Source organism: Micromonospora sp. SD19 (genome assembly GCF_054462275.1).
The window spans coordinates 1,025,212-1,139,145 of record NZ_JBTLMN010000001.1 but is presented as its reverse complement, the minus strand read 5'-3'; the positions used below and the strand labels follow the sequence as shown (position 1 = coordinate 1,139,145).

Genomic DNA, 113,934 nt, shown 5'->3' with positions numbered 1-113,934 from the left:
GACGGCACGCTCGCGCCCGTCGACGACGATCCGACCGCGGTACGCCCGGCTCCCAACGCGTTGGCCGCGATCGAGGCGCTCGCCCCGGTCGTACAGCGGGTCGCGATCGTCTCCGCCCGACCCGTCGAGTTCCTTCGGGACCAGCTCGGCGGGCTCGCCGGCGTGGACCTCTACGGTCTCTACGGGCTGGAGCACAGCCACTCCGGCGGGGAGACCGTCACCGAACCGGCGGCGCTGCCCTGGGTTCCGACAATGTCCGAGCTGGCCGACCTGGCCCGGGCGGAGCTGCCTCCCGGCACGCTGGTGGAGTACAAGCGGCTCTCGGTCGCGCTGCACTGGCGTACCGCCCCGCAACTCGGCCCGACGGTGCAGCAGTGGGGGCAGGCGCAGGCCGACCGCCTGGGGTTGCGTTCGCAGGCCGGGCGGATGGTGCTGGAGCTCAAGCCGCCGGTCGACCGGGACAAGGGCATGGTCATCGGCGAGGCGATCAAGGGCGCCACCGGCGCCTGGTACTTCGGCGACGACGTCTCCGACATCAAGGCCTTCGCCGCGCTGCGCGCTCGCGCCGCCGCCGATCCGGACTTCCTCGGCGTGTGCGTGGCGGTGGCCAATTCGGAGACCGGACATGAGGTGGCCAACGCCGCCGACCTGACGATCGAGTCGCCGGCCGCCCTGGGCGACTTCCTCACCCGGGCGCTGACCCACCTGCCCTGACCGGCCTTGCTCTGTACCGGCCTGCTCTGACCGGCCTGCTCTGACCGGCCTGCTCTGATCGAGCGGCGACCGACGGCGTCGCCGCCCGGTCAGGTGCCGTAGCGGCGTTGCCTGTTGGCGTACGAGCGCAGGGCCCGCAGGAAGTCGATGTGCCGGAAATCCGGCCAGTTGAGCTCGCAGAAGTAGAACTCCGAGTGCGCGGACTGCCACAGCATGAAGTCGGAGAGCCGCTGCTCGCCGCTGGTGCGGATGACCAGGTCAGGGTCGGGCTGGCCGCGCGTGTAGAGGTGCTCGCTGATGTGCTCGACGTCCAGCACCTCGGCCAGTTCCTCAAGGGTCCCGCCGGCGGCTGCGTGTTCCAGCAGCAGGGAGCGGACCGCGTCGGTGATCTCCCGCCGACCGCCGTAGCCCACCGCGATGTTCACCTCCGCCCCTCCGCTGCGGTCGAGGGTGCGTTCCTCGGCGCCCTTGAGCGCCGCCGCGGTCTGCGCCGGCAGCAGGTCGAGCGCACCGACCATGCGCAGCCGCCAGGGGTTGCCCTCCTCGGCCAGCTCCACCACCAGATCCTCGATGATCTTCACCAGTGGATCCAGCTCGCTCGCCGGGCGACGCAGGTTGTCGGTGGCCAGCAGGTAGAGGGTCACGTGCCCGACGCCAGCCTGGTCACACCAGGCGAGGACATGCTTGATCTTCGCGGCGCCGACCCGGTGCCCGTCGTTCGGGTCGACGAAGCCCATCTCCCGCGCCCAGCGGCGGTTGCCGTCGCACATCACCCCGACATGGCGGGGCACGGGCTTACCGGCGAGCTTTGCCGTGAGCCGGCGCTCGTACACGGAGTAGATAAGGTTCCGCAGCGTCATCACCTAGCAGCGTAGCGACCCTTGCGCCAGTTCACCGCCTCGGAGCCCCATCCCCACCGCCCAGACCGATGCCGATCATCGCGAGCGTACGAGCGGTGAGGCGTCCGTCACCCAGACCCAGCTCGACCACGTCGTAGAAGACCCGGTCGTCCCGACGGGCCGCCCGGACCGCCGCGTCCACCACCCGGCGTCGCCGGGCCAACCAGGCCGCGACCGAACTGTGCCGCAGGTGGGTGCCGAGACGGCGACGCAACCCGTGGGCGTAGCGGCCGGCGGCGTCCTCGGGCGACCGGGCCGCCGCCGACCCGGCCAGCGCGCCGGAGAGCAACGCGTAGAAGATCCCCTCCCCGGTGAACGGGTTGATCAGCGACAGGGCGTCCCCGGCCAGCAGGGTGCGCCCCCGCCCCGGCGACGGCCGGTGCGTGGAGAGCGGCAGGTGATGGGCCCGCAACGCGGTCACTGTCGCCAGGTCGGTGCCGGGTAGCAGCGCGGCCAGCCGGTCCAGCAGGTACGCCCGGCTCAGCGGCTCACCGCGCAGGACCTCCCCGTACCCGACGTTCGCCCGTCCGTCACCGATCGGAAAGGACCATGCGTACGCCGGCCAACGCGCCTTCGAGGTGACGATGAGCTGCTCGGACGGGCCGGGCAGCGCCGGGGCGTACCCCCGGATGGCCAGCGCGAGGTGCCGGTCGGGGTTCTGCGGATGGCCGAGCGCCCGACGCACCACCGAGCCGGCGCCGTCCGCACCGATCACCACCCGCCCGGACACCTGCCCGTCGAGCACCACCCGGTCGGCTCGTGGCTCGACCTGGCGCACGGTGTGCCGGCGCAGCTGCGCGCCGGCGGCCACCGCGGCCGCCACCAAGCGCGCGTCGAAGACCTCCCGGGGCACGGTGTACGCGGGTCGGGGCAGCGCCCGGGCCACCGCACCGCCTCCCGGCGAGATCATGCGGAGCGCCGGCAACGGCGCGTAACCCGCCACCGCCTCGGTCACCCCCAGCTCGGCGAGCACGTCCACCGAGTGCGCGGCGATCCCGTCACCACACGCCTTGTCCCGGGGGAAGTCGGCCCGGTCCAGCAGCAGCACGCTGGCACCGGCCCGGCACGCCGTCAGCGCCGCTGCCGCGCCGGCCGGCCCCGCCCCCACCACCACCACGTCGAACTCGTCGTCCACCGCGCGCCTCCCTCCAGTCCGACGCGGCGCGGCCGCTCCCGCCGGGCGACCTGGTCGGCCCTCCGGCCGGCCACACCGACGATCTCCGCAGCTGCCCCGACGCCGATCGCTGTGACCGACGCCACCCGCCATCCTGCCCCCTGCCCGCCGAGAAGACCGTTCCCGCACTGGACCGACAGGTCTCACCGCCCTCCTTTGCTCTGCACCCGCGGACGCGACGGTTACCGTCCGCCACTGTCGCCTATAGAGGTGCAGAGCAAAGGGGGAATGGGCCGTGGTCGGGCCTGCGCCGTGGCCGGGCCCTGCGCCATGGCCGGGCCAGCGCCATGGCCGGGCCAGCGCCATGGCCGGCCGCCGGCCGCCAGCCGGCCAGCGGGAGGGGTGCGGGGCTGGCCGCGGTCAGGGTTGGGGTTCAGGTTGGGCGGCGTCGGGGGCGCGGGCGGCGCGGCGCAGGCCGTACAGGGTCAACCCCGCCGCCGCGACCAGGGGGCCGCCGTCGCGGACCAGGCCGTCGACCCCCAGCAGCCACCAGCACAGCGGCAGATCCACAGCGAGTACGGCCACCGTGACGACGATCAGCAGGCCACGGGCCCAGTCCTTGCCCCGCATCAGGAACGCGGTGCAGAACAGCACGGCGTAGCTGGCCGTGATGCCAGCGCCGAACCAGAACAGCACGGCCGGCACCGCGGTCAGCCGACCATCCAGGATGGAGCCCCCGGCCACCAGCGCCGGCACCAGCATCAACGGGCTGTAGGTGAAGGCCGCCACCCGACTGGTCAACAACCAGGCGCTGGCCTGTGGTCGGCGGGGCGGGGTCTCCCGCCAGGAGATGCCGTCCCGGTCGATGACGAGACGCGGACGGTGCCGGACCAGGTGCCCGGCCAACGCCGACGAGCGGTAGAGCAGCCAGACCACAGCGACACAGAGCGCCGTGAGGATCGCGAAACCGAGCAGGCCGGGCAACGGCGGCACCCCCTGCCGGGGCACGATGAGCCGGCCGACCGCGAAGATCGTGGTGACCGCGAGGATCAGCCCGAACGGGCGGGCCACCGTACGACCCCGTTGCACATGCCCGATCAGCAGCAGGAAACCGAACGAGCGCAGCAGTGCCCAGCCGGTCCGGACGGCCAACCCGAAACCCTGCTCCGGGGCGTACCACCAATTGAGCAGCTCGACCACGACGGTGGCCGCCGCCGTCGTGGCCAGCAGGATGACGAGCACCCGGACGGCGGACGGCCGCCGGACCTGGGTCTCGGCGGCCGTCCTCATGAAATCGATGTTGCCCGCGAAGGGCCTCGTTCACACCTACCGCTGCGGCTGTGCGGCGTCCAGGCGCGCGCGCAGTGCGTCCAGCTCGGCCCAGAGCACGCCGGGCAGCTTGTCACCGAACTTCTCGAACCAATCGGTGATCATCGGAAGCTCGTTGCGCCACTCGTCCGGGTCGACCTTCAGCGCGATCCGGACATCCTCTGGGGTCATGTCCAGGCCCTCGACATCCAGGGCGTCCGGCGCGGGGACCATGCCGACCGGCGTCTCGACCGCGTCGGCGGTGCCCTCGATCCGCTCCACGATCCACTTGAGCACCCGGGAGTTCTCGCCGAAGCCGGGCCAGAGGAACGAACCGTCCGGGTCCTTGCGGAACCAGTTGACGTAGTAGATCTTCGGCAGCTTCCCCTCGTCGCCGTCGGTGCCCTTGCCCATCTCGATCCAGTGCCGGAAGTAGTCACCGGCGTGGTAGCCGATGAACGGCAGCATCGCCATCGGGTCCCGGCGGACCACGCCGACCGCGCCGGACGCGGCGGCGGTCGTCTCCGAGGAGAGCGTGGCACCCATGTAGACGCCGTGCACCCAGTCGCGGGCCTCGGTCACCAGCGGGACGGTGTCCTTACGGCGTCCGCCGAAGAGGATCGCGTCGATCGGAACGCCGTTCGGGTCGAAGTACTCGTCGGCGAGGATCGGGCACTGCGTGATCGGGGTGCAGAACCGGCTGTTCGCGTGGGACGAGAGGCTGTCGCTCTCCGGCGTCCAGTCGTTGCCCTTCCAGTCGATCAGGTGCGCCGGCGGCTCACCCATGCCCTCCCACCAGATGTCACCGTCGTCGGTGAGGCCGACGTTGGTGAAGATCGAGTTGCCCCGGTCCAGGGTGCGCATGGCGTTGGCGTTGGTCTTCCAGTCGGTGCCGGGCGCGACGCCGAAGAGACCGTACTCGGGGTTGACCGCGTAGAGGCGGCCGTCCGGGCCGAACCGCATCCAGGCGATGTCGTCGCCGATGGTCTCGACCTTCCAGCCGGGGATCGTCGGCTCCACCATGGCGAGGTTGGTCTTGCCGCAGGCCGACGGGAACGCGCCGGCGATGTGGTAGACCCGACCCTCCGGCGAGGTGATCTTCAGGATCAGCATGTGCTCGGCGAGCCAGCCCTCGTCCCGGCCCATCACGCTGGCGATCCGCAACGAGTAGCACTTCTTGCCCAGCAGCGAGTTGCCGCCGTAACCCGAGCCGAACGACCAGATCTCCCGGGTCTCCGGGAAGTGCGAGATGTACTTGGTGTCGTTGCACGGCCAGGCGACATCCTCCTGGCCGGGGGCGAGCGGGGCGCCGATGGAGTGCAGCGCGTGCACGAAGTCCGCGTCGTCGCCCATGGCCTCAAGGACCCGGGCGCCCATCCGCGTCATGATCCGCATGGAGGCGACCACGTACGGGCTGTCGGTGATCTCCACACCGAACATCGGGGACTCGGCCTCCACCGGGCCCATGACGAACGGGATGACGTACATGGTGCGACCGCGCATGGAGCCCCGGTACAACTCCGTCATCGTCCGCTTCATCTCGGCCGGCGCCATCCAGTTGTTGGTGGGGCCGGCATCCGCCTCGTCGACGGAACAGATGTAGGTGCGCTCCTCGACCCGGGCGACGTCCGTCGGGTCGGTGCGCGCGTAGAACGAGTTGGGCTTCTTCTCGGGGTTGAGCCGGATCAGAGTGCCGGCCTCGACCAGTTCATCGGTGAGGCGGCGCCACTCCTCGTCGGACCCGTCCACCCAGACGACACGGTCGGGGGTGGTCAGTTCTGCGACCTCACGGACCCAGGCGAGCAGTTTCGGGTGGGACGTCGGGGCCTGATCGATTCCCCGCACAACAGCCGGAGCAACCATGACACATCTCCTTGTGGTCGACGCTGACCGATCTATGGGATGCACGAGACTCGGCGGCGCGAAGCGTCGCCTTCGTGGAAACCTGGGATTGGCCTCAGCGTAAACCGGGCAGCCTTCCGAGTCAGTGGGACAGGTTGTGAAGAACTGCACAAGCTACGGCCTCGCTGCGGCATCACGAGCTGATACCCGCTTTCCCGCGCAGTTTCACGCAAATCTTGTTGTGCACCCCGGCGGCGGCTTGTTGCGGTCGGGCCGTGGACCTGCCCCGCCGACCGGTGCGAGGATTCCCGTTCCGCAGCGGCTCAGTCCTCCCAATTGGCTACGCTCTGTGCAGTGGTCACGTACGCAGACGCTGGGCCCCTCCGGGACACCGCGCCCGCTCGCCGTTGCTACCCCTCTGACTGGCCGGCAGCCGGTAGGCTCCCTGCGTGGCCGCCACGATGACCGGGGAACAACCGGGTTCCCCGCAGACCCGACGGGGTCTCGTCGGCACACTGCTCGACCGCTTCGGTCATCTCCTCCGCGAGCTGAGCAAGTTCGCCACCGTGGGTGGTTTCGCCTTCCTCATCGACTTCGCGCTCTTCAACTACCTGACGAGCAGGCACGGCGTCGAGGAGCTGACCGCGAAGACGATCTCCACAGTGATCGCGGCCACCGTCGCCTTCGTGGGCAACCGGTTCTGGACGTGGCGGCACCGTCAGCGCAACAACGCGGCCCGCGAGTACGCGCTCTTCTTCTTCTTCAACGCGGTCGGCCTCGGCATCACCGTCGCCTGCCTGGCGCTGAGCCGCTACGGGCTCGGGGCCATCTGGCCGGCAGTGTTCCAGACCCGCCTCGCCGACAACCTCGCCAGCTACATCGTCGGCACGGGGCTCGCCACGCTGTTCCGATTCTGGTCCTACCGGCGGTTCGTCTTCGTCGAAGCGGGAACCCCGACCGTTCCGCAGGTGAATCCCGACCGTGACCACGGGGCGTGACCTGCCGCCCACCTCGTTCGGCCGGTGATCGCCGGCCGCACCGACTGCCCTAAGGTGTTTCGCATGCGTCTTGTCCGTCTGCTGCCTGAGCGCTGGCAGAAGTTCATCCACGAGGCGCTCAAGTTCGGCATCGTCGGCGGCATCAACACCGTCATCAATTACGCGGTGTTCAATGCCCTCGCACTGACCGTTTTCGTCAATGGTCAGTTGAAGGCGACCGTGATCGCGACCATCGTCGCGACCATCACGTCGTACCTCATGAATCGGCACTGGACGTACCGCGATCGCCCGAAATCGGCGCTTCGTCGGGAATATCTGCTCTTCTTCCTTTTCAACGGCGCCGGCCTGCTCATTGAGCTGGGTGCCGTGGCGGCCGCCAAGTACGGTCTCGGCGTACACGGCCTGCTGGCGCTGAACGTGGCCAAGACCGTCGGCGTCATGCTGGCCACGCTGTTCCGGTTCTGGTCCTACCGGACCTTCGTCTTCCAACCTGTCGCGCCAGCAGCGGACGAGGCTGCGAAGCCCCAGTCCACCTGGCACAGCATTCCGCGCGACGAGTGGGACACCATGGCGGAGATGGACCCGGTCGCCGAGCTCGCGGAATCCGTGTCCGAGCTGGAGGAGTCGGAGCCCGCACAGCGCGCCGCCTACCCGCCCGGCACACCCGCCCAGGGCCGGCCCCCGCACCTGAGCGTCAGCCCCGCCGCCGACCTGGACGCGGAACTCGCCGCGGAACTGCACGTCGGCACCCGTCGCGCGCCCCGCCGGTGACCACACCCGACGCCCGCTCTGGCACGGGCCGACCAGCCGAGCTGTTCTTCGAGGACCTCGTCCCGGGGCTGACCGTCGATCTCGGCGTGGTCACCGTGGACGCCGACGAGATGGTCGCCTTCGCCCGCCGCTTCGACCCGCAGTGGTACCACGTCGACAGCGACCTGGCCGCGGCGAGCCGGCACGGCGGTGTGATCGCCAGTGGCTTCTACACGGTCAGCCTGTTCATGCGCGCGTACGTCGACCACCTGCTGTCCCGGGCCGCCGCGGACGCGTCCCCCGGCCTGGAGGAGCTGCGGTGGCTCGCCCCCGTGCGGGCCGGCGACCGGCTCGCCGTCCGGGTCGACGTGATGGGCGCCCGACCGTCGACCGCCCGTCCCGGGCTCGGCACCGTCAGCCTCACCGGCACCATGCTGCGCCTCGGCCCGGACGACCGGCCGGAGCAGGAGGTGCTGCGGACCCGCTTCCGTGGCTGGTTCGCCGTCCGGCCGGTCGAGGCCGACCCCGCCGAAGCCGAAGCTGTCGGAGCCGCCCCTGTCGGAGCCGCCGCGGCCGACGCTGACCGGCCCGGAGCTGACCGGCCCGGAGCTGACCGGCCCGGAGCTGACCGGCCCGAAGCTGATCGGCCCGCCGACGGCCCGATCGCGGCGGACCCGTCCGCCGCCGTGCCGTCCGCCGTCGCGCCGTCCGCCGCCGCGCCGTCCGCCGCCGCGCCGTCCGACGGTGACCCGACGGAGATCAGCGGCTCCGCCGAGGCACAACGACACGACTGACCCGCCCCGACACCGTGGCAGGGGGCGGGTGTCAACCGCACCGGTCAGGTGGTGGTGTCGCGCAGCGACTTGCCGTCCTGCATGTCGGCGAGCATGTCGCGCATCTCGCCATCGCCCAGTGAGTGCTTGTCGTGCTGTGCCTCGACCAACTCGTACAGGGTGGTCTGCACCTTTCCGACGTCCGGCACGTCGGAGAGCACCGACTGGCCGCGCTCACCGGCCGACTCGATGGTGAGCGTGCCGCAGCCGAGCAGACGCTCGACGAAACGCTGGTTCATCGAGTGGTCGTTGACGCGGGCGAGCGGGAGGTCCCGCCGGTCCCGGGAGAAGACACCCTGCTGGAGCAGGACCCGCTCGTTCGTGAACAGGTAGTGGGTGGTGCGCCAGACCAGGAACGGCCACAGCGCGAGCCAGAGCACCGCGACCAGGGCGATCGCCCCGATCACGGCCAGCACGATCGAACCCCCGCTGCCCTCAGGCAACAGGACCACGCCGACCACCACCGCGGCGATGGCCAGCACCAGCACCGCGATCGGCCGGATCAACGCCTTCCAGTGCGGGTGCAGGTGCAGCACGACATGCTCGTCCTCGGTGAGCACGTCCTCAGGAAACGCCACGGGAACCTCCAACGCGATTTTCTAGACGCGCAGACGGTAAACCCCCCAAGCCCCACCACAACATCCGCCACGCGGCCCCCACCCGTGCTTCCGCGATCTTGCACTTCCGGTCGCCGTTACGCGGCTTTCACCCCTTGTGCCGCGACAGGAAGTGCAAGATCGCGCGGTTGGGGGGTGGGGCGGGGTGGGTTAGCGGAGGTGTAGGACGTCGCCGGCTGCCAGGGTTCGGGTTTCGGTGGGGGTGGTGACGATGAGTTGGCCGTCTGGGTCCACTCCGGTGGCGGTGCCGGTCAGGGAGTCGCCGTTGGGGAGCAGGACGCGTACCTCCCGACCGACCGTCGCGCAGGCCGCCAGGTAGGCGTCGCGCAGGCCGCTGGCCACCGCGTCGCCGCCCGCCGAACGCCAACGGTCGTACCAGTCGGCGACCGCCCGCAGCAGCGCCCGCAGCAGCGGATCCCGATCGGTGGCCGCCGCGCCGGCCAGCTGGAGCGAGGTGGCCGGCAGCCCGGTCGGGTTCACCGGCAACTCGTCGGCGCGCAGCGTCACGTTGAGCCCGATGCCCAGCACGATCGCCGGCGGTTGGTCCGGCGTACGTCCGGGCACCGCCTCGGCCAGCACGCCCGCGCACTTCGCGTCGTCGATCAACAGGTCGTTCGGCCACTTCAGGGTGGCCTCCAGCTCGGCCAGCCGGGCCACCGCCTCGACGAGCGCCACGCCGGCCAGCAACGGCAGCCACCCGTACCCCGTGGGTGCCGCCGGCAACCAACCGCGGTCCGGCACGGCCTCGCCGGGCCGCAGCAGCACGCTCGTCGCGATGCCGGCCCGGGCCGGCGACTGCCAGACCCGACCACGGCGACCACGACCAGCGGTCTGCCGTTCGGCGACCACCACCAGGCCCTCGGGCTCGTCGGTCCGGGCCGCCTCGGCCACGTCGGCGTTGGTGGAGCCGGTCTCGGCCCGCAACTCCAGCCGGGCCCACGGCCCGTTCGGCGCGACCAACGCGCGGCGCAGCCGGGCCGCCGACAGCGGCGGCCGGTCCAGATCGGTGTACGGGGAACCCGGCATTCCGCCAGCCTACGGCGGTGCCCTGATCGACACTGAGGCGTACTGCACAGGGGCACCCACCTGAACCATCGTTATATTCCCAGGGTGACTACCGAGACCGGGACCAACATGCACAGCACCGCGGGCAAGCTGGCGGACCTGGAGCGCCGGGTCGACGAGGCGGTGCACGCCGGGTCGGCCCGCGCCGTGGAGAAGCAGCACGCGCGCGGCAAGAAGACCGCCCGCGAGCGGATCGAGATGCTGCTCGACGAGGGATCCTTCGTCGAACTCGACGAACTGGCCCGGCACCGGTCCACGGCCTTCGGGCTGGAGAAGAACCGGCCCTACGGCGACGGTGTGGTCACCGGCTACGGCACGGTGGACGGCCGGCAGGTGTGCGTCTTCGCCCAGGACTTCACGGTCTTCGGTGGTTCGCTCGGCGAGGTCTTCGGCGAGAAGATCGTCAAGGTGATGGACCTGGCCATGAAGATCGGCTGCCCGGTGGTCGGCATCAACGACTCCGGTGGCGCGCGCATCCAGGAGGGCGTCGTCTCGCTCGGCCTCTACGGTGAGATCTTCTTCCGCAACGTCCGGGCCTCCGGTGTCATCCCACAGATCTCGCTGGTGATGGGCCCCTGCGCCGGCGGCGCGGTCTACTCCCCCGCGGTCACCGACTTCACAGTGATGGTCGACCAGACCTCGCACATGTTCATCACCGGCCCCGACGTGATCAAGACGGTGACCGGCGAGGACGTCGGCATGGAGGAGCTGGGCGGCGCGCGTACGCACAACTCCCGCAGCGGCAACGCGCACTACCTCGCCACCGACGAGGAGGACGCTGTCGACTACGTCAAGGCGCTGCTGTCGTACCTGCCGTCGAACAACCTCGACGAGCCGGTCGTCGTCGAGGCCCCCGCCGACCTGACGATCACTGACGAGGACCGCGAGCTGGACACCCTCGTCCCGGACTCCGCCAACCAGCCGTACGACATCCACACCGTCATCGAGCACGTCCTCGACGACGGGGAGTTCCTTGAGGTCCAGCCCCTCTACGCGCAGAACATCGTGGTCGGCTACGGCCGGGTCGAGGGGCGGCCGGTCGGTGTGGTCGCCAACCAGCCCATGCACTTCGCCGGCACCCTGGATATCGCCGCCTCGGAGAAGGCCGCCCGGTTCGTGCGCACCTGCGACGCGTTCAACATCCCGGTGCTGACCTTCGTGGACGTACCCGGCTTCCTGCCCGGCACCGGCCAGGAATGGGACGGCATCATCCGCCGGGGCGCCAAGCTCATCTACGCGTACGCCGAGGCCACCGTCCCCAAGGTCACGGTGATCACCCGCAAGGCGTACGGCGGGGCGTACGACGTGATGGGCTCCAAGCACCTCGGCGCGGACCTGAACTTCGCCTGGCCGACCGCGCAGATCGCGGTGATGGGTGCGCAGGGCGCGGTGAACATCCTCTACCGCTCCGAGCTGGCAGGTGCCGAGGACCCGGCGGCGGTCCGGGCCGAGAAGATCGCCGAGTACGAGGACACCCTGGCCAACCCGTACGTGGCCGCCGAGCGCGGGTACGTCGACGCGGTGATCCCGCCGCACGAGACGCGCACCCAGATCGTGCGGGCGCTGCGCATCCTGCGCACCAAGCGGGAGACCCTGCCGCCGAAGAAGCACGGCAACATCCCGCTGTAACGCGGGGTCCAGTTCCCTCGATCCGCGCCCTCAGCAGTTCGGGGGTGGGGCGTTGGCGTTCGGGCACAGGCGCGCCACGGCCGCGACGGCGAACTGTTGGAGTTCCGCCTCGGTGCCGTCGCGACCGAGGCTGAGCACCGAGACGAGATCGCCGACCTGCACCACCGCAGTGTTGGTCGGGCGCGTCTCGTCGTCGAGCGTCGCGCCGGTGTTCACGTCCCGGGCCTGGGAAATCGTGTGGGTCAGCAGGACGCCGCCTTGCCCCCCAGAGTCCAGCGGCCGGACCTGCCACCGGTGCACCGCCTCCGCCGTACCGGTCTGCCCCTTCCGCTCGTACGGCCCGCGGCTGCGCCACTCGTCGCACGGGTCCACCAGACCCTGGAGGGTCACGAGGGCCAACGTCGCCTCGTCCTGTGTGGCCATCCGGTAGACGTCCTGCATCACGAGGACGTCGGCGTTGCCGGGCTCGGTTCCGGCGGGACGCGCCCGAAGCAGGGTCTGTGAGCGGGACAGGCGGGAGAACCGCCACCCCTCCGGCAGCCCCAGGTTCGCCCGGCACTGATCGAGCATCGCGTCGACCCGGACCGGCTCCCCCATGCCCGCCTGGCTGAGCTGCACCTCGATCGGGCGCGTCAGGTCGGCCGGCTGGAGCAGGGCGTCGGTGGTGATCTCGTGCTGGGTCGGCGTGGCGTCGGGCGAGGCGGAGGCGGCCGGAAGGGCCGACGGCGGAGATGTCCTCGGCGCGGCGACCGCGGCGGCGGACACCCCGGCGAGGGCCAGCACGACGGTGGCCGCCACGATCCTGCGCTGGCTGCGGCGACGGGCCCGGGCACGGATCTCCTCCGGGCCGAGCCAGCGCACGTCCCGCAGGTCGCGCTGAATCTGTTCGACCAGGGTCGGGTCGTCACGCATCGGTGGCCTCCTCCAGGTCAGAGACGGCGAGCAGACCGGCGAGCGCAGCGCGCCCCCGGGAGAGTCGGGCCTTCACCGTGCCCACCGGGGCCGCGGTCTCCCGGGCGACCTCGGCGACAGGCATGCCCACCAGGTAGTAGAGGGCGATGGCGACGCGTTGCTCCTCGGGCAGCCGGCGCAGGGCGGCGACCACCGCGACGGTGTCGGTGCCCGGCCCGGGAACGCTCTCGGTGGCCCCGTGTCGCAGGTAGGCACGGGCCCTGCTCCGCAGACTGCGCCAGCGGCTGACCGCGATCCGACTGGCCACCACCCGAACCCACGCCTCCGGGTCGTCGTACGCGCTGACCGTCGACCAGCGCTGCCACGCCCGGACGTACGCCTCCTGCACGGCGTCCTGCGCCTCGCCCCGATCGCCGGTGAGGGCGTAGACGAACCCGAGGAGTCGTTGTCGACTCCCCCGGTAGAACTCGTCGAACCCGTCGACGTCCGGCACCAGCTACCTCCCCGTGTCGGTCGCTGGGAACACGCACCGCGCGGGGTGGTCGGTTGCCCCGGTCAGGCGATCATCTTCTCCAACTCGGCGAGCGGGAACGCGCCGGCCGCGATCCGCTCCCGGGCCGCCCGGCGTACGGCCCGCTGCACCGCCACGTTGGCCGGTGTCGGTACGCCGTGCAGCCGGCCGAGCAGGGCGATCTCCCCGTTGAGGTGGTCGACCTCGGTCGAGCCGGTGCCCCGGGCCAGGCTCTGCCAGGTGGAGCCGCCGGAACGGGCCTCTCCGGCGACCGGGCGTTGCCCGACCAGGTCGCCCCGTTCGGCCTTCTCCTCCGCCGGCGAGGTGTGCGCGATGCCGGCGGCGGCGAGCGCGGCGACGCCCTCGGCGCGTACCCGCTCGGCCAGCGCGTCCGGGATGTCCCGGCCGAGCAGCGCCTGCAGGCCGTTACCGAGGTTGCTGAGCAGCTTGCCGTACTTCCAGCGCAGCACGTCGGCGCGGACCGGGGCGACGAAGCCGGCGGCGGTCAGGTCGGCGGCGATCGCCGCGTCGGTGTCGTCGGCACCTGCGGGGTACCGGCCGATGTGGAGCATCCCGGGGTGCGGGTACCCGTTGGCGACCACCACGCCCGGGTCCAGGTGGGTGGCCGGCAGCCAGACACAGACCGGGTGCACGTCGGCGAAGAGCCGCAGCGCGGCCCGCTCGTTGGCCACCCCGTTCTGCGCGGTCACCAGCGGCAGACGTTCGCCGGCCGTGCCGCCGCCGACCACCGGCGCGTCCACCCAGGTGGCCAACGCGCCGGCGGTGTCCTGCGACTTCACGGTGAGGATCAGCACGGTGTCCGCTGGCAGCGGCTGGTCACCGGGCCGGTCCACCGCCGCGAGCCGGGCGGTGACCTCACCGTCGGGCTGCCGCAGGGTCAGACCCCGCCTCCGGATCGCGTCCAGGTGGGCGCCGCGGGCCACCACTGTCACGTCCCGGTCGGCCTGGGCCAGCCGTACGCCGATGGTGCCGCCGACCGCACCGGCCCCGATGATCACGTATCGCATGGCCTCATTCTGCCCGCCCGTGCGCCAGCCGCCCGGTGCGCCGCCCGCCGGTTGCCTTCCGTCAGCTGGTCAGGCCGGCATCGGTGAGGAACGGGCCGGCGAGCAGGAGCGCGCCGGCGATCAGCGCCGCGAGGTTGATCACTGCGAAGAGGCTCACCCAGAAGAACGCCGGGAACGGGGTCAGCCCGGCGAGTTGGTCGGCGTCGGAGGCGGGCATCCGGCCCCGGGAGCGCAGCCGCTGCAGCTCGACCACCGGCCGCACCCCACCGAGCAGCAGGAACCACACCCCGGTGTACGCGAAGGCGGCCTGGACCTGCGGCGTCGCGTACCACGAGACGGCGAACACCAGCGCGCCGGTGACCAGCAACGACACCACGCCGAAGGCGTTACGGATCATGACGAGCATGGCCAGCAGCAGCGCCACCGCCACCCAGAGCAGCAGGGTGATCCGGTTGCCGCCGAGCAGCCAGGCGCCGGCCAGCCCGACCAACGGCGGTGCGACATATCCGGCGAGCAGGGTGAGGATCATGCCCGGCCCGGTGGGACGGCCGGCGGAGAGCGTCAAACCCGACGTGTCCGAGTGCAGCCGGATGCCGCGCAGCTTGCGGCCGGTGAGCAGGGCGACGAGGGCGTGCCCGCCCTCGTGCGCGATGGTGATGGCGTTACGGGCGATCCGCCACGGCAGCCGGGTGGAGACCACCACCAGCGCCACCGCCCCGGTGATCAGCACCAGCAGCGCGGGCGGGTCCGGCTGCGCGCCGAACAACGTGTCCCACTTCTCGCCCAGCCCGTCGATCGACATCATGGGGCGCGAGCCTACCGGCGGCGTTCCATGTCGCTCCCGAGGCACCGGCTCGCATCCTGTGAGACTGATCGGGTGGCGAGTGAAACGGGAGGTGAGCGCTGATGAGCGCGGAACCCCTGGGACACCACGTCGGGCTCTGGACCGAGGCCGACTACTTCGCCCTGGGTGAAACCCCGGACCGGATCGAGATGCTCGACGGGAGCCGCCGATCGCCTGGTCAAAATGCAGCTCTACGCCATCGCGCGAATCCTCTGGTACCTGCTGGTCGAGCAGGACGGGGACAGTCACTCGTTGCGGCTGTTCCGGCTCGACGGCGAGCACTACGTCGAGGACCAGGTTGCCAAGCCCGGCGAGACGCTGACAGTCGTCGAGCCGTTCCGCTGGCAGCTCGACCCGGCCACACTGCGCTGACCCGTTCCTCTCGTCACCAGGGCGACAGACGGCCGCCGATGAAGCTTTTTTCAGCCGCCCTTGCGATCTAGGGCACTTACCTCCAAAGATGGACGTCGATAGAGCGACGTCCTTGGAGGCACTCATGGCCCGTACCTCATCAACGCTGCGCCGCGCACTCGCGGCCGGCCTCACCGTCCTCGCCACCGCGGCGGCGGCCCTGGTAGCGACCGCCGGACCGGCGGCCGCAGCCACCACACCCGGCATCGACGTGTCCCGCTACCAGGGCAGCATCAACTGGACCAGCGTCCGCAACGCGGGCATCCAGTTCGCCTTCATCAAGGCGACCGAGGGCACCAGCTACAAGGACCCGAACTTCAACGCCAACTACGTCAACGCGTACAACGCCGGGGTGATCCGCGGGGCGTACCACTTCGCCCGCCCGAACATCTCCGCCGGCTCCACCCAGGCCAACTACCTGGCGTCCAACGGCGGCGCCTGGTCCGCGGACAGCCGCACCCTGCCCGCCGCGCTGGACATCGAGGGCAACCCGTACAGCGGCGGCTACTGCTACGGCCTCAGCACGACCGGGATGCGCAACTGGATCCAGGACTTCCTGAACACCTACCGCTCCCGCACCGGCCGGTACGCGGTCATCTACACCACCACGAGCTGGTGGAACCAGTGCACCGGCAGCTGGACCGGCCCGTGGGCGAACCACCCGCTCTGGCTGGCCCGCTGGGCGAGCGCGCCGGGCACGCTGCCGGCCGGCGCGTCGGTGTGGAGCTTCTGGCAGTACACCAGCACCGGCGCGGTCTTCGGGATCAGCGGCAACGTGGACCGCAACTACTGGAACGGCGACCGGAGCCGCCTGATCGCGTTGGCCAACAACACCTGACCGGGCCGTTGGCGGCAGCGGGATCGACGGTCACCAGCACGGTCGACAATCGGTCCGGCTGCCGCCACACCACCGGGTACGGGTCAGGCCCGCCGCCGGCTCAGGGCCGGCACCACAGCATCCTCACGAGCCAGCGCGCCCCGGCGGGTCATCCGCCAGGCAGCAACGCCAAGGCCGGCAACGATCACGACGCCGAGCAGTGCGACGAGCACCGAAACCCCCGCGCTGACCAGCAGCAGAATCGCGTCGCCGAGCGCCACGAGCATCCACAGTGCCAGCCGGGGCCGAGTGTCCCTCCGTCGGTAACCCATGTCGTGCCTCCTTCCGTCGTCAAAGGTCAATTACCCCGGACGACGGAAGGTCATGCGAATGAGTTTCAGTCCTGCCGGTCGGGCACGAAACCCTTGGCGATCCGGTCGAAGTTCGGCAGGTTGGCCTGCCAGTCCTTCTCCGCGATCTCCCACCGCAGGGCGTAGCCCCGGTTGCTGGCCGTCACGAACCCCCGGTTGCGGACGTGGATCCGCTGCCCGTCCCGAGTCTCCAGCCACTCCCAGTCCGCACAGGTCTTCCAGAAGTTACAGCGCTTGATGCCGAGGTTCTGGTAATTCTTGACGATCTCTCTGCGGTCCGGCTCGATGCGCTGCCAGTCCTTGTAGGCGTCGTCCTTTGGGGTCGGCGTCCACTGCACGAGCAGCTCCCCCGGCCCGTTGGACTCGTCGAAGACGACAGTGTTCTGACCAGCGTCGCGGCGCACCCAACCGTCGGGGATCGGCAGGGCGAAGCCTTCCGGGTCCCGGTGCAGCTTCCAGCCGGCCGGCAGCGCGTTCGGGTCGACCGAGGGAGTGGCCGAGGCCGACGGGGTCGGCGCACCGGTGGTGGGCGGCGGTGGCGCGGCAGCGGAGGTCGGCGCGGGCGCCGAGGTGGCGGCAGCACCGGTCGGGTCGGCCTGCGGGGTCTTGTCGCCGTCGCCGCTGGTCAGCATCGGCACGACCACCGCGAGGCCGATCAGCAGCAGCGCGACCAGCGCCCCGATCAGCACGTTACGTCGGGTGTTGTTCGGCTTCGTGCCGTCCGAGGGCGGCACCGACGCGCGGCCGGCCGGACCCACCGGCGGCATCAGCGACGTCGGCGTGGTCGGCTTGCGCTGCTCCGGAGCCACCGGCGGCCCGTCGACCACCGTCGGCTCGTCGTCGACGTTCGTCGTACCGTCGCCGCTCGTGTCGGGCGCGGCCGCGACCGTCGCGGTCGGCTCGGCCCCGGACGCGGCAGCATCGGACGCGGCGGCCCCGGACGCGGCGGCCCCGGACGCGGCGGCCCCGGACGCGGCGGCCCCGGACGCGGCGGCCCCGGACGGGCGGTCGATAGGGGCGGTCGGCTCGGCCGGTGCCGCTGCCGTCGGGTCGGCCGGCACCACAGCGGTCGGGTCGGCGGCCGCACCTGAGGAAACCACTGCCGTCGGCGTGGCATCAGCGGCAGCAGCAGCGGGGGCCGCAGCGGCAGCCGGCGGCGGCGACACCGGCTGGTCGACGCTCTCGGCAGGTCGCGGCGCCGGCACGTGCGGCGGGCGCGGCTCGCGCGGACCGTTCGGCCCCGGCCGACGTACGCCATCAAGCAGGGATATCCCGCGCGACCGCTTGCCCCCGGCGCGGCGCAGCAACCGCTCCGCCACCTCGGCGGTGATCCGCTCGTTCGGGTCCTTGCGCAGCAGCCCGTTGAGGACGGCCTTCAGCGGACCCGCGTTCTTCGGCGGCGGAATCGGCTCGGTGGCCAACGCGGCCAGGGTGCCGATCGCCGACGGGCGGGCGTACGGCGACTTGCCCTCGACCGCCGCGTAGAGCGTCGCGCCAAGCGACCACAGGTCGGCCTCCGGACCGGCGGTGCCGTCCCGGGCCCGCTCCGGCGAGATGTACGCGGGTGAGCCGAGCACCATGCCGGTGCGGGTCACGTTGGGGTCGCCGGGGATGGTGGCCAGACCGAAATCGGTCAGCACCACCCGGCCGTCCTCGCCGAGCAGCACGTTGCCGGGCTTCACGTCGCGGTGCATGACGCCCGCCTTGTGCGCGGCGCTGAGCGCGCCCAGCACACCCAGGCCGATCTCCACCGTGCGGGCCACCGAAACCGGGCCGTCCTCGGCGAGCGTGTCCTGCAACGACTTCGACGCCACGTACTCCATGACGATCCACGGATCGCCGTCGGTGCGCAGCACGTCGAAGATGCGGACGACATTGGCGTGGTTGAGCCGGGCGATGGCCCGCGCCTCCCGCAGCGAGCGCTCGCGCATCTCGCGGCGCTCCTCATCGGTGAGACCGGGTGGCGGCACCAACTCCTTGATGGCGACGTCCCGGTGCAGCACCTCGTCGCGCGCCTTCCACACCCGGCCCATGCCGCCCTGGCCGAGCGGCGACAGGAGCCGGTATCGGTCAGCGACGAGTTGGGGAAGCGCGTTCGACATCGGTGAGACGGTACCCGGACCCGCTGACGCTCACACCGCCGGCACGCCACTGTGCGCTTCGGGTAACTTCGCGCCGCGTACCCTGACGGCATGTCTGCCGAAGAGCCGCTGTTCCGGGTCGTCCGCGGCGTGCCCACCGCCGAGGAGTTGGCCGCTCTGGTGGGGGCGATCATCATCCGGTCCCGCCCGGCCGCCGCTCCCACGCCGACGGCCCCGTCCGCCTGGGCGCGCAGCGGCCGACCGGGCAGCTCCCGCGGCTGGCGCGCCGCCGGCCTGCCTCGCTGACCCGCCAGACCGCCGTACGGGGGCTGCCAGGGTGGCGTTGAGCCGTTAACCTCACTCAGGGAAACGGTGCCGCTACGGGTAGGGAGGATCCATGATCCCCGAAGAGGACCGGCCAGCACCCTGGCTACGCGGTTACGGCGGCATCGAAGCCGACATCAGCCAGCTCAGAGAGTTCGCCGACCGGCTCGCCGCCGACGTCGAGAGCAACTACGCGCCGCACCTGTCGTACATCGCCGAGGACATGTCCGCGAAGCTGCCCAACCCCTGCGACGCCTTCATCGAGCTGGTCACCTTCCTGCACGCGCACCACGAGACGCAGCAGGCCACCGCCGACATGGTGTACGCCGTCCGAGGCGCCACCGGCCACCTCGCCGCCGCCGCCGACCAGGTCGCCACCCACTACGCCGACAGCGACGCCTTCACCGCCGCCAGAGTCGTGGACGTGCAACGAGCCCTCGCCAACCCTTTGAACATGCTGCCCGGCGGCCCCACGTCGGTGCTGACTGACCCGACCAGCCCCGACGCCCAGCCGCCGGTGGTGCTGCCGTGATCGAACGGGGCAGCGGCCGGACCACCGGCCTCACCGACTGGCAACTCATGGACGTCAACAGCATGTGGGCCTGCCTGCAGGACCACGACACCGCCAACCATTGGAAGCAGGTCGCCGGCTGGCGCAAGGTCTGCGACCTCGCGCAAACCCACCTCGGCCGCCTCCAGCAGTACCGACGCGGCCTCGCCGCAGCCTGGCCCCCCGAAACCAGCGCCGCCTCCCGCACCTACCTCGCCGAACTCGACGAACTCATCGACAAGGTGCAACGCACCCACGATGCCGCCGCCGCGAACTACACCGCCCTCTCCGCCGCAACCCAGGCCATCGGCACCACCCGCGCCGCGCTCCGCAAGATCTATGAGGAGTACGCGACCAAGTACCAGCAGAAACAGGCGTACGAGGCGATGGTCGCCGACCCGAAGGCGGTGATGGGCAACCGGGCCACCCAACCGCCTGTCGCCGATGGGGAACTGGAACAGCTGAACGCGCAGGCCCGGTCGATGATGTTCAGCTTGAGCGGCGAACTCCAACAAGCCCAAGCAACCCTCCAAAAACCACCCCCGCCACCACCTCGCCCCGGCCATCAGCCAAATGATCCCGACGTTTATGAGACGAGCGGGCAGAGTCCGGTCATCCCTCCGGTCGTCGCAGTGCCGATGGCGCCGCCAGCCCCGCCGTCACAAACTCCGACGGTGACTCCGGGCCCTACGCCTACCCTGACTCCCCCGACCATAGGGCCCGTACTGGGTGGAATGAGTACGGCCTTAACGCCGAGCACGCCAAACCCAAATCCAGCCGGATTGGCAAGCCCTCCGCCGATGCCCCCAGGCGCTCCCATAGGCCCGCCGCCCGGCATCTCCATTCGACCCGTTGGCGAGATGGCCCCCCAAGGGCCACCAGGGTCAATTGGCAGGCCGCAGGCCGGGGCCGAAGGTTCTGCCCATCGGTCAACGCCACCGGTCTCCAGTAGAGCAATGCCGCCGGGAGGCATCATCGGAAGTCCACCGACAATCGGTTTGGGCCAGCCCGGGTCAGGGGCGAACTCACCTCGCCGCGTAAACCCGATTGGTGGCGTGATTGGGGGTGGGGGTGCGGGCACTGCGCCAAGTGGAGGGGCTGGTTCTCGGCCTGGCGTGGGTCGCAGTTTCTCGGCGACGCAGAGCTTCCCACCGATCGGCGGTGGCCCCGGCCTAGCCAGCCCAGCTTATTTGCAACCGAATTCTGCCCAGCCGATCGCCCGCAGACAGCCTGATAACGGCCCGCCCCACTGGGACCCGGACAACCCGTGGGAGACTGAAAAGGGGGTGACTCCGGTAGTCCGGCCACCCGACGACGAAGGACCCATCGATCCAGGTCCGGCCATCGGTTTCAAGCGGTAATGCTAATCATTACCCGAGCCATGCTGGTCATGATGGTCCTGCCGATCGCGGTCTTCAGCCCAGCCGCAGCGGCTCGGCCGTTTTTGCACGGCGCATCAACGCTCGATCAAGCCGAGAAAATTCGAGCCGACCAATGGCATCTTCGCTTCCTAAACGTCTCCCGAGTACAGGCGATTAGCCAGGGCGAGGGAGTTGTCGTCGCAGTTCCAGACACTGGCGTCGATCCGCACCCCGACCTGCGAGAGAATTTACTCAAGGGCACAGACATTGTGGCGGGTGGCTTGGGAGATGGTCAGCAGGACTTGAACAGCCACGGCACGAGCATGGCGGGGTTGATCGCGGCGCACGGCAGGGGCGCAAGTTCTGGCGCACTCGGCATTGCACCGAGGTCCAAAATCCTTCCAATAAGGGCAGCCGGTACGGACAACTTCGGCGAAGCCGATGATCTCGCAGCAGCCGTCGAATACGCGATAGCCAACAGCGCTCAAGTTATTAGTATCTCAAGCGGGGGCGCATCGACACCGCGCCTCGTCCGGGCAATCAAATCGGCCCTCGCAGCTAACATCACAGTTGTGGCATCGGTAGGTAATGCACCCCATAGTCCGACTGCATACCCAGCCAGCGAAGAGGGCGTTATCGCGGTTGGGGGTGTCGATCGCGCTGGCCGACACGCTGCCATCTCGGTCACCGGGCCGAAGATCGATGTGGTCGCCCCTGCGGTCGATATCTACAGCACCAGCTACGGCGGAAAGTACTCGAAGGGGACGGGCACTTCCAGCGCGACGGCGATCGTGGCGGGCGCGGCAGCACTGATCAGGTCGAAGTACCCCTACCTGCCGGCGCGAGAGGTGGCGCACCGGCTCACGGCTACCGCCGTCGACAAGGGCCCTCCTGGGCGCGACGACGAGTACGGCTATGGAGTGATCGATCTTGTGGCGGCGCTGACGGCAGACGTACCGCCGCTGGGTTTTGAATCGGTGAGCGCTCCGGCCGGTGCTGGCCCGACCACGACGGCTGCCGCTCAGCCGGGTGGTCAGGATGATGGCTCGACCGTGCGCGGCCTGGCCACTCTTGGGGTGATCGTGGCCGCCGGGGTGGGATGGGTCGTGATAGCGCGACGTCGGCGTCGTGGTGATGATCCGCCGCCCAGAATCAGCCGGTGATCGCGGTGATCCACTCGACTTTCAGGAAACCGCCGTGTCCGGGGCGATGGGATAGCGCGTTTTCCTGAAAGGCGAGTGGATCAAGGGTGCCGGCGGTCGAACCGCCGGGCTACGACGGCTGCCAAGGCCCCGGACCACCCAGGCCGCCGGGACGGCATCGGTGGGGGCGCTGGGCGGGGTGTCGGGCCTGGTGGGGGTTGGGCGGTAACGTCGGGCTCGTGTCTGAGACTTTGCCGCTCCGCCTCGTGCTCGCTTCGGCGAGCCCTGCCCGTCGTAAGTTGCTCCAGGCTGCCGGTGTGGAGCCGGAAGTGCTGGTCAGCGGGGTGGACGAGTCCCTGGTGGTGACCGAGCGGGCCGAGGATCTGTGTCTGGAGTTGGCGAGGCTGAAGGCGCAGGCGGTGGTGAGCCGACTGAACCCGACCGGTGATCAGCGGACGTTGGTGATCGGCTGCGACTCGGTGCTGGCCTTCGACGGGGAGATCCTCGGCAAGCCTGACGATGCGGCCGACGCGACCCGGCGGTGGCGGCGGATGCGCGGGCGCAGCGGTGTGCTGCACAGCGGGCACTGCTTGATTGACCTTGATGCGGGGCGGCGGGCGGAGGCGGTCGCCTCGACCACGGTCCACTTCGCTGAGATCAGCGACGACGAGATCGCCGCGTACGTGGCCACGGGTGAGCCGTTGGCGGTGGCCGGCGCGTTCACTATCGACGGGCTGGGCGGGCCGTTCGTGGAGCGGATCGAGGGTGACCCGGGGACTGTGGTCGGGTTGTCGATGCCGCTGCTGCGCCGGCTCCTCGCCGAGTTGGATCTGCGGATCACCGACCTGTGGACGAAGGTCGCACCGGGCGGCCAATCCGTCGAGCCCGGCGGCCAACCTGCCGAGCCCGGCGGCCAACCTGCCGAGCCGGGCGGCCAACCTGCCGAGCCGGGCGGCCAACCTGCCGTGGCGGGCGGTCAATCCGTCGAGCCGCTCGGTAACGTCCGGTCATGACCACCAAGTCGATCCCGCTCACCGAAGAGCTGCACGCCTATCTGGTCGCACACGGCTCCCCGCCGGACGAGATCATCCGGGACCTGGCCGAGGAGACCCGGTCGGTGCTGCCGGAGCACGCCTCGATGCAGGTGGCGCCGGAGCAGGCCGCGTTCCTGACGTTCCTCACCCGGTTGCTCGACGTACGGCAGGCCGTCGAGGTCGGCACGTTCACCGGGCTGTCGTCGCTGGCGATCGCCCGCGGGTTGCCCGAGGGCGGGCGACTGACCTGTTTCGACATTTCCGAGGAGTTCACCGGCATCGCCCGGCGCTACTGGGCGCGCGCCGGCGTGCAGGATCTGATCGACCTGCAGATCGGCCCGGCCGCGGACGGGCTGCGGGCGTTGCCGCACGAGCGGCACCTGGACTTCGCGTTCATCGACGCGGACAAGACCGGTTACCCGATCTACTGGGCGGAGCTGGTGCCCCGGATGCGCCCGGGTGGGGTGATCGCCGTCGACAACGTGCTGCGTGGTGGGCGGGTCATCGCCCCGCAGGACGAAGGTGACCGGGCCATCGCCGCGTTCAACGACGAGGTCCTCGCCGACGTACGGGTGGACCCGGTGATGCTGCCGATCGCGGACGGCCTGACCCTCGCCCGGGTCCGCTGACCGCCGACCCCCGCCGAACGCCGGCCACCCGCCGACAACCACCAAACGCCGGCCGCCGGCAACGCCGGGCGCCGGGTGCCGGCCGCCGAACACGGAAAACGGGGTGTCCCCCAGCAGGGGACACCCCGTTTTTCAGGAACTCGCGCGCAGGGGACGGTCAGCGGACGCTGCGGGCGAACTGGCGGGCGGCCCAGTAGACGCCCAGTGCGGCGAGCACCGCGGTGATGCTGAGGCCCTGCCAGACCTTGTCGCTGCCCAGGTCACCGGCGAACAGCGAACGGGTGCCGTCGACCGCCCAGGAGAACGGGTTCCAGTTGGCGATGCCCTGCAACCAGCCGGGTGCGAAGGTCAGCGGCAGCAGGATGCCGGAGAGCAGGAGCACCGGCTGCGCCACGGTGTTCATCAGTGGGGCCAGCGCGTCCTCGCTCTTGACCTTGAGGGCGACACCGTAGGAGACGGCCGAGGTCATGAGGGCGATCAGAGCGAGCATCAGGTACGCCAGCAGCAGGTCACCGATGAACACCCGCAGGTCGAACAGGAGCGCCAGCAGGGTGATGATGACCGCCTGCACGATGAGCGAGACGACGTCGCGCAGCGAGCGGCCGAGCAGCAGGGCGAGCCGGCTGATCGGGGTGACGCGGGAGCGTTCGATGACGCCGGCTCGCAGCTCGGCGATCAGGCCGAAGCCCTGGAACAGGCCACCGAAGATGGCCAGCAGCACCAGCAGGCCCGGTACGAAGATCTTGTAGGCCTCGGCCTGGGTGGGGGCGTTCAGTGCGGGTTTGAGCAGCGGGGCGAAGAGCAGCAGGTACATGACCGGCTGGAAGACGCCGACGAAGACCCAGACCGGGTTGCGCAGCAGGAGTTGGGTCTGGCGCTGGAAGATCAGCCAGGTGTCACGGGCGAATTTCATGAGAGTCGTCTCCGGGGTCAGGACTCGCGCAGCGAGCGGCCGGTCTTGGTGAGGAAGACGTCGTCCAGGCTGGGTCGGTGCAGCTCGATCGAGCGCAGCTCCAGCCCGGCGTGGTCGAGTCGGCGCAGCACCTGCGGAATGGCGGTGGCGCCCTCGTCGACATAGAGGCGCAGGCCGCCCTCGTCGGCGGTTTCCAGCTTGTTGACGTACGGTTCGCCGTCGAGTGCCTGGGCGGCCTGCGGGGTGGCGGCCAGGTCGAGACCGACCAGCACCACGTCTCCGGAGATCTCCCGCTTGAGCTCGGCCGGGGTGCCCTCGGCCACCACCTCGCCGTTGTCCATGATCGCGATCCGGTCGCAGAGCGCGTCGGCCTCGTCCAGGTAGTGCGTGGTGATGAAGACGGTCATGCCGTCGCTGCGGAGCCGCCGGATCTCGTCCCACATGTGGGCGCGGCTCTGCGGGTCGAGGCCGGTGGTCGGCTCGTCCAGGAAGACGATCTTCGGCTCGTGGATGATGCCGAGGGCGATCTCGACCCGGCGTCGCTGGCCGCCGGAGTAGGTCTTGCACTTGCGGTCGGCGTACTCGGTGAGCTGGAAGGCGTCCAGGGCGCGGGCGGCGCGGCGTTGCGCGTCGGCCTTGCTGATGCCGTACATCCGGGCGTGCAGCACCAGTTCCTCACGGGCGGTGGACTCGTCCCAGGTGCTGCCGCCCTGCGGGACGTACCCGATGCGGCGGCGCACCTCGGCCGGGTCCTTGCGCAGGTCGGCGCCCGCGATGGTGGCCTCGCCGCCATCCGGCTCGATCAGCGTGGCGAGCATCCGCAGCGTGGTGGTCTTGCCGGCGCCGTTCGGGCCGAGGAAGCCAAAGATCTCGCCCTTGGCGACGTCAAGGTCGACGCCCCGCACGGCGTCCACCGTCTTCGTCTCTCGACCCGCGCGGGAGCGGAACGACTTCCGCAGCCCCCTGGTCTCGATCATTTCTGCTCCTGGTCGTTCAGGCCGGTAGCGCCGGCCGTCGAGTGGGACGACGCCGGACGGCGCACTCCCCCGCTGTGCCGCCAGCAGGCTAACGCGATATAACTTTTCTAGTCAACGTTGATTATTCCGTGTCGGTGCCGGACGGCACCTCGCCGTCCTTCCACCCCGACCAACCCTGCGCTTCATCCAGCTCAGCAGGCAGGTACGACACTCCGGAATCGATCCGCTCCGCGATCCGCTCGCACCAGCTCATCTCCGCCTCGGCCCGCGCCGACCACAGCTCGAACATCCAGCCCACGTGCGCCGGCTTGCGGTTGCGCACCCAGTCCGACTCGAGCGAGGCACGCATCGACTCGATGCCGGCGCGCAGCAGGTTGGCCCGGTTACGCAGGGCCGCGGCCGCCTCGGCGCGCGGCATGGCCGGCAGGAAGGAGAAGGCCGCCACGAACGGGTCGGCGGGCTCGCTGATGTTCCACCACAGATTGCGCAGCAACGTCTCGAACTCGTCCTCCCCCTTGGGGGTCACCTCGTACGTGGTGCGCGCCGGGCGGGCGCCGACCTGCTCGGTCGCGACGGCGCGGAGCAGCCCCTCCTCGGTGAGCTTGCGCAGAGCGTGATAGATCGATCCGGGTTGCACGTTCGCCCACTTGTCGGCGCTCCAGCTCAACAGCTCGCGGCGCACGTCGTAGCCGTGCACGGGCTGCATCCACCGCACCAGACCGAGAATCATCATCCGAGTCGAAGACACCCGATAAGCGTAATAGCCAAGTTTGACTAAACCGTGGCGGGCGCAGTGCGGCATCCCACACTGAGCGATCGTTAGGGCCGCCGTGGGCGGCCGATACACTCCCCGTCAGTAACCTGCCCGGGAGGAGCCACGAAGGTGCGCAAGGTACTCATCGCCAACCGCGGCGAGATCGCCGTCCGGGTGATCCGCGCGTGCCGCGACGCCGGCCTGGGCAGCGTCGCCGTCTACGCGGACTCCGACCGCGACGCCCTGCACGCCACCCTCGCGGACGAGGCGTACGCGCTCGGCGGGGACAGTGCGACCGAGACCTATCTGCGCATCGACAAGCTGCTCGACGTCGCCGCTCGGGCCGGTGCCGACGCCGTACACCCGGGTTATGGCTTCCTCAGTGAGAACGCCGACTTCGCCCAGGCCGTCATCGACGCCGGGCTGACCTGGATCGGCCCCACCCCGCAGGCCATCCGCGACCTCGGTGACAAGGTCACCGCCCGGCACATCGCCCAGCGGGCCGGCGCGCCGCTGGTCCCGGGCACCCCGGACCCGGTGGGCAGCCCGGACGAGGTGATGGCGTTCGCCGTTGACCACGGCCTGCCGGTCGCCATCAAGGCCGCCTTCGGTGGCGGTGGGCGCGGCCTCAAGGTGGCCCGCACCATGGAGGAGATCCCGCAGCTCTTCGAGTCGGCCACCCGGGAGGCGGTCGCCGCGTTCGGTCGGGGCGAGTGCTTCGTCGAGCGGTACCTCGACCAGCCCCGGCACGTCGAGGCGCAGGTCCTCGCCGACCAGCACGGCAACGTGATCGTGGTGGGCACCCGGGACTGCTCGTTGCAACGACGCCACCAGAAGCTCGTGGAGGAGGCGCCCGCGCCGTTCCTCACCGACGCCCAGCGCGCCCAGATCCACGACAGCGCCAAGGCGATCTGCCGCGAAGCCGGCTACCACGGCGCCGGCACCGTGGAATACCTGGTCGGCGTCGACGGCACCATCTCCTTCCTGGAGGTCAACACCCGCCTTCAGGTCGAGCACCCGGTCACCGAGGAGACCGCCGGCATCGACCTGGTCCGGGAGCAGTTCCGGATCGCCGACGGCGAGAAGCTGCGGATCACCGAGGACCCGACCCCGCGCGGGCACGCGATCGAGTTCCGGATCAACGGCGAGGACCCGGGCCGCAACTTCCTGCCCGCCCCGGGCACTGTCACCGCGCTGCGCCTGCCCAGCGGGCCGGGGGTTCGGGTCGACACCGGCATCTCGGCCGGCGACGTGATCGGCGGCAACTTCGACTCACTGCTCGCCAAGGTGATCATCACGGGTGAGACGCGGACCGAGGCGTTGGAGCGCGCCCGCCGCGCGCTGGACGAGATGGTCCTCGACGGCATGGCCACCGCGCTGCCGTTCCACCGGCTCGTGGTGCGGGACGAGGCGTTCACCGCCGAGCCGTTCACAGTGCACACCCGGTGGATCGAGACGGAGTTCCACAACACCGTGCCGCCGTTCATCGCCGCCGCCGGCACCGCCGACGCGCCGGCCGAACGCGACACCGTCGTGGTCGAGGTGGGCGGCAAGCGCCTCGAGGTCAGCCTCCCCGCCGGCTTCGGCGGGAGTACGACCACAGCGGCACCCGCCTCCCGCAAGCCGACCCGGCGCGGCGGCGGTGCCAAGGCCGGCGCTCCGGTCGGCGGCGACACGCTCACCTCGCCGATGCAGGGCACCATCGTCAAGATCGCGGTGGCGGACGGCGACACCGTGGCCGAGGGTGATCTGGTCGTGGTGTTGGAGGCGATGAAGATGGAGCAGCCGCTGCACGCGCACAAGGCGGGCACGGTCAGCGGTCTCAGCGCCGAGGTCGGTGCCGTGATCACCGCTGGCGCCCCCATCTGCACCATCGCCTGAGCCGCCGCTCGGCGCCAGTCAGCGCAGGGTTTCGGTGGCGACCGCGCGGACGGCGGCGGTCAGCGCGGTCAGCACGTCCGACTCCAGCCGCCAGTGCTGCCAGTACAGCGGGACGTCGAGGTGTCGGCCCGGCGCGAGGTCGACCCAGCGGCCGGCGTCCAGGTCGGCCTGGGCGATCTGTTCGGGCACCAGGCTCCAGCCCAACCCGAGCCGGATCGTCTCGCTGAACGCCGGCACCGACGGCACGTAGTGCACCGGCGGGTCGAGCGGCCGACCGGCCACCGCCCGGATGAAGCGGTGCTGCACCCGGTCCTTCCGATCGAAGACGACAAGTGGCGCGCTCGCCAGCGTGACGGCGGTGAATCCGCCGGCGAAGTGGGACGCCGCGAACTCCGGGGTGGCCAGCGCGCGGTAGCGCATGGCGCCGAGTCGCAGCACCCGGCAGCCCTGCACGGCATCCCGCTGGGCGGTGACCGCCGCCGTCACCGAGCCGTCGCGGAGCAGTTCGGCGGTGTGGTCCTGGTCGTCCTGCCGCAGGTCGAACGAGAGCCCGGCCCGCTGCGGCAACCGGGCCAGCGCGGCGGGGAACCAGGTGGCCAGGGAGTCCGCGTTGACCACCACGGCGACCCGGATCCGGCCACCGCCGGCCAGCGGGCCGCGGGCGTCGGCCAGCGCCTCCCGTTCGAGCAGCAGCAGCTGGCCGGCGAGGCGCAGCAGCGGGCGGCCGGCGTCGGTCGCCACGCACGGTCGGGCGCGGCGGACCAGCACCTGGCCGACGGTCTCCTCCAACGCCTTGATCCGTTGACTCACCGCCGACGGCGTGACGTGCAGCAGCCGGGCCGCCGCGTCGAAGCTGCCCTCCGCCACCACCGCCGCGAGCGTCCGCAGCTGCGCCGAGTCGAGACCATCCATCAGCTCAGCTTAAGTTGCGTCAGAATCTTTAGTTGGACTGGTGATCGTCGGCAGCCCTAGCGTCGAGTCCGTGCTCACCTCCGCCGTCGCCGGCTTCTCGATCTCCATCGCGCTCATCGTCGCCATCGGCGCCCAGAACGCCTTCGTCCTGCGCCAGGGTCTGCGCCGCGAGCACGTGGTACCCGTGGTGCTGACCTGCGCCGTGTCGGACGCGCTGCTGATCACCGCGGGCGTCGCCGGGGTCGGCACGCTGGTGGCCGACCGACCGGGCCTGCTGGCCGCGATCCGGTGGGGCGGCGCGGCGTTCCTGCTCTGCTACGCGGGGCTCGCCGCCCGCCGTGCCCTGCGTCCGGGCGCCCTGCTGCCCACCGAACGGCCGCCGGCCTCCCTGGGGGCCACCCTGCTCGCGTGCGCCGCCTTCACCTACCTGAACCCCCACGTCTACCTGGACACCGTGCTGCTCCTCGGCGGGGTGGCCCAACAACACCCGCACCGGTGGGTCTTCGGCGCCGGCGCCGCAGTGGCCAGCGGGGTCTGGTTCACCGCGCTCGGCGTCGGCGCACAGCGCCTCGCGCCACTGCTCGCCCGTGCCGCCGCCTGGCGGGTGCTGGACGCGGTCATCGCCGTGGTGATGACCGGCCTGGCCGTGGCACTCCTGCTGGGCTGACCGGCCTCGCCGGCGGAGAACGACCAGGCCACCCGGGCCAGGCGGGCCCCCGGCCGGACCGTGCGGGCGGGCGCCAACCGGGCCAGGCCAGCAACGACGCGAGTGTTTTCCACGACCACCGGCGGTGGAACCGACCGCGAGCGGGAATGATTGCCGGGTGCGGTTCCTTCACGGCGCGGTCCCCGCGCACGACCTGACCTATACCGACGTCTTCATGGCGCCGGCCCGCTCCGACCTGGGTTCCCGGCTCGACGTCGACCTGTCCACCGGCGACGGCACCGGCACCACCATCCCGTTGGTGGTGTCGAACATGACGGCGGTCGCCGGACGGCGGATGGCGGAGACGGTCGCCCGCCGGGGTGCCATCACGGTGATCCCGCAGGACATTCCGATCGAGGTGGTGGCGAATGTCGTCGCCTGGGTGAAACAGCGCCATCTCGTCTACGACACGCCGATCACGCTCGGCCCGACCGACACCGTGGGCGACGCCATCCACCTGCTGCCCAAGCGCTCGCACGGTGCGGTCATCGTGGTCGACGACGCCGGCCGACCGATGGGTGTGGTCACCGAGGCGGACACCACGGGCGTGGACCGGTTCGCCCAGCTGCGGCACGTGATGTCCACCGAGCTGCACACCGTCCCGGCGGACTCGGATCCGCGTACCGGCTTCGATCTGCTCTCGGCGGGCCGTCGCCGACTCGCCCCGGTGGTGGACACCGAGGGCCGGCTGGTCGGGGTGCTGACCCGACAGGGCGCGTTGCGGGCCACCCTCTACACGCCGGCCGTGGACGACCGGGGTCGGCTGCGGATCGCCGCCGCCGTCGGAATCAACGGTGACGTGACCGGCAAGGCCTCGGCGCTGCTGGAGGCGGGGGTGGACACGTTGGTGGTGGACACCGCGCACGGCCACCAGGCACGGATGATCTCCGCACTCCAGGCGGTCCGCAAGCTGGACCCGGGGGTGCCGGTGGCGGCCGGCAACGTGGTCACCGCCGAGGGCGTACGCGACCTGGTGGAGGCGGGTGCGGACATCATCAAGGTCGGCGTCGGCCCCGGTGCGATGTGCACCACCCGGATGATGACCGGCGTGGGTCGGCCGCAGTTCTCGGCCGTCCTCGACTGCGCGGCGGCCGCCCGCCAACTGGGCCGGCACGTGTGGGCCGACGGTGGGGTGCGGCACCCCCGGGACGTGGCGCTCGCGCTCGCCGCCGGGGCGTCGAACGTGATGATCGGTTCCTGGTTCGCCGGCACCTACGAGTCCCCCGGTGACCTGTACACCGACGTGGACGGCCGGCGGTACAAGGAGAGCTTCGGGATGGCCTCGGCCCGGGCGGTCAGCGCCCGAACCGCCGACGACAGCCCGTACGACCGGGCCCGCAAGGCGGTCTTCGAGGAGGGCATCTCCTCGGCCCGGATGCACCTGGACCCGGCCCGTCCCGGCGTCGAGGACCTGATCGACGAGATCATCGCGGGGGTACGCAGCGCCTTCACCTACGCCGGCGCCCGGAACCTCACCCAGTTCCACGAGCGGGCGATCGTCGGCGTCCAGAGCGCCGCCGGCTTCACCGAAGGAATGCCCCTCCCCACCAGCTGGTAACCCCCACCCCACTCCGGTTGACCATGAAGTTGTTGCCTCCCGCGTCGGCGTGTCATGGCAACAACTTCATGATCAACCGGAGTGGGGTGGGGGTTAGGTTGTCAGTCGGCGCAGGACTGTGCGGGCTGCCTCGCGGGGGTTGTCGCCCACTCGGTCGGGTAGCGCGCCGGCCAGCCAGAGGGTGGCGAAGCCGTGGGCGATCGACCAGGCGGCGAGCGCGTCCCGACCGGGGTCGGCGGGCGCGTCGCCGGTGGGTAGTGTCGCCACCCCGGCGCGGAGCGCGGCGCCGGCCCGACCCTGGGCGGCGATCAGCTCGGCGTCGTCGGCCCGGTGCAGCTCCGGCCGGAACATCACCTCGAAGTACGCGCGGCGCGTGACGGCGAAGTCGACGTAGGCGACGCCGGCCTCCAGCAGGTCGCCATCCGCCTCGGTCAACGTCTGGGTCAGCAGGTCGAAGCCCTGCGTGGCGAGCGCGGTGAGCAGGCCCGCCTTGTCGCCGAAGTGGTGGGCGGGCGCGGCGTGCGAGACGCCGGCCCGTCGGGCCAGGTCGCGCAGGCTCAGCGCGACGGGCCCGACCTCCTCGATGGCCTCCAGCGCCGCGGCGAGCAGCGCGCGGCGCAGGTCGCCGTGATGGTACGAGCGGCTGTCGGTCACCAGCGAATCCTAATCTTGTCATTGACAAGATGTCACGCGTCGGCGAATCTTGTCACTGACAAGTTTCGTTGAGGAGGATTCCGATGGCACCCCTGATCGCCCTGATCGCCGGCACCGCTCTGGCCCGACTCGCCGGCCTGGCCGGCATCGCCGCACTGGACGGCTGGATCCCCGCGCTGCGCGTCGGACTGGCCGTGATGTTCACGCTGACCGCCGTCGCGCACTTCGCCGGCCCCCGCCGGGCCGGACTGATCGCCATGGTCCCGCCCCGCCTGCCCCGGCCGGACCTGCTGGTCACCGTCACCGGCGTACTGGAGCTGGTCGGCGCGATCGGCCTGCTGCTGCCGGCGACCGCCCGGGTGGCGGCGGCCGGACTCGGCCTGCTCATGCTGGCCATGTTTCCGGCGAACGTCTCGGCCGCCCGTCGCCAGCTGACCCTCGCCGGCCGCCCGGTCACCCCGCTGGCCCAGCGCACCGCCCTGCAGATCCTGTTCGTGGCCGCCGCCACGGTAATTTCGTTTGGTGCCTGACTATCAGGGGGCTAATCTACCTCTCGTGGAACTCATCACCCTCCAGGACGTGCCGCTCGGCCGTCTCCTGGTGGTGGCCGGGCACCTCGTCGGGCAGCGGTGGAACCGCTACCTCGCCGAGGAGCACGGCCTCACCCAGGCCGGCATGATCACCCTGATGACGCTCGCCCGACACGGCGAGCTACCCCACCGCAAGGTTGCCGAGAAGGGGTTCGTCCGCCCGGCGACCCTGACCGGCATCGTGGACACGCTGGAGCGTGACGGTCTGGTCGAGCGGCAGCGCGACGACAGCGACCGACGCAGCATCCGACTCGCCATCACCCCCGCCGGCCGGGAACGAGTGGCTGCGCTCGGCGCGCTCATGCACTCCGGACGGCCACTCACCTCGGTCGACGCCGACCCGGCGAAAGCCCAGGTGATCCGGGAGTTTCTGCTTGAGGTCATCGGCAGCGGAGACGACCCGCGGATGACCGGACGCCCCACCGAAGCGGAGGACCCGGCGTGCTGATCCGACTCCTGCGCGGCCAACTGCGCACCTATCAGAAACCGTTGCTGGCGGTGGTGCTGCTCCAGTTCGTGGGCACCATGGCCTCGCTCTACCTGCCCAGCCTCAACGCGGACATCATCGACCAGGGCGTGGCCCGGGGCGACACGGACTACATCGTGCGCACCGGCGGCTGGATGCTGCTGGTCAGCCTGATCCAGATCATCTGTTCGATCGCCGCCGTCTACCTGGGCGCCCGGGTCGCGATGGGCTTCGGCCGGGACGTACGCGCCGAACTGTTCGGGCACGTCAACCGCTTCTCCGCCCGCGAGGTGGCCCGGTTCGGGGCGCCGTCGCTGATCACCCGCAACACCAACGACGTGCAGCAGGTGCAGATGCTCGTGCTGATGAGCTGCACGATGCTGGTCGCCGCACCGATCATGAGCGTCGGTGGGGTGTTCATGGCGCTGCGTGAGGACGTCGGGCTCTCCTGGCTGATGCTGGTCAGCGTGCCGGTGCTGGCCATCGCCCTCGGCGCGATCATCCGCCGGATGGTGCCGGGCTTCCGGCTGATGCAGACCCGCATCGACACTGTCAACCGCGTGCTGCGGGAGCAGATCACCGGCATCCGGGTGGTCCGCGCGTTCGTCCGCGAGCCGTACGAAACGGACCGTTTCGCCGTCGCCAACGCCGACCTGACCGCCACCGCGCTGCGTACCGGTCGACTGTTGGCGTTGATCTTCCCGGTGGTCATGCTGGTGCTGAACGTCTCCAGCGTGGCGGTGCTCTGGTTCGGCGCGCAGCGGGTGGACGCCGGCGCGATCCAGGTCGGCGCGCTCACCGCGTTCCTGCAGTACCTGATGCAGATCCTGATGGCGGTCATGATGGCCACCTTCATGCTGATGATGGTGCCGCGCGCGGCGGTGTGCGCCGAGCGGATCGTCGAGGTGCTGGACACCGACTCCTCGGTGGTTCCGGCCACCGCGCCGGTCACCGAGTTGCCCACCCGGGCCGAGCTGGAGCTGCGCGGGGTGCGCTTCCAGTACCCGGGAGCGGTGGAGCCGGTGCTGCGCGACATCTCCTTCCGGGCGACCCCGGGCACCACCACGGCCATCATCGGCAGCACCGGAGCGGGCAAGACGACACTGCTGTCGCTGATCCCCCGCCTGGTCGACGTGACCGCCGGCGCGGTGCTGGTCGACGGGGTGGACGTGCGGGAGTTGTCACCGGACGAGCTGTGGCGACGCATCGGCCTGGTGCCGCAGCGGCCGTACCTGTTCACCGGGACGGTCGCCAGCAACCTGCGCTACGGCAACCCGGACGCCACCGACGAGGAGCTGTGGACGGCGCTGGAGATCGCCCAGGCCCGGGACTTCGTGGCCCAGATGCCCGGCGGGCTGGACGCCCCGATCGCGCAGGGCGGCACCACCGTCTCCGGTGGGCAGCGGCAGCGTCTCGCCATCGCCCGAGCGCTGGTCCGGCAACCGGAGATCTACCTCTTCGACGACTCGTTCTCCGCGCTCGACCTGGGCACCGACGCACGGCTGCGAGCGGCACTACGGCCGGTCACCGCACAGTCCGCGGTGGTGATCGTGGCCCAGCGGGTCTCCACGATCATCGACGCCGACCAGATCATCGTTCTCGAGAACGGAGGGGTCGTCGGAGTGGGACGACATGCCGAGCTGTTGGAGACCTGCCCGACGTACGCCGAGATCGTGGCCTCGCAGCAGACGACGGAGGTGGCGGCATGAGCGAGCGTGAGGAGCCCCGCACCGCGGCCGTACCCAGTCAGAAGCCGGCCGGCGAGCCGCGGACGCCGGGAGGCGACGCGCCACAACAGCCCGGCGGCGACGCCGCGCAGCAGCCCGGCGGGGACGCGCGGACGCCGAAGCGGCTGCCGCCCGGCCGTCAGGGCGGCGGCCCGGGGTGGATGGGCGCCGGGATGCCCGCCGAGAAGTCGATGAACTTCGGCCCGTCGGCCCGACGATTGCTCGGCCGGCTGCGCTCACACCGGTTGCACCTGGCCGCGATCATCACGTTGGCAGTGGTGAGCGTCGGGTTCAGCGTGGCCGGGCCGAAGATCCTCGGCCACGCCACCGACCTGATCTTCACTGGGGTGATCGGCCGGCAACTGCCCGCCGGCACCACCGCCGACCAGGCCGTCGCGGCGGCCCGGGCCAGCGGCAACGACAGCTTCGCCGACATGCTGGCCCGGATGGACGTGGTGCCCGGGGTGGGCATCGACTTCAGCGCGCTGAGTCGGGTGCTGCTGCTGGCGCTCGGGCTCTACCTGGCGGCGAGCCTGCTGTCCTGGTGGCAGGGCTGGCTGCTCAACGGCGTGGTCCAGCGCACGGTGCTGCGACTGCGCGCCGAGGTGGAGGAGAAGCTCAACCGGCTGCCGCTGCCCTACTTCGACAGGCAGCCGCGCGGTGAGTTGCTCAGCCGGGTCACCAACGACATCGACAACATCTCCACCAGCCTCCAGCAGACCCTCAGCCAGCTCCTCACCTCGCTGCTGACCGTCATCGGGGTGCTGGCCGTGATGTTCTGGATCTCGCCGGTGCTGGCTCTGGTGGCCCTGGTCGCGGTGCCGTTGTCGGTGCTGGTCACCCAGCGCATCGCCAAGCGCTCGCAGAAGCAGTTCATCGCCCAGTGGGCGCACACCGGCGAGTTGAACGGCCAGATCGAGGAGGCGTACACCGGTCACGAGCTGGTGAAGGTCTTCGGCCGGCAGCGTGAGGTCGAGGCCGCCTTCCACGCGAAGAACGAGGAGCTGTTCCGGGCCAGCTTCGGGGCGCAGTTCATCTCCGGGATCATCATGCCGTCGATGATGTTCATCGGAAACCTGAGCTACGTGGCGATCGCCGTGGTCGGTGGGCTGCGGGTGGCCTCCGGCACGATGAGCCTCGGCGACGTGCAGGCGTTCATCCAGTACTCCCGCCAGTTCACCCAGCCGCTCACCCAGCTCGCCTCGATGGCCAACCTGCTCCAGTCCGGGGTGGCCTCGGCCGAGCGGGTCTTCGCGGTGCTCGACGCGGACGAGCAGACCCCCGACCCGGTCGAACCGGCCCGGGTCACCGACCCGCACGGTCGGGTGGAGTTCGAGCACGTCTCGTTCCGCTATGAGGCGGACAAGCCGCTGATCGACGACCTGTCACTGGTCGCCGAGCCCGGTCACACGGTGGCCATCGTCGGCCCGACCGGTGCCGGCAAGACCACACTGGTCAACCTGGTGATGCGCTTCTACGAGCTGGACGCCGGCCGGATCACACTCGACGGGGTGGACATCACCACGATGCGCCGCGACGACCTGCGCGGCCGGATCGGCATGGTGCTCCAGGACACCTGGCTCTTCGGCGGAACCATCCGGGACAACATCGCCTACGGGCGGCCGGACGCCACCGAGGAGGAGATCCTCGCCGCGGCCCGGGCCACCTTCGTGGACCGGTTCGTGCGCAGCCTGCCCGACGGCTACGACACGGTCATCGACGAGGAGGGCAGCAACGTCAGCGCCGGCGAGAAGCAGCTCATCACCATCGCGCGGGCGTTCCTCGCCGAGCCGTCCCTGCTGATCCTGGACGAGGCCACCAGCTCGGTGGACACCCGCACCGAGGTGCTGCTGCAACGGGCGATGGCCGCGCTGCGCTCGGACAGGACCAGCTTCGTCATCGCGCACCGGCTCTCCACCATCCGCGACGCCGACCTGATCCTGATGATGGAGGACGGTCGGATCGTCGAGCAGGGCACCCACGAGCAGTTGCTCGCCGCCCAGGGGGCGTACCACCGGCTCTACCGCTCGCAGTTCACCGGTGCGGTGGTCGACGAGGAACCCGCCGCGCAACCGGCGTCGGTGTAGGGCGGACCGCCATGCGTACAGCGGTCCGCCCCGGATCCGGCAGTCGGTCAGCCCTGCGGCAGCAGGTCGGCGGCGCGGGCCGCGACCTGCCCACCGATCAGGGCGAGCGCGGCGTCGGCGGGCATCGGAGCCAGGGCGTGGCCGCCGCGCAGCCGCAGCGCGAGATGGCCGTCGGCAACCTCCCGGGCACCCAACACCCCGAGGTACGGGACGCGGCGGCGGGCCGCGTCCCGTACCCGGGCGCCCAGCGAGCCGGCGACGTCGACAGCGACCCGCAGCCCGACCTCGGTCGCCCGGCGGGCCAGGTCGGCCGCCGCGTCGGCCTGGCCGTCGTCGACCGGCAGCAGCACCAGTTGCACCGGCGCGTACCAGGCCGGGAACGCCCCCTCGTGCACCTCGATGAGGTACGCGAACAGCCGCTCCATGCTGCCGACCAGACTGCGGTGCAGCATCACCGGTCGACGCCGGCCGCCATCCGAATCGGTGTACGACAGGTCGAACCGTTCCGGTTTGTCGAAGTCCACCTGGATGGTGGAGATGGTCGACTCCCGGCCGGCCGCGTCGACGATCTGGATGTCGATCTTCGGTCCGTAGAAGGCGGCCTCCCCCGGCGCCTCCACGTACTCCACCCCGGCCAGCGCCTCCCGGAGCAGCGCCTCGGCGCGGGCCCACTGCGCGTCGTCGCCGACGTACTTCTCGCCCGGCCCGCGCAGCGACAACCGGAACCCGGCCGGACGGACGCCGAGCGCGGCGTGCGCGGCGCGGATCAGCCCGAGGATCTCGACGACCTCCGCGCCGACCTGCTCGGGGGCACAGAAGGTGTGCGCGTCGTTGAGCGAGATGGCGCGGACCCGGGACAGCCCGCCGAGCACGCCGGAACGCTCCGAGCGGTACATCCCGCCCAGCTCGGCGATCCGCAACGGCAACTCCCGGTAGGAGCGGCCCCGCGCCCGGAAGACCAGCGCGTGGTGCGGGCAGAGCGCCGGCCGGAGCACGAACTCGTCGTCGGCGCTCAGCCGCATCGGCGGGAACATGTCGTCGGCGAAGTAGCCGAGATGACCGGAGAGTTCGAAGAGTTCCCGCTTACCCAGCGGCGGCGAGTAGACGTGCTGGTGTCCGGAGCGGCGCTCCAACTCCCGGACGTACTCCTCGACGGCGTGCCGGGCGGCGGCGCCCGCCGGCAGCCAGATCGGCAGGCCGGCGCCGGCCAGCGGATCGGAGACGAAGAGGTCCAGCTCGCGGCCGAGCCTACGGTGGTCGATCATGTCGGGCTCCTGGATCGGGTACGACCCGGAGGCGACCTGAGCTCCGTTCGGCGCACTGCCCTCGGGGGCGGATCGCCCCGGGGCCTGGTCGACGGTGGTTACGTCAGAGCGGCGCGCCGGGGATTCCCGGCGTCGTGGTCTGCACTACCGCGCTGCGCATGGGGCGACCGTACCCGCGCGACGATCGGGGACGCACCTGGATTTACGGGGTGGGCCGCCGGCGCGGGACCCGCCGGCGGCCCTGGCGGCCGAATCGTCAGGAACGGGGGACCCGACGGGCGTGGCCGCGCCGACAACGGTACGCCGACGAACGCCGATCCGCCGCCCGCCTCGAAGGGTGGACCGCCCTCCGAACCCGTCACCCGGCAGCGATCAGTCTCGTTGCAGCTGGGTGGCCCAGTGGTGTCGACGGTCACGACGAGCCGGGGCCCTCCACGGTGACGCCGGACACGACGTCAGGCTCAAGACACCCAATCGGCCGCATCCGGCGAGGTGGCAGGCGTGCCCGAACTTCTGACTGACGTCGCGTCGCCGACGTGGGCGTACCTGGTGCTGCTCGCTCTGCTGATCGCGGACGCCTTCGTACCGGTGATACCCACCCAGATCGTCATGATCACCAGTGGTGCGCTCACCGTCTACGGCGGGCTCAGCCTGCCGGTCACCATCGCCGTCGGCGCACTCGGCGTGTTCGCCGGTGACCTGGCCTGCTACCTGCTCGGACGCAGCGCGCCGGACCGGCGCCCGCCCCGGCACGCCGAACTGAGCCGCGCCCGCCGGGTGGCCAGCCGGGTCACCCAGGGGCTGCGACAACCCGGGCCGATGGTCATCCTGCTCTGCCGGTTCGTGCCCGGCGGCCGGATGGCGGCCTGCTTCTCGGCCGGGCGCAGCCGCTACCCCTACCGCCTGTTCGTGCTCTACGAGGCCGTCGCCGCACTGGGTTGGGCCACCTACGGCGCCCTGGTCGGGCACCTCGGAGGCACCGCGCTGACCGAGTCGGCGTGGCGGCTGGCCATCATCGCCACCGCCGCGGCGGCCGGCTTCGCCGCGGCCGGCTGGGCCATGACCCTGGTCAGCGCCCGCCACGCCCGCGCCGCAGCCACAGTCGACGTCCCCATCGACTGAGTGTCGCAACCTTCGCGATCTTGCACTTTCTGTCCCAACAATTGGGGCATGCCCGCAGATAAGAACGACCGAAAGTGCAAGATCGCGGCGGGTTGGCGGCGGGCCTCTAGGGGTGGTCCCGGGGAGAGATTTCGGTGGCTGTCCCGGATCCGGCTGGGGTGCCCACGGCGACAGGCTGAGGCATGCCTGGAACCCGGAGTACCGGTCTGCTGGCCCTGGGCGGGATCGCCCTGGCGGCGCTGCTCACCGTCATCGGTCACCTCGAAGTCAACGACGACCTCAACCCCTGGGCGTTGACCATCAGCGACTTCGCCGTCTCCGACCGCGGCGGCGTGATCGACGTCGCCATGGTGGTGCTGGCGCTCGCCACCGTGGCGCTGCTGTACGGACTGCGTCGCGCCGCGCCGGCACGGCCCGCCCCGGCAACCGACCTGCTGCTCGGCGCGTGGGTGACCGGGCTGCTCCTGGCCGCGGTGGTGCCCACGAACGAGCCAGGCACCGCCATGACCACGGCGGCCTACGTGCACCGGTACGCCTCGGTGGTCGCCTTTCTGGCACTGCCGGCGGCCGGTTGGCTGCTCGCCCGTCGATCCGAGCTGGCGCCGGTCGCCCGAACGCTACGCACCCTCGTCCTGCTGAGCCTGACCCTGGCGGCGGCGATGATCTGGTCCGCCTACCCCGGCGACCGTCTGCTGATCGGCCTGGCCGAGCGACTGCTCATCGTCACCGAGGTGGCAGTGCTGGCGACCATCGCGCTGGCCCAGACCCGCGCGGCCGTCGATCATGGAGTTGTGGCACCTCACCAAGGGGGCATCGCGGCGTGAACCACCCACCACAACTCCACGATCGTCGAGAAGGTGCGGCTACTCCAGCTCGTGCAGCATGAGCTGGCGGGCCGCCTCGGTGATCGAGCCGGACAACGAGGGGTAGATGGTGATGGTCTGGGCCAGCTCGTTGACGGTGAGGTTGTTCTCCACCGCCATGGTGATGGGCAGGATCAGCTCGCTGGCCTTCGGAGCGACCACCACACCACCGATCACCTGACCACTGGCCGGACGGCAGAACAACTTCACGAAGCCGTCGGAGAGGTCGTCCATCTTGGCCCGGGCGTTGCCGGACAACGGCAGCATCACCTGTCGGGCCGGCACCTTGCCCGCGTCCACCTCGTCCTGCGAGACACCCACCGTGGCCAGCTCGGGATCGGTGAAGACGTTCGCCGCGACGGTCCGCAGCCGCAGCGGGCGGACCGCCTCGCCGAGCGCGTGCCACATGGCGATCCGGCCCTGCATGGCGGCGACGCTGGCCAGCAGCAGCACGCCGGTGCAGTCACCGGCGGCGTAGATGCCGGGCACGTTGGTCCGGGAGGCCCTGTCGACTGTCACGTAGCCGCCCCGGCCCAGCTGCACCCCGTACTCGGTCAGGCCCAGGTTGGCGGTGTTCGGGATCGACCCGACGGTGATCAGCGCGTGCGAGCCGGTCACCTTACGGCCGTCGGAGAGTTCCACCTCGACGCCGTCGGCGGTACGCCGGACCGCGTCGGCCCGGGAGTTGTTGAGGATCTCCATGCCCCGGTTGCGGAACACCCGCTCGATCGCGGAGGCGGCGTCGGCGTCCTCGTGGGGCATCACCCGGTCGCGGCTGGAGACCAGGGTCACCTCGACCCCCATGGCCAGGTACGCGCTGGCGAACTCCGCACCGGTCACGCCGGACCCGACGACGATCAGGTGCTCGGGCAGCTCCGGCAGGTCGTACACCTGTCGCCAGGTCAGGATGCGCTCACCGTCCGGTACGGCGGTGGGCAGCTGGCGGGGTGTCGAACCGGTGGCCACCAGCACGGTGGACGCGTCGATCGAGTACTCCTCGCCGCCGTCGGCGGGGCTGACGACGACCCGGTGGGTGTGCCCGAGGGAGTCCTCGCCGAGCCGGGCGGTGCCGGCGACGAAGGTGACGCCCGCCTTCAGCAGCTTGGCGTGAATGTCAGCGGACTGCGCCAGGGCCAGCCGCTTGACCCGCTCGTGCACCGCCCGCGCGTCGACGGTGACCGCCTCCAGGCCGTCCGAGTGCACCCCGAACTCCTCGGTGTCCCGGTATCCGGTGACCACCCCCGAGCTGGCGATGAAGGTCTTCGACGGTACGCAGTCGGAGAGCACGCAGGCGCCGCCGGCCCCGTCGGCCTCCACCACGGTGACATCGGCATCCAGCTGGGCGGCGACCAGTGCCGCCTCGTACCCGGCCGGCCCCCCACCGATGATCACGATCTGGCTCACAGCGTTCGCCCTTCGTCCATGCTCACAGTGACTTTCTTCTCCCGAACGCGTTCGACACGCACTGTCGTATTCTCCCCCACCCGTCGGCCGGGCTATCGTCATCGCCGTGCGTCATCACGCCGCCTACGGCTCAAATCTCGACCCCGCCCGGATGCGTGCCTACTGTCCGCATTCGCCGATGGTGGGCACCGGCTGGCTGGAGGGCTGGCGGCTGACCTTCGCCGGGGCGGACGTGATCGGCTGGGAGGGTGCGGTGAGCACCCTCGTCGAGTCTCCCGGTGACCGGGTCTTCGTGGCGCTCTACGACATCCACCCGTACGACGCCGAGCAGCTCGACGAGCTGGAGGGCGTCGCCGCCGGGACGTACCGCAAGCTGCACGTCCGGGTTTCCACCCTCGACGGCGACGTGACCGCGTGGATCTACGTCTTCAACGGGTACGAGGGTGGCCTGCCGACCTCGTGGTACCTGTCGGAGATCGCGAACGCCGCCGAGAAGGCGGGCGCCCCGGACGACTACGTCACCGAGTTGCGGGCCCGCCCCACCGGCACCGCGTCGGCGTAGCAGCGCGTATCGCACGCCTCCAGTCTGCTACCGCTGTCGACCGCGGGCCCGGTCGGGCCCGCCCGGGGTCGTCAATCACACACGGGCCGCCGGGACGGACCGTTCGTACATGTCGGTCCAGTGGGTTTCCCGCAGGCCCACCGCCCGGTAGAGCGACAGCGGGGCGGTCGGGTTGGTGAGGTCGACCCCCAGACCGGCCGACTTCCGCCCCTTCTCGGCGTAGCGGGCGAAGGCGCGGCGCAGCAGCGCCGCACCCACACCCCGGCGACGGTACGCGGACAGCACCGACAGGGTCTTCACCCAGCCCGACTGTTGGTCGAGTGCCTGATCCGAGGACTGCAACGCGCCGACCGGCACCCCGTCCACCTCGGCGACGAACCACTCGTCCCAGGCGGTCAGGTCGCCGATGCGGGCCCGCCACCGCTCGTACGACAACGGTTCGTGGTCCGGGGTGTCACCGAAGGCGGCCTCGTAGATCCGGTGGAACTCCACCAGGTCGGTCTCGTGGTCCGGGCGGACCTGCCGCACGGTCACGCCCGCGGGTGCGGCCGGCTCGTCGGGCAGGTCGTCCAACGGTCGGCTCATTCGGACGTACCGCTTGACGCGGGCGAAACCGAGCGCGCGAAGGGTCTGTTCCCAGTCATGTTCGGGGGCGAAGACCGCGCAGCGGACGGTGAGCGACGGCAACCCGCGCTCGGCCGCGCGTTCGGCGACCCGGTCCAGTTGGCGAACCAGCAGCGGCGCGCGGACGGCGGCGCCCCGCACCGGCTCGACGTAGACCTCCACGAACTCCCGGCCCACCCCGCTCGGGTTGTCCACCGTCGCCCAGCCGACCACTGTGTCGGCCGGGTCGATCGCCAACCAGGAGTCCCGGGTCGGGTCGAAGTGGCTGGCGGTCAGTGACGCCGTGACGTCCTCGGCGTCGAAGTCGGGGTGGCCGATGGCGAAGGTGTCGGCGGCGTGCACCACCGCGAGGATCGCCGGCACGTCGTCGAGGGTGGGGCGGCGCGTTGTCCAACCAGCGGGAAGGGTCACGGCAGGACATCCTGGCAGCCGAGCCGCCGGGGCGCCGCCCATTTTCCGGCTGGCGGAGGCTCAGCCGAGGTCGACCCGGGTGCGGTGCAGCAACTCCACCAACTCGGCGCCGTCGGCGGGCCCGAGGGCGGTGAACGCCGGCGCGGCCAACCGGTTGGTCACCGCCTCCGCCCAGAGCCGGCGGCGCACCAGCGGCCCGATCGGCGGGTACGGCGGCGGCCACCCGCAGGCCACCGCCCCGGCCTCCCCCTCCGGCCCGGCCAGCACCGCCTCCAGCGGAGTCATCCCGGCGGCCCGTACCGCGAGCAGGTAGGCGCCGGTGAAGTGTTCCCGGAGCAGCCGCAGCCCGGCGGCGCTGCGGGCCCCGGGAGAGAGGTCCGGAAGGGGCATGGCCCGCCACGCGGCGAAGAGCGGCATCCCGCTGGCGTCGGCCGCGACGACGGCCCGCTCGACGAGCGCGGACAGGCGTTCGGCACCGGGCAGGGGGCCGAGCTGCTGCGCCCCCCACCGGCAGCATTCGGCGAGGCTCGCGGCGGCCACCTGGAACGGCGGGACGACCCGGGCGGCGGCGTCCCAACCGTCGGCGACGGCGTCCGGGGCGATGAACCCGAGGGCGGCGGCGGCTGTCTCGGCCCGCACATCGCCGAGCGCGCCGGCCCGGCCGCTGATGTAGAAGGCCCACCCGGAGATGCCGAGCAGTCGGGCCCGGCGCAACGTGGTCGGGTCCCGGCTGAAGGCGTCGCCCAGGTCGAGCACGACGGGCTTGCTGGCAGCCGCGACCTGCTCCGGAGTCACCGCGGGGCCCTCTTCGCGCGGCCCGAACCGCCGCGCCCGACCACGCCCCGATCCACGGCCACCCACCGTGCACGGCCCGCGCACTCGTCGTCGTCCATCAATGCTCAGTCTGCCGCGCCACCGCCCGCGTCCGCATCCCCCTCTTCGGCCGCCAGTGCCTCGATCGCCGCCTCGACCTCCCCGGCGCGCCGCCGGGCCACGGTGACCGCCCGCTCGGCGGCCCGCCGAGCGAGCTTGGCCCGGCTGAGATCCTGCTCGGCGACCGCGCGCCGCCGCTCCAGCTCGGCCAGCTCCGCCTCAAGCCCATCGAGTACGGCCGCACCGTCGCGCTCCTGCCCGGTCGCCTCGGTCAGTTCCGCCTCGGCCCGCTCCTGGTCGGCCTGGGCCTTCGCCAACTCGCGGTCCAGGGCGCGGCGCTGCCGGGCCCGCTCGGCTCGGGCCGCCCGCTGCGCGGCCCGCTCGGCCCGCTCGGCCGCCCGATCCGTACGGGGTGCCGCCTCGGGTCGCCCTCGCTGGGCGCCGGGTCGGCGGGCCGGGCGTTCCTCGTCGGGCTCCTCGCCGTCGCCGGTGACCAGCCGCAGTTGTGGCCGGGGCACCTCACCGAAGCCGGCGTAGCTGGCCGCCCGCAGCAGCCGACCCGCCCGCACCTGCTCGGCGACCTCGACGTCGGAGAAGGCCGCGTTCAACGTCGCCTCCACCTCGGCCAGGGGCAGCCGGTTCGCCGGTGGCGCGTCCGGCTCGGCCGCGGCGAGCTTGCGCACCTCGGCGACCAGGGAGCCGACCACCGCCCGGCGCTGCGCGGACAGCTCCCGCAGTTTGGGTCCGCGCAGCTCCCGTTGGGCGGACCGTAGGGCGTCGGCGAGTTGCACCAGATCGGCGACCAGCTCCGGACGTCGGATGGCGAGCAGGTTCACCAACCAGGCGGCCACCGTCGGGCGACGCAGCCGGGCCAGCTCCCGGGCGGTGGCCGGGTCACCGGCCTGGCGGGCCTGCGCCACGGCGGCCTCCCGGGCGGCCACGAACCGGTCCGGTGGGGTGCGGTAGAGCTGTTGCACCAGCTCCGCGGAGAGGCCGGGCATCGGGTCAGACGTCCACCCGACTGCCGGGTTCCAGTCGCTGGTACTCGGTGCCGGACATCGCCGAGTACTGCCGGTTCAGCACACCCAGCCCGTTGTCGTTGAGTAGCGCGTCGTGCAGGGCGTACGCGCGCCGCGGCGCGACCGCGCGGATGAAGTCGAGCACCTCGGAGAACTTCGACCAGGGGGCGTGGATCGGCGCGAAGAGCGTGTCGACGGGTGTCTCGTCGGGCACCACCAGGGAGTCGCCCGGGTGGTAGACCACGTCGTTGATCAGGTAACCGAGGTTGTCGATCACCGGGATCTCGGGGTGGATCACGGCGTGCCGCCCCCCGTACGCGCGCACGGCGACCCCGGCGGCGGTGAACGACTCACCGACGTCGACCGGGCGCAGCGCGTCGGCCGCGTCCCCAAGGGCCTCGGCGAGCGAGGCGGGGCCGTGGATCGGGAACGGCCGTCGGTCGAGCTGGAGGCGCACCGCTGCCAGGTCGAGGTGGTCGGGGTGCGCGTGGGTGATCAGCACCGCGTCCGCACCGTCCAGCGCCGCCGTGGTGTCGCTGAACACCCCGGGGTCGACGACGAGGATTCCCCCATCGTGTTCCACCCGAAGGCAGGAGTGGGCGTACTTGGTGAGTCGCATCGTGACTCCTCGATTATCGAATCGTGACGTCCTCAGCGCAGTCTGCCGGAACCAGCCGGAGTGTGCGTCGCGTCCGAGCTATCGCACACCGGTTGACGACGATGGGAGCGGGGATGGACGGACGGGTGGGACGACGCCGCGGTGCGCTGCTGGCGGCGACAGCACTGGCGGCCGCGCTGGCACTGACAGGATGCGGCGCCGGCGACAGTGGGGCACAGGACACCGCCGGCTCGGCGGTCGAGGCGCCGCCGGCCAAGGGCGGTGAGGTGCCCCGGGACGCCGCCGCGGGCGCACCGGAGGCGGCCGGTGCCGGCGCACCGGACCTGCGGGTGGACCAGCGGGCGATCATCTACACCGGAACGATGCGGGTGCAGGTGGACGATGTGGACTCGGCCGCCCGCGAGGCCACCGCCGTGGCCACTCGGGCCGGTGGTTTCGTCGGTGGGGACCAGCGGCGCAGCGCCGACGCCGACGCGGTGGCGGAGCTGGTGCTGCGAGTGCCGGCGGCGAAGTTCACCGGCGTGGTGGAGGAGATCGCGAAGCTCGGTCGGCAGCAGAACCGGGAGATCAACACTCAGGACGTCACCGAGGAGACCGTCGACCTGGACGCCCGGATCACCAGTCAGCGGGCACGGGTGGACAGCGCCCGCCGGTTGCTGGCCCGGGCCACCTCGATCACCGACCTGGTGTCGTTGGAGAACGAGCTGGGTCGCCGGGAGGCGGACCTGGCCTCGCTGGAGGCCAAGAAGCGACGCCTGGCCGACCTGACCGCCCTCTCCACGATCACCGTGGCGCTGGCCGGACCGGCGGCGAAGGCCACCGAGGAGAAGGACGAGACCGGCTTCCTGGTGGGGCTCAGGGGCGGCTGGAAGGCGTTCGTCGTCTCGATGACCGTCCTGCTGACGGTGCTGGGCGCGTTGCTGCCGTGGCTGGTGGCGCTCGGCGTACCGCTGGCGGTGTTGTTGGTGGTGCTGCGCCGGCGGCGCAGGTCCCCGGCGCTGGTCGCACCGGTCAGCGCGCCGCCGCCAGTGCCCGCAGCGCGGTCTGGACCATGACCCGGACGCCGACCGGGATGGCCCGCTCGTCCACGTCGAAGCTTCCCCGGTGCAGGTCGACGTTGGGGCCGGAACGACCCACGCCGAGCCGGGCGAGGGCGCCGGGGACGTACTCCAGATACCAGGAGAAGTCCTCGCCGCCCATGCTCTGCGGTGTCTCGGCGATCCCCTCCGGGCCGAGCGCGGCGGCGGTGGCGGCGGTCAGCACCTGGATGGCGCGGGAGTCGTTGCACACCGGCGGACGGCCGCGCAGGTATTCCAGGTCGACAGTGGCGCCGGTCGGCGCGATCACGTCCCGTACCACCTGAGCGACGATCTTGGGAGCCTGCTCCCAGGTGTCGCGGTCCATCACCCGGAGGGTGCCGGAGGCGCTCGCCTCGGACGGGATGACGTTGTAGCGGGTGCCGGCCGAGGCGTGGCCGAAGACCAGCAGCAGGCCGCTGTTGGCCGGCACCCGGCGGCTGACCAGGGCGGGCACCTCGGTGATCAGCCGACCGAGCGCGTCGACCAGGTCGACGGTCAGGTGCGGGCGGGCGGTGTGCCCGCCCGGGCCGGAGAGCCGGACTGTCACGTTGTCGGCGGCCGCGGTGATCGGACCGACCCGCAGGCCGACCTGGCCCACCGGCAGGTTCGGGTCGCAGTGCAGCGCGAAGATCTGCACCACGTCGTCCAGGCCGCCGGCCTCGATGACCTCCAGCGAACCGCAGGGCAGGATCTCCTCGGCCGGCTGGAAGATCAGCCGGACCCGGCCGTCCAGCTCCCCGAGGTCGGCGAGCTGGGCGAGCAGCATGCCGACGCCGAGCAGGATCGTGGTGTGCACGTCGTGCCCGCAGGCGTGGCAGACGCCCTCCACGGTCGACCGGTACGGGACGTCCTTGGGGTCGTCGAGCGGCAGGGCGTCGATGTCGGCGCGCAGCGCCACGACCGGGCCGTCCGGCCGGCCGTTGATGTCGCAGATCACGCCGTTGCCCTTGGGCAGCAGGCGCGGGCTCAACCCGGCCAGCGACAACTCCCGGGCGATCAGCGCGGCCGTCTCGAACTCGTTGCCGGAGAGCTCAGGGTGCGAGTGGATGTGACGGCGCGTAGCGATCAGCCCCGGTACCCGGAGCGCGAGAAGGTGATCCAGCTCGCGGGGCAACGGCTGGGATCCGGGTGGCGTCTCCGGCCAGGACGACGCCAGCTGGCCACCCGTGGGCAGCGTCAACGCACTCGTCACGTCGAATTCTCGATCACTAGAGATGGATGGATCATCGGGGACAGCAGACAGCCTAGACCTCCGACGGTGACGCTGCGCAACCTCGTTACGGTAATGATCGGACCGCACAGAGTCACGTATGCCCTGCTGAGGGCGTTCGTCGAGGCGGGGGACAGCAGGTAGATCACGGTCGAACGCCGTCATCGGCCCCTCACCTCCTACAACGCGTAACCAATCGCGGCGGTCACGAATCCCGGAACCAGTCGGAACCCGTTGCCAAATTGTCGCATTAGTCGGGGTGGTGAACTGACACTCCGACAATTAGCCGACCACACTCCGCAACGAGCCGGATAAGGACGCTCACACGCACCCACCCACCGTGGGCGCACAGGGTGTGCGTCCCGGCTCAACCGACCGGATACCCGCTCGGCCCGACTGACACACAGTGCCCTCGGGCCGTAGAGCCGCGACCGAGCGCGCTCAGAAGCGGTCGGAGGGTCGGTACAACCCCCACACCTCGCGCAGCGTCCCGCACACCTCGCCCACCGTCGCCCGGGCCCGCAGCGCCTCCTTCATCGGGTACAGCACGTTCTCCGCACCCTCGGCGGCGGCCCGAAGATCGGCCAGCGCCCGCGCCACCGCGTCGGCGTCCCGCTCGGCGCGCAGCCGGGCCAGCCGGTCGGCCTGGGCCGCCTCGATCGCAGGGTCGACCCGCAGCGGCTCGTACGGCTCCTCCTCGTCCACGGTGAACCGGTTGAGCCCGACCACCACCCGCTCCGCCGAGTCGATCTCCTGGGCGATCCGGTACGCGGACTGCTCGATCTCCCGCTTCTGGAAGCCGGCCTCGATCGCGTCCACCGCCGAACCGTGGTCGGCCACCCGCTCCATCAGCTCGACGGCGGCAGCCTCGATCTCGGCGGTCATCGCCTCCACCACGTACGAGCCGGCGAACGGGTCGACGGTGGCGGTCAGGTCCGTCTCGTAGGCCAGCACCTGCTGGGTACGCAGCGCGAGCCGGGCCGCCTTCTCGGTGGGCAGCGCGATCGCCTCGTCGAAGCTGTTGGTGTGCAGCGACTGGGTGCCGCCGAGCACCGCGGCCAACCCCTGCACCGCCACCCGGACCAGGTTCACCTCCGGCTGCTGCGCGGTGAGCTGCACGCCGGCGGTCTGGGTGTGGAACCGCAGCATCATCGACTTCGGATCCTTGGCGCCGAAGTCGTCGCGCATCAGTCGGGCCCAGATCCGCCGGGCGGCGCGGAACTTCGCCACCTCCTCCAGCAGCGTGGTGCGGGCCACGAAGAAGAACGACAGCCGGGGCGCGAAGTCGTCGACGGCGAGCCCCGCGGCCAGCGCCGCCCGCACGTACTCCACGCCGTTGGCCAGCGTGAACGCGATCTCCTGCGCGGGCGTCGCACCGGCCTCCGCCATGTGGTAGCCGGAGATGGAGATGGTGTTCCACTTCGGCACCTCCCTGCGGCAGTACGCGAAGGTGTCGGCCACCAGGCGCAGCGACGGCTTCGGCGGGAAGATGTACGTCCCCCGGGCGATGTACTCCTTGAGGATGTCGTTCTGGATGGTGCCGTTGAGTGCCGTCCCCGGCACCCCGTTCTCCTCGGCGACGAGCTGGTAGAGCAGCAGCAACACCGAGCCGGGTGCGTTGATGGTCATCGAGGTGGACACCTTGTCCAGTGGGATGTCGGCGAAGAGCAGCCGCATGTCCTCGATGGAGTCGATGGCGACGCCCACCTTGCCGACCTCGCCGTGCGCGATCGGGTCGTCGGAGTCGTAGCCCATCTGGGTCGGTAGGTCGAACGCGACCGAGAGTCCCATGGTGCCGGCCCGCAACAGCTGGTGGTACCGCGCGTTGGACTCGGTGGCGGTGCCGAAGCCGGCGTACTGGCGCATGGTCCACGGGCGGGAGGTGTACATGGTGGGGTAGACGCCCCGGGTGTACGGAAACTCGCCGGGGCTGCCGAGCCGGGAGTCCAGGTCCTCCGGAAGGTCGGCCTCCGTGTAGACGCCGTTGATCGGGAAACCGGACTCACTTGACCGCCGTTGGTTCATCCCCGGATGGTAGGACGCCTGGCCACGTCGCCGGGTGAGGGATACCGCACAGTGCGTCCCGACCGGTCGACACCAGGTGAACGACAGGGCACGTTCTGTTGACTTCGATAAACGTCCGTCGCGTCGGCTTTCGCATCGGGCGTCGGAACCAGCAAGATAGGGGGGTTGTGTCCCAGCCCCCCTCGATTTCCCCCGGTGGCTTTTCTGTGACTCAGATCCCGACGTGGAGCGGCGGACCAGTTAGTCCCGCCAACGGACGAGCGGCGCCCGGCACCACCATTGGTGACCGGTACTCGCTGCGGTCCTCGGTGGGCAACGGCGGCATGGGCACGGTGTGGCGTGCCACAGACACCCTGCTGCGCCGTGACGTGGCGGTGAAGGAGGTCGTCCTGCCCCCGGGGCTGGCCCCCAGCGACCGCGACGCGATGTACGAACGCACCCTGCGCGAGGCCCGCGCCGCCGCCGCCATCCAGCACCCCGCCGTCGTGCAGGTGTACGACGTGGTCACCGAGGCCGGCCGGCCGTGGATCGTGATGGAGCTGCTGGACGCCCGCAGCCTGGCCGACATGGTGATCGAGGACGGGCCGGTCGCGCCCCGCGCCGTCGCGAAGATCGGCATCGCGCTGCTCGGTGCGTTGGAGGTCGCCCACGCGATCGGCGTACTGCACCGCGACGTCAAACCGGCCAACGTGCTGATCTGCGCCGACGGGCGGTGCGTGCTGACCGACTTCGGGGTCGCCCGGATGCCCACGGACGTGCAGCTCACCACCCCCGGCATGGTGCTCGGCTCGCCGCACTTCATCTCGCCCGAGCGGGCCATGGGCCAGGAGTTCGGCCCGCCCAGCGACCTCTTCTCGCTGGGTGTGACGCTCTACACCGCTGTCGAGGGGCGGCCCCCGTTCGACAAGGGCGACCCGATCGAGACCATGCACGCCGTGGTGGAGGACCCACCCGCCCCGCCGCAGCGCAGCGGCCCGCTGACCCGCGTGCTGATGGGTCTGCTGGAGAAGGACCCGGCGCGTCGACTGGACGTGCACACCTCCCGGGCCATGCTGCGCGAGCTGCTCGCCGGCCCGCTGGGCAGCACGGCGACGGCGGTGCACTCGGTCACCGACCCGTACGCCGTGGTGCCGGTGCAGCAGCGCCCCGTGCCCGTCCTCCCGCCGGCCCAGCCGGAGCCCAAGCCGGACAGCCAGATCGGTGGCCCGGCGATGCTGGCCCCGGGTGAGTCCCTGACCGACCGGCTGTCCTCGTTGCGCCGGGGCAAGCGCCAGCAGGCAGCGTCCGCTGCCGGTGCCACGGGTGGGCTCGACGAGACCAGCGCCGACGCGTTGGCCGGCCCGCTGCACACGCCGACCGGCGCGATGCCGGCCGGCGGCCGACCGGCGGCCGGGCGCACCTACGGCGGCAACGCGGACGCCACCCAGCGGGTGGACGCCGGCGGGCACCCCGACGCCACCCAGCGGGTCAGCTACGGCAACCCGGCCGAGGCCACCCAGCAGGTCGGGTACGGCGGCGCACCGGAGGCCACCCAGCGCGTCGGCGGCACCTACGGCGGCAACCAGTGGTCGGTGCCGGGCACCGGCCAGCCCTGGGCCACCGCGCCCGCCACCTCCGGCGGCAGCGCTCTGGACAAGGTCCGTGCCACCGGGGGTCAGCTGGTCACCACGGTCAAGGGCTGGCCGCGCAAGGTCCAGCTCGCCGCTGCCGGCGGGTTGGTCGTCGTGCTGCTGCTCAGCGTGGTGGCGCTCTCCGGCGGCGACGACGACACGACGTCGCCGAACACCCCGGCGGCGCAGCCCACCCCGTCCGCCCCGGCGGCCCCCACCGTCGAGATGCAGGAGCACGCGGCGCGCGGGATCCAGGTCATGGTGCCGAAGGGCTGGAAGAAGGCCACCGGCGGTTCGTACACCGACTACATCGACCCGGAGGACAGCGGCCGCAAGGTCCGCATCATCACCGAGAAGTGGACCAGCAGTTCCGCCCGGTGGGCGGAGACGGCCGAGAACGGCCTCAAGACCAGGAGCACCTCCTGCGTCAAGCCGTACAACCAGGTCTCGTCCTCCACCGAAACCCAGCTGGCCAGCAAGCCCGCCGCCGAATTCGAGTACACCTGCGGCGAGGGTGACGTGATGCGGCACGGCATCTGGCGGGGCGTGGCGCAGGACGGCAAGGCGTACTCGTTCTACCTCACCGCCACCGACGCCAAGTTCGCGGAGAGCAAGCCGATCTTCGACGAGATGGCGCGCACGTTCCAGCTCACCGGGGACGGCTGAGCCGGAGGGAACCGACAGGGATGATCCGTCGCCGTGCTATCAAGGGGCATGGCGGCGGACACCACTGACATCGACGACATTCGTGAGCAAGCCCGGCGCTGGCTGGCCGACGACCCCGACCCGGCCAGCCGGGACGAGCTGACGGCGGTGCTCGACGGGCTGCCCGCGAGCGCGCCGGAGCTGGCCGACCGGTTCGCCGGCCCGCTGACCTTCGGCACGGCGGGCCTGCGCGGCCCGCTGCGCGCCGGCCCGAACGGCATGAACCTCGCCGTGGTCACCCAGGCCGCTGCCGGCCTGGTCACCTGGCTCGCGGCCCAGGGTGGCACCGGCCCGCTGGTGATCGGGTACGACGCCCGGCACGGCTCGCGGCAGTTCGCCGAGCGCACCGCCCAGGTGGCCACCGGCGCTGGCCGCCCGGCGCTGCTGCTGCCCCGCCCGCTGCCCACCCCGGTGCTGGCGTACGCCGTGCGGCACCTCGGCGGGGTCGCCGGCGTGATGGTCACGGCCAGCCACAACCCGCCGCAGGACAACGGCTACAAGGTCTATCTCGGCGCGGAGCTGGGCGGCGAGTTGGGCGCCGGGGCGCAGATCGTGCCGCCCGCCGACGCCGGAATCGAGGCGGCCATCCGGTCGGTCGGGCCGCTGACCCAGGTGCCGTTGGGCGAGCCCGGTCAGGTGCTCGGCGACGACCTGGTCGCCTCGTACGTCGAACGGGCCACCGCGGTGATCGACCCGGACGGGCCACGGGACCTGACGGTGGCGTACACCCCGCTGCACGGGGTGGGCGCGGCGGTGCTGACCGCCGCCTTCGCCCGCGCCGGTTTCCCGACCCCCGGGGTGGTGCCCGACCAGGCCGAGCCGGACCCGGCGTTCCCCACCGTGTCGTTCCCCAACCCGGAGGAACCGGGTGCGGTGGACCGGCTCATCGCCCTGGCCGACTCCACCGGCGCGGACCTCGCCATCGCCAACGACCCGGACGCCGACCGGTGCGCGGTGGTCGTCCGGGACCACCGCGACGGCTGGCGGATGCTGCGCGGCGACGAGGTGGGCGTCCTGCTCGCCGACCACCTGATGCGCCGGGGGGTGACCGGGCTCTACGCCACCACGATCGTGTCGTCGTCGCTGCTGCGGGCGATGTGCGCGGCCCGGGGTCTGCCCTACGACGAGACGCTCACCGGCTTCAAGTGGATTGTGCGGGCCGGCGGTGGCAGCGCGCCGCTGGTCTTCGGCTACGAGGAGGCGCTCGGCTACTGCGTGGCCCCGGAGCACGTCCGGGACAAGGACGGCATCACCGCCGCGCTGACCGTGGCGGAGTTGGCCGCCGGCCTGAAGACGCAGGGCCGGACATTGACCGACCGGCTCGACGAGCTGGCCGCCGAGTTCGGCGTGCACCACACCGACCAGCTCTCCGCCCGGGTGGACGACCTGCGGATCATCGCCGACGCGATGGCCCGGATCCGGACGACCACCCCGGCCACCCTGCTCGGACAGCCGGTGGACAGCGTTCGGGACCTGCTGCCCGAGTCGGATGTGGTGATCCTGCGCACCGCTGTGGCCCGGGTGGTGATCCGCCCGTCCGGGACCGAGCCGAAGCTCAAGGCGTACCTCGAGGTGGTGGAACCGGTCGTGGACGGTGACGTACCGACGGCCCGCAGCAGGGCGGCGTCGGCCGTCACCGCGCTCCGCGCCGAGGTCAGCGCTGCCCTTGGCATCTGAACCCCGCAGCACCCACCCACAACAAGTCCGCCCTTTGCTCTGCACCCGCGGAAGCGCCATTCGACTGTCGTCCGGTGGCGCCTGGGCGGGTGCAGAGCAAAGGGCACGTCGAGCGGGGTCGACCCGACGGTCAGCGGCGCGGGCCGAGCGCCTGGTCGACGGCGGTGGCCAGGGCGGCGACGACCAGGCCGACCGACGGGCGGACCACCGAGTCGTCGGTGCTCACCTCGCCGGAGAACCCGGCGCCGGTGGCGATCTCCGACAGCCGGCGGCGAGCGTCGGCGGCGGCCTCTCCGCTCACCCCGAGCGCGGACTCCATGCGGAGCACCACGACCAGGGTGGCCAGCGCGGCGGTGCGCTCGTCCGGGGCCGCCGCGCCGGTCAGCGCCTCGGCCAGCCGCTGCCGGGTCTCCGCCTCGACGGAGGAGTCCACGACCGGGTAGCGGTGCACGTGGATGAAGCCCAGCTCGGTCTCGTCCACGTCCCGGACGACGCCCTGCCGGCACAGGTCGGCGAGGATCCGGTCGCGCAGGCCGTGCCGCAGGCGCTGCACCCAGGACGCCGGGGTGTGCGGGGTGTCGGCGGCGATCCGGCTGAGGACGTCGTCGCTGAACGGCTCGCCCGTCGGCGTCGGGTCGAGCACCGTCAACGACCCGTCGGCGTACGCGATCCGGCCGGCCAGGGCCAGCTCGACCAGCACCGCGGCGGCCATGCCCAGGTCCAGGCTGATCCGCGGCATGGTCGCCTTGCCGGTCGTGTCGTCGTAGGCGAGGAGCAGCAACTCCTCGGCGAGCGCAACACCAGTCATGGCCGGAGACGGTAGCGGGTCCGCGCACCCCGTGCACGGACCCGCCGAACCCGGTTCCCACCGGGTATCACCTCAGAAGCGGGGCATGCCACCGAACTGGCGGTCTCCGGCGTCGCCGAGCCCGGGGACGATGAACATGCTGTCGTTGAGCCCTTCGTCGATCGAGGCCGTGACCAGGCGCAACGGCAGGCCGGAGCGCTCCAGCCGCTCGATGCCGACCGGGGCGGCGAGCACGCAGAGCACTGTGATGTCGGTGCAGCCGCGCTCGGCCAACAGCCGACAGGAGTGCTCCAGCGAACCGCCGGTGGCCAGCATCGGGTCGAGCACCAGGACCGGCAGCCCGGTCAGGTCGCGCGGCAACGACTCCATGTACGCGCGCGGCTCGTAGGTCACCTCGTCGCGGGCCAGGCCCACGAAACCCATCGAGGACTCCGGGAGCAGGCCCAACGCGGCGTCCGCCATACCCAGGCCGGCGCGCAGCACCGGGACCAGCAGCGGCGGGTTGGCCAGCCGGGTGCCCTCGGTGCCGGTGACCGGCGTCTGCACCGGGTACCGCTCGACGGGGAAGGTGCGCGCCGCCTCGTACACCAGCATGGTGGTCAGTTCGTGCAGCGCGGCCCGGAACGTCGAGGAATCGGTGCGCGCGTCCCGCATGGCGGTCAACCTGGACTGGGCCAGCGGGTGGTCAATGACGTGTACGTCCACGATCGCTCAACCTACCGGTCCGTAGCGCGCGGCGGTGCCGGTGCGGTCGGACCAGGGACGCCGCTCACGTCGGGGCGTCACTCAGCGCTCGTGAGCAAGATCACTCGGCGCTTCGGTGCGTAGACTTCTCGGCATGACGGCGACAACGACGTCGGCCCGGTCGGAGCTCTCCGAGCTGGGACGATCCGAGACCGCTCTGCGGACCTTCCTGCACGGCCTGCCCGGCGTGGACCAGGTCGGCGCGGAGCAGCGGGCGGCACAGCTCGGCACCCGCTCCATCAAGACCACCGCCAAGGCCCAGGCGATCGACCTGGCGATCCGGATGGTCGACCTGACCACCCTGGAGGGGGCGGACACCCCGGGCAAGGTGCGTGCGCTCGCCGCGAAGGCGTTGCGCCCCGACCCGGCCGACCCGTCCTGCCCGCACGTCGGCGCCGTCTGCGTCTACCCGGCGATGGTCCCGTACGTCGCCGAGGTGCTGCGCGGATCAGGTGTGCACCTGGCCAGCGTGGCGACCGCCTTCCCGTCGGGCCAGGCGCCGTTGGAGATCAAGCTGGCCGACACCCGGGCCGCCGTCGCGGCCGGCGCCGACGAGATCGACATGGTGATCAACCGTGGCGCGTTCCTGGCCGGGCGGTACAAGGAGGTCTACGACGAGATCGTGGCCACCAAGGAAGCCTCCGGCGATGCCCACCTCAAGGTGATCCTGGAGACCGGCGAGCTGGCCACCTACGACAACGTGCGGCGGGCCTCCTGGCTGGCCATGCTGGCCGGCGGCGACTTCATCAAGACTTCCACCGGCAAGGTTCCGGTCGCGGCGACGATGCCGGTGACCCTGGTGATGCTGGAAGCGGTCCGCGACTTCCGCGCGGCGACCGGTCGGCAGGTGGGCGTGAAGCCGGCCGGTGGCATCAAGACCACCAAGGACGCGATCAAGTACCTGGTGATGGTCAACGAGACCGTCGGCCCGGACTGGCTCGACCCGGACTGGTTCCGCTTCGGCGCGTCCAGCCTGCTCAACGACCTGCTGATGCAGCGCACCAAGCTGACGACCGGCACCTACTCCGGTCCCGACTACTTCACCCTGGACTGATAGCCGATGTTCGAATACGCCCCCGCCCCCGAGTCCCGCTCGGTGGTGGACCTCAAGCCCTCGTACGGGCTGTTCATCGACGGTACGTTCGTCGACCCGACCGACGGTGGCAGCTTCAAGTCGATCAACCCCGCCTCCGAGGAGGTGCTGGCCGAGATCGCCGAGGCCGGCGCCCAGGACGTGGAGCGCGCGGTACGCGCCGCCCGCAAGGCGTACGACAAGGTCTGGGGCCCGATGCCGGGCCGGGACCGGGCGAAGTACCTGTACCGGATCGCCCGGCTCATCCAGGAGCGCTCCCGCGAGCTGGCCGTCCTGGAGTCACTGGACAACGGCAAGCCGATCCGGGAGAGCCGCGACGTCGACCTGCCGCTGGTCGCCGCGCACTTCTTCTACTACGCCGGCTGGGCCGACAAGCTGGGTCATGCCGGCTTCGGCGCGAACCCGCAGCCGATCGGGGTGGCCGCGCAGGTCATCCCGTGGAACTTCCCGCTGCTCATGCTGGCCTGGAAGATCGCCCCGGCGCTCGCCGCCGGCAACACGGTGGTGCTGAAGCCGGCCGAGACCACCCCGTTGACCGCGCTGCTCTTCGCCGAGATCTGCCAGCAGGCCGACCTGCCGGCCGGGGTGGTCAACATCCTCACCGGCGCCGGCGACACGGGTCGTGCGCTGGTGGAGCACGCCGACGTGGACAAGGTCGCCTTCACCGGCTCCACCGAGGTGGGTCGGGCCATCGCCCGGTCGGTCGCCGGCACCCGCAAGAAGCTCACCCTGGAACTGGGTGGCAAGGCCGCCAACATCGTCTTCGACGACGCCCCGATCGACCAGGCCGTCGAGGGCATCGTCAACGGCATCTTCTTCAACCAGGGGCACGTCTGCTGCGCCGGCTCCCGGCTGCTGGTGCAGGAGAACGTTGCCGACCGGGTGCTGGAGTCGCTGAAGCGGCGGATGGCCCAGCTCCGGGTCGGCGACCCGCTGGACAAGAACACCGACGTCGGCGCCATCAACTCGGCCGCCCAACTGGAGCGGATCCGCGAGCTGTCCGACGCCGGCTCCGCCGAGGGCGCCGAGCGCTGGTCGCCGCCGTGCGAGCTGCCCGACCGGGGCTTCTGGTTCGCGCCGACCATCTTCACCGGCGTCACCCAGGCACACCGGATCGCCCGCGAGGAGATCTTCGGCCCGGTGCTGTCGGTGCTCACCTTCCGCACCCCGGCCGAGGCCGTCGAAAAGGCCAACAACACGCCGTACGGGCTGTCGGCCGGGATCTGGACCGACAAGGGTTCCCGGATCCTGTGGATGGCCGACCGGCTGCGCGCCGGCGTGGTCTGGGCCAACACCTTCAACAAGTTCGACCCCACCTCGCCGTTCGGTGGGTACAAGGAGTCGGGCTACGGTCGCGAGGGCGGCCGGCACGGGCTGGAGGGTTACCTCAATGTCTGAGCGGGTCGCGGTACGCAAGACGTACAAGCTCTTCATCGGCGGGAAGTTCCCGCGCAGCGAGTCGGGACGGTCGTATCTCGTGCAGTCCTCGAATGTGTCACTGGCCTCCCGCAAGGACGCCCGGGACGCGGTGGTCGCCGCCCGCGCCGCCGTGAAGGGCTGGGCCGGCGCGACCGCGTACAACAGGGGTCAGATCCTCTACCGGGCCGCCGAGATGCTGGAGGGCCGCCGCGAGCAGTTCGTCGCCCTGGGCATTCCCGGCGACGAGGTGGACGCGGCAGTGGACCGCTGGGTCTGGTACGCCGGCTGGGCCGACAAGCTCGCCCAGGTGTACGGGGGCGCCAACCCGGTCGCCGGCCCGTACTTCAACATCTCCGCGCCCGAGCCGACCGGCGTGGTCGCCGTGGTCGCCCCGGAGCGGCCGGCGCTGCTCGGCCTGGTCAGTGTGATCGCCCCGGCGATCGTCACCGGCAACACGGTGGTGGTCGCGGCGTCGCCGTCCGAGCCCCTGGCGGCGGTGACGCTGGCCGAGGTGCTGGCCACCTCCGACCTGCCCGGCGGCGTGGTCAACATCCTCACCGGCGCGATCACCGAGACCGCGCCGACACTGGCGGCGCACATGGACGTCAACGCGATCGACCTGACCGGGGTCACCGACGCCTCGCTCGCCACCGACCTGGAGGTCAAGGCGGCGGAGAACCTCAAGCGGGTGCTCCGACCGGCGTCCGGTGCGGCGGACTGGTTCGCCGACCCGGGCCTGGCCCGGATGACCGCGCTGCTGGAGACGAAGACGGTCTGGCATCCCAAGGGGGTGTGAGCGCCGGGTTGGCCTCTTGGTTTTCCGGGGAGCCCTGCCCACTCCGGGCGGTCAGGCTTGATCCCTGCGTGGGCAGGGCTCCCCGGAAAACCTGACGTGGGCCAGGTTCGTCGGGTGGGTCAGCTCAGGGGTTCTGCCTCGGGTTCGGTTGCCGCCCTCCCCCTCCCCTCCTCCCGCCTTGCCCTGCCCCGCCGCCGCCGCCGGCAGCCCAAGATCTGCACAAGAACAGGGATGTTGCTGCCTCCGTCGCCCGGGAGGCAGCAACATCGCTGAAGTTGCGCGGATCTTCGGCCAGCCCGTCGGTCTTGGTTGGTGATCATGGGTTGGCGGGTGTTCGATCTCGCTCGGCCGGTCAACCTCATGATCACCCTCAGGTTGGGGGTGGGCGCGGGCGCGTGGGGGGTCTACTACCGGGGGTAGGATTGATTCGTGACTCGGTTGGGCGATCTTGAGCGTGCGGTGATGGATGTGCTGTGGGACGTGGTCCCGGGCACGTCGGACGGGGTGACCGTGCGCGAGGTGGCCGACGCGCTCGACGGCCGTGAGCTGGCGTACACCACTGTGATGACGGTGCTGGACCGGCTCGCCGGCAAGGGCATGGTGCAGCGGGAGCGGGAGGGACGGGCCTGGCGGTACCGGCCGGCCGCCAGCCGCGAGGCACACATCGCCCAGCTGATGCTCGACGCCCTCGACCTGGGTGGCAGTCGGGACGCCGCGCTGGTGCGGTTCGCCCGCTCGGTGACCGGCACCGAGGCCGAGGTGCTGCGGGCCGCCCTGGGCAGTGAGGCCGGCCTGACCGGGCCGGGCTCCACCGGCGGCGACGCGAGCGGGGCCGACGCCCTGACCGACCGCGTGGACGGGCCGGCGGGCCGACGACCCGCCGGCGAGGCTGCGGAGCGGTAGGGCGGACGCCATGGCCTACGCCGTGCACTTCGCCGCCACGATGCTGGCCTGCTATCTGACCGCCCAGGTGCTGTCCCGTTCGACCTGGACGTGGCGCAGCCCTCGGGTGGCGATCGTCTGCTGGCAGGCCGTCGGGCTGGCGCTGGGCCTCTCGGCGATGGGCCTGCCGATGGCGCTCGGGTTGAGCGCGTACGACCGACCGACCGGCAGCGCACTGCTCGCCCTGGCCGACGACCTCGCCCACGGCGCCCTACCGATCGGGATGGGCACCTTCGAGCTGGCCGGCGTAGGGGTGGGCTTCGGCATCGGGGCGGTGCTGGTCACGACGACGGTGCGCAGCATCCACGGCACCGTACGCGCCCAGCGCCGCCACCGGGACCTGCTCTCCCTGGTCGCCCGCAACGACCCGGCCGCGCCGGGCGCACTGGTGTTGGATCATCCGAGCGCTGCCGCGTACTGCCTGCCGGGGGTGAAGCCGCAGGTGGTGGTCAGCGCCGGCACGCTGAGCCTGTTGGACCGGGCCGAGTTGGCCGCGGTGCTCAGCCACGAGCGGGCGCACGCCAACGAGCGGCACGACCTGGTGCTGCTGCCGTTCACCGCGCTGTGCCGGGCGCTGCCGTGGTTCGGCTGGGTGCGCGACGCGCACGAGCGGGTCGCCCTGCTGGTCGAGATGCGCGCCGACGACAAGGCCCGCGAGCTGCACGCCGAGGCCCCGCTGGCGGGGGCGCTGCGCCAGTTCGCCGCCGCCGGGCACCGGATCACCCCGGCCGGCGCGCTGGGCGTTGGCGACCGGGATCTCGACGTACGGATGCAGCGTCTGCTGGTCAGTGACCGGCCGCCCCGGGTGCTCGGTGCCACGGCCCTCGCGGTCGCCACCATGCTGGTCGCCCTCCCGGTAACCCTCTTCCTGTCCTGAGCTGACCCCGGCGCCCTTCACCCGCCGCGCCCTCAGGCCCCCGCGCGCCGCGCCGGGCCCCCGCGCACCACGCACCGGAGCCGCCCGCGCCGCGCCCGCAGGCCCGCAGCCGCGCGCTGTCCGGTCAAGATCGCGCTCGATCCAGGATCTAGTGGCATCCCACGGCTACGAGGCCACTACATCCAGGATCGAGCGCGATCTTCCACCGACCCCATAACTACTACGCCTTGTCGTAGACTTGTCTACGACAAGGCGTAGTAGGGCTTACGTGTAGGCAGGCTACGTGTAGGGTGGCTATGACAAGGGAGCCAACAGCTATGGAGGGCTGGTCATGGACACCCTGCTCCTCGCCCGCCTGCAGTTCGCCACCACCACCTCGATCCACTTCCTGTTCGTCGTCGTCACGCTCGGGCTGGTCACCCTGCTGGTCGGCATGCAGACCGCCTGGGTGCTCACCGGCAACCCGATGTGGGAGCGGCTGACGCGTTACTGGGGCCAGCTCTACGTGATCAACTACGTGCTCGGCATCGCCACCGGCCTCGTGATGGAGTTCCAGTTCGGGCTGAACTGGAGCGGCCTGTCGCGCTACGTCGGCAACGTCTTCGGCGCGCCCCTGGCCATCGAGACGCTGGTGGCGTTCTTTCTGGAGTCCACGTTCCTCGGTATGTGGATCTTCGGCTGGCACCGACTCGGCAAGGGCGTGCACCTCGCGTTGCTCTGGGGCGTGGCGATCACCGCGTACGCGTCCGCGTTCTGGATCATGGTGGCCAACTCCTGGCTGCAGAACCCGGTCGGCTACGAGGTCCGCGACGGGATCGCCCACCTCACCGACTTCGGCGCGCTGCTCACCAACCCCAGCCTCGGCATGGCCCTCGGGCACGTGCTCTCGGCGGCGCTGCTGGTCGGCGGGATGCTGATGGCGGCGGTCAGCGCCGGGCACCTGATCCGGCGTACCCCCGACTTCGCGCTCTTCCGCACCTCGCTGCGGATCGGCCTGGTCACCGCGGCACTGGCCATCACGATGGTGCAGGGCTTCGGCTTCGCCCAGTTCGGCCCGGTCGGCTCGGTGCAGCCGACCAAGTTCGGCGGCGACACCCCCGAGAGCCGGGCGCTGATCGCCGAGTGGACCACGCGGTTCGGCCCCGGTGACTACACGCCGCCCGCGCTCGCCAGCGTCGGGCTGGGCTTCATGATCTTGATCGGCTTCACACTGGGGTGCGTCTGGCTCCTGCTGCCCCTGCTCTACCGGGACTGGATCATCCGACTGCGCTTTCCGCTCTGGCTGATCCTGGTCGGCCTGCCGCTGCCGTTCGTCGCGGTGATCCTCGGCTGGATCTCCCGCGAGGTCGGCCGGCAACCCTGGGTGGCGTACGGGCTGCTCCCCACCGAGCAGGCCGTCTCGCCGGTCAGCGCACCGCTGATGCTCACCTCGCTGATCGGGTTCAGCCTGCTGCTGGGCACTCTCGCCGTCACCAACTGGGTGCTGCTCGCCCGACACGCCAGACGCGGCGCGGCCGACCCGGCGCTCGGACGCCCACCGGCACCGCCCAGCGAGCCCGCCCACCCCGAACCCGCCCTCATCTGAGCACCGAGGAGTAGATCGTGGACCTCGCCTGGTACGCAGTGCTCGGCCTCTTTTTCGCCAGCTACCTGGTGCTCGCCGGCTACGACTACGGCGTCGGGCTGCTGCTCGCCCGCGGCGTCGGCCCGGCCGGGCGGCGCGAGACGCTCACCGCCCTCGGGCCGTTCTTCCTCGGCAACGAGGTCTGGCTGGTGGCCACCGTGGGCATCCTCTTCGGCGCGTTCCCCCTGCTGGAGGGCGAGTTGCTCGCCGGCTGCTATCCGGTCGTCGTCGGCGCCCTGGTCGGCGTCATCCTGGTCACCGTCGGGGTGCAGTTGCGCAGTCGGCCCAGCAGCGAGCGCAGTCGCGCCCGCTGGGACCGCGTCGTGATGATCGGCAGCGCCCTCGCCGCGCTGGGCTGGGGCGCGCTGCTCGCCGCGCTGTTGCAGGGCGTGCCACTGCGGACCGACGGGCACGTCGCCGGGGTAACTCACCTGGCCACCCCGTTCGCGGCCGCCGCCGGGATCGCCATGGTCACGGTGGTCGCGGTGCACGGCGCGACCTTCCTCACACTGCGCCTGTCCGCCGGGGCCGCCGCCGAGGTCGGCCGCACGGCCCGCCGGCTGGTGCCGGTGGCGCTCACCGCGGTCGCCGTGGCCACCGTCGTGGGCCTGCTCTCCGCCCGGGTACGCGACGCCGTGCAGCGACCGGCGGTGGCCGTACTCCTGCCGGTGTTGCTCGTGGCGGCGCTGCTGGCGGCCCGCGCGGCGCTGGCCCGGCAGCGGCCGGGGTGGGCGGTGGTCGCCACCGGCGCGGCCCTGGCGCTGCCAGTGGTGCTGGTCGGAGCCGCTCTCTGGCCCTACGTGCTGGTCTCCACGACCGACCCGGACGCCTCGCTGCGGGTCGCCGACGCCGCCGCCAGCGCGCCGACCCTGCGGCTGCTGGGCTGGGTGGCGCTGCCGCTACTTCCGGCCCTACTAGGCTTCCAGGCGATGTGCTGGTGGGTTTTCCGAGGAAGAACCGACGGCAGGGCTCCGGTGTACTGGTGAGCCGCCGTCCGTTCGACCCGCGTCTGCTGCGCCGGGTCCCCGCGGCCCGGGGCGATCTCGCCGTGCTCGCGCTCCTGGGCGTGCTGGCCGCCGGGTTGATCGTGGCGCAGGCCACCGCGCTCGCGTCGGTGCTGGCCACCGCGATCGACGGCCGGCTGGATCGGCCGGCGCTGGCCGGCTTCGTGGTCGCGGTCGCCGCCCGTTCCGCGCTGGTCTGGGCGCAGGGCACGATCTCCGCGCGGGTCGCCGCCACGGTCAAGGCCACGCTGCGGGCCGACCTGCTCGGCGCGGTGGGTCGGCACGGTCCCGGCTGGGTGGCCGGGCAGCGGGCCGGTGAGATCGCCACGCTGGCCGGGCGCGGGTTGGACGCCCTGGACGCGTACTTCACCGGCTACCTGCCGCAACTGGTGCTCAGCGTGACGGTGCCGCTGGCGGTGCTTGCCCGGGTCGTCTTCGCCGACTGGAGCTCGGCGGTGATCATCGCGCTGACGCTGCCGCTGATCCCGGTCTTCGGAGCGCTGCTCGGCTGGCAGGCGCAGGCCGCCACCGAACGGCAGTGGCGGCGGCTCGCGCTGCTCGGCGGGCACTTCCTGGACATGGTGGCCGGGCTGCCCACGCTGCGGGCGTTCGGACGGGCCAGGGCACAGACCGATGTGGTACGCCGGATGGCCGACGGTCACCGCGTCGCCACCATGAAGACGCTGCGGATCGCCTTCCTCTCCGCGCTGGTGCTGGAACTGGTCGCCACCCTCTCGGTGGCGCTGGTGGCGGTGCCGGTCGGCATCCGCCTGCTCGGCGGTGGGCTGGCCCTGCAGACCGCGCTGTTGGTACTGCTGCTGACCCCGGAGGCGTACCTGCCGCTGCGGGCCGCCGGTAGCCGCTTCCACGCCAGCATGGAGGGGCTGACCGCGCTGGACGAGGCGTTGACGCTCTCCGCCGCCCCCGCCACGCCTCGGGCCGCCGAAGGCGCCGCCACCCCGGACGCGCGGGCCGAGATCCGGTTCGAGGCGGTGACAGTGGCGTACGAGCGGACCACCGCGCTGCGCGACGTGACACTGACCATCCGGCCCGGCGAGCGGATCGCCATCATCGGGCCCAGCGGCGCCGGCAAGAGCACACTGCTCGGCCTGCTGCTCGGCTTCGTGGCACCGACCAGCGGCCGGATCACCGTGGACGGGGTCGACCTCGCCACCGTCGATACCGACGCCTGGCGCCGGCAACTCGCCTGGGTGCCGCAGCGGGCGCACCTCTTCGCCGCCTCGCTGGCCGACAACATCCGCCTCGGCGCGGCGGACACCCCGGCCGACGTACTCGCCGCCGCGGTGCACGACGCCGCCCTGGACGACGTGGTGGCCGGCCTGCCCGACGGCCTGGACACCGTGCTCGGTGAGCGCGGTCACGGGTTGTCCAGCGGGCAGCGGCAGCGGGTGGCACTGGCCCGGGCGTTCCTCCGGGCCGCCCCGGTGGTGCTGCTCGACGAACCCACCGCCCGGCTCGACACCGCGGCCGAGGCGGTGGTGCTCGACGCCACCCGTCGCCTGGTCGCCGGGCGGACCGCAGTGCTGGTCGCGCACCGACCGGCGTTGCTGGCCGACGCCGACCGGATCCTGCGCGTCGAGGACGGTCGGGTCACCGAGTTGACGCCCGAGCCGACCGGGAAGGTCACCCGATGAGCGGGCAACGCGAGCCGGCGGCAGCAACCGGGCCGGCCTCGACCGGCCGGGTCGCCGCCGAGCGGGCCGTGCTGCGACTGGCCCGACCGTACATGGGTCGGCTCGTCGGGGCCGGGCTGCTGGCAGCCGCCACCGAGTTCGCCGGGCTCGCCCTGATGGCCACCGCCACCTGGCTGCTGATGAGTGCCGCCGGTCAACCTCCGCTGGACCGGCTCACCGTGGCGATCGTCGCGGTCCGGGCGCTGGCCATCAGCCGGGGGGTGTTCCGCTACACCGAACGGCTCGCCGGCCACGACGCGGTGCTCCGCATGATCACCGACGTCCGGGCCCGGGTCTTCGCCACCCTGGCGGCCCGCCGAGGTGCCACGCACCGCTCGGGGGACGTGCTGAGCCGCCTGGTCTCCGACGTGGAGGCCGTCCAGGACCTGTTGCTGCGGGTGCTGGTCCCCGCCTCGGCGGCGGCGGTGGTCGGTGTGCTGGCGGTCGCCGTGGCGGCGCTGATCTCCGTACCGGCCGCCGGCGCGCTCACCGTCGGGCTGCTGGTCGCCGGGGTGGCGCTGCCCGCGCTGGCCACCGCTGTCACCCGCCGCAGCGCGGCCGAGGTGGCCCCGCTGCGGGGCGCACTGGCCACGGATGCGATCGACCTCACCCACGGTGCCGCCGACCTGGCCGCGTTCGGGGCGACCGAGGGCGCGCTGCGCGCCGCCGAACAACGCGCCCACCGACTGGCCCGGCTGGAACGTCGGCTGGCCGCCACCGGTTTCGCTGTGGACGCGGCCGGCGTGCTCACCGCCGGCGCGACCGCCGCGGCGGTGGTGCTTGCCGCGCTCGCCGCCGACGTGTCGGGGGTGCTGGTGGGTGTCCTGGCCGTCGGCGCGCTGGCCGCCGTCGAGGTGACGCTGGCGCTGGTCACGGCGGCCCGGCAGTGGACGCAGCTGCGGCCCGGCCTGACCCGGGTGGCCGACCTGCTCGACGCGGAGCCGCCGACCGCGCCGCCCGCGACCGGTCGTACCGACCTGGCCGGCCCGCACGAGCTGCGCTTCGTCGACGTGACGGTGCGGTACCGGGCCGGCGCGGCGCCCGCGTTGGACGGGGTCAGCCTGGACCTGCCGGCGGGACGCCGGATCGCGGTCGTCGGCCCGAGTGGCGCCGGCAAGAGCACACTGGCCGCAGTGCTGACCGGCACCGTCCGGCCCGCGTCCGGCCGGGTCACACTCGACGGTCACGACCTTTCGGCGTACGCCGAGGAGGCGCTTCCCCGTGCGGTCGGCGGGCTGCTGGCCGAGGCGTACGTCTTCCACGCCACGGTGCGGGAGAATCTGCTGCTCGGGCGGCCCGCAGCGGGCGAGGAGGAGCTGACCGCCGCCACCGCCGCCGCCGGTCTGCTGGACTGGGTCCAGGCCCAGCCGGCCGGCTGGGACACAGTGGTCGGCGAGGAGGGCGGGCAGCTCTCCGGTGGGCAGCGGCAGCGGCTGGCGCTCGCCCGGGCCCTGCTCGCCGCGCCGGCGGTGCTGGTGCTCGACGAGCCCACCGAGGGTCTGGACCCGACCGCCGCGGACGCGGTGCTCGCGTCCGCCCTCGCCTTCACCCCCGCCGGGCACTCGGTGCTGCTGATCACCCACCGGCTCAGCGGGCTGGCCGAGCTGGACGAGATCGTGGTTCTCGACGGCGGCCGGGTGATCCAGCGCGGTCGACACGCCGAACTGGTGGCCGCCCCGGGCTGGTACCGGGACCAGTGGCTGCTGCAGACCGCCGCCGAACGCGGATACCTGGCGCTCGCCCCCTGACCCGGCTCCGGGGCGGACCAGGGTTCTCCCGGACGTCGACGCGCCGGGCTCCGTGGCAGGGTGGTGCCATGGCGCGGGGTGAGGACGTGATGGTCGACGAGCACCTGCGGGAGCTTGCCGCCCGGTTGCAGGGGCCGGCGCGACTCAAGTCCGGCCTGCTGACCGAGGCCCGGCACGGGCTGCTGGACGCCGTCGAGGCGTACCGGGAGGGCGGGATGCCACCGACCGAGGCGCAGCGCCGGGCGGTGGCCGAGTTCGGCTCACCGGCGCAGCTGCTCCCCTCCTGGCAGGCCGAACTGGCGGTGGGCGCCCTGCGCGGGCTCTCCCTGCGGATGCTGGCGATCGCCGGGGTGGGGGTCGTCGCCGGCGATCTGACCTGGCGCGGGTCGAGCTGGAGTGGCGGGCCCCGCCCGCCGGCCGGGTATCTGCTGCTCGCCAGCTCGGTCGACTGGATCTGGATGAGCGCGTTGCTGCTCTCGGTGGCCGGTCTGCTGGTGGTCCGGGCGAGCGCGCGGGCGTCGCGCCCGGGCCTGGCCCTGGCGCAGCGTGCGGTGGGCACCGGCCTGACCGGCGTCCTGGTCCTCGGCATCGTGGCCGGCTCCGCGCTCTTCGCCTGGTCAATCGATCTCTTTGACGCGGCGCTGCACTGGCCCCCGATGATCATCGGGTTGGTGTTGGTGGGCGGCGGTTACTTCTCGCTGACCCGGGCGGCGCGCGGCTGGCTGCTGGCCACCCGCTGATCGGCGTCCGGACCGGAGCGGGTCAGGACGGGGTGGGCGGGCTTTCGGGGTCGAGGAACCGGCCGACTGTCAGTTGGAACTCGCGCCACCCGGCGCGCTCCCCGGCCAGCGCCCGCCGGCCCGAGTCGGTGAGCTGGTACGTCCGGCGTTCCCGGCCGCTGACCGTGCTCCAGGTGCTCGCCACGTGCCCGGCGCGTTCCAGCCGGCGCAGCGCCGGATAGATGGTGCCGGTGGGTACGTCAAGGCTGCCGTCGCTGCGGGCCCGCAACGCCTCGATGATCGCGTAGCCGTGCAGCGCGCCCTGTTCGAGCACGGCGAGCAGCAGAGCGTCGAGATGGCCGTGCAGCGCCTGGGCCTTCATACGTAGCTACGCTACTTGTCGGACGGCCGCTTCGCCAGCGGTGACCACCAGCAGGTCGGACCCGTGCGCCGAGCGGCCACCGGGGTGCGGGCATCGGTCACCCAGGGCCGCCGACTAGGGTATGTGCCCAGAGTCACTCGCCGGTCGGAGACCCCGGTGGGTGGGCAACCCGAAGCACACGGAGGTCAGCGTGGCCCGCCAGTCGCCCCAACGGCCCGACGCCGACGAGCCCGAGCTCGACGACACCACCGGCGCGGCCCAGCCAGACGAGACCGAGGAGACCGACCGCCCGTCGGCGTCGATCGACCGTTCGCTCTGGGACGAGCTGCGCATCGACCCAGTGGAGATCGCGCTGCCCGCCGGCACCGGCTTCACGCTGCGGGCGTACCGGCCGGCCAGCTCGCTGACCCCGACCGACGTGACCGAGCGCGACCAGGACGACCCGTTCCTCGCCCGCCGCCAGGCGGTCGAAGAGGAGGAGGACGACGAGACCGTCGTCATCCTCGACGAGGAGCTGGCCCAGGAGTTCGCCGCCGAGGACGACGACGAGGACGCCACGCGCCGTCGCCGGGACGGCGCCGCCGCTGACACCGACACCGACACCGAAGAAGACTCGGACGAGGCCGTCGCGGACGAGGAGAACGACGAGGAGGTGCCGGTCTTCCTCAGCCACCAGGGCAAGCTGCTGCTGTTCAAGACCCCCGAGTCGCTGGTCAGTTTCATCCGATCCGGTGCGCCCAACGATCTGTCCCAACTGGACAGCTGGAATGAATTGTCCGAACGGGTGGAGCCGGCAGATATCGCGCCGCTCGACGAGGACACCTACGAACTCGACCTGGTCGTGGAGAACCTGCGCGGCGGGCACGACACGTGGGATTCGACCCTGCTGATCGAGGCCGGCGAGGTCGCGCGTGACCTCTCGTACGCATTGCGGCTGCCTGCGGTACTCGACATGCTCTCCGCCGGCTCCAGCCTCGACGACCTGGACGAGGCGCTGCGCGCCACGGCCAACGGTGGGATCGGCGCGTTCATGGGTCGCCGACGGCTGAAGAAGATCGGCGCGCAGACCGCGAGTTTGGGTTGGCGCACCATTGTCGGCAAGATCTCTGCGGTGGTGGACTGGCGCGACTGACCCGTACCGGGGAGCATCAGTTGCTGGCAGAGGAAAGACCTGTCCCGGGAGGAGGACGACGCCGTGGCGCTCGTGCGCGTTTACTGCGGTCTGGCCTCGGCGGATCCGGCTGACCGACCGGCCTCCGCCGGCTCGACGCTGACGTCCGCTGTGGTCGACGACGCAGGCCGTCTGCTGCATGTCTGCGAGATCAGCGATGACGCCGCTGGCTACGCCCAGCTCGTCGCGCTGCTCGTGGAGCGGTCGGGCGGGCCGAGCGGTGCGGCCATCGCCGCCGACAGCGACGACCACACGGTCACCTCGCTGCTGAGCGCGGCCGGGCGCCCCCTGGCGATCGCCGACGACGACTCGGTGGACGACTTCGCCGAGCGGTTCGCCGATGACGACTCCCTGGAGGAGATGCAGTCGCCTCCGGCCGAACGACGGGCGGTCGGCCTGGCCCGCGCGTTGCAGGCGGGGGCGCTCTCCGCCGTCACCCTGCCGGCACCCCGGGACCTCGCCGGCTACAAGCAGGTGCTCTCGGCGCATGCCGCGCTGGCCAGTGGTCGACACTCCGCCGCCGTGGCGCTGCGCGAGGTTCTGCGGGAGCTCTACCCGGCAGCCCTGCGCGCCTACCCCGACCCGGCCGAGCCGGTCTCGCTGGCCGTGCTGGACGCGCTGCCCGAGCCGGGCATGCTCGGCGGCACCGTGGCCCGGGGCCGCGAGGTGTCGGTCGCGGCGGATGCCATCGCGGCGCACCTGGCCGCCGACGGGGTCGCCGACGCCGATGAGATCAACGAAGCGGTCACCGCCCTACGGGTCGCCATCTCCGAGACCCCCCGACGCGCCGCGGTCAACCGGGCCCTCACGTCCGCGGTGGCCGAGACGGTCCGCCAGGCCGTCGCCTCCGTCCGGGCGTGCGACGCCGGGTGCGAGGCGTTGGTCAGCGCGCTCAGCTCACGGGTCAGCACTCCGGTTCAGGCACCCGGCCGCCGGGCCGCCGCCCGTCGTGGCGAGTCCGTCGGTGAGCTGACCGGCCTGGCCGGCACCAACGCCGCCTTGACCGGCCTCTCCGGCGCCAACGCCGGACTGCGGTCGGTCCGACCCGCCCCGGCAGCCGCCGATCCGGCACCCGCCGGGCGGCGCAGCCGCCCCGAGCCGATCCCCGGTAACGCGCCGCTGGCGTCGCCCCGCCCGCTCGGGCCACCACCAGTTGCCCCGGCACCGGTCACGCCCCCTCCGGTCGCCCCCGCGCCGATGGCTCCGGCGGCGATGGCTGGTTCGCCGTCACCCACGCTGCCCAGCCGCACCGAGTCGACCTCCAGCCGGATCGACGGCCCGACCAACCGACCGGTGTCCGCACCGCCGCCTCCGCCGCCCGGGATCACCCCGATCGCGCCGACACAGCGCGGCATGGTGCCTCCGGCCGAGGCTGGTGAGCCGTTCCGGCCGACGCTGACCACCGCCGCGATCAACAACGCGCGGGCCGAACGGCAGCGTACTGTCATTCCGCCCCGCCCCAAGACCAACGGCGAGCCCCGGCCGAGCCACCTGCAACGACCGGTCGACGAGCCACCCACCGGCGGCTTCAGCGCCACCGACCTCAGCATTCCGGTGCCGACCCCCCGGCCTGGCCAGGAGCCCGCGGCACCGCCCGGCTCCCGCGCCAACTGGCCGCTGGTCAACAACCCGGAGGACCCGGCCGACAGCTCACCGAACAACCCGGTGGCCTACCCGTACGGCGGAAGCCGCGGGGTGGACGCCCCGACCGACCCGGGCCGGGCCGACGGTCGCGTCACCCCGCCCTGGCTGGCGGACGACCTGCCACCGGAGCCGCCGATGCTGCGGTTGGTGGAGCCGCCGCCGCTGGCCGACCGGGCGCTGCGCGAAGGGCTCAACCCTGCCTCGGATCAGCACCTGGAGACGCCGCCGCTGCGCCTGGTCGACCGCGAGCAGGCCGCCCGCAACGGCCGGGCGGCCGCCCGTACCGAGCGCGCCCCCGAGCACCGGCCGGCTCCCCCGGTCGAGCACCGGCCGCCTCCGATGGAGCACCGGCCGCCGCCGGTCGCCGACGAGGGTGACGGCGACCTGCTGATCTTCGCGCAGGCCAAGTCGGCCTGGTTCGTCGGGCACGCCGACGAGTCCGACCTGGACTGGTCGACCACCGCCGACACCGGCTGGCAGGCCGCGGAGCAGGCCGCCCGCCCGGCGGTGGGCGCCGAAACCAACGCCGGGCTACCGAAGCGTGTGCCCCAGGCCAACCTGGTGCCGGGTTCCCCGCTGCGCGAGGAGCGCCCATTGCGGATAGTGCGTGATGCGGCAAGCCTCGCCGAGAACACGACCGGCTACTTCCGGGGTTGGCGTCGTGGTCAGGAGATCGGCGGTTTCGCGGTGGGCGGTCGGCCCGGTCGTGAGGCGGCCGGCGGCTGGGACTTCAGCCGCGACCACGGGGACCGCGACGATGACCGCGAGTACGAGTACCGGTCGGCGGGCTACCAGTCCTGATCCTTGTCACCGTGCGCAAGCGCCCTCAGTCGGCTGACTGAGGGCGCTTGTGTCTCTGCCGGAGAACCCCGGACACGACGACGCCGCCTCCTCGACCACCGAAGACCCACGCGCCCTCACAGGTGCGGGCGGAGAGCGTCCACGATCGTCAAGGAGGCGGCGGAGCGTACGGTGACGCGGCGGGCAGGGTGCTACGCCCGATGGCGGCCGGAGCCACCACCGGGGCGTGCAGCGCCGCGATCAGGCCGGGGCGACAGCGCGCGTACGGCGCATGGTCAGCACGTACTCGACCAGCGAGATCAGCACGTGCTTCGTCGACTCCCGGTTACGGGCGTCGCAGGCCACCACCGGCACGTCGCTCGAGATCGCCAAGGCGTCCCGGACGTCCTGCGGGTCGTGGTACTGCATCCCGTCGAAGCAGTTGATCGCCACCAGGTACGGCAGGCGTCGGTGCTCGAAGAAGTCGATCGCCGCGAAGCAGTCGGCCAGCCGGCGAGTGTCCACCAGCACGACCGCACCGATCGCACCCCGCACCAGTTCGTCCCACATGAACCAGAAACGGGTCTGACCCGGCGTACCGAACAGGTACAGGATCAGGTCACGGTCGATCGAGATCCGGCCGAAGTCCATGGCCACCGTGGTCGTCGTCTTGCCCGGCACCTGCCGGGTGTCGTCGACGCCCACGCCAGCGGAGGTCATGATGGCCTCGGTGGTCAGCGGCGTGATCTCCGAGACCGAGCCGACCAGCGTCGTCTTGCCGACGCCGAATCCACCGGCGATAACGATCTTCGCCGACGTCACGCGGCCGCTCGGGTTCGGCGGGCGGTGCGACATGTCAGAGCCTGCGAAGTCCACTCAGCACCCTCTCCAGCAGTTCAGTGCCCACCGCGTCGTCGGAGTCGTCCAAAATGGTCGGCTCGTGGACCGCGACCAGGCCGTCCGTCGCCATGTCGGCGATGAGCACCCGGGCCACACCGAGCGGGAGCTGCATCCGCGCCGCGATCTCCGCGAGCGACTGCACGCGTCCGTCACACAGCGCGGCGATGTACTGGTGTTCGCGGCCCTGGCCGCCGTTGCCATTGGCAGCGGCCCGGCCGCGCACCGTCGTCTCGACGAGCGCCTCCAGCGCGATGTCGAGCCGGGGACGGGTGCGACCACGGGTCACGGCGTATGGACGGACCAACGCTCCGGTCGGTTCGTCACGATCGGCCATCTCGCCGCTCACCTCCTTCGCACCCGTTACCGGCTCCCACCGGTGAAACCCGTCGTTGTCGTTGTTGCAGTCGTGCCGACCTCACGATCGGCGAAACGTCAGCCCAGCATGCCCGCAGCCGCACGCGGCTGCGGGGTCAACGCGTCGCCCACCCGGTCGACCAGCAGCGCCATCTCGTAGCCGACCTGGCCCACGTCGGAGCTGCGGGCTGCCAGCACGGCGAAGGACGAGCCGTCCGAGATGGACATCAGGAACAGGAAGCCATTGTCCATCTCCACGACGGTCTGCAACACCGCGCCTCCCTCGAAGCAGCGTGCTGCCCCCTGGGTCAGACTGACCAGACCCGACGAGATCGCGGCGAGCTGGTCTGCCCGGTCGCGCGGCAGATCCCGTGACGACGCGAGGAGTAGGCCGTCCGCCGACACGGCGACCGCATGCGCGACGCCGGGCACCCGGTCGGCGAAGTTGGCGAGCAGCCAACCAAGATCCTGCGTAGTTGTCATCCTTCTTGCTCCTTCTGCCCGCTCCCGGCCACCGGGCCTGAGCCAGACTGCGAGGATTGCCCTCCCGGAGTCGCCTCCGGGCTGGTCGGGTTGTCCGAGGTGCTACGCCCTCGCTGCACGCCCCGATGGTAGGCGGAGAGCAGGCCACGGACCGCCTCCGGGGAGCGCCGCTGGACCGAGGTGGTGGGCTTCTCCACCGCGCCGGGCACCAGCTGCGCCATCGGCTTGCGCTTCGGCAGACCGGTCGTGGTGGTCTCGCTCACCGGCGCCGCGCCGGCCGCCGCGGAGGCAGCACGCCAACCGTCGTCGGCAGCGGTCTGCCAGCCGTTGCTCTGCGGTTGGGGCCGGCGGTTCGGCAGGCTCTCGGCGAGGCTCGGGCGGGTGCCCTCGTTCGCTGTGGAGCCGTTGTCCCGCGGCGCTCCTCCGGCCGTCGGAGTGTCTGCCATCGGTGTGTTACCTGTCGTCCCGGGTGCTGTCTTGTGGCCTGCCCGACCGGTGGCCTCGACCGTGGCGAACTGCTGGGTCGCGGAGTCGCCGTTCGTCGCCGGCTGGGCGCCAGCCGCGGTCTCCTCGGAGCCCGGGCGACGGGTACGGAACCAGGCCGACTCGAGCTCCCGGAAGATCGGCAGCTCCATCGTCTCGTCCGCGTACCGCTGGCGGTTCTGTGCCGGTGGCTGCTGCGGCGCCGGCCGAGTCTGCGCAGCCGCGGCGGCCGGGGTCTGCGGAGCCTGGGCCTGCGGGGCCGAGGTCTGCGGAGCCGGCTGAGCCGGGGCCGGCTGCTCACCGGGCCGCGGCACCCGCGGCAGTTCCGTCGTCATGTCCAGCGCGGCGGCGAGCCGCTCGGGCACCGGCGGGGTGGCGGTGTCCCGGTCGCTACCCGGCACCGGCGGCCAGGCCGGCGGCGCCGGAGCGCTGGCCGCCTGCGCGGGCGGCGCGGACCGGGGCTCGAACCCGCTGAACGACTGACCCGAGGCGGGCGGTGCCGAGTAGGGCTGAGCCGAGGCGGGCGGCGCCGAGTACGGCTGACCCGAGTACGGCTGGCCCGAGTACGGCTGACCGGACGCCGGCGAGGCCGAGACCGGCGACGCCGACACCGGCGGACCGGCGTACGGCTGACCGGAGGCCGGCGCGGCGGACACCGGGGCGCCACCGTACGGCGCACCCGAGTAGGGCTGCGCGGAGTAGGGCTGACCGGAGGCCGGCGAGGCGGAGACCGGCGCCCCCGAGTACGGCTGTGCGGAGACCGGCGGCGCCGAGTACTGGTGCGTTTCGGGGCTGCTCGGCAGCTGACGCGGGATGGACGGCTGCTGGCCGGTCGAAGGCTCGTCCCCGGCCCGACGCTGCGGCAGCGGGTCGGTCCCCTGGCCGTTGGCCGACCGGGGGGTGAACCCGTCGCCGCCGTTCGTCCCGGCCGCGCCGGTCAGATCGGACCAGGCGGGCATCGAGCGGTACGTACCACCGTTGGCGGGGGTGCCGGCGCCGTTGCGCGACGCGGGCTCGAACGGACGGCCGCCCAGGGTGACCTGGTTGCCGGACGACTCGCTGGGGCGAGGGCCGTTGCCCAGGGCGGGCAACGCGCCGAAGACCGGCGTGGGCCCACCCGACTGCGGACCACCGAACTGGGGTGCACCGCCCGCCGCCGGCAGCGCCGGAGGCTGCTGCACCCGGCCGGACAGCGCCCGGGGCACCAGGACTGAGGTGGGCAGGGTCACTTCGGCGACGGTGCCGCGGTCGTTGCCGGGGCGCAGCTCCACCCGGACCCCGTGCCGCGACGCCAGCCGGGCGACCACGACCAGGCCCATCATCCGGGACACCGCCACATCCACCTGGGGCGGCGTCGCGAGCCGCTCGTTCAGGTCGTGCAGCTGCTCGGCGCTGATGCCGATGCCGCGGTCCTCGACGTACAGCGAGGAACGGTCGCCGACCCGGCGGGCCTCGACCATGACCTGCGAGTCGGGCGGGGAGAACGCGGTGGCGTTGTCGAACAGCTCAGCGACGAGGTGCACCAGGTCGTTGACCGCGTGCGCGGCGACCTCGATGTCCCGGTCGATGACGCCGAACTCGATCCGGGTGTAGTGCTCGACCTCGGACTGCGCGGCGCGCAGCACGTCGATGAGAGCGGCCGGCTCACGCTGCACACGGGTGGAGTCGGCGCCGGCGAGCACCAGCAGGTTCTCGTCGTTGCGGCGCATCCGGGTGGCGAGGTGGTCCAGCTGGAACAGCTCGGCCAGCCGGTCCGGGTCTTCCTCGCCGCGCTCCAGCCGGTCGAGGTGCCCGATGAGGCGGTCGACCAGGATCTGTGAACGGCGGGCCAGGTTGACGAACATGGTCGCGACGGAGGCGCGCAGTGCGGCCTGCTCGGCGGCGGTACGGACGGCTTCCAGGTGGACGGCGTTGAACGCCTCGGTCACCTGGCCGAACTCGTCCTTGCTGCGCACCGGTAGCGGCTCGGCGATCTGGTTGGCCAGCTGCACCGGGGACAACTGCCCCACGACCTGCGGGTCGCGCAGGCGGGCCACCGCCTGTGGCAGGCCGTACTGGGCGACGGAGAGCGCGCCCTGCCGCAGCTCACGTAGTGAGCGGGCCATCGAGCGGGCCACCAGGTACGCGAAGAGGATGGCCAGCAGCAGCATGCTGAGCAGCAGGCCGGTCTCCAGGAAGACCTGGCGCTGGACGTCGGACCGGAGGTTGTCGGCCTGGTTGACCACTTCGCCGTCGAGTTTGCGCTCAACGGTGCGGATCAGCTTGGCGTTGGCCGTCATGGCGGCTTCCCACTGGTCCGGGCCGAACGGGGCGCCACGCATGTCGCCGGTGGTGTTGCCGTCGATCCAGCCGGTGTAGTTCTGCGCCTGCCGGCGGTCGCCGCCGGCGACCGTCTGGTCGTGGAACTTCGCGTCGTCCGGGGTGGCCACGGCCTTGAAGCTCTGCAGAGCCTGCTGCTGGCCGGTGTCACTGGCGACGTAGTCCCTGCGCAGTGCCGGGGTCAGGCGCTTTCCGCCCTTGACGCCCAGCGCACGGTGCACCACGACCCGGCGGGCGGCGAGGAACTCCTTCTCCCGGGCGACCGCCGCGGCGGCGCGCATCCGGTCGCTCAGCTGGTTGTCACCGGCGAGCTGCGTGGACGAGTCACGGATGGCGAGCAGGTCACTGATCAGACCCTCGTACGCCTGCACGGTCTCGGTGAGCGCGAGCTTTCCGTTGAACACCTGGCTGCGGACGCCCGACAGGTCCTGCAGGTTCTGGTCGATGCTGTCGAGCAGACCCTCCAGGCTGCTCGGCAGGTCCTCGATCTCGGCCCGCTGCTGCCGGTAGGGGGCAGCTTCCTGGTCGACCCGGGAGTTCACCCGGTTGTAGGCCTCCTGGTACTGCGCCGTCGGCTGCGTCCCGTCTGCGCCCAGCAGCAGCACGGCGGCGGTCCGCTCGTCCTGCAGGGCGTCGACCAGGTCACCCGAGTAGCTCGACAGGTTGGCCAGGTCGCCAGCTCGGTTGGCATTGTTGAGCGTCTCCAGGTGGTCGACAAGACCACTGGTGCCCACCACGACCGTGGCGATGGTCGGCACGATCATGATGAGACCGAGCTTGGACCAGATCGGCATGTCCCGGAGCCGGCTGGCCGGCCGGCGCAGCCGCGACAGGAAGGAGCCCGCCGTCTTTGGCCGTTTGCTCACGTCACCGCCCTCGCGATTACAGCTTGAACGCGTTGCCCCGGGCAACGCCCAGCGACCGACCCGGCGGGTCGGACCCCCGAGATTCCATCACGCCGGTCGACAAGAAGAAAGCCCAGGTTGTCCCCAACCGAAGGTGTGATGAGATGTTGATGCGATTTGATAGCAGTCTGTCTGGCCGGAGTAACTGAAGGTAATGGAACATCCGCACCGCGTGGTCCTACTAGCCGGCCCTTCTGGGTCCGGAAAGTCGTACATAGCGCAGCAAACCGGCTTGCCGGTGCTCTGCTTGGACGACTTCTACAAAGACGGCGATGACCCTACGTTGCCGCTACGAAACGGCCAGGTGGATTGGGAATCGCCGCAGTCGTGGGACGCCCCCGGTGCGGTGGAAATCATTGCCCGACTTGCCCGTGAGGGTCGAGCCGATGTGCCGGTTTATGCGATCGGCGCCGATCGACGGGTGGCCACCCGGCCATTTGATGTCGCCGGTTCGCCAATTTTCGTGGCCGAAGGGATCTTCGCCGCCGAGATCGTCGAGGAGTGTCGTCGACTCGGCCTGCTCGCCGGGGCGTACGCGCTGCGCCGCCCGCGCGGGGCGACCTTCCTGCGCCGACTCGCCCGCGACCTGTCCGAGCAGCGCAAGGCCCCCCGGGTGCTGATTCGGCGCGGGGTGGCGCTGCTGCGGGCCGAGCCCGCGGTGCTGCGTCGGCAGATGGGCCTGGGCGCGGAGGCGGCCCGTGCCCGGGAGGTGCTGAGCCGGGTGGCCAGCCTGCTCGCCGGCCACCCGCACGGCTGAGCTCAGGCCAGCAACTTCGCGTACGCCGGCTTGATCACCTCATCGATGATGCGCAGCCGCTCGTCGAACGGGATGAAGGCGCTCTTCATCGCGTTGATGGTGAACCACTGCAGTTCCTTCCACCCGTAGCCGAACGTCTCCACCAGCAGCGACATCTCCCGCGACATGGAGGTGCCGCTCATCAGCCGGTTGTCGGTGTTGACGGTCACCCGGAAGCGCAGGTCCCGCAGCAGGCCGATCGGGTGATCCGCGATCGAGTCCACCGCACCGGTCTGCACGTTCGACGAGGGGCACAACTCCAGCGGGATGCGCTTGTCCCGGACGTACGCGGCCAGCCGGCCGAGCGAGCCGTCGGGCGCGATGTCGTCGACGATCCGCACCCCGTGGCCGAGCCGGTCCGCTCCGCACCACTGGATCGCCTGCCAGATCGACGGCAGACCGAACGCCTCGCCGGCGTGGATGGTGAAGTGGAAGTTCTCCCGCTGGAGGTACTCGAAGGCGTCCAGGTGCCGGGTGGGCGGGAAGCCCGCCTCGGCGCCGGCGATGTCGAAGCCGACCACCCCGGCGTCGCGGTGCCGCACGGCCAACTCGGCGATCTCCTGCGAGCGGGCGGCGTGCCGCATCGCGGTCAGCAGGGTGCCCACCCGGATGCTCAGGCCCGCCTCGACCGCCTGCGCGGTGCCCTCGGCGAACCCGGCCAGCACCGCCTCGACCACCTCGTCCAGGCTGAGGTCCCGTTCCAGGTGCTGCTCCGGGGCGAAGCGCACCTCGGCGTAGACCACCCCGTCGGCGGCCAGGTCGAGGGCACACTCACGAGCCACCCGACGCAGCGCGGGTGCGGTCTGCATGACCGCCACGGTGTGCGCGAACGTCTCCAGGTAACGCTCCAGGGAGCCGGAGTCCGCCGCGTCCGCGAACCAGCGTCCGAGCGCCTCCGGGTCGGTGGTGGGCAGTTCGTGGCCCACCTCGGCGGCCAGGTCGACGATCGTCGCCGGCCGCAGCCCACCGTCGAGGTGGTCGTGCAGCAACGCCTTGGGAACCTTGACGATGTCCTCGTACCGGATAGTTGCGACCATGCTCAGACCCTAGTCAGCGGCCCGGACGGACCGGGACGGGACCGGCCGGGCGTCACGGCCGCCAGCCGTAGACCCCGGTCCACGGCGAGGTGGATCACCAGTCGCCCGTCGGCGACCATGGCGGCCCGATGGCGGCGGGACGCGACGCCGGGCGGCGAATCGATGACGTGTCAACCAACCGCTAGACTCGTCAGGTGGACGCAACCCGGTGGCTGGCTGCACGCGAGGATTGCTCTGGTCGCGCAGCCGGCTCTCCCACCACCTGACCCGCATGCAGCAGCGTGGCCTGGTCACCCGCGAGGAGTGCGCCGACAACGCCCGCGGTTCGGTCGTCGTCCTCACCCCCGCCGGCCGGCAGGCCATCGAGACCGCCGCACCCGGCCACGTGGCCGCCGTCCGCCGGCACCTGATCGACCTGCTCACGCCTGCGGAGATCGACGCGCTCGGCGCGCTCACCCACCGGGTGGTCGACCACCTCGGCGGGCGGGCGCCCCAGCCCCGGCACGCTTCGGAGGCCTGACGTGGACCCCCGCATCCTCCACCGACTGCGCTGCCCGGTCTGCGGCGAGCCGCTGGCCGAGACGACAGCCGGCACCGCCAGGGCACTGCGCTGCCCGCGCCGGCACAGCTTCGACATCGCCCGCCAGGGGTACGTCAACCTGCTCGCCGGACGCGCCCCGCACTCCGGCGACACCGCCGAGATGGTGGCCGCCCGCGCGGACTTCCTCGCCGCCGGGCACTACGACGTCATCGCCGCCGCCCTCGCCACAGCCGCCACGGACGCCGTCGGCCGTCTCGACGCTACGGACGCCCCACACCCGGCACCTACTCCGCCCACCCTTTGCTCTGCACCCGTCGAGGCGACGGTCTCCCCGCCGAGCCGTCGCCTCGGTGGGTGCAGAGCAAAGGACCCAACAGCAAGGGCAAAGGACCCAACAGCAGAGGAACGCGTCGAGCCGCCGCCGGACTTCGGGGCGTACCCCCTGGTGGTGGATGCCGGCGCCGGCACCGGCCGGTACCTCGGCGCGGTGCTGGCGGCGCTGCCCGACGCCGTGGGTCTGGCTCTGGACGTGTCCAAGCCGGCACTGCGCCGCGCGGCCCGTGCCCACCCTCGGGCCGCCGCCGCGCTCGCCGACACCTGGCAACGACTGCCGCTCGCGGACGCCTCGACCGCGGTGCTGCTGAACGTCTTCGCCCCGCGAAACGGTGCCGAGTTCCACCGGGTGCTCGACCCGGCCGGGACGCTGCTGGTGGTCACGCCCGACACCGACCATCTCGCCGAGTTGGTGGATGCCCTCGACCTGCTGCGGGTGGACCCGGACAAGGCCGACCGGGTGACCGGGAGCCTGGGCGGGCACTTCACGCCGGCCGGCTCGGCCGTGCACCGGGCGCAGCTGACACTGACCCGGCCGGAGGCCGCCAGCCTGGTCGGGATGGGCCCGAGCGCCTGGCACACCGACCCGGACGCGCTCGCCGCCCGGCTGGCCGCCCTGCCCGAACCGGTCCGGGTGACGGTGGCGGTGCGGGTGGACGCATACCGGCCCCACTGACCTCAGGTGGACAGGTCGACCTCTTCCCAACCGGGCGGCTCGTCGTGGTACGGCCCCCGCAGGATCACCGCCCACTCCAACGCCCAACGCCGCTGCCCGATCGCGTTCGCGTCGACCAGGCCCGGCGCGCGCCGGCCGCCGCGCTCGGTCTCCAGGTACGCCCAGTCCAGGCAGTAGTGCAGGTCGAGCAGGGCGGCCGCGTCGGCCGGGTGCTGTGGCGCCGTGAGGATCCGGGAGCGCCAGTGCGGGAAGGTCTCCCCCTCGGCGATGTGCGGCAGCCGCTCGATCAGCCGCTCGTCGACGGCCAGGGTGGGGTCGAGCTGCTTGCTCAGGCCGAGCACCCAGGCCAGCGCGAAGAGCGCGTCGTGGTGCAGCACGAACGACCGGTGGTCGCCCTTGCCGCCCATCACGAACTGCCACTCCGGCGGGGTGACCATGTCGACCAGGTGCGAGCCGAGCAGCCAGCTCATCGCCGCCTGCGGGGGCATCCCGAAGCAGCGGGCCAGGATCAGGTGCAGCACCGCGATCCTCGCCTCGATCTCCCCGGTCGGGCGCAGGTCGATCTGGTCACCCGGTTCCCAGACGAGGGGAAACTGGGCCGGCGGCAACGGCAGGCCCAGCCGGGACAGCTCGTCCAGGCTCGCCTCGCGCACCTCACGTGGGTCGGGGGCAGCAACGCTCACGGCGGATCTTCCTGTCTGCTCGCGCCGGCGCAAGGCCGGTTGTCCCCCCTTGGCCTGCGACAATAGCGCTCCCAGGTGACTGGCACCACGCCAGGGCGACAGCGAATCGATCAGCCGACGCGTTCGATGACCAACGACGTCGCGGCCGGGGCCGTCGACGCGATCCGCACCGCGTCGGCGGCCTCGGTCAGCGCGGCCGGAATCCGCGTCGCGTCCTCGGCACGCAGCTCGTAGAGCGGGTCACCGGCCCGCACCTCGTCACCCGGGCGCTTGTGCAGCACCACACCGGCCGGCACGCTCACCGGGTCCTCCTTGCGGGCCCGACCCGCGCCGAGCCGCCACGCGGCAACCCCCATGGCGTACGCGTCGACAGCCGCGACGTAGCCGTCCCGCTCGGCGCGGACGACCTCCACCTCGGCGGTCGTTGGCATCGGCGCGTCCGGGTCGCCGCCCTGGGCCCGGATCATCGCCCGCCAGGAGTCCATCGCCCGACCATCACGCAGCGCCGCCGCCGGGTCGGCGTCCGGCAGGCCGGCGGCGTCGAGCATCTCCCGGGCCAGGGCGAGGGTCAGCTCCACCACGTCGGCCGGTCCGCCGCCGGCCAGCACCTCGACCGACTCGGTCACCTCGACCGCGTTGCCGATCGCCAGGCCCAACGGGGTGGACATGTCGGTGAGCAGGGCGACGGTCCGCACACCGTGCGCCCCGCCCAGCTCGACCATGGTGCGCGCCAACTCACGGGCCTGGTCGACGGACTTCATGAAGGCGCCGGAGCCGACCTTGACGTCGAGGACCAGCGCGCCGGTCCCCTCGGCGATCTTCTTGCTCATGATCGAGCTGGCGATCAGCGGGATCGCCTCCACGGTGCCGGTCACGTCGCGCAGCGCGTACAGCTTGCGATCGGCGGGCGCGAGCCCGGCACCGGCCGCGCAGATCACCGCACCGACGTCGTCGAGCTGGGCGATGAACTCGTCGTTGCTCACCGTGGCCCGCCAGCCCGGGATGGACTCCAACTTGTCCAGCGTGCCGCCGGTGTGTCCGAGACCCCGGCCGCTGAGCTGCGGCACCGCCGCGCCACAGGCCGCCACCAGCGGGGTGAGCGGCAGAGTGATCTTGTCGCCGACGCCGCCGGTGGAGTGCTTGTCGACAGTCGGCCGGCGTACCGCCGACAGGTCCAGCCGCTCACCGCTGGCGATCATCGCGGCGGTCCACCGGGCGATCTCCGGCGCGGTCATGCCGTTGAGCAGGATCGCCATCGCCAGCGCGGACATCTGCTCGTCGGCGACAACCCCCCGGGTGTACGCGTCGACCACCCAGTCGATCTGCGCGTCCGACAGCACGCCCCCGTCCCGCTTGACCCGAATAACGTCCACAGCAGCAAAACCACTCATCAAATGATCTTTCCTAAGTCGTCGAATGGCGAGACCGACGTACGGCCGATGACCACGTCGGGGCGGGGGCCGACCGTGCCCGGCGGAGGGATCAAGCCTGACCGCCCGGAGCCGGGCACGGTCGGCCCCCGCCCCCAACCGCAACACTCAAGACCACCGCACCGGGATCTCCACAGGCGGCTCACCCTCACCAGCCCAGAAGATCGTGCCGGTCTCGTCGACCACCACCACCCGGGGCGTCCGGGCCAGACCCCAGGTGATCGCCTCGGCCGGCTGGTCCCAGCTCGGCGCTTCCTCCAGCACCCCGGTCTCGGCACCGGCGTCGTCTCCGGCCGACCGCTCCCAGTACGCCGTCCAGACCTGCTGACCAGCGGACATGTCCGGGTGCACGAAGACGGTGCCGCGCCCGCGCCAGGCAGCGAGCCGCTCCGGGACCACCGGCACCGGCGTCTCACCGGTGACGGCCTCCAGGTCCTCCACGCCGAAGGCGTGCGGCAGCAGCTCGGCCATCCGCAGTGGCCGGGTCTTGCTCTCGATCAGGCACTCCGGCCCGCCGTGCTCCCAGAGCAGCTGCCGGCACCGGCCGCACGGCATCAACGGCTCGCCGGTCGCGTCGACGCAGGAGAGCGCGACGAGCCGACCGCCACCGGTGGCGTGCAGGCTGGACACGACCCCGCACTCGGCGCAGAGCGTCACCCCGTACGCGGCGTTCTCCACGTTGCAGCCGACCACCACCCGGCCGTCGTCGACCAGCGCGGCGGCGCCGACCGGGAACGTCGAGTACGGCGCGTACGCGTGCCGCATCGCTTCGGTGGCGGCAGCGCGCAACTGCGCCCAGTCAATGTCGGTCATGTCATCATTCTGCCGAAGTAGCCCAGGTCAGAAGCGGGCAGGGCCGGGTCCCCGGCCCTGCCCGCAGCGGTCTGTGGTGATGGTGGTCAGCCCTTGATGTACGGCTTGCCGTCGGCGGCCGGTGCCCGGACCCGGCCAACCAGCCCGGCGACGGCCAGGATGGTCGCCAGGTAGGGCAGCATGGCCAGGAACTGGCTGGGGATCGAGCTGCTGATCGCGCCCAGGTAGGTGGCGAGCTGGTCGGCGAACCCGAAGAAGAGGGCGGCGAGCAGCGCGCCGGTCGGGTTCCACCGGCCGAAGATCAGCGCGGCCAGGGCGATGAAGCCCTTACCACCGATCATGTTCTTGGTGAACGAGTAGAGCGCCAGCGTGTAGGACGCGCCGCCGATGCCGGCGACCACACCGGCCAGCAGGACGTTGCGGTAGCGCACCCGCAGCACCTTGACGCCGAGCGTGTCGGCCGCGATCGGGTGCTCGCCGACGGACCGGGTACGCAGCCCCCACCGGGTGCGGAACAACGCGATGTGGATCACCAGGACCAGGAGCAGCCCGAGGTAGAGGAAGATGTTGCCGCGGAACAACGCCGGCCCGAGCACCGGGATGTCCTTCAGCAGCGGGATCTCCCAGTTGCTGAAGCGGGGCGCGCTGTTGTACCTCGCGGCGTCGGTCTGCATCAGCCGCTCGTAGAGGAAGCCGGTGACGCCGACCGCCAACAGGTTCAGCACGATGCCCATGACGACCTGGTCGACCAGGTAACGGATGGCGAAGACGGCGAGCAGCAGCGAGATGAACGCGCCGCCGATGGCGGCGGCGACCAGGCCCACCCAGACGCTGCCGGAGATGCTGCCGAAGAGGGCGCCGCTGAACGCGCCCATCAGCAGCTGACCCTCGATCGCCACGTTGACCACGCCGGAGCGTTCGCAGAGCACACCGGCGAGCGCGCCAAAGATCAACGGCAGGGCCAGGATGAAGGTGCCCCGGATGATGTTGACCAGCGGCATGAAGTTCTGCCCGGTCGGTGCGGCGGAGATCTGCCAGCAGAGGAACGACAGCACGAAACCGACCAGCCCGACGGCGAGCACGGGAAGGAACCACCGCTTCGGCACCCCGGCGAGGAGCGCCGCACCGGCGGCGATCGCGATGATCCCGAACAGGATCGCCCCGATCGTGCCGTTGATCTCCAACGCGGCGCCGGCCGCGTCGTCGCTGAGGGTGAACCGGGCCTGCTGGTCGGTGGCGAGCGCGCCGAAGAGCACCGCGGACAGCAGACCGAGCCCCAGCAGCGTGAGGCCGACCTTGCGGCTGCGGGTCCAGAAGCCCTCGTCTACCGGGGCGACGGCGATGTCGGGGACAGCCATGGTGGACATCAGTTACCAGCCCTTCGCCAGGCTCGTCTGCAACCGGGCGGCGCGGGCGGCCCGGAGCTGGAAGATCGCCTTCACCAGGGCCGGCGCGGCGATGAAGATGACGATCAGCGCCTGGAGCACCGTCACCAGCTCCAGCGAGATCCCGGAGTACGACTGCATCCGGTTACCACCGGCCTGCAGCGCCCCGAACAGCAGCGCGGCGAGCAACACCCCCCAGGGCTTCACCCGCCCGAGCAGCGCCACCAGGATGCCGTCGAAGCCGATCTGCGCGACCACCAGCGGGGTCAACGCGCTGGCGGTCGAGCCGAGCACCATGTTCGAGCCGCCGAGGCCGGCCAGGATGCCGGCAAAGACCATGATCAGGATGTACGTCCGGGTGACGCTGATGCCGGCGGTCCGGGCGGCGTCCGGGTTGGCACCGACCGCACGCAGCTCGAAGCCGAGCGTCGAGCGGTTGAGCAGCCAGGCGACCGCCCAGGTGGCCAGCACGGCGAGCAGGATGCCGGCGTGCACCCGCAGGTTGTCGCCGAGCAGTCGGGGCAGCTGGGCGGAGGTGTCCACCGCCTTGCTGATCGCGTCGGTACGGGTCGGGTCCTGCACGCCGTTCTGCACGATCAACCAGGTGAGGAAGTACGTGGCGACGTAGTTCAGCATGATCGTGTTGATCACCTCGTGCGCGCCGGCCCGGGCCTTGAGGATGCCGGGGATGAAACCCCAGATCGCTCCGCCCAGCGCGCCGGCCAGCACCGCCACCAGCAGGTGCAGGCCCGGCGGCAGCGGCAGCAAGAAGCCGGCCAGCGCCGCCATGATCACGCCGATGGTGGCCTGGCCCTGGGCGCCGATGTTGAACAGGCCGCCACGGAAGGCCAACGCCACCGACAGACCGGTGAAGACCAGCGGCGCCGCGTAGGTCAGCGTCTCCGAGATCGGCGCGAGCACCGCCTGCCAGCCGTTGGCGCCGTCCAGCCAGCCGGAGAACGCCTCGGGGTCGAAGATCGAGCCCTTGAACAGGTTCGCGTACGCCTCGCTGACGAGCGTCCAGCTGGAGTTGATCGCGTCGGACGGGCGGGAGGTGATGTACGAGTACGTGGAGAGCACATCGGGATCAGAAATGATCATCAGTACCGCGCCGACCACGATCGCCAACACCAGCGACAGCAGGGTCACCGTGAAGGTGTTGGCCGCCCAGAGGTTGTCCAGGAACAGCCGACCCAGGCTCGGCTTCGACCCCGGCTCCGGCTTCGCCGCCGGGCGGTCCGGCTCGGTCGCCACCTCGGCCCGTTCGGTGTTGCCGAGCGCGTTCTGCGCCGCCTGCGCCTCGCTCGCCGGCTCCTTGTCCGGCGAGCCGGACTGCGGGTTGGGTGAGTCGCTCATGCCGTCACTCCGCTTCGCTGCGTGACGCCATGAGGCACCAACGCCCTGCAACACCGATTCACTCGCTGCCGCTCGCTCATGCCGTCACTCCGCTTCGCTGCGTGACGCCATGAGGCACCAACGCCCTGCAACACCGATTCACTCGCTGCCGCTCGCTCATGCCGTCACTCCGCTTCGCTGCGTGACGCCATGAGGCACCAACGCCCTGCAACACCGATTCACTCGCTGCCGCTCGCTCATGCCTCGTCCTCGCTCGCGGAGCCCGGGTCGCTCGCCGGGCTCCCGTCGGTGGCCGGCCCGTCGCCGGGCGCGGCGTCCGTGTTGCGCTCGTTCGCCGAGTCCGGGGTGATGCCGGCCATCAGCAGGCCGATCTCCTCACGCGGGGTGTCCGGGCCGACGATGCCGATGATGCGACCGCGGTACATCACCGCGATCCGGTCGGCCAACCCGATCACCTCGTCGAGTTCGCTGGAGACCACCATGACGGCAGTGCCGACGTCCCGTTCGTGGATGATCTGGCTGTGGATGAACTCGATCGACCCGACGTCGACGCCACGGGTCGGCTGGGCGGCGATGAGGAGCTTCAGCGGCCGGGACAGCTCCCGGGCCACGATCACCTTCTGCTGGTTGCCGCCGGAGAGAGTGCCCACCGCCGCGTCGGCCGATGACGTGCGGACGTCGAACTGCTCGATCCGCTCCTTCGCCGAGGCGGCGATCGCGTCCGGCTTGAGGGCGAGCCCGGCACCGAACGGCGGCCGGTCGTAGATGTCCAGCACCAGGTTCTCCGCGACGCTGAACTCCTTGACCAGGCCGTCCACGCTGCGGTCCTCGGGCACGTAGCCGACGCCCGCCCGGAGCACCCGCTTGGGCTTCCAGCCGTTGATCCGGTCGCCGACCAGGCTGACCGTGCCGCCGAGCACCGGGCGTAGGCCCATGATCGCCTCGATCAGCTCGGTCTGACCGTTGCCCTGGACGCCCGCCACGCCGAGCACCTCACCCGCCCGCACGGTCAGGTCGATGCCGTCGACGGCGCGGATCTGCCGGTCGTCGTCGACGACGAGCCCGGACACCTCCAGCACCGGCTCGCCCGGAGTGGCCGGGGTCTTGTCGACGGTGAGCCGGACGTTGCGCCCGACCATCAGCGCGGCCAACTCGTCCCGGCTGGCCTCCGGCGAGGCGGTGCCCACCGTCTTTCCGCGTCGGATCACGGTGATCCGGTCGGCGATGGCCTTGACCTCGCCAAGTTTGTGGGTGATGAAGACGATCGACTTGCCGGCCGCCTTGAGGGACCGCATCACCGTCAGCAGTTCCTCGGTCTCCTGGGGGGTGAGCACCGCGGTCGGCTCGTCCAGGATGAGCAGGTCGACGTCGCGGGTGAGCGCCTTGACGATCTCGACGCGTTGCTGGATGCCGACCGGCAGGTCCTCGATCACCGCGTCCGGGTCGACCCGCAGGTTGTAGCGCTCGGACACCTCGGTGACCTCGCGCCGGGCCCGCCGCCGGTCCAGGAAACCGGCGATGCCGCCTCGGACCTGCTCGGCGCCGAGCATGATGTTCTCGGTGACGGTGAAGACCGGCACCAGCATGAAGTGCTGGTGCACCATGCCGATCCCGGCACCGATCGCGTCGGACGGGCCCTTCAGCTTCAACGGCTTGCCGTCGACCAGGATCTCGCCCTCGTCGGGCTGGTAGAGCCCGTAGAGCACGTTCATCAGGGTCGACTTGCCCGCGCCGTTCTCGCCGAGCAGGGCATGAATCTCTCCAGGCTCCACCGTCAGGTCGATGTGGTCGTTGGCGACCAGATCACCGAACCGCTTGGTGATGCCGCGCAGTTCGAGTCTCAGCGCAACCTCCTGGAGTGCGAGCGATGGTGCAGCCTAGCTGCCGTCAACCCGGCCGGAGCGGCCCGGCTGACGTGGTGCGCGATCGGCCGCTCCGACCCCACGGTCACCCGCAGGGCCGAAGCGGCCGATCGGTCGTACCTGTCCCCCGCCGACCTCCCCGATGATCTCACCGGAGGAGCCGTGCGGTTGTCACTTGGTCGGCTGAGCCTTCGAGGTGACGGTGATGGTGCCAGCGGCGATGTCAGCCTTGATCTTGTCGACCTCGGCCTTCAGCTCGGCCGGAACCTTGCTGTCGAAGTCGTGGTACGGGGCGATCGAGACACCGTTGTTGGCCAGGGTGCCGACGAAGCCCGGGTTGGCCGGAAGCTTGTCACCGGCGGCGGCCTTCACCACGGCTTCCTTGACGGCGTCCGGGATGTTCTTGACCACGGTGGTGATGATCGCCGAGCAGTCCGGGGTGCTCTCGCAGCCGTCGACGTCCACCCAGATGGTGCTGTACTTGCCACCCGAGGCCTTGGCGGCGGCGGTGGTGCCGAGGCCGGAGCCGCCGGCGACCGGCATGATGATGTCCGCGCCCTGGGCGACCAGCGCGTCGGAGACCTTCTTGCCCTCGTCCTGCTTGTCGAAGGCGTTGGAGAAGGAGCCCTTCTGGGTCTCCTTGTTCCAGCCCAGCGCCTGGACGTTCTTGCCCTTGGCCTTGTTGTACTGCGCGACGCCGTCGACGAAGCCGTCCATGAAGATCGTCACCGGCGGGATCGGCACCGCACCGTAGGTGGCCACCTTGCCGGACTTGGTCATTCCGGCGGCCAGGTAACCGGCCTGGAACGCGGCCTGCGCGGTGTCGAACTGCATCGGGTAGACGTTGTCCACACCCGGGTTGGCGTCGACGATGCCGAACACCTGGTTCGGGTTCGCCGCCGCGATCTTCTTAGTGGCGTTCTCCATCAGGCCACCGACCGCCAGGATGAAGTCGCACTTCTGGTTGACGAACTGCGTCAGGTTCGGCTCGTAGTCCGCCTCCGCCTTCGACGCGACGTACTTGATGTCGATGTTGTCGTTGGCGGCCTTGGCCTCCTGCAGGCCCTTCCAGGCCGAAGCGTTGAACGACTTGTCGTCGATGCCGCCGACGTCGGTCACCATGCAGGCGCTGAACTTCTTGGCGCCACTGCCGGCGTTGTTGTCATCCTTGGGCGCCTCGCCACAAGCGGCGGCGGTGAGCGCGAGCCCACCCACCGCGAAGATCGAGGCGATCCGCATCCCACGCACCGAGCGCAAGACGTCTCCTTCCCATTGCTCACCGCGCCTTATGCGGTGGCAGCCCATCAGCCGGCCTGCGGGTGTGCCGCCGGCTGTCCCACGTTACGGACGGGAGCGTACGCCCGCGTCCACCCACCGGCCGACAATCGTGCACGACTGTTGAGCGCCTGTTACCCGGGTGTAACCCTTGCGTGGGGCAAGTCACTCTTCGTGCTGGTAGCCGAGCGCCAAGGTGTCCGCAACGTCCGTTTCCTGGAGGCGCCCACCCTCCCCGGACGTTACCGCCAAAAGACCGCTACCGCCGCGTTGACCAGGGTCAGGCCGACGATCGCGAGGAAGTGACCACGGTTGACCACGTCCCGCTTCCGGGAGAAGAAGACCATGACGAAGATCAGCAGCGCGATCACCAACTTCGTCACAAGTTTCGCCGGCGCCGGCTCGTCGCCGTCGCGTAGCGGCGCGGACAGGCCCAGCCCGGTCAGCAACTGGATCACCGCGCCCCAGAGCATGGCCTGGTTGATCCGCAGCCGACCGCTGGCGTACTGGGCGATCGAGCCGCCGAGCAGCAGGGCGAACCCGATCAGATGGACGTAGAGGAGGATGAGTCTGAGAGCTTCCACGCTCGCCATACTCCCCTATGAACGACGGATCGTAGTAGCGGGATCCGCCGACAGGCGCGAATCAGTCGATCAACCGGTCGTTCCCGGGGTGGAACCGGACATGGCCGGCTCGCGCGGCTGGTCGAGCACCGTCTGCGACCCGGCTCGGCTGTCACCGCCGAACGCGACGGCGACCCATCCGGCAAGGCTCACCGCAGCCAGGAGCACCACCGGCAGCGTCACCCGGTTCACCGAGGTCGCCAGCCACCACTGGATCTCGTTCGGGCCGGACAGGTAGGTCCCGATCAGAACCGCCAGGTAGTAGCCGTTGGCCGCCCACACCCAGCCGTCCGCCGCCAGCCCGGCGGCATGACGCCGCCCCCGCAGGAAGAGGGTGCCGATCAACGCCACCACCGCGGCGCCCACCAGCAGCGGACCAACCACGTCCCACAACGCCGCGACGGTGAACTGGAAGCGTTCCACCACCCCCGCGTCCCGAGCATCCGAGGTGCCGCTGGTGATGTCCGACTGGGCGTCCAACAGGCGGGCCAGCACCGCCCAGGCACCCCCGGCCAGCACCGGCAGCCACACCAGCGCCGCCCGCCGCAGGTCGGCGCGGCCCCGCACGGTGACCAGCACGGCCAGGCCCGCGACGGCGATCAGCCCCTCGTTCTTACTGAGCGCCGCGACGGTCAACAGCACCAGCGGCACCGCGGGTCGGCGCAGCGGATCCGCACCGAGCAGCAGCGCCACCGCCGCACCGGCGAAGGCGGTGGACCAGAGCGCGTCGGCGAGACCACCGGTCACTGCGTACGGGACGTTCGCCCAGGTTGCCAGGCCCACCGCGATGGCCAGCGCCCAGGCCACCCGCGCGGACACCCGGTTCAGCGCGCGTCGGACCAGGTAGACCAGCATCGCGACCGCCGAGACGGTGACCAACGTGCCGACGAGCTGCGCGGTACGGAAGTCCGGCTCGACGACGCTCCACACGGCGGCGACGGGCGCCGAGGCGAACGGCGGGTAGTCGGTGTGCGAGAAGACGAAGGCGGGGCTGCCGATCGTCGCCCGCGCGTACTCGCTGCCGTTGGCGAAGTAGCCGGCGTGCAGCCACCAGATGGAGTGGGCGTCCCACTGGAAGGCCGGCTCGAAGATCATGAAGCACGGCGGGAGCAGTGGCAGCGCGATCAGCAGGGCGTGCGACCACCCCCCGTACGGTGCCGACTCGCCGGGGCGGCGCGACAGCCACCAGGCGCCGGCCGCCCCGGCGACCAGCACCAGCGCGAGCCAGAGCAACAGCGGACCGCCGACGACCAGCATCAGGACCACCGCGACAGTGCTCAGGAGCGCCGCCGTCACCGGCGCGAAGAGCACTGCGAGGAAGGGACTGCGCAGCACCGCGAAGGCCAGCGGAAAACCGGCGGCGAGGAGGGCGAGCACGGCGAGCATCGAGGTGGGAGCCATGTCGTCAGCCGACCTTCCGGACGACCAGCCGCACGCCCGGGCTGGTCGGCCGCTTCCGCTGCACCGTGGTCACGCCCACCCAGTAGTCCCGAGGACCCGCCTGGACGACCACACATCCGCGCAGCACGGCAAGCTCACTCAACCGCTGTTGCCAGAGGTCCTTGTTCGCCCGGGCCGGGGTGAGCGAGATCCGGCTGCCGGCGGGCACCTGCTCAACGAACTGCTGCCAGAGCGTCTCCAGATCCACCTGATGCTGGAGGGCCGGAAGGTCGTGTTCCCGGTCGGTCATGAAGGCGACGCCACGGCCGGTGGCCTGCACGGCGCCCTGGGCGGTCAGCAGGAGGCAGCCCACACCGACGAGCGCCACGACGACCCGGGCGATCGTGGTCGGGTCCCGGCGCTTCGTGCTGGTCATCGGTCAGCGAGGGTCTTGGCGGGGATGCCGCCGGGACGACGCCGGGCTCGTTCCCGGCCCAGGATCCACAACGCCTCGATGCCGTCCCGCCAGGTGATCTTCTTGCCCTCCGCGCGGCCCCGCGCCCGATAGGTGATCGGCACGTCGTAGGGGCGGATCTGCCGGCGCAGCAGCTTGCCGGTCACCTCGGCCTCCATGCCGAACCCGCGCGACCGGATGTTCAACGACCGGAACAGCTCCACCGGCATCAGTTTGAAGCACGTCTCCACATCGCCGATGTAGGAATTGAAAAGAATGTTCGCCGCCGTGGTGACGCCGCGGTTGCCGACCACGTACCAGAAGCTGTAGGCACTGTGGCTGCCGAAGGTGCGGTTGCCGTAGACGACTGTCGCCTGCCCCTCCAACACCGGCGCCAACAGCTGAGGGATGTCCTGGGGGTCGTACTCCAGGTCGGCGTCCAGGATCACCATGTACTCGCCCCGGGCGTTGTCCACAGCGGTCCTGATCGCCGCGCCCTTGCCCGCGTTGCGCGGGTGGGTCACGACCCGCAGCCGCGCGTCATCCATCCGACCGAGGATCTCGGCGGTCTCGTCAGTGCTGCCGTCGTCGACCACCACGATCTCGATCTCGCACGGGTACTGCACGGCGAGGGCCTGCTTCAGGGCCTCCCCGACGCGTTCCGCTTCGTTGTAGACCGGCATCAAGATCGACAGTTGCACGAGAGTCTCCCCGGGAACAGCACCGGACGGCGGATGAAGGGCGGCGGGCCACCAGCGGCCAGTGAAACAAAAGCGCCACACGTTCGCTGGCCCGCTCTCGCTGAGCAACGTCAGCACGGCGCCGGAGCACCCTACCGCGCGCCACCGGAGATCGACCGCCCCCGGTCTCACCCCTTGACGGCTCCCGAGGTCAGCCCGGAGACGATGTACCGCTGGAGAAACTGGAAGACCAGCACCGTCGGGATCGCGGTGAGCAGGGTGCCGGCCGCGAAAATGCCGAAGTTGTTGTTGCGCTCGTTGCCCTCCAACAGGCCGTACATCCCCACCGCCAGGGTCTTGGAGTCGCTACTGGTGAGGAAGACGTTGGCCATCAGGAACTCGTTGATGGTGCCGATGAAGGCCAACAGCCCGGCCACCGCCAGGATCGGCGCCACCAGCGGCAGCATGATCCGGAAGAAGACCTGGGCGTGCGACGCACCGTCCATGGTGGCCGACTCGTCCAACTCCCGCGGCAACGTGTCGAAGAAACCCTTCATCAGCCAGGTGTTCACCCCGAGCGCGCCACCCAGGTAGAGCAGCAGCAGACCCCACGGAGTGTTGAAACCGATCGACGGCCACAGGTCGGTGATCGTGCCGAAGATCAGGTAGATCGCCACGATCGCCAGGAACTGCGGGAACATCTGCACCAGGAGCAGCGACAGCAGCCCCACCCGGCGGCCGCGGAACCGCATCCGGGAGAAGGCGTACGCGGCGAGCGCCGAGAGGAACACCGACGCGAACGCCGCCACCCCGGCGATCAGCAACGAGTTGAGGAACCACCGCCCGAAAGCGGTCCGCTCGAACAACCCACCGACATTGTCCAGCGACACCCCGCCGGTCGGCACCAACTCGGTGGTGGACAACGTACCGAGCGGGTTGAGTGCCGCGGACACCACGAAAACGATCGGGAACAGGCTGAACAACACGGCGAGCACGGCGACCAGGTGCCGCCAGCCGACCTGGGTGAACCAGCGGCCACGCCGCCGGCCGGCCTGGTTGAGGTTGAGGGTTGTCACGCGTACACCTCTTCCTGTTTGCGGGTGCGCCGGAAGCCGACCGCGGAGACCACCGCGACGATGGCGAAGATGAACACCGAGATGCCGGCGGCGAAGCCGAGCTGCGCCCCCTGGCCGCCGAAGGCGAGCCGATAGGTGTACGTGATCAGCAGGTCGGTGGCGCCGTTCGTCGGGTTGTCGGCGGGGAAGGGCGCACCGTCGGTGGTCAGGTAGATCGCGTTGAAGTTGTTGAAGTTGAACGCGAACGACGAGATCAGCAGCGGCGAGAGCGCTACCAGCAACAGCGGCAGGGTGACCGCGCGGAAGGACTGCCAGGGTGAGGCCCCGTCGACCGAGGTGGCCTCGGTCAGCTCGCGCGGGATGGCCTGCAACGCACCGGTGGCCACCAGGAACATGTACGGGTACCCGAGCCAGAGCTGCACCAGGATGACCGCGAAGCGGGCCGTCCACGCCTGACCGAACCAGTCCACGTCCAGCCCGAACAGGTTGTTGATCAGCCCGAAGTCGGCGTTGAACATGTCCCGCCAGGCCAGCAGCATCGCGAACGACGGCATGGCGTACGGCAGGACCAGCAGCACCCGGTAGAGATTGGTGCCGCGCATCCGGGCCGAGTGCAGCGCGACCGCGATCAGCATGCCGAGCAGGAACGTCCCACCGGTGGAGCCGATGGCGAAGGCGAAGTTCCAGATCAGGGTGCTGAGGAAGGGGCCGGAGACGTTCTTGTCGGTGAGCACACGGGTGAAGTTGGTCAGCCCGGCGTTGACCTTCCAGCCCTGGGCCAGCCGCTCACCGTCGGCGGCGACGAAGGCACCCGCCTCGTCGTCGGCGGTCCAGGTCCGCCCGGTCTCGGCGTCGCGGACGCAGTCGCAGGCGGCGTCGTACGCCCGCACCGCCTTGCCCTCGTACGCGCGGGACAGGCCGCTGGAGCGCAGCGCGCCACCGGGGGTGGGCACCACCAGGTCGGTGATCTCCTTGCTGCGGGAGCTGGCCTGGCCGATGTTCAGCACTGTGTACCCGGCGGCGGCGGTGACCCTCCCGCCGGTGGCGACCGTGACGTCGGCACTGTCGAGTCGGCGCAGCCCGTCGCTGTCACCGACGGAGACCGCGCCGGTGCCCGGGTCGGTGACCAGGAAGACCAGCGCACCGGTGGCCGGGTCGCCGGTGGTGGCGATCGTCAGGGCGTACTCGGCGGATCCGGGTACCTGGGTGACCGACGAGGACTCGATGGCGACGATCGCGTCGTCCTTGCTGCCCCGGTGCCCGTCCCCGAAGTTGGTGAAGGCGGTGCTGGCGGTGTAGAGCACCGGGATGACCTGGAAGGCGATCAGGAACAGGGTTCCCGGGACCAGGTACTTGGCGGGGACGTGCCGACGGGTGAGGTACAGGTAGAACAGCCCGGCGGTGGACGCCACCAGCAGCGCCAGGCCGACCCACATCTCGGCGGCGACGAGCGGGAACGCCGCCCAGACGGCGACACCGGCGGTCAGGCCGAGCAGGAGCACCTTGCCGGCGAGCCCGGTCAGGGTGATCGGCGCGTGGTCACGTGTGGCACGGGAGCGCGGGGGTGGGGAGCCGGCGGGCTCCCGGCCCGGGGCCTGCGTGGCAGACCCCGGGCCGGACAGCGGCGTACTCATTACTTGATCTGGCCGGAGATCGTCTTGCCGGCGGCGGTGATGGTGCTGGTCGGGTCCGCCCCACCGATGACGGCGGCCTCGGCCTTGCCGAACGGGTCCCAGATCGCGGCCATCGCCGGAATGGCCGGGAGCACCTGCCCGTTCCTGCCCGCCTCCTGGAACTTGGCCAGGTCCGCGTCGGCGCCCTTGACCTGGTCGAGGGCGGCGGTCAACGCCGGCGGCCGGGGCTCGGCGTTGTACAGCGCGACGGCCAGCTCGGGCGTGGTGGTGTAGTTGGCCACGAACTCCTGGGCCAGCGCCTTGTTGGTGCCCTTGGCCGCGACGTAGAACGCCTGCACGCCCACGAACGGCTGGGCTTCCCTGCCGCCGGCGAAGCCGGGGATCGCCGAGATGTCGTACGAGATGCCGGCCTTCTTGACGTCGGCCACGGCCCACGGTCCGGAGACCAGGTACGCGCACTTCTTGCCGGTGAAGGTGGCGATCGAGTTGGTGTCCGCGATGGAGCGCTTGAGCACACCCGCGCCCTTCTCGCCGAGCGCGCCGATCTTCTTGAAGGCCTCAATGGACTCGGGCTTGCCCACGCCCAGGTCCTTCGGGTCGTAGTCGCCGTTGGCGCCGGTGCCGAAGAGGTATCCGCCGGCCGAGCTGTAGAGCGGGTAGATGTGGTAGGCGTCGCCGTTCTGGCCGACCTGGAGGCAGAGCGTCTCGGTGACCTTCTTCGACGCCGTGAGCTGCTTGCCCTTGGCGACCAGGTCCTCAATGGTCTTCGGCGCCTCGGGGGCCAGCTCGGTGTTGCGGATCAGCGCCAGGTTCTCCTGCGCGTACGGCACGCCGTAGAGCTGGCCGTTGAAGGTGACCGCCTTGACGGCTGTCGCGTTGAAGGCGCTCTTCTGGTCGGCGGCGAGCTGCACCGGGTCGATGGCGCCGTTCTGCACCAGGTTACCGATCCAGTCGTGTGCGCCGACCACGACGTCCGGCCCGCTGCCCTGTTGGGACGCGGTGACGAAGTTGGTCTGCAGGTCCTTGCTGACGGCCTGGACCTCGACGGTGACGCCGTTCTCCTGGCCGAACTTCTCGGCGAACGGCTTGAGGGCGGCGGTCCGCTTGTCGTCCGCCCAGATGACCATCTTGCCGCCGGCTGCCTTGGGGGTGTCCTTCGCGGCCGGCTCGTCGCTGTCGCCACCGCAGCCCGAGGCGGCGAGCGCCAGGGCGAAGAGGGCGACCACACCCGCGGTACGGATGCGCATCGGTGCTCCTGTCGTCATGGCGGGTCCGCCGGGGGAGGGCGGCCGGCCAGTGGAAAGTCTGGAAGTTCTTGCCAACCGACGCATGATGTTGCGCCGCTGCTCGCGCATGTTGCGGGGACGTTAGCAAGACGTTGCAGATTATGGAAGGGCTTGCAAAGCACTCCGCAAGAACTTGCCGGTGGGCTAAAGTGCCGCCATGCGCGCTCGACTGTCCGACATCGCCCAGCAGGCCGAAGTCAGCGAGGCCACGGTGTCGCGGGTGCTCAACGACCGCCCCGGCGTGGCAGCGGAGACCCGCCAGGCCGTCCTCACCGCCCTCGACGTGCTCGGATACGAGCGCCCGGCCCGACTGCGTAAGCGCAGCGCCGGCCTGGTCGGCCTGGTGGTACCGGAGCTGGACAACCCGATCTTCCCCGCCTTCGCCCAGGTCATCGAGTCGACCCTGGCGCAGAGCGGGTTCACCCCGGTGCTCTGCACCCAGACCGCCGGCGGGGTGACCGAGGACGAGTACGTGGAGATGCTGCTGGACCGGCAGGTCTCCGGGATCGTCTTCGTCTCCGGCCTGCACGCCGACACCGCCGCCAACCACGACCGCTACCGGGCGCTGCTCGCCCGGCCGTTGCCGGTCGTGATGATCAACGGGTACGTGCCCGGCATCGGCGCACCCTTCGTGTCCTGCGACGACCGGGAGGCGGCCGAACTCGCCGTCGCCCACCTGGTCGCGCTCGGACATCGGAGGATCGGCCTGATCACCGGCCCGGACCGGTTCGTCCCGGTGCAGCGCAAGGTCGCCGGCTGGCGATCCGCGATGACCCGGTTGGCCGGCGTCGCCGAAGCCGACCTGGGCCCACTCGCCGAGCTGTCACTGTTCGGAGTGGAGGGTGGCGAGGCGGCGGCCGGGCGACTGCTGGACCGCGGCGTCACCGGTGTGGTCTGCGGCTCCGACCTGATGGCGCTCGGCGCGGTCCGGGCCGCCCGCCAACGCGGCCTCAACGTGCCCGACGGCCTCTCCGTGGTGGGTTACGACGACTCACCGCTGATGGCCTTCACCGACCCGCCGCTGACCACCATGCGGCAGCCGGTCACCGCGATGGCGGTGGCCGCCGTCCGGGCACTGGTGGACGAGATCAACGGGCACGGCGCCCCGCATTCGGAGTACCTGTTCCGCCCGGAGCTGGTGGTCCGCGGCTCCACGGCTGTCGCACCGAGTTCCGCACGCCTTTCTTACGCAAGATCTGCTTGACTCTTGCAGCGGCCGGCCGGCATATTGCTCGAATGATCAGCGCCGCCACCCCACCGCCCGCCGCCGACGACTGGTGGCGTTCCGCGGTCGTCTACCAGGTGTACGTCCGTAGCTTCGCCGACAGCGACGGCGACGGCATCGGCGACCTCCAGGGCATCCGGCAGCGCCTGCCGTACCTGCGCGACCTCGGGGTGGACGCGCTCTGGCTGACCCCCTTCTACACCTCGCCCATGATCGACGGCGGGTACGACGTGGCCGACTACCGCGACGTCGACCCGATGTTCGGCACCCTCGACGACTTCGACGCGATGATCACCGACGCGCACGCCCACAGCCTGCGGATCATCGTCGACCTGGTGCCCAACCACACCTCCAGCGCGCACCAGTGGTTCACCGCCGCGCTTGCCGCCGGCCCCGGCTCACCGGAGCGGGCCCGCTACCTCTTCGCCGACGGCCGGGGCGCGCACGGCGAGCTGCCCCCGAACGACTGGGAGAGCATCTTCGGCGGCCCCGCCTGGACGCGGATCGCTGACGGTCAGTGGTACCTGCACCTGTTCGACCCGTCGCAGCCCGACCTGAACTGGCGCCACCCGGAGGTCCGCGCCGAGTTCGAGGACGTGCTGCGGTTCTGGCTGGACCGGGGCGTGGACGGATTCCGCATCGACGTGGCGCACGGCATGATCAAGGCGGAAGGGCTGCCGGACGTCGGCTTCAGCTCGATGACCACCGGCCAGCGTCAGGTCGAACTGCTCGGCAAGGGCCGGTTGCCGTACTTCGACCAGGACGAGGTGCACGAGATCTACCGCGCCTGGCGGCCCATCCTGGACAGCTACCCGGGCGGCCGGATGGCGGTCGCCGAGGCATGGGCCGAGACGCCGCAGCGGCTGGCCCGCTACATCGGCCCGGACGAGTTGCACCAGGCGTTCAGCTTCGACTTCCTCGACGCCACCTGGTCGGCCGACTCGTTCCGCAAGGTGATCGACACCGCGTTGGCCGAGGCGACAGTGGTCGGGGCGCCGACCACCTGGGTGTTGTCCAACCACGACAAGCAACGGCACGTCACCCGATACGGCGACGGCCCCGAAGGACTGCGCCGAGCCCGCGCCGCCAGCCTGCTGATGCTCGCCCTGCCCGGCTGCGCCTACCTCTACCAGGGCGAGGAGTTGGGCCTGCCCGAGGTTCTCGACCTCCCCGACGAGCTACGCCAGGATCCGGCGTTCCTACGCACCGGCGAGAGCCGGGACGGCTGCCGGGTGCCCATCCCGTGGAGCGGCGAGCTGACCCCGTACGGCTTCGGGCCGGCCGGCAGCGAGCTGAGCTGGCTACCCGCCCCGGCCGTCTGGCAGACGCTCTCCGTCGCCGCGCAGACCGGCGTGCCCGGCTCCACCCTGGAGCTGTACCGGGCGGCACTGCGGATCCGGCACGACCATCCCGCGCTCGCCCTCGACGCCGACGGGGTCACCTGGCGGGAGAGCGAACCGGGCGTGCTGGCCTTCTCCCGTACCGCCGGCACAACCGTGCTGACCTGCGTGGTCAACCTCAGCGGCGCACCGGTCCTGATCCACGGGTACGGCCAGCCGCTCGTCGCCAGCGACGAGCTCACCGAGCAGGGCACCGGTCATCTGCTGCCAATTGACGCGGCAGTCTGGTTGGAACAGCGCTGAACGGGTAACTCGTTCTCGACCTGGTCGTTCGTCGTGCCCCGCGCCGGCGGGCGACTGGGCTACCGACCCCTTGTGGTGGGGGGTGAGGTGCCACCGGCGCCGCGCGGAGTCCGCTCCGCGTGGCGCCGGTGTCCGTAGCCGGCCGGTGGTGTGGCCCGCAGGGGCCGCGGGTACGGAATTGGGCACCGTCGTTACGGAGGTGCCCCATGGTGGTACGGATCGCCCAGTGCACGCTCGACGTCGAGGACCTGGACGTGATGGTCGCGTTCTGGTCGACGGCCCTCGGCTACGACGTCGAGCGCGGCGACGACGGCAGCGCCAGGCTCCGGCCGCCCGGGCCGCCGTCCGCCACGGCGCCCACCGTGTGGTTGCAGGGCTCGGGCACCGCCAAGCGGGGCAAGAACCGGCTGCACCTCGACCTGGTCGCGGACGCGGACCCCCAGGCCGAGGTACGGCGGCTGCTGAGCCTCGGCGCGCGGCACGTCGACGTCGGGCAGACCGGGGCCGAACAGTTCACGGTGCTCGCCGACCCGGAGGGCAACGAGTTCTGCGTGCTGGACCGCCCGCCGACCCGCTGAGCCCTCACTTCGCGGTCAGCAACGCCGCGATCCGGGTGAAGCCGGCACGCACCTCGGCCTCGTCCGGCGGTTCGGCGGGTTCACCGTGACCCGCCTCGTCGGCTGCCGCGTCCAACTCCTCGTCGATCACGTCCTCGAAGTCCCCGTACAGGTCGGCCCCCTCCACCTGACGGGCCTCGTCCTCGGCGGCGACCTGCGCGGCGGCGATCTCGCTGCGGATCTCGTCGGGGGACAGCGCCGGCAGCAACGGCTCCACCACGGCCACCAACTGCTCCTCGGCCACCACCGCCTCGGCCAGGGCCAACGCGTGGGGGCGCTCGTACGGCCCGCAGACCACCGGCTCCCACTCGTCGAGGTCACCGAGCGGACCGAAGGTGATGATCCACGGCAGGCCGAGCAGCGGTGAGTCCGCCGGCAGGTCGAGTGTCATGAGTGCGCCCACCGGCTCATCATGGCCCGCGAACGCGAGCGCCGATGCGGTTCTCCACTGTTGTCGCCCGTCCGGCGGTCCTCCGGCGCTCGTTCGGTGGCCGTTCGGCGGCTGTCTCGACGGCCGTTCCGGCGGCTGTCTCGACGGCCGTGTTGCCCGGCCGGTCAGCCGGGACGGACAGCGTCCAGGGCGGCGCGGACCAGGGCGAGCGCCGTGGCTGGGGGCACACCGAGCCGAGCCGCCTCCGCCGCGTAGCCGGCCGCTGCCCGCTGGAGACGGTCGACGGCGTCGTCCCGCCCCGGAGCGACGAAGGTGCCGTTGCGTCCCCGGGTCTCCAACAGCCCGGCCGTCTCCAACTCGCGGTAGGCGCGAGCCACCGTGTTCGCTGCCAACCGCAGGTCAGCGGCGAGCTGCCGGACGGTCGGCAGCCGAGTGCCGACCGGCAACCGGCCGTCGCCGATCAGCTCGGCGAGCTGCACCCGCACCTGCTCGTACGGGGGCACCGGCGAGTCCGCATCGACCGAGATCAGCACCTGCCCGCCTTCCGTCATCAGCCCGCCCCGCCCGGCGTACCGGGGTCGATGCCCTCGTCGACATCCTTCGGCGGCGCCGGGGTCTCCGCGAGATCCACGACCCGACCGGTGGTGCTGGTCGCGAGGAGCGCCGCGCCGAACAGCACCAACTGGTTGAGCAGGTAGAGGTAGAGCAGCAGACCGACGGCACCGGCCACCACGGTGTACGCCGGATTCCGCTCGGTCCGCACCACGTAGTATCGCCCGACCGTGTTCAGCAGGGTGATACCGATCGCCACCAGCAACACCACCGGGCGCAGCCGGGAGCGGCTCATCCGCAGCCGGGGCACGGCGAGCAGCAACGCGGTGGCGAGCACGGTGTTGACCAGCACGCTGAGCACCGCGCTGATCGTGGTCAGACCGACCGAGCCGGTGCTGCGGAGCAGGAAACGCAGCAGCGACTCCAACGCGTCGACCGCCGCGACCGACACGCCGAGCAGCACGAAGACGCCGATCATCACGCCCAGGTCGACGAGCCGCCGCACCACCAGGTTGCCCGGCTGCTGGTTGAGCCGGTACATCAGTCGCTGCGAGGATCGGATGGCCTCCACCCAGCCGATCCCGGTGAAAACCAGGATGACCAGGCCGACCACACCGACGGTGCCGCTGGAGTTGGCGATCTGCTCGGCGTCCAGGAACGGCAGATTCTCCTTGAGGAAGTCGGCCGCCGCCGCGCTGACCTCGTCGTTGTCCTCCAGGATCGCGCCGAAGACGGAGAACGCGACCAGGGCGAGGGCGAACACCGCGAAGAAGCCGTAGTAGGCGATGGCGGCTGCCAACCGGCCGGCCAGCACCTCGCCGTACAGCACGCCGGCCCGCCACACGTGGTCGAAGAGGCTCGACCGGTGGCGCGCGCCGCTCACCCAGCGGTCGATGCCCGCCTCGATCCGGCCGATCACGTTCACGCGATCATCCTCGCCGATCTCCCACCGCTGTAGTGGCAACCAGCTTCCCCTGCTCGCCGGCCGGCGCGTCGCCGCGCTTCAGTCGCCGCGCTTCAGTCGCCGCGCTTCAGTCGCCGAGGCAGAAGTCCCGGCGTGGCTGCCACCTGGTCTGCCCGCTGTGCGAGAAGAGGGTGAACGCGCCGACCTCGAACACCGCGGAGAAGTCGGCGAGATCCTCGTACACCTTGTCCAGGGCCTCCGGTGCCACGTCCTGAGCCACTGTGACGTGCGGATGGTACGGGAATCGGAGCTCCCGGTGCAGGCCGGGCGTCGCGGCGATGGCCGCGGCCAGCAACTCGCACTCGCTGATCCCGGCGGCCACCGCGACGAACACCACCTGGGTGACCGGACGGAACGTGCCGGTGCCCCGCAGGTGCAGCGTGAACGGCAGGTGCGCGGCGGCGACGGCGGCCAGGTGCCGCTCGACCGCAGGCAGGTTGGCCGTGCGGATCTCGGTGGGACCGAGCAACGTCACGTGCGCGGGCACCGCCAGCGGATCGCCGGCCTCGATCCGTCGCCGGGTGAGCTGGGCACCCCACGGCTCGGGGATGTCCACCGCGATGCCGATCTGGATGGTGTCGCCGGTCGGCGGCACCCCGCCACTGCGATCCACGCTTCGCGCCGCCCCTCCGACCACCGACCCGTCCACCTGTACCGCGGACCTACTCGCCGCGCACAGGCGGGAAGAACCCGACCCGCTCGTACGCGGACCGCAGGGTCGCCGCGGCCACCGCGCGGGCCTTCTCCGCGCCGGCCGCGAGCAGCTTGTCCAACTGCGCCGGATCGTCCAGGTAGGTGCGGGTGCGCTCCTGGATCGGCCGGACGAAGTCCGTCACGACCTCGGCCAGCTCCTTCTTCAGGTCGCCGTAGCCTCGGCCCGCGAACGCGGCCACCAACTCGTCGATGCTGCGGCCGCTGAGCGCCGAGTGGATGGTCAACAGGTTGGACACGCCCGGCTTGGTCTCGGCGTCGAAGACGATCTCCCGGCCGGTGTCGGTCACCGCCGAACGGATCTTCTTCGCGGACCGGGCCGGATCTTCGAGCAGGTCGATGATGCCGGCCGGCGAGGACGACGACTTCGACATCTTCGCCGTCGGGTCCTGCAGATCGGTGATCTTGGCAGTGTCCTTGACGATGTGTGGCGCGGGCACCGTGAACGTGGCGCCGAACAGCGAGTTGAACCGCTGGGCCAGATCCCGGGAGAGCTCCAGGTGCTGGCGCTGGTCCTCGCCGACCGGAACCGCGTTGGCCTGGTAGAGCAGGATGTCGGCGGCCTGGAGGACCGGATAGGTGAACAGCCCGACGCTGGCCCGCTCGTTACCCTGCTTCTGCGACTTGTCCTTGAACTGGGTCATCCGGCTGGCCTCGCCGAAGCCGGTGATGCAGCCGAGCACCCAGGCCAGCTGCGGGTGCTCGGGCACCTGCGACTGGACGAACAGGGTGCTGCGTTCCGGGTCCAGCCCGACCGCGAAGAGCTGGGCCGCGGCCACCCGGGTCCGCTGGCGCAGCAGCGCCGGGTCGTGCCCCGCGGTGATGGCGTGCAGGTCCACCACGCAGTAGAACGCGTCGTGGGTGTCCTGCAGGGCTACCCAGTGCCGCACCGCGCCCAGATAGTTGCCGAGGTGGAACGAGTCGGCTGTCGGCTGGATGCCGGAGAAGACGCGGGGCCGGGCGGGAACGTCGGACATGGCGATAATTCTGTCAGCAAGCAACCCGGTCCGTCATGACGGGCCGGCGGGTCGGCTCCGGCCCGCCGATGCCGGGGTGCTGACCTCGCGTGCTTCGCCCGCGCCAACCCGGTGCATCGACCCGACCGTGACCCGCCGGTGCTGCCCCGCGACCGCCTCCCCGGCCGACTCCGGGCCGCCCGCCGAGGCCGGCACAGCGTCGTACTCGCGGCGCGGCTCGGTGCCGCGCGCGGCGGAGACGGCGAGTTGGGCCACCCGGCGGCCGTCCAGCGTGAGCACCCGCAGCAGCCAGCCGGCCGGCAACTCGGCCGGATCGGGAGCGCCGACGTCGGCGGGCTCAGCGGGCACCGGCACCTCGTCGCCGGTCACCGGAAGCCGACCCAGCGCGGCCATCACGAACCCACCCACCGTCTCGTACGGGCCGGCGGGTAGCGCCACCCCGGTCCGCTCGGCGAAGTCAGCGAGGTTGAGGCGACCGTCCACCACGGCGGGCAGGCCAGCGTGCACCGGGTCCGGGGCGGCGTCGTACTCGTCGTGGATCTCACCGACCAACTCCTCGATGAGGTCCTCCAGGGTGACGATCCCGGCCGTTCCGCCGTACTCGTCCACCACCACCGCGAGGTGCTGGCCCTCCCGCCGCATCTCGGTCAGCGCGGCGAGCACCCGTTTGCTGCCGGGGAGCCGCTTCACCTCCCGGGCCAGCTCACCGACGGTGAGGCACGGGTCGGCGTCCGGGCGCAGCAGCACGTCCCGGAGGTGTACGAAGCCGATCACGTCGTCGTGGGTGGCGTCGGTGACCGGGTAGCGGGTGTGTGTTTCGGCGCGGACCAGTCGGGCGGCTTCGCCGATGGTCAGCCGCGCCGGCAGGAAGACCACCTCGGTGCGCGGCATCATCACCTCGCGGATCAGACTGGCACCGGCCACCAGGACCTCGTCGATGATCCGTCGCTCGTCCGGGTCGAGCACCGTGTTCGCCGCGACCAGGTCCCGCAGATCGGCCTCCGAGATGCGCTCCCGGCCGGCCGTCGGACCGGTCCCGAGCAGGTCGGTGACGAGTCGGGTGGCACCGTCCGCCGCGCGGACCAGCACCCGGGCGACGGCCCGGGCGAGCGGACCGGGGTCGCGGCGGGGGTGTGCCCGCGCGCGTCGCCGGAGCCCGGTACGGGCCACTTCCCGCATGACAGAGATGGTAGACACCGTGGGCCCGCCGCACCGGCCATCCGGCGGAGCGGCCACAGATGTTCGGCTCTGTTTAATCGTGAAAGATTATGATGGAATGGGTTGCCGGTGGTGTCGGCGAGGATGCCGGCCACCGCCCTAGTGTGATCACCCAAAGGGCCACGTCCCGGGCGGGCCAGGCAGGAGGCAACGACGTGAAACTGCTCGTCACCGGGGGCGCCGGCTTCATCGGGAGCGTGGTGACCCGGATGCTGCTCGACGCGGGCCACCAGGTGGTCATCCTGGACGACCTCCGCACCGGCCACCGCGAAGCCCTCGCCCCGGACGCCACCCACGTCGAGGCGTCCATCCACGACGCCGCCCGCGTCATCACCGCCGACGCCGGCTTCGACGGGGTGCTGCACTTCGCCGCCCTCATCGCCGCCGGCGAGTCGATGATCAAGCCAGAGTTGTACTGGCGGAACAACACCGTCGGCACGCTCGCCCTGATCGACGCCGTCCGGGCGGCCGGGGTGCCCCGGATGGTCTTCTCCTCCACCGCCGCCGTCTACGGCAACCCCACCGAGCTGCCCATCACCGAAAACGCGGTGAAGGCGCCCACCAACACGTACGGCGCCACCAAACTCGCCGTCGACATGGCACTCACCTCCGAGGCGATCGCGCACGGGCTGGCCGCCGTGTCACTGCGCTACTTCAACGTGGCCGGCGCCCACCTTGCCGGCGACATCGCGCTCGGCGAGCGGCACGACCCGGAGACGCACCTGATCCCGATCGCGCTGGACGTCGCCGCCGGCCGGCGGGAGAAACTCCAACTCTTCGGGGACGACTACCCCACCGTCGACGGCACCTGCGTCCGCGACTACATCCACGTCGCCGACCTGGCCCGCGCGCACCTGCTGGCGCTGGACGCGGCCACCAGCGGCCAGCACCGGATCTACAACCTGGGCAACGGCAACGGCTTCACCAACCGGCAGGTCGTCGACGTGGTCCGCGAGGTCACCGGGCACCAACTGCCCGTCGAGGTCGCCCCGCGCCGCGAGGGCGACCCGGCCGAGTTGGTCGCGTCGTCCACGCTGGCCCGCGAGGAGCTGGGCTGGGTGCCGCAGAAGCCGACCCTGCACGACATGGTCGGGGATGCCTGGGCGTTCTACCGCACGCACATCCTGGGCCAACAGTGAGTGCGAGGAGTGAGCCGGGTCTGCGAGCCCCGCAGCCGCGAACGAAGGGAGACGCCGTGACCCATCCGGCCGATGATGTCGCCGAGCGGGCCGCGGCCGGCTTCTCCGCACAGTTCGGCGGGCAGGCATCCGGGCGCTGGGCGGCCCCGGGTCGGGTCAACCTGATCGGCGAGCACACCGATTACAACGAAGGCTTCGTGCTGCCGTTCGCCCTGCCGATGCGCACCGTCGTCGCCGCCGATCGGCAGGACGGGGAGCACTGGACGGTCTGGTCCGAGCTCTCCGGCGAGACGATCACCTTCGGCGCGGACGACGTCGCCGAGCCGGGCCGGGTCACCGGCTGGGGCGCGTACGTCGCGGGTGTGGTCTGGGCGCTGCGCGAGGCGGGTCATCCCGTGCCGGGTGCCCGGCTGGCGATCGCTTCCGACGTGCCGCTGGGTTCCGGGCTCTCCTCCTCGGCCGCGCTGGAGTCAGCCGTACTGGCTGCCCTGCTCGACCTCGGCGGGCTGGAGCTGGCCCCGGAACTGCAACCCCGGCTGGCACAGCGGGCAGAGAACGTCTACGTGGGTGCGCCGACCGGCATCATGGACCAGTCGGCGGCGATCCGTTGCCGGGCCGGGCACGCCCTCTTCCTCGACTGCCGCGACGAGTCGGTCGAGCACATCCCGTTCGACCTGGACGCTGCCGGCCTGGCCGTGCTGGTCATCGACAGCCGGGCACCGCACCGCCACGCCGACGGGGAGTACGCGGCCCGCCGCCGTTCCTGCGAGGCCGGCGCCAGCGCGCTCGGGGTTGCCGCGCTGCGGGATGTGGGCATCGACCAGCTCGACGCCGCGTTGGCTCAGCTCGACGACGAGGAGACCCGGCGTCGCGTCCGACACGTGGTCACCGAGGACCAGCGCGTACTCGACACGGTGGCGCTGCTGCGTGCCGCCCGGGTCCGCGACATCGGCCCGCTGCTGACGGCCTCCCACGTCTCGATGCGCGACGACTTCGAGATCACCGTGCCGGAGATCGACACCGCCGTCGAGGCGGCGTTGGCGGCCGGCGCGCTGGGCGCCCGGATGACCGGTGGCGGCTTCGGCGGATGCGTGCTCGCCCTGATCGAGGCCGACCGCGCCGACGAGGTCGCCGCCGCCGTGACCGACGCGTACGCGGCGCAGGGTTTCACCGCCCCCACCACCGTGACGGTCCTCCCCTCCCCCGGCGCCACCCGCCTCCCCTAACCCCCACACCCCACACCCCCAGGTTGATCAAGAAGTTTGCGTCACTTTCAGCCCGCATCCTGACGCAAACTTCTTGATCACCGGGCTGGGCTGGGCTGGGCCGGGCCGGGCTGGGGCCGGGGGATGGAGATCGTGCTTGTTCAGTGAAGTAGTGGCCTCGCCCGGCGGGCGAGGCCACTACTTCATGGATCGAGCGCGATCTTGGGGCGGGCGCGCGGGCGCGACAGCGCGGGCGTTTGTGGGCCGTTGGTGGGTGGGGTGGGGGCCGAGAGGGGTTAACTGGCTTCGACGATCATGGCGGCGCCTACCGTGCGGTTGGTTGCCTCGTCGATGATGACGAAGCCGCCGGTGGTGCGGTTGCGGCGGTACTCGTCGGCCAGCAGCGGCACCGTCGTGCGCAGCCGCACCCGACCGATCTCGTTGAGCCGCAGCTCGTCGGCCGACTCGTCGCGGTGCAGCGAGTTGATGTCCAGCCGGTAGTGCAGCCCGCGCACGATCGCCCGAGCCGACCGGGTGGTGTGCTTGATCGCGTACCGACCGCCAACCCGCAGGGGGGCCGTCTCGTCCATCCAGCAGACCATCGCCTCGATGTCCTGGGCCACCGCCGGCGCGTTGTTCGGCCGGCAGATCAGGTCCCCTCTTGAGATGTCGATCTCGTCGGCCAGTCGTACCGTGACCGACATCGGCGGGAACGCCTCCGCGACCGGCCCGTCGGCGGTCTCCACGGCGGCGATCCGGCTGGTGAAGCCGGAGGGCAGCACCATCACCTCGTCACCCGGCTTCAGCACCCCGGAGGCGACCTGACCGGCGTAGCCGCGGTAGTCGGTGACGGTGGTGGACTGCGGACGGATCACGTACTGCACCGGGAACCTGACGTCGACCAGGTTGCGGTCGCTCGCGATGTGCACCCGCTCCAGGTGGTGCAGCAGCGAGGGGCCTTCGTACCACTGCATGTTCTCCGACCGGGACACGATGTTGTCGCCACGCAGCGCGGAGACCGGCACCACGGTCAGGTCCGGCACGTCGAGCTTCGCCGCGAACGCGGTGAACTCGTCGGCGATCCGCTCGTAGACCTCCTGCGACCAGTCGACCAGGTCCATCTTGTTGACACAGAGGACCAGGTGCGGCACCCGCAGCAGGGAGCAGAGGAACGCGTGCCGACGGGACTGCTCGACCAGGCCCTTGCGCGCGTCCACCAGGATCAACGCCAGGTCCGCCGTCGATGCTCCGGTGACCATGTTGCGGGTGTACTGGATGTGGCCGGGGGTGTCGGCGATGATGAACTTGCGCCGGGGGGTGGCGAAGTAGCGGTACGCCACGTCGATGGTGATGCCCTGCTCCCGCTCGGCACGCAGGCCGTCGGTGAGCAACGCCAGGTTGGTGTATTCGTCGCCGCGGGCCGCGCTGACCGCCTCCACGGCCGCCAACTGGTCGGTGAAGAGCGACTTGGTGTCGTAGAGCAGTCGCCCGATCAGGGTCGACTTCCCGTCGTCGACGCTGCCGGCGGTGGCGAACCGCAGCAGGTCCATGGCCCGGGCCTCCGGCCCGGCCCCGGCAACAGCCCGGCCATCCGCGTCCGCGGAGGCCATGATCTCGGTGCTCATCAGAAGTAGCCCTCCCGCTTGCGGTCCTCCATGGCGGCCTCACTGACCCGGTCGTCACCACGGGTGGCACCGCGCTCGGTGATCCGGGTGGCCGCCACCTCCTCGATGACCTTCTCCACGGTGTCCGCATCGGAGCGGACCGCGGCGGTGCAGGAGGCGTCGCCGACGGTGCGGTAGCGCACCTGGGCCTTGAACCGCTCCTCACCCGCGCGGGGGCGGAAGAACTCGTTGACGGCGTAGAACATGCCGTCCCGTTCGACCACCTCGCGCTCGTGCGCGTAGTAGATCGACGGCAGCGGGATGCGTTCCCGGGCGATGTAGTGCCAGACGTCCAGCTCGGTCCAGTTGGACAGTGGGAAGACCCGGATCGACTCGCCCGGGTGGTGCCGGCCGTTGTACAGCGACCACAGCTCCGGCCGCTGGTTCTTCGGGTCCCACTGACCGAACTCGTCGCGGAAGCTGAACACCCGTTCCTTCGCCCGGGCCTTCTCCTCGTCCCGGCGGGCGCCACCGAACAGCGCGTCGAAGCGGTGCTTCTCCACCGCGTCCAGCAGCACCGGCGTCTGGATCCGGTTGCGCATGCCGTCGGCGGACTCCCGGACCATGCCGCTGGCCAGGGCCTCCGGCACGCTCGCCACGACGAGTTGCAACCCCATCTCGGCGACCCGCTGGTCGCGGTATTCCAGGACCTCGGGGAAGTTGTGCCCGGTGTCGACGTGCATGACCGGGAAGGGGACGTTGGCCGGGGCGAACGCCTTCTGCGCCAGCCGCAGCATGACGATCGAGTCCTTGCCACCGGAGAAGAGCAGCACCGGCCGTTCCATCTCGGCGACCACCTCGCGCATCACGAAGATGCTCTCCGCTTCGAGGGCGTCCAGGTGGGAGACCTGGTACGCCGCGGGGGTGGTCATGACACCGGCTCGATTCGCTCGCTCATCCGATTTCCAGACCTTTCCGGTCGGGCATGTCAAGAAAGTGCGCTCAGGCTACCCGGAATGTTTCTGCAGCGCTGCAAGCAACCGGGTGGCGAGATCCTTGCGACAGACCAGGAGGTCGGGCAGTCGCGGATCCGCCTCGTTGTATTTCAGCGCAGAACCGTCGATCCGGGAAGCGTGCAGTCCGGTGGCCGTCGCCACAGCGACCGGGGCCGCCGAATCCCACTCGTACTGCCCACCTGCATGGATGTACGCGTCCACCTCGCCGGTGACCACGGCGGCGATTTTCGCTCCGGCCGAACCCATCGGCACCAGGTGCGCGCCGACGTCCTCGGCCAGGTCGGTCAGGAAGACCGGCGGCCGGCTCCGGCTCGCCGCCAGGCGGATCTTCCGCTCGCCGGCAGTCGCCGCCTCCACTGTCATCGGCGGGTACGCCGGCGGGTAGTCGGTGCCCAGCACCCGGTGCTGCGCCGGCAACCCCACCGCCCCGGCGACCAGCCCGTGCGGACTCGGCGCGCTGCGTGCCCAAAGTGCCACGTGCACCGCCCAGTCCGAGCGGCCCTCCTCGGAGAACTCCCGGGTGCCGTCCAACGGGTCGACGATCCACACCCGGTCCGCGGTCAACCGCGACACCGCCCCGGTGTTCACCTCCGCGGCCCAGGCCAACCGCGACCCCTCGTCCTCCTCGGAGAGCACCGCGTCACCCGGACGCCACTTCGCCAACTCCGTGCGGATCAGGTCGTGCGACACCTTGTCCCCGGCCGACTTCAGCGCGCCGGTGTCGGCGAAACCCATCTCGGTGCGCAGGTCGAGCAGCGCCTGCCCGGCCCGGGACGCCAACCATCGGGCGAACGCGCCATCGATCATCGGAGGACTGCTCATCTGCCCGCTCCCGTCGCCTCGCCGCGCTGCCCGCACGGGCCGATCCGCCGCGACTCGCGTCGCCGGTCGCGGCACGCCGAAAGGCGCAGACTACCGGGCCGTCGTTTCCGAGTCGGTACGCCCCGCCCGGCTCAGCTGCCGTGGTAGAGGTTCTGCGTCGGCTCCACGCCCTTGGTGATCACCGACTCCACCACGTCGGCGGCCCGGTCCACCAGGAAATCCAGCTCCTTGCGTTCTGCCGTGCCGAAATCCGACAGCACATAATCCGCTGGGTCCTGCCGCCCCGGCGGTCGACCGACGCCGAACCGCACCCGGGCGTAGTCCTTAGTCCCCAGGGACTTCGACATCGAGCGCAGGCCGTTGTGCCCGCCCTCACCGCCGCCGAACTTGACCCGCACCTGACCGAACCCGATGTCCAGCTCGTCGTGCACCGCGATCACCTGCGTCGTCGGCACCTTGTAGAACTGGGCCAGCGCCGCGACCGGCCCACCGGAGAGGTTCATGTACGTCAGTGGCTTGACCAGCACCAGCTTCGGCCCACCGAACCCCAGCCGCGCCTCGGCCACCTCGGCCACCGCCCGCTTGTGCCGGCCGAAACGGGCACCCACCCGACCGGCCAGCAGGTCGGCCACCATGAACCCGACGTTGTGCCGGTTCCCGGCGTACTCCCGACCGGGGTTGCCCAGGCCGACCACCAGCCACGGCCCCGCCTCGTCCGTCACGACCCGTCCCTTCCGACGCCCATCCCAGCGACTCCCGATATGCCGACAGGCGCCCCCGAACATCCGGGGACGCCTGTCGCAGAGCTTGAACCGATCAGGCCTCGGTGCGCGCCTCGGCGTTCTCGTCGCCCTCGGCGGCGTCCGCGCCCTCGGAGCCCTCGGTGGTCTCGCCGACCTCGGCCTCGGCCTCGTCGGTGGCAACCTCGACCTCGGGCAGCGTCGCCTCGAGCTGCTCGGCGGTCGGGGCGGCGGTCACCGAGGCGACGGTCATCTCCGAGTCGGCAGCCAGCTCGACGCCGGCCGGCAGCTGGACGTCGCTGGCGGTCACCTGGCTGCCCGCCTCCAGGCCCTCGATCGAGGCCTCGAGGTGGTCGGGGACCTTGGTGGCGTCCGCGGTCACCGAGAGGGTGTCGTGGTCGTGCACGATCAGGGTGTCCCGGGCGGCCTCGCCGGTCAGCTGGACCGGGACCTCGACGGTGACCTTCTCGCCCCGGCGGACCAGGATCAGGTCGACGTGCTCGAAGGTGTCGCGGATCGGGTCACGCTGGATCGCCTTCGGCAGCGCCAGCACCTGGGTGCCGTCGGTGATGTCGATCGCGAAGAGCTGGTTGGCACCGCCCTTGCGGATCGCCGCGGCGAACTCCCGCGACGGTAGCGCGATGTGCTTGGGCTTCTCGCCGTGGCCGTACAGCACGGCGGGCACCTTGCCGGCCCGGCGGGTACGGCGGGCACCACCCTTGCCGAACTCGGTACGGGGCTCGGCGCTGATCTTTACCTCGGACACGGGGAAACTCCTGATGCTTTTCGCTGCGGCGGCTTGTCGTCTAACGGTGCTGGGGCGAGGGGCTCGCTGGGGCTCATGCGTCATGAACGACTGCCCGGAGCACCGCGTCGATGACGGTGCCTCCGTGCGGCGCTTTTCAGCGGCCCGCCGGGCACCCTCGCCGTGGCAACCGCACCAGTCTACCCGAGCTGTTTCCAGGGTTTCCGGCAGTCCCCGATCACGGCTCAAGACCGGCCCGCCGGTGGTGCTTCCACCAGCGCGCCGGCCCCGTTTCCGCCAGTTTGCCAGCCCCGCCCCGCCAGCGTGTCAGGTGGCGGAAACGGGGCTCGGGGTCAGCTCAGGCCACCGAAGAGGGTGGTCACCGAGCCGTCGTCGAAGACCTCCCGGATCGCCCGCGCCAGCAGCGGCGCGATCGACAGCACGGTGAGCTTGTCCAACTGCTTCTCCGGCGGGAGCGGCAGCGTGTTCGTCACCACGATCTCGCTGATCGAGCTGTTCTTCAGCCGCTCGGTGGCCGGGTCGGACAGCAGCGCGTGGGTGGACGCGACAACGATCTCCGCGGCACCCGACTCCTTGAGGATGTCGGCGGCCTTGGCGATCGTGCCCCCGGTGTCGATCATGTCGTCGACGATCAGGCAGACCCGACCCTCGACCTCACCGACCACCCGGTTCGCCACGACCTGGTTCGGCTTCATCGGGTCACGGGTCTTGTGGATGAACGCCAGCGGGCAGCCGCCCAGCCGGTCGGTCCACCGCTCGGCCACCCGCACCCGGCCGGAGTCCGGTGCCACCACTGTCATCGGCCGGCCGGCGTACTTGTGCTCCACGTACTCGGCCAGGATGTCCATCGCGAAGAGGTGGTCCACCGGGCCGTCGAAGAAGCCCTGGATCTGCGCGGTGTGCAGGTCGACGGTGAGGATGCGGTTGGCGCCGGCGGTCTTCAGCAGGTCCGCCACCAGGCGGGCCGAGATCGGCTCCCGGCCGCGGTGCTTCTTGTCCTGGCGGGCGTACGGGTAGAACGGCAGCACCACGGTGATCCGCTTGGCCGACCCCCGCTTCAGCGCGTCGACCATGATCAGGGTCTCCATGACCCAGGTGTTCACCCCGTGCGTGACGGACTGCACCACGAAGGCGTCCGAACCACGTACCGAGTCCTTGAAGCGTACGAAGATCTCGCCGTTGGCGAACTCGTAGGCGTCGGCCGGAGTCGGCGCGACGCCGAGCACCTCGCCGATCTCCTTGGCCAACTCCGGAAAGCCACGTCCGGAAAAGAGCATCAGGCTTTTGCGGTTTTCGGCGACGATGCTGCCCATGGGCCCGTCTGCTCCCGTTTTGTCGGCGGTACCCGACCCGGTGGTGGTGGGTCAGGGACTATTCGGTTGCAGTATCTCCCGGGCCGGATGTGCCGCCCACTCTCTTGGCTCCCCCGTGCATTGCCTCACTGTCGCTTGCGGCACCGGCCACACCCGACGCACCCTCGGCGGCGCGTTGCGCCCGCTCGGCAGCCGCCGCGGAGACCGTTCCGGGGCGCTTGCGCTGCACCCAGCCCTCGATGTTGCGCTGCGGTGCCCGGGTGACCCCGAGCGCGCCCGGTGGGACGTCCTGCGCGATCGCGCTACCCGCCGCCACGTAGGCACCGGCACCGACCTCGACCGGCGCGATCAGGCTCGTGTCGCAGCCGACGAAGGCACCCTCACCGACGATCGTGCGGTTCTTGTTCACCCCGTCGTAGTTCACGAAGATGGTCGCCGCGCCGATGTTGGCCTTCGCGCCGATCGTGGCGTCACCGACGTAGCTGAGGTGCGGAACCTTCGCACCCGGACCGATCTCGGTGTTCTTCACCTCGACGAACGTGCCGACCTTCGACTTCTCGGCCAGTCGGGCGGCCGGCCGCAGGTACGCGTACGGCCCGACGGTGGCGCCCGCGCCCACCTCGGCGCCGTCGGCGTGACTGCGGATCACCGACGCGCCCGGGCCGACGACCGTGTCGATCAGGGTGACGTCCGGGCCGATCACCGCGCTCGCGCCGACCACCGTGCTGCCGCGCAACTGGGTGTT

The 113,934-nt window shown here is 71.3% G+C and carries 104 protein-coding genes and 1 pseudogene (2 of these 105 cut by a window edge); 45 read left to right on the top strand and 60 right to left on the bottom strand.

What is annotated here, in order from left to right; all coding sequences use genetic code 11:
* A protein-coding gene (gene otsB / locus ACX27O_RS05310; RefSeq protein WP_357638106.1) for a trehalose-phosphatase crosses the window boundary here: on the top strand, positions 1-714 show its 3' portion. It extends 111 nt beyond the left edge of the window; only the last 714 of its 825 coding nucleotides appear in the window; its start codon lies beyond the left edge, outside the window; it ends in the stop codon at positions 712-714.
* Between the two features lie 89 nt (positions 715-803).
* On the opposite strand, the gene ACX27O_RS05305 is transcribed toward otsB, so the two are convergent.
* The 4 genes from ACX27O_RS05305 to ACX27O_RS05290 all read right to left on the bottom strand — a co-directional run bounded on the left by ACX27O_RS05305 (position 804) and on the right by ACX27O_RS05290 (position 5,898).
* Positions 804-1,574, bottom strand: coding sequence for an isoprenyl transferase (locus ACX27O_RS05305; protein ID WP_030328867.1), 771 nt, complete (start codon positions 1,572-1,574; stop codon positions 804-806).
* 31 nt (positions 1,575-1,605) lie between these two features.
* Positions 1,606-2,748: a geranylgeranyl reductase family protein gene (locus ACX27O_RS05300; protein ID WP_030328869.1), complete on the bottom strand. Its 1,143-nt coding sequence runs from the start codon at positions 2,746-2,748 to the stop codon at positions 1,606-1,608.
* A gap of 399 nt (positions 2,749-3,147) precedes the next feature.
* Positions 3,148-4,017, bottom strand: a complete 870-nt coding sequence (locus tag ACX27O_RS05295; RefSeq protein ID WP_357638103.1) for a hypothetical protein — start codon at positions 4,015-4,017, stop codon at positions 3,148-3,150.
* A 36-nt stretch (positions 4,018-4,053) separates the two neighbouring features.
* Positions 4,054-5,898 (bottom strand): phosphoenolpyruvate carboxykinase (GTP), encoded by a 1,845-nt coding sequence (locus ACX27O_RS05290; protein ID WP_458939006.1) that lies wholly within the window; start codon positions 5,896-5,898, stop codon positions 4,054-4,056.
* A gap of 440 nt (positions 5,899-6,338) precedes the next feature.
* Between ACX27O_RS05290 and ACX27O_RS05285 the strand changes: the two genes are divergently transcribed.
* From ACX27O_RS05285 to ACX27O_RS05275, 3 genes are all read left to right on the top strand, one after another.
* Positions 6,339-6,875, top strand: a complete 537-nt coding sequence (locus ACX27O_RS05285; RefSeq protein ID WP_030328876.1) for a GtrA family protein — start codon at positions 6,339-6,341, stop codon at positions 6,873-6,875.
* 63 nt (positions 6,876-6,938) lie between these two features.
* A complete protein-coding gene (locus ACX27O_RS05280) occupies positions 6,939-7,646 on the top strand; it encodes a GtrA family protein (RefSeq protein WP_458939108.1) in 708 nt (235 codons plus the stop codon).
* Positions 7,643-8,419, top strand: coding sequence for a MaoC/PaaZ C-terminal domain-containing protein (locus tag ACX27O_RS05275; RefSeq protein ID WP_458939005.1), 777 nt, complete (start codon positions 7,643-7,645; stop codon positions 8,417-8,419). Before ACX27O_RS05280 ends, ACX27O_RS05275 begins: the two co-directional genes overlap by 4 nt.
* A 44-nt stretch (positions 8,420-8,463) precedes the next feature.
* Here ACX27O_RS05275 and ACX27O_RS05270 read toward each other — a convergent pair whose 3' ends face one another.
* Together ACX27O_RS05270 and ACX27O_RS05265 are read right to left on the bottom strand one after the other, a co-directional pair.
* Complete coding sequence (locus tag ACX27O_RS05270; RefSeq protein WP_030328888.1) at positions 8,464-9,036, bottom strand: PH domain-containing protein; 573 nt, start codon at positions 9,034-9,036, stop codon at positions 8,464-8,466.
* Between the two features lie 189 nt (positions 9,037-9,225).
* The gene (locus ACX27O_RS05265; protein WP_210866257.1) at positions 9,226-10,101 is read right to left on the bottom strand and encodes a biotin--[acetyl-CoA-carboxylase] ligase; all 876 of its coding nucleotides are present in this window, start codon (positions 10,099-10,101) and stop codon (positions 9,226-9,228) included.
* A gap of 84 nt (positions 10,102-10,185) precedes the next feature.
* Between ACX27O_RS05265 and ACX27O_RS05260 the strand changes: the two genes are divergently transcribed.
* Complete coding sequence (locus tag ACX27O_RS05260) at positions 10,186-11,769, top strand: acyl-CoA carboxylase subunit beta (RefSeq protein WP_030328892.1); 1,584 nt, start codon at positions 10,186-10,188, stop codon at positions 11,767-11,769.
* A gap of 30 nt (positions 11,770-11,799) precedes the next feature.
* On the opposite strand, the gene ACX27O_RS05255 is transcribed toward ACX27O_RS05260, so the two are convergent.
* The 4 genes from ACX27O_RS05255 to ACX27O_RS05240 all read right to left on the bottom strand — a co-directional run bounded on the left by ACX27O_RS05255 (position 11,800) and on the right by ACX27O_RS05240 (position 15,025).
* Positions 11,800-12,681, bottom strand: coding sequence for a hypothetical protein (locus tag ACX27O_RS05255; protein WP_210866258.1), 882 nt, complete (start codon positions 12,679-12,681; stop codon positions 11,800-11,802).
* The gene (locus tag ACX27O_RS05250; RefSeq protein WP_357638098.1) at positions 12,674-13,174 is read right to left on the bottom strand and encodes a SigE family RNA polymerase sigma factor; all 501 of its coding nucleotides are present in this window, start codon (positions 13,172-13,174) and stop codon (positions 12,674-12,676) included. The genes ACX27O_RS05255 and ACX27O_RS05250 overlap by 8 nt, the downstream gene beginning before the upstream one ends.
* Before the next feature lie 62 nt (positions 13,175-13,236).
* Positions 13,237-14,220 (bottom strand): ketopantoate reductase family protein, encoded by a 984-nt coding sequence (locus ACX27O_RS05245; RefSeq protein WP_358127697.1) that lies wholly within the window; start codon positions 14,218-14,220, stop codon positions 13,237-13,239.
* Between the two features lie 61 nt (positions 14,221-14,281).
* On the bottom strand, positions 14,282-15,025 hold the full coding sequence (locus ACX27O_RS05240; RefSeq protein WP_458939004.1) for a M50 family metallopeptidase: 744 nt from the start codon (positions 15,023-15,025) through the stop codon (positions 14,282-14,284).
* Positions 15,026-15,247: 222 nt separating this feature from the next.
* Between ACX27O_RS05240 and ACX27O_RS05235 the strand changes: the two genes are divergently transcribed.
* Both ACX27O_RS05235 and ACX27O_RS05230 read left to right on the top strand, forming a co-directional pair.
* A complete protein-coding gene (locus tag ACX27O_RS05235) occupies positions 15,248-15,436 on the top strand; it encodes a hypothetical protein (protein WP_458939003.1) in 189 nt (62 codons plus the stop codon).
* A gap of 124 nt (positions 15,437-15,560) precedes the next feature.
* The gene (locus ACX27O_RS05230; protein WP_458939107.1) at positions 15,561-16,313 is read left to right on the top strand and encodes a GH25 family lysozyme; all 753 of its coding nucleotides are present in this window, start codon (positions 15,561-15,563) and stop codon (positions 16,311-16,313) included.
* An 83-nt stretch (positions 16,314-16,396) separates the two neighbouring features.
* On the opposite strand, the gene ACX27O_RS05225 is transcribed toward ACX27O_RS05230, so the two are convergent.
* On the bottom strand, positions 16,397-16,624 hold the full coding sequence (locus ACX27O_RS05225; RefSeq protein ID WP_030328904.1) for a hypothetical protein: 228 nt from the start codon (positions 16,622-16,624) through the stop codon (positions 16,397-16,399).
* Positions 16,625-16,689: 65 nt separating this feature from the next.
* Entirely contained in the window at positions 16,690-18,765 is a 2,076-nt protein-coding gene (locus tag ACX27O_RS05220) for a serine/threonine-protein kinase (protein ID WP_458939002.1), read from the bottom strand.
* Positions 18,766-18,855: 90 nt separating this feature from the next.
* Between ACX27O_RS05220 and ACX27O_RS05215 the strand changes: the two genes are divergently transcribed.
* From ACX27O_RS05215 to ACX27O_RS05195, 5 genes are all read left to right on the top strand, one after another.
* A complete protein-coding gene (locus tag ACX27O_RS05215) occupies positions 18,856-19,050 on the top strand; it encodes an acyl-CoA carboxylase subunit epsilon (protein WP_030328908.1) in 195 nt (64 codons plus the stop codon).
* A gap of 91 nt (positions 19,051-19,141) precedes the next feature.
* Entirely contained in the window at positions 19,142-19,600 is a 459-nt protein-coding gene (locus ACX27O_RS05210; RefSeq protein ID WP_279515179.1) for a hypothetical protein, read from the top strand.
* Between the two features lie 1,399 nt (positions 19,601-20,999).
* Positions 21,000-22,142 (top strand): S8 family serine peptidase, encoded by a 1,143-nt coding sequence (locus tag ACX27O_RS05205; RefSeq protein ID WP_458939001.1) that lies wholly within the window; start codon positions 21,000-21,002, stop codon positions 22,140-22,142.
* Positions 22,143-22,360: 218 nt separating this feature from the next.
* Positions 22,361-23,134, top strand: coding sequence for a Maf family protein (locus ACX27O_RS05200; RefSeq protein WP_458939000.1), 774 nt, complete (start codon positions 22,361-22,363; stop codon positions 23,132-23,134).
* Positions 23,131-23,784 (top strand): O-methyltransferase, encoded by a 654-nt coding sequence (locus ACX27O_RS05195; RefSeq protein WP_030328914.1) that lies wholly within the window; start codon positions 23,131-23,133, stop codon positions 23,782-23,784. Before ACX27O_RS05200 ends, ACX27O_RS05195 begins: the two co-directional genes overlap by 4 nt.
* Positions 23,785-23,941: 157 nt before the next feature.
* Here ACX27O_RS05195 and ACX27O_RS05190 read toward each other — a convergent pair whose 3' ends face one another.
* From ACX27O_RS05190 to ACX27O_RS05180, 3 genes are all read right to left on the bottom strand, one after another.
* Positions 23,942-24,697, bottom strand: coding sequence for an ABC transporter permease (locus tag ACX27O_RS05190; protein WP_030328917.1), 756 nt, complete (start codon positions 24,695-24,697; stop codon positions 23,942-23,944).
* Positions 24,698-24,714: 17 nt separating this feature from the next.
* Positions 24,715-25,674, bottom strand: coding sequence for a daunorubicin resistance protein DrrA family ABC transporter ATP-binding protein (locus tag ACX27O_RS05185; RefSeq protein ID WP_030328919.1), 960 nt, complete (start codon positions 25,672-25,674; stop codon positions 24,715-24,717).
* A 121-nt stretch (positions 25,675-25,795) separates the two neighbouring features.
* Positions 25,796-26,407, bottom strand: a complete 612-nt coding sequence (locus ACX27O_RS05180) for a PadR family transcriptional regulator (RefSeq protein ID WP_030328921.1) — start codon at positions 26,405-26,407, stop codon at positions 25,796-25,798.
* A gap of 150 nt (positions 26,408-26,557) precedes the next feature.
* On the opposite strand from ACX27O_RS05180, the gene ACX27O_RS05175 reads away from it, so the two are divergent.
* Positions 26,558-28,309 (top strand): acetyl/propionyl/methylcrotonyl-CoA carboxylase subunit alpha, encoded by a 1,752-nt coding sequence (locus tag ACX27O_RS05175; protein WP_458938999.1) that lies wholly within the window; start codon positions 26,558-26,560, stop codon positions 28,307-28,309.
* A gap of 18 nt (positions 28,310-28,327) precedes the next feature.
* Here ACX27O_RS05175 and ACX27O_RS05170 read toward each other — a convergent pair whose 3' ends face one another.
* Positions 28,328-29,221 (bottom strand): LysR family transcriptional regulator ArgP, encoded by an 894-nt coding sequence (locus ACX27O_RS05170; protein ID WP_030328926.1) that lies wholly within the window; start codon positions 29,219-29,221, stop codon positions 28,328-28,330.
* A 70-nt stretch (positions 29,222-29,291) separates the two neighbouring features.
* On the opposite strand from ACX27O_RS05170, the gene ACX27O_RS05165 reads away from it, so the two are divergent.
* Both ACX27O_RS05165 and ACX27O_RS05160 read left to right on the top strand, forming a co-directional pair.
* Positions 29,292-29,888 (top strand): LysE/ArgO family amino acid transporter, encoded by a 597-nt coding sequence (locus ACX27O_RS05165; RefSeq protein WP_030328928.1) that lies wholly within the window; start codon positions 29,292-29,294, stop codon positions 29,886-29,888.
* Positions 29,889-30,045: 157 nt separating this feature from the next.
* Positions 30,046-31,485: a GuaB1 family IMP dehydrogenase-related protein gene (locus tag ACX27O_RS05160; RefSeq protein WP_030328931.1), complete on the top strand. Its 1,440-nt coding sequence runs from the start codon at positions 30,046-30,048 to the stop codon at positions 31,483-31,485.
* Positions 31,486-31,578: 93 nt separating this feature from the next.
* On the opposite strand, the gene ACX27O_RS05155 is transcribed toward ACX27O_RS05160, so the two are convergent.
* Complete coding sequence (locus ACX27O_RS05155) at positions 31,579-32,139, bottom strand: TetR/AcrR family transcriptional regulator (protein WP_210861366.1); 561 nt, start codon at positions 32,137-32,139, stop codon at positions 31,579-31,581.
* Between the two features lie 83 nt (positions 32,140-32,222).
* On the opposite strand from ACX27O_RS05155, the gene ACX27O_RS05150 reads away from it, so the two are divergent.
* The 4 genes from ACX27O_RS05150 (at position 32,223) to ACX27O_RS05135 (ending at position 37,009) form a co-directional block, all read left to right on the top strand.
* A complete protein-coding gene (locus ACX27O_RS05150) occupies positions 32,223-32,669 on the top strand; it encodes a DoxX family protein (protein ID WP_030328935.1) in 447 nt (148 codons plus the stop codon).
* Between the two features lie 25 nt (positions 32,670-32,694).
* On the top strand, positions 32,695-33,177 hold the full coding sequence (locus ACX27O_RS05145) for a MarR family transcriptional regulator (RefSeq protein ID WP_030328938.1): 483 nt from the start codon (positions 32,695-32,697) through the stop codon (positions 33,175-33,177).
* Positions 33,171-34,904, top strand: a complete 1,734-nt coding sequence (locus tag ACX27O_RS05140) for an ABC transporter ATP-binding protein (RefSeq protein ID WP_030328940.1) — start codon at positions 33,171-33,173, stop codon at positions 34,902-34,904. The genes ACX27O_RS05145 and ACX27O_RS05140 overlap by 7 nt, the downstream gene beginning before the upstream one ends.
* A gap of 179 nt (positions 34,905-35,083) precedes the next feature.
* Positions 35,084-37,009, top strand: coding sequence for an ABC transporter ATP-binding protein (locus ACX27O_RS05135; RefSeq protein ID WP_387217930.1), 1,926 nt, complete (start codon positions 35,084-35,086; stop codon positions 37,007-37,009).
* A gap of 47 nt (positions 37,010-37,056) precedes the next feature.
* Here ACX27O_RS05135 and thrS read toward each other — a convergent pair whose 3' ends face one another.
* The gene (gene thrS / locus ACX27O_RS05130; RefSeq protein ID WP_357638082.1) at positions 37,057-38,274 is read right to left on the bottom strand and encodes a threonine--tRNA ligase; all 1,218 of its coding nucleotides are present in this window, start codon (positions 38,272-38,274) and stop codon (positions 37,057-37,059) included.
* 501 nt (positions 38,275-38,775) lie between these two features.
* On the opposite strand from thrS, the gene ACX27O_RS05125 reads away from it, so the two are divergent.
* Together ACX27O_RS05125 and ACX27O_RS05120 are read left to right on the top strand one after the other, a co-directional pair.
* Complete coding sequence (locus ACX27O_RS05125; protein ID WP_036410846.1) at positions 38,776-39,396, top strand: DedA family protein; 621 nt, start codon at positions 38,776-38,778, stop codon at positions 39,394-39,396.
* Between the two features lie 182 nt (positions 39,397-39,578).
* Positions 39,579-40,220, top strand: a complete 642-nt coding sequence (locus ACX27O_RS05120) for a DUF998 domain-containing protein (protein ID WP_030328949.1) — start codon at positions 39,579-39,581, stop codon at positions 40,218-40,220.
* A gap of 39 nt (positions 40,221-40,259) precedes the next feature.
* Here ACX27O_RS05120 and ACX27O_RS05115 read toward each other — a convergent pair whose 3' ends face one another.
* Complete coding sequence (locus ACX27O_RS05115) at positions 40,260-41,663, bottom strand: NAD(P)H-quinone dehydrogenase (RefSeq protein ID WP_030328951.1); 1,404 nt, start codon at positions 41,661-41,663, stop codon at positions 40,260-40,262.
* 106 nt (positions 41,664-41,769) lie between these two features.
* Between ACX27O_RS05115 and ACX27O_RS05110 the strand changes: the two genes are divergently transcribed.
* Complete coding sequence (locus ACX27O_RS05110) at positions 41,770-42,225, top strand: gamma-glutamylcyclotransferase (RefSeq protein ID WP_030328953.1); 456 nt, start codon at positions 41,770-41,772, stop codon at positions 42,223-42,225.
* A gap of 75 nt (positions 42,226-42,300) precedes the next feature.
* On the opposite strand, the gene ACX27O_RS05105 is transcribed toward ACX27O_RS05110, so the two are convergent.
* From ACX27O_RS05105 to ACX27O_RS05090, 4 genes are all read right to left on the bottom strand, one after another.
* Positions 42,301-43,260: a GNAT family N-acetyltransferase gene (locus ACX27O_RS05105; RefSeq protein ID WP_387217162.1), complete on the bottom strand. Its 960-nt coding sequence runs from the start codon at positions 43,258-43,260 to the stop codon at positions 42,301-42,303.
* A gap of 60 nt (positions 43,261-43,320) precedes the next feature.
* The gene (locus ACX27O_RS05100) at positions 43,321-44,055 is read right to left on the bottom strand and encodes an SCO6745 family protein (RefSeq protein WP_030328958.1); all 735 of its coding nucleotides are present in this window, start codon (positions 44,053-44,055) and stop codon (positions 43,321-43,323) included.
* A 104-nt stretch (positions 44,056-44,159) separates the two neighbouring features.
* Positions 44,160-45,134 (bottom strand): coiled-coil domain-containing protein, encoded by a 975-nt coding sequence (locus ACX27O_RS05095; protein WP_357638074.1) that lies wholly within the window; start codon positions 45,132-45,134, stop codon positions 44,160-44,162.
* Positions 45,135-45,138: 4 nt separating this feature from the next.
* Positions 45,139-45,771, bottom strand: coding sequence for an MBL fold metallo-hydrolase (locus ACX27O_RS05090; protein WP_030328964.1), 633 nt, complete (start codon positions 45,769-45,771; stop codon positions 45,139-45,141).
* A 92-nt stretch (positions 45,772-45,863) separates the two neighbouring features.
* Here ACX27O_RS05090 and ACX27O_RS05085 point away from each other — a divergent pair, with 92 nt between their 5' ends.
* Entirely contained in the window at positions 45,864-46,826 is a 963-nt protein-coding gene (locus ACX27O_RS05085; protein WP_081883711.1) for a DUF4349 domain-containing protein, read from the top strand.
* Here the strand turns inward: ACX27O_RS05085 and ACX27O_RS05080 are convergent.
* A complete protein-coding gene (locus ACX27O_RS05080) occupies positions 46,783-48,042 on the bottom strand; it encodes an amidohydrolase (RefSeq protein ID WP_030328968.1) in 1,260 nt (419 codons plus the stop codon). The genes ACX27O_RS05085 and ACX27O_RS05080 overlap by 44 nt on opposite strands.
* 459 nt (positions 48,043-48,501) lie before the next feature.
* Positions 48,502-50,085 carry an acyl-CoA mutase large subunit family protein gene (locus ACX27O_RS05075; protein WP_357638069.1) on the bottom strand — a complete coding sequence of 528 codons (1,584 nt, stop codon included), beginning with the start codon at positions 50,083-50,085 and terminating at the stop codon, positions 48,502-48,504.
* 206 nt (positions 50,086-50,291) lie between these two features.
* Between ACX27O_RS05075 and ACX27O_RS05070 the strand changes: the two genes are divergently transcribed.
* Both ACX27O_RS05070 and ACX27O_RS05065 read left to right on the top strand, forming a co-directional pair.
* Positions 50,292-52,361, top strand: coding sequence for a serine/threonine-protein kinase (locus ACX27O_RS05070; protein WP_458938998.1), 2,070 nt, complete (start codon positions 50,292-50,294; stop codon positions 52,359-52,361).
* Between the two features lie 48 nt (positions 52,362-52,409).
* Positions 52,410-54,077 (top strand): phospho-sugar mutase, encoded by a 1,668-nt coding sequence (locus ACX27O_RS05065; RefSeq protein WP_030328976.1) that lies wholly within the window; start codon positions 52,410-52,412, stop codon positions 54,075-54,077.
* 130 nt (positions 54,078-54,207) lie between these two features.
* Here the strand turns inward: ACX27O_RS05065 and ACX27O_RS05060 are convergent, their stop codons facing one another.
* Together ACX27O_RS05060 and upp are read right to left on the bottom strand one after the other, a co-directional pair.
* Positions 54,208-54,885, bottom strand: coding sequence for a GOLPH3/VPS74 family protein (locus tag ACX27O_RS05060; RefSeq protein WP_030328978.1), 678 nt, complete (start codon positions 54,883-54,885; stop codon positions 54,208-54,210).
* Between the two features lie 72 nt (positions 54,886-54,957).
* Positions 54,958-55,590: a uracil phosphoribosyltransferase gene (upp, locus tag ACX27O_RS05055; RefSeq protein ID WP_030328980.1), complete on the bottom strand. Its 633-nt coding sequence runs from the start codon at positions 55,588-55,590 to the stop codon at positions 54,958-54,960.
* Positions 55,591-55,723: 133 nt separating this feature from the next.
* Here upp and deoC point away from each other — a divergent pair, with 133 nt between their 5' ends.
* The 10 genes from deoC (at position 55,724) to ACX27O_RS05005 (ending at position 67,566) form a co-directional block, all read left to right on the top strand.
* Entirely contained in the window at positions 55,724-56,683 is a 960-nt protein-coding gene (deoC, locus tag ACX27O_RS05050; protein ID WP_030328982.1) for a deoxyribose-phosphate aldolase, read from the top strand.
* Positions 56,684-56,689: 6 nt separating this feature from the next.
* Positions 56,690-58,120, top strand: a complete 1,431-nt coding sequence (locus ACX27O_RS05045) for an aldehyde dehydrogenase family protein (RefSeq protein WP_030328990.1) — start codon at positions 56,690-56,692, stop codon at positions 58,118-58,120.
* The gene (locus ACX27O_RS05040) at positions 58,113-58,937 is read left to right on the top strand and encodes an aldehyde dehydrogenase family protein (RefSeq protein ID WP_030328992.1); all 825 of its coding nucleotides are present in this window, start codon (positions 58,113-58,115) and stop codon (positions 58,935-58,937) included. The genes ACX27O_RS05045 and ACX27O_RS05040 overlap by 8 nt, the downstream gene beginning before the upstream one ends.
* Before the next feature lie 429 nt (positions 58,938-59,366).
* Positions 59,367-59,840, top strand: a complete 474-nt coding sequence (locus tag ACX27O_RS05035) for a BlaI/MecI/CopY family transcriptional regulator (protein ID WP_400446953.1) — start codon at positions 59,367-59,369, stop codon at positions 59,838-59,840.
* Positions 59,841-59,850: 10 nt separating this feature from the next.
* The gene (locus ACX27O_RS05030) at positions 59,851-60,756 is read left to right on the top strand and encodes a M56 family metallopeptidase (RefSeq protein ID WP_030328996.1); all 906 of its coding nucleotides are present in this window, start codon (positions 59,851-59,853) and stop codon (positions 60,754-60,756) included.
* A gap of 331 nt (positions 60,757-61,087) precedes the next feature.
* Entirely contained in the window at positions 61,088-62,341 is a 1,254-nt protein-coding gene (locus ACX27O_RS05025) for a cytochrome ubiquinol oxidase subunit I (RefSeq protein ID WP_458938997.1), read from the top strand.
* 17 nt (positions 62,342-62,358) lie between these two features.
* Positions 62,359-63,366 carry a cytochrome d ubiquinol oxidase subunit II gene (locus tag ACX27O_RS05020; RefSeq protein WP_210867067.1) on the top strand — a complete coding sequence of 336 codons (1,008 nt, stop codon included), beginning with the start codon at positions 62,359-62,361 and terminating at the stop codon, positions 63,364-63,366.
* Entirely contained in the window at positions 63,363-65,039 is a 1,677-nt protein-coding gene (gene cydD / locus ACX27O_RS05015) for a thiol reductant ABC exporter subunit CydD (RefSeq protein ID WP_458938996.1), read from the top strand. Before ACX27O_RS05020 ends, cydD begins: the two co-directional genes overlap by 4 nt.
* Positions 65,036-66,826, top strand: coding sequence for a thiol reductant ABC exporter subunit CydC (gene cydC, locus ACX27O_RS05010; protein WP_458938995.1), 1,791 nt, complete (start codon positions 65,036-65,038; stop codon positions 66,824-66,826). Before cydD ends, cydC begins: the two co-directional genes overlap by 4 nt.
* 68 nt (positions 66,827-66,894) lie before the next feature.
* Positions 66,895-67,566, top strand: coding sequence for a permease prefix domain 1-containing protein (locus tag ACX27O_RS05005; protein WP_357638048.1), 672 nt, complete (start codon positions 66,895-66,897; stop codon positions 67,564-67,566).
* A gap of 22 nt (positions 67,567-67,588) precedes the next feature.
* On the opposite strand, the gene ACX27O_RS05000 is transcribed toward ACX27O_RS05005, so the two are convergent.
* Positions 67,589-67,927: a PadR family transcriptional regulator gene (locus ACX27O_RS05000; RefSeq protein WP_458938994.1), complete on the bottom strand. Its 339-nt coding sequence runs from the start codon at positions 67,925-67,927 to the stop codon at positions 67,589-67,591.
* A gap of 160 nt (positions 67,928-68,087) precedes the next feature.
* On the opposite strand from ACX27O_RS05000, the gene ACX27O_RS04995 reads away from it, so the two are divergent.
* The gene (locus ACX27O_RS04995) at positions 68,088-69,059 is read left to right on the top strand and encodes a hypothetical protein (protein ID WP_030329013.1); all 972 of its coding nucleotides are present in this window, start codon (positions 68,088-68,090) and stop codon (positions 69,057-69,059) included.
* A 39-nt stretch (positions 69,060-69,098) separates the two neighbouring features.
* A complete protein-coding gene (locus tag ACX27O_RS04990; protein ID WP_458939106.1) occupies positions 69,099-71,543 on the top strand; it encodes a transposase in 2,445 nt (814 codons plus the stop codon).
* Between the two features lie 240 nt (positions 71,544-71,783).
* Here the strand turns inward: ACX27O_RS04990 and ACX27O_RS04985 are convergent, their stop codons facing one another.
* The 4 genes from ACX27O_RS04985 to ACX27O_RS04970 all read right to left on the bottom strand — a co-directional run bounded on the left by ACX27O_RS04985 (position 71,784) and on the right by ACX27O_RS04970 (position 76,927).
* Positions 71,784-72,377, bottom strand: coding sequence for a GTP-binding protein (locus ACX27O_RS04985; RefSeq protein WP_007455465.1), 594 nt, complete (start codon positions 72,375-72,377; stop codon positions 71,784-71,786).
* Position 72,378: 1 nt separating this feature from the next.
* The gene (locus tag ACX27O_RS04980; protein WP_030329021.1) at positions 72,379-72,756 is read right to left on the bottom strand and encodes a DUF742 domain-containing protein; all 378 of its coding nucleotides are present in this window, start codon (positions 72,754-72,756) and stop codon (positions 72,379-72,381) included.
* A gap of 98 nt (positions 72,757-72,854) precedes the next feature.
* Positions 72,855-73,259, bottom strand: coding sequence for a roadblock/LC7 domain-containing protein (locus tag ACX27O_RS04975; RefSeq protein ID WP_030329023.1), 405 nt, complete (start codon positions 73,257-73,259; stop codon positions 72,855-72,857).
* The gene (locus ACX27O_RS04970; RefSeq protein ID WP_030329026.1) at positions 73,256-76,927 is read right to left on the bottom strand and encodes a sensor histidine kinase; all 3,672 of its coding nucleotides are present in this window, start codon (positions 76,925-76,927) and stop codon (positions 73,256-73,258) included. Before ACX27O_RS04970 ends, ACX27O_RS04975 begins: the two co-directional genes overlap by 4 nt.
* 502 nt (positions 76,928-77,429) lie before the next feature.
* Between ACX27O_RS04970 and ACX27O_RS04965 the strand changes: the two genes are divergently transcribed.
* The gene (locus ACX27O_RS04965) at positions 77,430-77,723 is read left to right on the top strand and encodes a hypothetical protein (RefSeq protein ID WP_245233532.1); all 294 of its coding nucleotides are present in this window, start codon (positions 77,430-77,432) and stop codon (positions 77,721-77,723) included.
* Between the two features lie 2 nt (positions 77,724-77,725).
* Here ACX27O_RS04965 and ACX27O_RS04960 read toward each other — a convergent pair whose 3' ends face one another.
* Positions 77,726-78,799: an adenosine deaminase gene (locus tag ACX27O_RS04960; protein ID WP_030329032.1), complete on the bottom strand. Its 1,074-nt coding sequence runs from the start codon at positions 78,797-78,799 to the stop codon at positions 77,726-77,728.
* A 271-nt stretch (positions 78,800-79,070) separates the two neighbouring features.
* Here ACX27O_RS04960 and ACX27O_RS04955 point away from each other — a divergent pair, with 271 nt between their 5' ends.
* Together ACX27O_RS04955 and ACX27O_RS04950 are read left to right on the top strand one after the other, a co-directional pair.
* On the top strand, positions 79,071-79,319 hold the full coding sequence (locus ACX27O_RS04955; RefSeq protein WP_247681299.1) for a MarR family winged helix-turn-helix transcriptional regulator: 249 nt from the start codon (positions 79,071-79,073) through the stop codon (positions 79,317-79,319).
* A 1-nt stretch (position 79,320) separates the two neighbouring features.
* Positions 79,321-80,349 (top strand): putative RNA methyltransferase, encoded by a 1,029-nt coding sequence (locus ACX27O_RS04950; RefSeq protein WP_458938993.1) that lies wholly within the window; start codon positions 79,321-79,323, stop codon positions 80,347-80,349.
* A gap of 2 nt (positions 80,350-80,351) precedes the next feature.
* Here ACX27O_RS04950 and ACX27O_RS04945 read toward each other — a convergent pair whose 3' ends face one another.
* The 14 genes from ACX27O_RS04945 to ACX27O_RS04880 all read right to left on the bottom strand — a co-directional run bounded on the left by ACX27O_RS04945 (position 80,352) and on the right by ACX27O_RS04880 (position 96,247).
* Positions 80,352-81,032: a DUF4272 domain-containing protein gene (locus ACX27O_RS04945; RefSeq protein ID WP_030329040.1), complete on the bottom strand. Its 681-nt coding sequence runs from the start codon at positions 81,030-81,032 to the stop codon at positions 80,352-80,354.
* A 110-nt stretch (positions 81,033-81,142) separates the two neighbouring features.
* Entirely contained in the window at positions 81,143-82,423 is a 1,281-nt protein-coding gene (locus ACX27O_RS04940) for a thymidine phosphorylase (protein WP_030329042.1), read from the bottom strand.
* Between the two features lie 147 nt (positions 82,424-82,570).
* Positions 82,571-83,275, bottom strand: coding sequence for a cytidine deaminase (locus ACX27O_RS04935; protein ID WP_030329045.1), 705 nt, complete (start codon positions 83,273-83,275; stop codon positions 82,571-82,573).
* Between the two features lie 86 nt (positions 83,276-83,361).
* On the bottom strand, positions 83,362-84,642 hold the full coding sequence (locus tag ACX27O_RS04930; protein ID WP_030329048.1) for an ABC transporter permease: 1,281 nt from the start codon (positions 84,640-84,642) through the stop codon (positions 83,362-83,364).
* Positions 84,643-84,645: 3 nt separating this feature from the next.
* Positions 84,646-86,016, bottom strand: coding sequence for an ABC transporter permease (locus ACX27O_RS04925; RefSeq protein ID WP_210857648.1), 1,371 nt, complete (start codon positions 86,014-86,016; stop codon positions 84,646-84,648).
* A gap of 236 nt (positions 86,017-86,252) precedes the next feature.
* Entirely contained in the window at positions 86,253-87,800 is a 1,548-nt protein-coding gene (locus tag ACX27O_RS04920) for an ABC transporter ATP-binding protein (RefSeq protein WP_307857910.1), read from the bottom strand.
* A 249-nt stretch (positions 87,801-88,049) separates the two neighbouring features.
* A complete protein-coding gene (locus ACX27O_RS04915) occupies positions 88,050-89,117 on the bottom strand; it encodes a BMP family lipoprotein (RefSeq protein WP_210857658.1) in 1,068 nt (355 codons plus the stop codon).
* A 278-nt stretch (positions 89,118-89,395) separates the two neighbouring features.
* A complete protein-coding gene (locus ACX27O_RS04910; RefSeq protein WP_210857649.1) occupies positions 89,396-89,737 on the bottom strand; it encodes a hypothetical protein in 342 nt (113 codons plus the stop codon).
* A gap of 69 nt (positions 89,738-89,806) precedes the next feature.
* Positions 89,807-91,177 carry a hypothetical protein gene (locus tag ACX27O_RS04905; protein WP_210866620.1) on the bottom strand — a complete coding sequence of 457 codons (1,371 nt, stop codon included), beginning with the start codon at positions 91,175-91,177 and terminating at the stop codon, positions 89,807-89,809.
* Positions 91,178-91,181: 4 nt separating this feature from the next.
* Complete coding sequence (locus ACX27O_RS04900; protein WP_210866619.1) at positions 91,182-91,592, bottom strand: hypothetical protein; 411 nt, start codon at positions 91,590-91,592, stop codon at positions 91,182-91,184.
* A complete protein-coding gene (locus ACX27O_RS04895; RefSeq protein ID WP_030329062.1) occupies positions 91,589-92,311 on the bottom strand; it encodes a glycosyltransferase family 2 protein in 723 nt (240 codons plus the stop codon). Before ACX27O_RS04895 ends, ACX27O_RS04900 begins: the two co-directional genes overlap by 4 nt.
* Positions 92,312-92,478: 167 nt before the next feature.
* Positions 92,479-93,366 (bottom strand): sugar ABC transporter permease, encoded by an 888-nt coding sequence (locus ACX27O_RS04890; RefSeq protein WP_210857652.1) that lies wholly within the window; start codon positions 93,364-93,366, stop codon positions 92,479-92,481.
* Positions 93,363-95,000: an ABC transporter permease subunit gene (locus ACX27O_RS04885; protein WP_030329066.1), complete on the bottom strand. Its 1,638-nt coding sequence runs from the start codon at positions 94,998-95,000 to the stop codon at positions 93,363-93,365. Before ACX27O_RS04885 ends, ACX27O_RS04890 begins: the two co-directional genes overlap by 4 nt.
* Complete coding sequence (locus ACX27O_RS04880) at positions 95,000-96,247, bottom strand: sugar ABC transporter substrate-binding protein (RefSeq protein WP_030329069.1); 1,248 nt, start codon at positions 96,245-96,247, stop codon at positions 95,000-95,002. The genes ACX27O_RS04885 and ACX27O_RS04880 overlap by 1 nt, the downstream gene beginning before the upstream one ends.
* A gap of 196 nt (positions 96,248-96,443) precedes the next feature.
* On the opposite strand from ACX27O_RS04880, the gene ACX27O_RS04875 reads away from it, so the two are divergent.
* The 3 genes from ACX27O_RS04875 to ACX27O_RS04865 all read left to right on the top strand — a co-directional run bounded on the left by ACX27O_RS04875 (position 96,444) and on the right by ACX27O_RS04865 (position 99,732).
* Positions 96,444-97,490, top strand: coding sequence for a LacI family DNA-binding transcriptional regulator (locus tag ACX27O_RS04875; protein WP_030329071.1), 1,047 nt, complete (start codon positions 96,444-96,446; stop codon positions 97,488-97,490).
* Positions 97,491-97,522: 32 nt separating this feature from the next.
* Complete coding sequence (locus ACX27O_RS04870) at positions 97,523-99,154, top strand: glycoside hydrolase family 13 protein (protein WP_458938992.1); 1,632 nt, start codon at positions 97,523-97,525, stop codon at positions 99,152-99,154.
* Positions 99,155-99,360: 206 nt separating this feature from the next.
* On the top strand, positions 99,361-99,732 hold the full coding sequence (locus tag ACX27O_RS04865; protein ID WP_210857654.1) for a VOC family protein: 372 nt from the start codon (positions 99,361-99,363) through the stop codon (positions 99,730-99,732).
* A gap of 4 nt (positions 99,733-99,736) precedes the next feature.
* Here ACX27O_RS04865 and ACX27O_RS04860 read toward each other — a convergent pair whose 3' ends face one another.
* The 6 genes and pseudogenes from ACX27O_RS04860 to ACX27O_RS04835 form a co-directional block, all read right to left on the bottom strand.
* Entirely contained in the window at positions 99,737-100,174 is a 438-nt protein-coding gene (locus ACX27O_RS04860) for a hypothetical protein (protein ID WP_030329078.1), read from the bottom strand.
* A gap of 152 nt (positions 100,175-100,326) precedes the next feature.
* The gene (locus ACX27O_RS04855; RefSeq protein ID WP_210857655.1) at positions 100,327-100,713 is read right to left on the bottom strand and encodes a GntR family transcriptional regulator; all 387 of its coding nucleotides are present in this window, start codon (positions 100,711-100,713) and stop codon (positions 100,327-100,329) included.
* Complete coding sequence (locus tag ACX27O_RS04850) at positions 100,713-101,639, bottom strand: YihY/virulence factor BrkB family protein (RefSeq protein WP_030329082.1); 927 nt, start codon at positions 101,637-101,639, stop codon at positions 100,713-100,715. Before ACX27O_RS04850 ends, ACX27O_RS04855 begins: the two co-directional genes overlap by 1 nt.
* Positions 101,640-101,745: 106 nt before the next feature.
* Positions 101,746-102,315: a 2'-5' RNA ligase family protein gene (locus ACX27O_RS04845; RefSeq protein WP_209444494.1), complete on the bottom strand. Its 570-nt coding sequence runs from the start codon at positions 102,313-102,315 to the stop codon at positions 101,746-101,748.
* A 25-nt stretch (positions 102,316-102,340) separates the two neighbouring features.
* Positions 102,341-103,366 (bottom strand): tryptophan--tRNA ligase, encoded by a 1,026-nt coding sequence (gene trpS, locus ACX27O_RS04840; protein ID WP_030329086.1) that lies wholly within the window; start codon positions 103,364-103,366, stop codon positions 102,341-102,343.
* 159 nt (positions 103,367-103,525) lie between these two features.
* Positions 103,526-104,545: pseudogene (locus ACX27O_RS04835) on the bottom strand (hemolysin family protein); the annotation flags it as partial.
* A 248-nt stretch (positions 104,546-104,793) separates the two neighbouring features.
* On the opposite strand from ACX27O_RS04835, the gene galE reads away from it, so the two are divergent.
* On the top strand, positions 104,794-105,723 hold the full coding sequence (galE, locus tag ACX27O_RS04830) for a UDP-glucose 4-epimerase GalE (RefSeq protein ID WP_245233550.1): 930 nt from the start codon (positions 104,794-104,796) through the stop codon (positions 105,721-105,723).
* Positions 105,724-105,779: 56 nt separating this feature from the next.
* Complete coding sequence (gene galK / locus ACX27O_RS04825; protein ID WP_279515099.1) at positions 105,780-106,949, top strand: galactokinase; 1,170 nt, start codon at positions 105,780-105,782, stop codon at positions 106,947-106,949.
* A 275-nt stretch (positions 106,950-107,224) separates the two neighbouring features.
* Here the strand turns inward: galK and ACX27O_RS04820 are convergent, their stop codons facing one another.
* From ACX27O_RS04820 to glmU, 7 genes are all read right to left on the bottom strand, one after another.
* The gene (locus ACX27O_RS04820) at positions 107,225-108,553 is read right to left on the bottom strand and encodes a sulfate adenylyltransferase subunit 1 (RefSeq protein ID WP_030329093.1); all 1,329 of its coding nucleotides are present in this window, start codon (positions 108,551-108,553) and stop codon (positions 107,225-107,227) included.
* Entirely contained in the window at positions 108,553-109,464 is a 912-nt protein-coding gene (cysD, locus tag ACX27O_RS04815) for a sulfate adenylyltransferase subunit CysD (protein WP_458938991.1), read from the bottom strand. The genes ACX27O_RS04820 and cysD overlap by 1 nt, the downstream gene beginning before the upstream one ends.
* 75 nt (positions 109,465-109,539) lie before the next feature.
* Positions 109,540-110,370 carry an inositol monophosphatase family protein gene (locus tag ACX27O_RS04810; RefSeq protein ID WP_210858678.1) on the bottom strand — a complete coding sequence of 277 codons (831 nt, stop codon included), beginning with the start codon at positions 110,368-110,370 and terminating at the stop codon, positions 109,540-109,542.
* Positions 110,371-110,501: 131 nt separating this feature from the next.
* Positions 110,502-111,092 carry an aminoacyl-tRNA hydrolase gene (gene pth / locus ACX27O_RS04805; protein WP_030329100.1) on the bottom strand — a complete coding sequence of 197 codons (591 nt, stop codon included), beginning with the start codon at positions 111,090-111,092 and terminating at the stop codon, positions 110,502-110,504.
* Between the two features lie 94 nt (positions 111,093-111,186).
* On the bottom strand, positions 111,187-111,876 hold the full coding sequence (locus ACX27O_RS04800; RefSeq protein WP_210858676.1) for a 50S ribosomal protein L25/general stress protein Ctc: 690 nt from the start codon (positions 111,874-111,876) through the stop codon (positions 111,187-111,189).
* Between the two features lie 332 nt (positions 111,877-112,208).
* Complete coding sequence (locus tag ACX27O_RS04795; protein ID WP_030329105.1) at positions 112,209-113,189, bottom strand: ribose-phosphate diphosphokinase; 981 nt, start codon at positions 113,187-113,189, stop codon at positions 112,209-112,211.
* A gap of 58 nt (positions 113,190-113,247) precedes the next feature.
* Positions 113,248-113,934, bottom strand: partial view of a bifunctional UDP-N-acetylglucosamine diphosphorylase/glucosamine-1-phosphate N-acetyltransferase GlmU gene (gene glmU / locus ACX27O_RS04790; RefSeq protein ID WP_156057333.1) — the end only. Its footprint extends 852 nt past the window's final position; only the last 687 of its 1,539 coding nucleotides appear in the window; the start codon falls outside the window, past its right edge; it ends in the stop codon at positions 113,248-113,250.

Bases quoted from the DNA above. Each gene is read 5' to 3' on its own strand.
- ACX27O_RS05185 (WP_030328919.1), bottom strand. From the start codon at position 25,674: ATGATCGAGACCAGGGGGCTGCGGAAGTCGTTCCGCTCCCGCGCGGGT.
- galE (WP_245233550.1), top strand. From the start codon at position 104,794: ATGCTGCTCGACGCGGGCCACCAGGTGGTCATCCTGGACGACCTCCGC.
- ACX27O_RS04865 (WP_210857654.1), top strand. From the start codon at position 99,361: ATGGTGGTACGGATCGCCCAGTGCACGCTCGACGTCGAGGACCTGGAC.
- ACX27O_RS05230 (WP_458939107.1), top strand. From the start codon at position 15,561: ATGGCCCGTACCTCATCAACGCTGCGCCGCGCACTCGCGGCCGGCCTC.
- ACX27O_RS05060 (WP_030328978.1), bottom strand. From the start codon at position 54,885: ATGACTGGTGTTGCGCTCGCCGAGGAGTTGCTGCTCCTCGCCTACGAC.
- ACX27O_RS05030 (WP_030328996.1), top strand. From the start codon at position 59,851: ATGGCCTACGCCGTGCACTTCGCCGCCACGATGCTGGCCTGCTATCTG.
- cydC (WP_458938995.1), top strand. From the start codon at position 65,036: ATGAGCGGGCAACGCGAGCCGGCGGCAGCAACCGGGCCGGCCTCGACC.
- ACX27O_RS05045 (WP_030328990.1), top strand. From the start codon at position 56,690: ATGTTCGAATACGCCCCCGCCCCCGAGTCCCGCTCGGTGGTGGACCTC.
- ACX27O_RS04885 (WP_030329066.1), bottom strand. From the start codon at position 95,000: ATGAGTACGCCGCTGTCCGGCCCGGGGTCTGCCACGCAGGCCCCGGGC.
- ACX27O_RS05040 (WP_030328992.1), top strand. From the start codon at position 58,113: ATGTCTGAGCGGGTCGCGGTACGCAAGACGTACAAGCTCTTCATCGGC.
- thrS (WP_357638082.1), bottom strand. From the start codon at position 38,274: ATGATCGACCACCGTAGGCTCGGCCGCGAGCTGGACCTCTTCGTCTCC.
- ACX27O_RS04880 (WP_030329069.1), bottom strand. From the start codon at position 96,247: ATGCGCATCCGTACCGCGGGTGTGGTCGCCCTCTTCGCCCTGGCGCTC.
- trpS (WP_030329086.1), bottom strand. From the start codon at position 103,366: ATGTCCGACGTTCCCGCCCGGCCCCGCGTCTTCTCCGGCATCCAGCCG.
- ACX27O_RS05225 (WP_030328904.1), bottom strand. From the start codon at position 16,624: ATGGGTTACCGACGGAGGGACACTCGGCCCCGGCTGGCACTGTGGATG.
- ACX27O_RS05285 (WP_030328876.1), top strand. From the start codon at position 6,339: ATGACCGGGGAACAACCGGGTTCCCCGCAGACCCGACGGGGTCTCGTC.
- ACX27O_RS05205 (WP_458939001.1), top strand. From the start codon at position 21,000: ATGCTGGTCATGATGGTCCTGCCGATCGCGGTCTTCAGCCCAGCCGCA.
- ACX27O_RS04870 (WP_458938992.1), top strand. From the start codon at position 97,523: ATGATCAGCGCCGCCACCCCACCGCCCGCCGCCGACGACTGGTGGCGT.
- ACX27O_RS05170 (WP_030328926.1), bottom strand. From the start codon at position 29,221: ATGGATGGTCTCGACTCGGCGCAGCTGCGGACGCTCGCGGCGGTGGTG.
- ACX27O_RS04975 (WP_030329023.1), bottom strand. From the start codon at position 73,259: ATGACAACTACGCAGGATCTTGGTTGGCTGCTCGCCAACTTCGCCGAC.
- ACX27O_RS04820 (WP_030329093.1), bottom strand. From the start codon at position 108,553: ATGAGCACCGAGATCATGGCCTCCGCGGACGCGGATGGCCGGGCTGTT.
- ACX27O_RS04960 (WP_030329032.1), bottom strand. From the start codon at position 78,799: ATGGTCGCAACTATCCGGTACGAGGACATCGTCAAGGTTCCCAAGGCG.
- ACX27O_RS05090 (WP_030328964.1), bottom strand. From the start codon at position 45,771: ATGCGACTCACCAAGTACGCCCACTCCTGCCTTCGGGTGGAACACGAT.
- ACX27O_RS04875 (WP_030329071.1), top strand. From the start codon at position 96,444: ATGCGCGCTCGACTGTCCGACATCGCCCAGCAGGCCGAAGTCAGCGAG.
- ACX27O_RS05210 (WP_279515179.1), top strand. From the start codon at position 19,142: ATGATCCCCGAAGAGGACCGGCCAGCACCCTGGCTACGCGGTTACGGC.
- ACX27O_RS05215 (WP_030328908.1), top strand. From the start codon at position 18,856: ATGTCTGCCGAAGAGCCGCTGTTCCGGGTCGTCCGCGGCGTGCCCACC.
- ACX27O_RS05005 (WP_357638048.1), top strand. From the start codon at position 66,895: ATGGCGCGGGGTGAGGACGTGATGGTCGACGAGCACCTGCGGGAGCTT.
- cysD (WP_458938991.1), bottom strand. From the start codon at position 109,464: ATGACCACCCCCGCGGCGTACCAGGTCTCCCACCTGGACGCCCTCGAA.
- ACX27O_RS05255 (WP_210866258.1), bottom strand. From the start codon at position 12,681: ATGCGTGACGACCCGACCCTGGTCGAACAGATTCAGCGCGACCTGCGG.
- ACX27O_RS05290 (WP_458939006.1), bottom strand. From the start codon at position 5,898: ATGGTTGCTCCGGCTGTTGTGCGGGGAATCGATCAGGCCCCGACGTCC.
- ACX27O_RS05195 (WP_030328914.1), top strand. From the start codon at position 23,131: ATGACCACCAAGTCGATCCCGCTCACCGAAGAGCTGCACGCCTATCTG.
- ACX27O_RS04935 (WP_030329045.1), bottom strand. From the start codon at position 83,275: ATGACCGACATTGACTGGGCGCAGTTGCGCGCTGCCGCCACCGAAGCG.
- ACX27O_RS04915 (WP_210857658.1), bottom strand. From the start codon at position 89,117: ATGCGGATCGCCTCGATCTTCGCGGTGGGTGGGCTCGCGCTCACCGCC.
- ACX27O_RS05180 (WP_030328921.1), bottom strand. From the start codon at position 26,407: ATGATGATTCTCGGTCTGGTGCGGTGGATGCAGCCCGTGCACGGCTAC.
- ACX27O_RS05075 (WP_357638069.1), bottom strand. From the start codon at position 50,085: ATGAACCAACGGCGGTCAAGTGAGTCCGGTTTCCCGATCAACGGCGTC.
- ACX27O_RS05025 (WP_458938997.1), top strand. From the start codon at position 61,088: ATGGACACCCTGCTCCTCGCCCGCCTGCAGTTCGCCACCACCACCTCG.
- ACX27O_RS05265 (WP_210866257.1), bottom strand. From the start codon at position 10,101: ATGCCGGGTTCCCCGTACACCGATCTGGACCGGCCGCCGCTGTCGGCG.
- ACX27O_RS05120 (WP_030328949.1), top strand. From the start codon at position 39,579: ATGCCTGGAACCCGGAGTACCGGTCTGCTGGCCCTGGGCGGGATCGCC.
- ACX27O_RS05235 (WP_458939003.1), top strand. From the start codon at position 15,248: ATGCAGCTCTACGCCATCGCGCGAATCCTCTGGTACCTGCTGGTCGAG.
- ACX27O_RS04985 (WP_007455465.1), bottom strand. From the start codon at position 72,377: ATGTCGCACCGCCCGCCGAACCCGAGCGGCCGCGTGACGTCGGCGAAG.
- ACX27O_RS05150 (WP_030328935.1), top strand. From the start codon at position 32,223: ATGGCACCCCTGATCGCCCTGATCGCCGGCACCGCTCTGGCCCGACTC.
- ACX27O_RS05220 (WP_458939002.1), bottom strand. From the start codon at position 18,765: ATGTCGAACGCGCTTCCCCAACTCGTCGCTGACCGATACCGGCTCCTG.
- ACX27O_RS04855 (WP_210857655.1), bottom strand. From the start codon at position 100,713: ATGACGGAAGGCGGGCAGGTGCTGATCTCGGTCGATGCGGACTCGCCG.
- ACX27O_RS05245 (WP_358127697.1), bottom strand. From the start codon at position 14,220: ATGCGATACGTGATCATCGGGGCCGGTGCGGTCGGCGGCACCATCGGC.
- ACX27O_RS05095 (WP_357638074.1), bottom strand. From the start codon at position 45,134: ATGCCCGGCCTCTCCGCGGAGCTGGTGCAACAGCTCTACCGCACCCCA.
- ACX27O_RS05280 (WP_458939108.1), top strand. From the start codon at position 6,939: ATGCGTCTTGTCCGTCTGCTGCCTGAGCGCTGGCAGAAGTTCATCCAC.
- ACX27O_RS04925 (WP_210857648.1), bottom strand. From the start codon at position 86,016: ATGAGCGACTCACCCAACCCGCAGTCCGGCTCGCCGGACAAGGAGCCG.
- ACX27O_RS04955 (WP_247681299.1), top strand. From the start codon at position 79,071: ATGCAGCAGCGTGGCCTGGTCACCCGCGAGGAGTGCGCCGACAACGCC.
- ACX27O_RS05240 (WP_458939004.1), bottom strand. From the start codon at position 15,025: ATGATGTCGATCGACGGGCTGGGCGAGAAGTGGGACACGTTGTTCGGC.
- ACX27O_RS05065 (WP_030328976.1), top strand. From the start codon at position 52,410: ATGGCGGCGGACACCACTGACATCGACGACATTCGTGAGCAAGCCCGG.
- ACX27O_RS05000 (WP_458938994.1), bottom strand. From the start codon at position 67,927: ATGAAGGCCCAGGCGCTGCACGGCCATCTCGACGCTCTGCTGCTCGCC.
- ACX27O_RS05190 (WP_030328917.1), bottom strand. From the start codon at position 24,697: ATGAAATTCGCCCGTGACACCTGGCTGATCTTCCAGCGCCAGACCCAA.
- ACX27O_RS04980 (WP_030329021.1), bottom strand. From the start codon at position 72,756: ATGGCCGATCGTGACGAACCGACCGGAGCGTTGGTCCGTCCATACGCC.
- ACX27O_RS05305 (WP_030328867.1), bottom strand. From the start codon at position 1,574: ATGACGCTGCGGAACCTTATCTACTCCGTGTACGAGCGCCGGCTCACG.
- deoC (WP_030328982.1), top strand. From the start codon at position 55,724: ATGACGGCGACAACGACGTCGGCCCGGTCGGAGCTCTCCGAGCTGGGA.
- ACX27O_RS04810 (WP_210858678.1), bottom strand. From the start codon at position 110,370: ATGAGCAGTCCTCCGATGATCGATGGCGCGTTCGCCCGATGGTTGGCG.
- ACX27O_RS04940 (WP_030329042.1), bottom strand. From the start codon at position 82,423: ATGAGTGGTTTTGCTGCTGTGGACGTTATTCGGGTCAAGCGGGACGGG.
- ACX27O_RS04900 (WP_210866619.1), bottom strand. From the start codon at position 91,592: ATGACCAGCACGAAGCGCCGGGACCCGACCACGATCGCCCGGGTCGTC.
- ACX27O_RS05135 (WP_387217930.1), top strand. From the start codon at position 35,084: ATGGGCGCCGGGATGCCCGCCGAGAAGTCGATGAACTTCGGCCCGTCG.
- ACX27O_RS04795 (WP_030329105.1), bottom strand. From the start codon at position 113,189: ATGGGCAGCATCGTCGCCGAAAACCGCAAAAGCCTGATGCTCTTTTCC.
- ACX27O_RS04905 (WP_210866620.1), bottom strand. From the start codon at position 91,177: ATGGCTCCCACCTCGATGCTCGCCGTGCTCGCCCTCCTCGCCGCCGGT.
- ACX27O_RS05295 (WP_357638103.1), bottom strand. From the start codon at position 4,017: ATGAGGACGGCCGCCGAGACCCAGGTCCGGCGGCCGTCCGCCGTCCGG.
- ACX27O_RS04930 (WP_030329048.1), bottom strand. From the start codon at position 84,642: ATGTCCACCATGGCTGTCCCCGACATCGCCGTCGCCCCGGTAGACGAG.